Origin of the sequence: Ralstonia sp. Ralssp110 (genome assembly GCF_047325135.1) — a bacterium.
In the GTDB taxonomy this organism is placed as follows: Bacteria; Pseudomonadota; Gammaproteobacteria; order Burkholderiales; family Burkholderiaceae; genus Ralstonia; species Ralstonia mojiangensis.
Genome location: NZ_CP168610.1, coordinates 2258475 through 2372736, shown reverse-complemented (window position 1 = coordinate 2372736; position 114262 = coordinate 2258475). Strand labels below are relative to the sequence as shown.

Here is a 114262-nt window from a genome sequence, read left to right as displayed (position 1 = left end):
TCGTCAACCTCTCGGTCATGCTGGGCTACCGCTATCACGGCGTGCGCGGCGCCGCGGCCGCCATGGGTGGCCTGGTGCTGGTGCCCGCGGTGCTGTTGCTGCTGATCGTCATGCTGTACGACCATTACAGCGCGCTGTCGGTGGTGCAGAACCTGCTCAAAGGCATGGCGGCCGTGGCTGCGGGGCTCGTGCTCTCCACGGCGGTCAAGCTGGCGCAGGGGCAGTCGCGCACGTGGCGTGCGGTCGGCATCGGCCTGGCGGTTTTCCTGACCATTGGCGTTCTGCAATGGCCGTTGCTGCCGGTCATGCTGGTACTGATTCCGCTCGCACTCGTGCTCGAATGGTGGGCGATGCGATGAGCTACCTCACCACCGTCTTCGATCTGTTCTGGCATTTTCTGGTGCTGTCGTTTCTCGCTATCGGCGGGGCCAGTTCGACGCTGCCCGACATGCACCGTTTCCTGGTCGACACGCGGCATTACATGACAAGCGAGCAATTGAGCGCCATGTATGCCATCTCGCAGGCGGCCCCGGGCCCCAATGTGCTGTTCGTAGAGTTGTTCGGCTGGCAGGCGGCGGGTCTGGGTGGGGCGATTGCCTCGCTGGTCGGCATCTGCGGGCCGTCGTGCGTGATTGCTGCCGTCATCGCGCGCGTCATGGATCGCAAGCCCGACGCGCGCTGGATCGCGCTGGTCCGCCGTGGCCTCGCACCGCTGACGATCGGCCTGCTGTTCTCCACCGGCTGGGTGCTGGCGCGCGGGGCAGACAGCAGCTTCAGCACCATCGCGCTGACCGTGGCGACGGTCGTGGCGTGCTCCTTCACCCGCGTCCACCCCCTGGTGCTGGTGGGGCTGGGGGCATTGGTCGGCGGTATGGGCTGGGTGTAGCGCCCGCGCCGCACGGCCAGCGAAATCCAAGGCGGACGCATGTCCGCCTTTTTTCTTGGCCCGCTCGCCACCGAGATGGGCGCACAGCCCTCGGGAATACCCCAATGCCGTTCATGATGTATATACAACAACATATCGATCAAAGCGATGTTGTCTGCATGTGAATTCGAGTCCGCTCGGCCCACCGGTCGAGCCGCGACCCGCCCTGCAGGCGACCTCGCCGACATAAAGAGGAGACAGTTTGGAACACCTTCAACGCAACCTGCGCGCGCGACATATCCGCTTTCTCGCGCTCGGTTCGGCCATCGGCACGGGCCTTTTCTACGGGTCCGCTTCGGCCATCCAGTTGGCCGGGCCGGCCGTGATCCTTGCGTACATCATCGGCGGCGCGGCCGTCTATATGGTCATGCGCGCGCTTGGTGAGATGGCGGTGCGCCAGCCGGTTTCCGGTTCGTTCGGGCGCTATGCGCGCGACAACCTCGGTCCGCTCGCCGGCTTTCTGACCGGCTGGACGTACATCCTCGAAATGGTGATCGTCTGCCTGGCTGACGTCACGGCCTTCGGCATCTACATGGGCTTCTGGTTTCCCGAGGTGCCGCAATGGGTCTGGGTGCTTGGCATCGTCATGCTCATCTGCGGCCTGAACCTGTGCAACGTCAAGGTGTTCGGCGAGATGGAATTCTGGCTCGCGCTCATCAAGATCGTGGCGATCGGCGCCATGATCGTCGGCGGCACCGTCATCCTGTTCCTCGGCGTGAAGATGAACGGCGAGCACGCGTCGGGCTTGAGCAATCTCTGGTCGCACGGCGGTTTCCTGCCGCATGGCATGGGTGGCCTCGTGGCGTCGTTTGCCGTGGTGATGTTTGCGTACGGCGGCGTCGAGATCATCGGCATTACCGGCGGTGAAGCGCAGAACCCCGACAAGGTCATCCCGAAGGCCATCAACGCTGTGCCGGCGCGCATCCTGCTGTTCTACGTGCTGACCATGTGTGTGCTGATGGCGATCTTCCCGTGGACGGGCATTGACGGCCAGGGCAGCCCGTTCGTGCAGATCTTCTCGGGGCTGGGCATCCAGTCTGCGGCGGCGATCCTGAACCTCATCGTCATCTCGGCAGCCATCTCGGCCATCAACAGCAACATCTTCGGCGCGGGCCGGATGATGTACGGCATGGCCGAGCAGGGCCAGGCGCCGCGCATCTTTGCGGCAACCTCGCGCCATGGCGTGCCCTGGGTGACGGTGTTGTTCATGGCCGGTGCGCTGCTGGGCGGCGTGGTGCTGAACTACCTGATCCCCGAAAACGTCTTCGTGATCATCGCGTCGATCGCCACGTTCGCGACCGTCTGGGTCTGGCTGATGATCCTGCTCTCGCAGGTGGCCATGCGCCGGCGTCTGTCGGCCGAAGAAGTGCGTGCGCTCAAGTTCAAGGTGCCGCTGTGGCCCGTCGGGCCGGCTCTCGCCATCGCGTTCATGCTGTTCGTGATCGGCGTGCTGGGCTATATGGAAGACACCCGCGTAGCGCTGTACGTTGGCGCAGGCTGGGTGCTGCTCATGTCGGCCGCGTGGTATCTGCGCGTGAAGCCCAACGCAGCAGCCGTTCTGGCTGAAGAGGCAAGCGGGGTGTGAGCCCGGCCCGCCCGCAAAGACAAGACAAGTTTCGGAGACACCCCATGTCGAACCACACCTCTGCGCCGTCCTACGCCGGCCGCGCCGACGCGCAGGCGACCGGCCACGCGCAACCGCTGTCTCGCACGCGCGCCATTGCCGCCATCACCATCGGCAACGGCCTGGAGTTCTATGACTTCGTGGTCTACAGCTTCTTCGCCACGTTGATCGGCCGGCTGTACTTTCCGGTCGGCAACGCAACCGGCCAGTTGCTGATGTCGTTCGCCACGTTTGGCGTCGGCTTCCTGATGCGGCCGCTCGGCGGTCTGCTGATCGGCATGTACGCCGACCGCGCAGGCCGCAAGCCCGCCGTGGCGCTCACGTTGTGGCTGATGGGCCTGTCGTCGCTGATCTTCGTTGTCACGCCGACCTACGCCCAGATCGGCATCCTCGCGCCGGTGCTTGTCGTGCTCGCGCGGCTCGTGCAGGGCTTTGCCATTGGCGGTGAGATGGGTGCTTCGACCGCGCTGCTGCTGGAGTACGCCGACGACCGCTCGCGCGGTTTCTATACGAGCTGGCAGCCGTTCAGCCAGGGGCTGGCGGCGCTGTTCGGCGCGCTGGTCGGCCTGCTGCTGAGCAACCTGCTGGCGCCCGCGGCGCTGGAGTCGTGGGGTTGGCGGCTCGCGTTCGTGATCGGCATTCTCGTGATCCCGGTCGGCCTGGTCATCCGCCGACGCCTCGAAGAAACCGCCGCGCCGCACAGCACGCGCGAAGCCGACGCAACACTGCCGCTGCTGCGCGAACACCGCCGCACGCTGGTGGCGAGCATTCTGCTGATGATCGGCGTGGCTTCGTCCACGTACATCATCGTCTACTACCTCAGCAACTACGCCGTGAGCGTGCTGCACATGCCGCTGTCGCTGGGCATCTGGGCGGCGTGCATTGCGGCGCTGGTGCAGGTGGTGCTGTCGCCGTTCGCCGGGCGGCTGGCCGACCGCGTCGGGCGTCGCAAGGTGGTGCTGTGGTCGCGCGTTGCGCTGCTGGCGATGATCTATCCGGCCTTCGCGCTCATCAACGCAGAGCCTTCGCTTGCCCGGTTGCTGATCGTGGTCGGCTGCCTGTCGGTGCCGATGTCGATGACCTCGCCGGCGTCCATGGTGCTGGTGAGCGAGGTGCTGCCGCAGCGGCTGCGCGCCACGGGGCTGTCGATTGCCTACTGCGTTGCCATTGCCATCTTCGGTGGCTTTGCGCAGTTCTTCTCGACCGAGCTGATCCAACTCACGGGCAATGCAAACGCGCCGGCCTTCTACGTGATCGGCTGCGGGCTGGTTTCGCTGATCGGTCTGGCGATGGTGCCCGAGACGCTCGGCCGCCGCCTCTCGTAACGCTCAGTCCACCCCGACGAAACCGCCGGTCTGGTGCGCCCACAGCCGCGCATACAGGCCACCGTGTTCCAGCAGCTCCGCGTGCGTGCCGCTCTCGACGATGCGCCCGCCATCGAGCACGACCAGCCGGTCCATGCGCGCGATGGTCGAGAGCCGGTGCGCGATGGCGATCACGGTCTTGCCCTGCATCAGCGTTTCCAGGCTTTCCTGGATGGCGGCTTCCACTTCCGAATCCAGCGCGGACGTGGCTTCGTCCAGGATCAGGATCGGCGCGTCCTTGAGCAGCACGCGCGCAATCGCGATGCGCTGCCGCTGACCGCCCGAGAGCTTCACCCCGCGTTCACCCACCAGCGCATCAAAGCCGCGTCGCCCTTGCACATCGGATAGCTGCGGGATGAACTCGTCGGCGCGCGCCCGGCGCACTGCTTGCATCAGCTCCGCCTCGGTGCTGTCGGGTTTGCCGTAGCGCAGGTTGTCGCGAATGGAGCGATGCAGCAGCGACGTATCCTGCGTGACCATGCCGATCTGCTCGCGCAGGCTCTCCTGCGTCACGGCCGCAATGTCCTGACCGTCGACGAGGATGCGGCCGCGCTCCACGTCGTACAGGCGCAGCAGCAGGTTGACCAACGTCGATTTGCCCGCACCCGACGGGCCGACCAACCCGATCCGTTCGCCAGGGCGCACCACGAGGTCCAGCCCTTCGATCACGCCGCTGCCCTTGCCGTAGTGAAAGCCCACGTGCTCGAAGCGCACTTCGCCCCGCGTCACATGCAGCGGCTTGGCATCGGGCTGATCGATCACGGCGCGCGGCAGCGCAATGGTCTGCATGCCGTCCTGCACCTGCCCGACGTTTTCAAAGATGCCGTTGACCACCCACATGATCCAGCCCGACATGTTGTTGATGCGGATCACCAGCCCCGTGGTCAGCGCGATGGTGCCGGCGCTCACACGGCCCTCGCTCCACAGCCAGAGCGCGAGCGCCGACGTGCCGACGATCAGCAGGCCGTTCATGGCGGTGATGGTGAAATCCATGCCGCTGATCATGCGGCCGGACAGGCGTGTCTTGTCGGTCTGCTCGGCCATGGCGTCGCGCGCGTAGCTTTCTTCGTGCTGCGTATGCGCGAACAGCTTGAGCGTGGTGATGTTGGTGTAGCCATCCACGATGCGGCCCATCAGCTTGGAGCGCGACTCCGTGGCGATGACCGAACGCGCCTTCACTCGCGGTACGAAATAGCTCAGCGCCGCGATGTAGCAGCCAATCCACACCAGCAGCGGGACCACGAGCCACCAGTCGGCCCTGGCAAACAGCACCATCGCACTGATCGCGTAGATCACGACATGCCAGAGCGCATCCACCGACTGCACGGCTGAATCGCGCAGTGAAAAGCCGGTCTGCATGATGCGCTGGGCAATGCGGCCCGCAAAGTCGTTCTGGAAAAACGTCAGGCTCTGCTTGAGCACGTAGCGGTGGTTCTGCCAGCGGATCAGGTTCGACAGGTTGGGGTTGATGACCTGGTGCACAAGCACGTCGTGCAGACCGAAGATGACCGGCCGCGCGATCAGCGCCACAAAGGCCATCCACAACAGCTCGTTGCGGTGGCGGCCGAAGAATTCCGGGCCGGGTGTTGCCTGGATCATGTCGACGATGCGGCCGAGGAAGTCGAACAGCGCGACCTCGATCAGCGCACCCAGCAACCCCACCACCAGCAGGAACGCGAAGACGCCGCGCACTTCACGTAGGAAGTACGCATAGAAACGCCAGACATTGGCCGGAGGCTGGGTGTCGGGCAGGGGACGGAACGGATCGATGAGTTTTTCCAGGCGGCGCAGCAGCATGTCGGGTCGGGGGGAAGAGGAGACCGACGCCCCAGGGCGGGACGTGCGCGGAAGAGCCGCCCATGATACGCGCGTGAAAGTGCCCTTGCTGGCGAGCTGGCTTACGGGGTGCAGGACTCGGCGGTTGGAGCTCAGAGCTCGACGCGTGAGGCTTTTTACTCGGCGGTTGGAGCTCGGAGCTCGACGCGTGGGGCTTTTTGCTCGGCGGATGGAGCTCAGAGCTCGGCGCGTGAGGCTTTTTGCTCGGCGGTTGGAGCTCAGAGCTCGACGCGCGGGGCTTTTTGCTCCGCCGTTGGAGTTCGGAACCCGCCTTGCGAGGCTTTTAGCTCGACGTGTCGGATTCGCATGAAAAAAGCCGCTCGGTTGAGCGGCTTTCGGGTTCCGTCGGGAGCGGGGGCTCAGTGCACCACCATCCGCGTGAACGGCTCCACATAGGCCTGCAGGGTAATCATCAGCCCCACCAGGAAGGCCAACGCCAGCGAGTGGAAGAACACGTAGCGCAGGATGTCGCCCTCGTGGCCGTACCACTTGGTAGCCGTGGACGCCACGACGATGGACTGGGCGTCGATCATCTTGCCCATCACGCCGCCCGAGCTGTTGGCTGCGGACATGAGGATCGGCGACAGGCCCAGCTGTTCGGCCGTGGTCTTCTGCAGGCCGCCGAACAGCACGTTCGATGCCGTATCCGAGCCGGTCAGCGCCACCCCCAGCCAGCCCAGCATCGTGCCGAACAGCGGGTACAGCACGCCCGTGTGGGCGAAGGCCAGGCCCAGCGTCGCGTCCAGACCGGAGTAGCGCGTGAGGTAACCGATGCCAAACATCGCGCAGATCGTCAGCAGCGAATAGCGCGTGAGCTTGATGGTGTTCCAGTACTCCTTGAGCATGCGCGGTAGCGAGTAGCCCATCAGCAGGCCGCCCACGATGGCCGACACCAGGATGCCCGTGCCCGCCATCGACAGGACGTTGAAGTTGAACACCGCGCCTTCGGCAATCACCTTGGGCACCACCGGCGGGCCCTTGAGCACCATCTTGTCGAGGCCCGGAATGGCGAACTTGAATGCCCAGAGGCCGTCGGCAAACGCCTTGAACTGCGGTACGCCCCAGATGAAGACGAACACCGTCAGGATCACCCAGGGCAGCCATGCCTGCACGCGCGTGATCTTGCCGTTGGTGCCGGTGGTGGCTTCGCGCGCCTCGGCGGCGGCTTCGGGGTCGACGCGGGAGTTGTCTTCGCGGTTGCGCAGGGCGGTCGACGTCCAGATCGTCTTGGGTTTCCACACCTTCAGGAACAGCGTGAGCGTGCCCATCGACACCAGCGCGGCAATCACGTCAACCAGCCATGGGCCGTGGAAGTTCGACACCAGGAACTGCGGAATCGCAAACGACACGCCCGCCACCAGGATCGCCGGCCAGATCTGCAGCATGCCGCGGAAGCCCGCGAACGCCCAGATCAGCCAGAACGGCACCAGCACCGAGAAGAACGGCAGCTGGCGGCCGACCATGGCGGAGAGCTGCAGCAGGTCCAGCCCCGTGACCGACGCCAGCCCGATGAGTGGCGCGCCCAGTGCGCCGTAGGCCACCGGCGCGGTATTGGCGATCAGGGCCAGCCCAGACGCGGCCAGCGGCGAGAAGCCCAGACCGATCAGGATGGCACCCGTGACGGCCACCGGCGTGCCGAAGCCCGCTGCGCCTTCAAAGAAGGCACCGAAGCTGAACGCCACGAGCAGGAGTTGCAGGCGCCGGTCTTCGGTAATGCCGGAAATCGAGCTCTGTAAGACCTTGAACGACCCGTTCAAGGTGGTGAGCCGATGCAGGAAGATGATGTTGAGAACGATCCAGCCAATTGGGAACAGGCCGGAGACGATGCCCAGACCGGCTGCCTTGCCGGCCATGGCGGTCGGCATGCCGAACACGAACGAGGCGATCCCCACCCCGACAATCAGCGCCAGGCCGGCGGCCAGATGCGCCTGCATATGGAAGAACGCCAGCGAGCACAGCAGCACCGCAACCGGTACCCCGGCCGCTAGGGTTGACCACACGGCACTGCCGAGCGGGTCATAGACTTGATTCCACATCTTGATCTCCTCCTGTTTGGGCGTTTCAGTTCTTGTCGATACCGAACGTCTTCTGTCGCCCCTTTTCGCAGGGGCAAACGCGGATTGTAGGAACAAGCGTGTCCGGGTCCCGGCAATATTCTGTCACTTTCGCCCTGAAAAGTATTCATCGGCGGCGGTGCGAGGGTTGACGCGGCGCACGCAATCGCACCGGGTAAATCCGGGTTGTGGAATCATTGCGCCTGCAGCGCTGCCCACCACCCCAATTCGCCCTCCATTCATGGCTTCTCTGACGGCCTTCCTGCTTCGCCGCCACGGCTCCCGATTGGCTACCGCCGTGGTCACCGTGTTTGTGGCATTGGCGGCGCTGTCGCCTGCCGTGCATGGCCAGACTGCGCCAGCGCCCGCGCAGGCAAACACCGAATCGACGCGGCCGCGTATCGGCCTGGTGCTGTCGGGCGGCGGGGCGCGCGGCTATGCGCATATTGGCGTGCTGAAGATGCTGGAGCGCATGCGCATTCCCGTGGATGTCATTGCTGCCACCAGCATGGGCGCCGTGGTGGGCGGGCTGTACGCCAGCGGCATGCGTGCCGATGCGCTGGAGCAGAAACTCTCGCAGGTGGACCTGAGCGACATCGCGTTCGATCGCAACGATCGGGCCAAGCTGCCGCAATCGCTGCGCGAGGATGATTTCCAGTATCCGATCGGCTTGTCCGCTGGCTATGGCGACGGCAAGCTCAAGCTGCCCGCCGGGCTGGTGCAGGGCAACCGCCTGCTCGCGCTGCTCAAGAACTGGACGGCGCAGTGGCCCGACAACATCGAGTTTTCGCGCCTGCCCATTCCGTTCAAGGCCATGGCGACGGATCTGGCCACGGGCGACGGGGTGATTCTCGACCACGGCTCGCTGCCGCTGGCGATGCGCGCCAGCATGGCGGTACCGGGCTTGTTTGCGCCCATCGAGGTGGGCGGGCGCACGCTGGTGGATGGCGGCCTGGTGAGCAACCTGCCCGTGCAACTCGCGCGCGACATGGGGGCGGACATCATCATCGCCGTCAACATCGGGTCGGACTTGCAGCGGCCGGAAGACCTGGCCTCGCCGGCGGCGGTGACGCAGCAGATGATCACCATCCTCGTCGGCCAGAACGTGCGGGCGCAAAAGGCGCTGCTGCGCGGCAAGGATGTGCTGATCGAGCCGCAGCTCTCGGAGCTTTCGTTCACCGATTTCGCCAAGGGCCCGCAGGGCGTGCGGGAGGGCGAGCGCGCGGCGCAGGGCGTTGAAGCGAAGCTCGCGACGTTGTCGCTGTCGCCGCAGGCGTATGCCGTGTACCGCACGGCCCATGAGCCGCAGGGCACGTTGGTGGCGGGCGCACGCATCGACGCCATCGATGTGACCACCAGCGGCCGTGTGCCGCCCGCGCGCGTGCGCCAGTTGATCAAGGTGCGCGAAGGCGACGCGTATGACGCCGAAGCGCTCAATCGCGAACTGTCGGCACTGGCCACCACGGGCGACTTCGAAACCGTCACTCAGCAGCTGGTGGAACAGAACGGCGTGCATACGTTGAAGATCGATGCGCATGAAAAGTCTTGGGGCAACCAGTTCTTCCTGTTCGGGCTGGGCATGTCGACCAACTTCGACGGGCGCGGCGCGTTCAACGTCAATCTCGGCCATCGGTATCCGTGGCTCACGCAGAGCGGGTTGGAGTGGCGCAATGACATCGTGCTCGGCAGCAACCGGGCGAGCATCCATACCGAGTTGCGCCAGCCGCTGTGGCAGGCGCGCGGGTTCTACGTGGCGCCGTATGCCGAGTACTCGCGCCGGCGCTCCGATCTCTACTTTGACGACGAGGCGCCGACCAAGGACGCCAAGCCGTTCAACAGCATGACCCTGGAGACCGCACGTGCCGGCGTGGACCTTGGTATCCCGCTCGGCCGCAAGGGCGAACTGCGGCTGGGTGTGAACTACATGAGCAAGAGCGCGGCGTTCAATTACCTGGCGTTGACGGAGGAAGGCGCGCTGGACTTGCCGACGCTTCGCGCCAAGCAGCCGGCCTTCCGCGCCCAGTTGACGCTGGATCAGCTGGATGACCCGCTGTTCCCGCGCAGCGGCTACTACTTCTACAGCAGTGTGGAAGCTGGCTTCGGTTCGCTCGACAAGAAGTTCAACACCGCCCAGGCCAAGGGCCTGTGGGCGACGAGTTACGGCCGTCACACGTTCAATGTGGCGTTGGAGGGGGCGGGCCAGTTTGGCGTGAACAGCCCGACGCGCGAAAACGATGGCAACACGGGCAACGGCGCCAACGAGGGTTTTTTCCTGGGCGGCTTCCAGCACCTTTCCGCCTACGCGCAGGACCAGTTTAACGGCCAGTACATGTTGTACGGCCGCCTGACGTATCTGTACGACCTGCGCGTGGACGACCTGCTCGGCCTGCGCGCTCCGGTGTTCGGCGCCAGCGCCGAGGCCGGCAACGTCTGGCAGTTGCGCAACAACTTCGGGCGGGGCCCTTACCTGAAGAGCGGCAGCGTATTTGTTGGCGGCAACAGCCCCATCGGGCCGCTGTACTTCGGTTTTGCGGTGGCGCCGCAGGGCGTGTGGAACGTGTATTTGCAGCTGGGTCGCGTCTTCTGAAACAGCGTCAAGCAGAAGCAGGCCGGCCTGCGTACGCACGCAGCGCCTGCTTCGTAAGGTCTTGATCAGACTGGGAAATCAATCGGTCAGACTGCGGCGGATGTGCGTGCTAGCCTTCCGCTTCGCTTTTTCAAGACCTCGGGCGTGGCCGCGCCCAGCCCCCTTTCCATGATGTTCTCCGTGTTGTTCCGTCGTTCCCGTTCGTCCCGGTGGTTGTTGTGCGCGTGCGCCCTGACTGTGTTGCAGGCGTGCGGCAAGCATGCTGATGAGGCCGCCAAGCCCGCTGGTCCGCCGGAGGTCGAGTTTGTCGTTGCACAGCGCTCCGATGCGCCGCTGGTGACCGAATTGCCGGGCCGCCTTGAGCCGTATCGCACTGCCGAAGTGCGCGCGCGCGTTGACGGCATCGTCCTCAAGCGCGCCTACGAAGAAGGCCAGGTGGTCAAGGCCGGCCAGGTGCTGTTCCGCATCGACCCGGCACCGCTCAAGGCGCAGGTGGACGCCGCGCAAGGCGCGCTTGCCCGTGCGCAGGCGCAACTCGCTATCGCTCGTGACAAGGCTGCGCGCTACAAGGGGCTGGCCGCCACGCGCGCCGTGAGCGAGCTGGAATACGCTGAAGCGCAATCCGCCGAGCGTCAGGCCGCCGCAGACGTGGTGTCCAGCCGTGCCGCCCTGGAAACCGCACAACTGCGCCTGGGCTATGCCACCGTCACGGCCCCCATCGCCGGCCGCTCGCGCCGCGCGCAGGTCACCGAAGGTGCGCTGGTCAAGGAAGACGCTGCCACGCCGCTCACCACTGTCGAGCAGATCGACCCGATCTATGTCGACTTTGCCCAGCCCGCCGCCGAGGTGCTCGCCTTGCAGCGCGCGCTCCAGAAGGGCCAGGTCGCTGCATTGAGCGGCCAGGACATCGGCCTGCAGGTCATCCTGAGCGATGGCGTGGCATACGAGCGCCCGGGCAAGCTGCTGTTCTCCGATCTGGCGGTAGACCGTGCGACGGATAACGTATCGATGCGCGCCGTGCTGCCGAACCCCGATGGCTTGCTGCTGCCCGGCATGTATGTGCGCGTGAAGCTTTCGCACGCCGTGCAGCAGGGCGCGGTGACGGTTCCGAAGGGCGCGTTGCAGCGCGACCGCCAGGGGGCATCGGTGTTCCTGGTGCAGGCCGACAATACGCTGGCCGTGCGTCCCGTGGCTGCGCAAACGTTGGCCGGTGACCAATGGCTGGTGACAAGCGGGCTGTCCGGCGGAGAGCGCCTCGCCATTCCGGGCATGCAGACGCTGGAAGCAGGCATGGCGGTCAAGCCGGTGCCCGCAGCACCGCGTGCTGACACCAAGCCGAAGAAGGGCTGACCATGGCACGCTTCTTTATCGACCGCCCGGTCTTTGCCTGGGTGATTGCGCTGGCCATCATTCTGGCCGGCGTGCTCGCGCTGCCCAAGCTGCCGGTGGCGCAGTATCCGAACATCGCGCCGCCCAATGTCAGCATTTCGGCCAACTACCCGGGGGCGTCTGCGCGCACGGTGGAGAGCGCCGTCACCGCCATCATCGAGCGCGAGATGAACGGGGCGCCGGGGCTGCTGTACATGTCGTCTTCGTCTGACGCGGCGGGCAACGTATCGATCAACCTGTCGTTCACGCAGGGCACGAGCCCCGATCTTGCGGCAGTGGAGGTGCAGAACCGGCTGAAGATCGTCGAGGAGCGTCTGCCCGAGGTCGTGCGCCGCAACGGCATCCGCATCGAGAAGGCGGCCGAGAACTACATGATGTATCTGTCGCTGACGGCCGAGCGCGGCCGCTTTGACGGCATCGACTTGGGTGACCTCGCCTCGTCTGACTTGATCCCGCAGTTGCGCCGCGTGCCGGGCGTCGGCACCGCTCAGTTGTTCGATGCGGAATACGCCATGCGCATCTGGCCCGATGCCGACAAGCTGACCGCATTGGGCCTGACCGCCAGCGACCTGAGCGACGCCGTGTGCCGCTACAACGCGCGCATCACCGTGGGCGAAATCGGCAGCGGCGCCGTGCCGGGCAGTGCGCCCATCAACGCGAGCGTCACCGGCGACGATGGGCTCACCACGCCCGATGCATTCGGCCAGATTCCGCTGCGTGCGGACGCACAGGGCCGCATGGTGCTGCTGCGCGATGTGGCGCGCGTGGAGCTGGGCGGCAGCGATTACCTCTACCTGTCGCGCATGAACGGCAAGCCGGCTACGACCATCGGCATCAAGCTTGCCCCTGGCGCCAATGCCGTGGGCGTGGCCAAGCGCGTGCGCGCGGTGCTGGACGAAGCGCAGGCGTATTTCCCGCCCGGCGTGCGCTACGAGGTGGCGTACGACAGCTCGCGCTTTGTCGGCATCGCCATCGAGCAGGTGGTCAAGACGCTGCTCGAAGCCGTGGTGCTGGTGTTCCTGGTGATGATGCTGTTCATGCAGAACCTGCGCGCGACGCTGATCCCGACGCTGGTCGTGCCGATCGCGCTGCTGGGCACGTTTGCGGTGATGCTGCCGATGGGTTTTTCCATCAACGTGCTGACACTGTTCGGCCTGGTGCTCGCCATCGGCATCCTCGTCGACGATGCCATCGTGGTGGTGGAAAACGTCGAACGCGTGATGCATGAAGACGGGCTCTCGCCACGCGAGGCGACGGCCAAGGCGATGCGGCAGATCAGCGGGGCCATCGTCGGCATCTCGCTGGTGCTGACGGCGGTGTTCGTGCCGATGGCGTTCTTTGGTGGCGCGGTGGGCAATATCTACCGGCAGTTTTCGCTGTCGCTGGCGGTGTCGATGGTGTTTTCGGCATTCCTGGCATTGACGCTTACGCCAGCGCTTTGCGCGACGCTGCTCAAGCCGGTGCAGGTCGGCCACGATGCCGAGCGCAAGGGCTTCTTTGGCGCATTCAACCGGGGCTTTGCGCGTTTGACGGCACGCTACCAAGGCGGCGTTGCCAAGCTGCTGAACCGCACGGGCCGCGCGCTGGTGGTGTACGGCGCCGTCATCGGCGTGGTGGTGCTGCTGTTCACGCAACTGCCGACGGCCTTCCTGCCGGAAGAAGACACCGGCGAGTTCATGACCGTCGTCATGCTGCCGACCGGCGCCACACAGGCGCAGACGCTGGACGTGGTGCGGCAGGCCGAGCAGCACTTCATGACGCAGGAGCCGGCCGTTGCGTCCACGCTGGCCATCACGGGCTTCAGCCTGTACGGCAACGGCCAGAACGCGGCCATGCTGTTCCTGACGCTCAAGGACTGGAAGCAACGCAAGGGCGCTGACCAGCACGTCGACGCCGTGGTCGAGCGCGCCAATGCGGCGTTCGGCAAGATCAAGGGCGCGATCGTCATGGCGATGAACTCGCCCGCGCTGCCGGAGCTGGGCAGCAAGCCCGGCTTCGACCTGCGCTTGCAAGACCGCGGCGGCGCCGGCTACGAGCGCCTTGCGCAGGCACGCGACCGCATGCTCGCGGAGGCCGCCAAGCATCCCGCGCTGTCGGAAGTCACGTTTGCGGGCCAGGGCGATGCACCGCAGGTGCTGATCGATGTGGACCGCAAGAAGGCGCTGTCGATGGGCGTGTCGATCGAAGACATCAACCGCACGCTGGCGGTGATGTTCGGCTCCGACTACGCGGGCGATTTTGTCTACCGCAACCAGGTGCGCCGCGTGATCGTGCAGGCCGACGGCAAGCAGCGCGTCTCGGTCGAACAGCTTGGTCGCATGCACGTGCGCAATGCCGCGGGGGCGATGGTGCCGCTCTCGGCGTTCACCACGACGAAGTGGATCGTCGGGCCGCTCAAGCTCGATCGCTACAACGGCTTTCCGGCCATGACGATCACCGGCTCGCCGGCACCCGGTCATAGCTCAGGCGAGGCCATGGCGGCGATGGAGTCGATTGCGCGCGGTCTGCCCGAAGGCTTCGGCTACGAGTGGACGGGGCAATCGTTCGAGGAGCGGCTGTCGGGGGCGCAGGCGCCGGCACTGTTTGCGTTGTCGATCCTCGTCGTGTTTCTGTGCCTCGCGGCCTTGTACGAGAGCTGGTCGATTCCGCTGGCGGTCATGCTGGTGGTGCCGCTGGGCGTGCTGGGCGCGCTGCTGGGCGCCACGCTGCGTTTCCTGCCCAACGACATCTACTTCAAGGTTGGGCTGATTGCCACCATCGGGCTGTCGGCCAAGAACGCGATCCTGATCATCGAAGTGGCAAAGGATCTGGTGGCGCAGGGCATGGGCCTGATCGAAGCCACGCTGGAGGCCGCGCGCCTGCGCTTCCGGCCGATTGTGATGACGTCGCTGGCATTTGCGTTTGGAGTCGTGCCGCTGGCGATTGCAAGCGGCGCTGCATCGGCCAGCCAGCGCGCCATCGGCACGGGCGTGTTGGGCGGGATCATCGCGGCGACAGTGCTGGCGGTGTTTCTGGTGCCGGTGTTCTTTGTGGTGGTGCGAGGCGTGTTCAAGGGCAGCGAGCGGCAGCGCCGGCTGGACGCGGCGCACGAGCATGAAAGCATGGGGCCGGCCGCCTGATCGGCGCGATCACTCCGCGGCGGCTGGGCTCTTGCGCCTGGCTGCCGCTGGGTCGAAACCGAAAAAGCCGAGGACCTCTGCGGCGACCTGATCGCGGTCGTTGTCCACGCAGATCATGTGGTAGCTGTTTTCCAGCACAACGCTGCGCACATGGGGCAGCGTGGCCTGCAACGTTTGGGCCGAGCGCAGGCTGGTGAGTTCGTCTTCGCGGGAATGAATCACCAGCGTCTGGCACTGCGTATCGGGCGCTCCGGCCAGCGCCCAGCGCCGCAGCCGGTCCACCTGACGAATGCACGCCAGCGGCACCCACGGATAATGGAAGCTGTCACCTCGCGCGAGCTTGGCTTTGATGATCCGCCGCAACAGCGGGTTCTTGATGCCGAACGGCTCATCTTCTTCCACGCGCATGCGCGCAGCCATGCCCGGGATGCGATAGACCGCGTAGCGCAGATCCCGATACCACGGCGTGGACCAGCCATCGATATGGATGGGCGTGGCGAGCAGCGCCAGCCTGTCTTGCGGGCGCGCAATGCCATGCCGAACGCGATGCGCCAGCACCAGCGCCAGCAATGCGCCCATACACATCCCCGCGATATGCACGGTGTCATGCTCGGCGACGAGCTGCTCATACGTTTGCGTGAGCGTTTCAAGCCATGCTTCGGCGGGCATGTGGATGAGGTCTTCTGGGCGCGTGCCGTGGCCGGGCAAGGTCGGCACGTGCGTGACGGCGCCAGCGCTGCGCAGCGCTTTCTGCAGCACGCCCAGGTCGTAGGCCGTGCCGCCCAGGCCATGGATCAGCAGCACAGCCGTGCTGCCGGGCGCCGATGAGGTCACAGTGCGGTCTCGACCGACCAGGTACCGGTTACGAGCGCCGTGTTGCCAACGGCGTCCGTCAGTGGGCGACCGGTATCCACCACGGTGTGCAGCGTGCCGTCGCGTGCGGTGATGCGCAACGTCTGGCGGCGTGCGGGCGTCGCGGCCTCGTCTTCCAGCGCGGCTGCGCCGAGCCAGCGCGCACGCAGCGCGTCGCGGTCATCCGGATGCACCAGTTGCAGCACGGTCGAGATCGACGCCATGCTCGCCGGTTCGTGTCCGAACACGAGAGCCACGTCGCCGCCCCAGTCGATGCGGCCGCTGGCGGGATCGATGGTGTAGACGAGCTGGCCCGACGCCGCCAACGCCAGTTCCACGCGGTTCTGCCACTGCGCGCTTTGCTCGTGCAGTTGTTCGCGCGTGGTTTTGAGCGCGCTCACCAGCAGCACCAGCAGCGCGGCAATGCCCAGGTACAGCTGCGCTTCCAGCAGCGACTGGCCATAGTGGTGATCCAGCACGGCGAACGGGCCGTCGCCCTCGGCGGTTTGTGTGAGCGCCACCAGCGTGAGCAGCAGCACCGCCATCGAGCCACCGCGTCCGCCCCACAGAAGGGCTACCACCACGGCAAAGAACAGCGGGACGTACGTCAGCGCAAAGCCGATTCCGTCGCCAAATTTGGCATCGCTGTTGCCATCGAAGATGACGTACGCCGACAGCGCCAGCGCAACGACGGCTGCCAGACCGAGCACGAAATCCGTGCGGTCCGTGCCGCCCGAGCGGAACGCGCGAAAGCGCGACCATGCCGCCAGTACCGGCGTGACGATCAGCACGCCCAGAAAATCCGATGCCGCCCAGATGCGCAGTACGTGCCCGAACGAGCCGCCTTGTGACCATGCAAACCATGCCGCCCCGAACAGCGCCCCCAGCAGCGCACTGACCGCGCCTGCCACCAGCATCGCGCGTACGAAGTAGAGCCCTTCAAGCGGCACGCGCGCCAGTCGCACCAGCGCCACGGCCAGCGCCGCGCTACCCGCCTCGTCGAGTACAAAGAGCATGGCGTGCGCGGGGTTGGTGTGTTCAATGGCTGCTAGCGCCAGTTGCGCTACGGCAAACGCTGCGCCCAGCCCCGGCCATTCGCGGTACGGCCGCAGCATGAAAGCGGCCATGGTCACGCCCGCCGGCAGCCAGATGTAGCCCGTCATGTCGACCGGCCCATTCAGCCGATGCGACACGATGGCGGCAACCAGGTAAAGCGCGCCCCACAGGATCGTGGCGACGGTGGTGGAAGGTCGGTTCAATGGCATCCGGGTTTCCCTCGGTGAAAACAAAAAACCGCGCCGGCGTGGGTGCCGTGCGCGGTTGGTGATGCTACCGCAACCGGTTTCGGGCGGGCTTAGACGACAGGCAGCGCCAGGACTTCCCGCGCGGCCCGGCGGTCGCGCAACTCGGCCATCCACCGCTCGAGGTTCGGTCGCGCCGGGCGGTCCATCGGCAGGCCGAGCCAGCGCTGCGTTGCGCAGCCGCAGACGATGTCGGCCATGGTGAATCGGCGGCCGGCCACGTAGGGCTGCTTGGCCAGCACAGCTTCGAGGACGGCGGTGCTGCGCTCGGCGGCCTGGCGCGAGCGTTCAATGCGCTCGGCGTCGCGCTGGTCTTCCGGCGTACGCACGAGCTGCATGAACGCATCCACCATCGACGGGCTGTACGACGTGGTTTGCCAGTCCATCCAGCGGTCGGCATCGGCGCGCTCGTGAAGCTCGAGCGGGTAGAGGTTGCCCGGGCCGTAGCGCGCCGAGAGGTAGCGCACGATGGCGTTGGATTCCCACAGCACGAAGCGCGTATCGCCGGAATCGTTCAGGCCGTCTTCGATGACGGGGATCATCCCGTTCGGGTTCATCGCCTTGAATTCCGGCGTGTCGACACCGCCAAAGGCGCCGCCGACGTCGATGCGCTCATGGTCCAGCGACAGCTCGCGCGCGCACCAGACCACTTTCTGAACGTTGACCGAAGAGAGTCTTCCCCAGATCCGCAGCATCGACGACGGCTCCTTTCTTGAATGGATGGAATGGATCGTTATGTAATTTAGGCGGCCTTGGGCGTGAGCGCTGCAATTTCCGCGCGGATCAACTCGCCCAGCACGGCAATGCCTTGCTCGATGCGCTCCGGTGCCACCGTCACGAACGCCAGCCGCAGCGTATTGCGACGCGGCGCATTGGCATAGAACGGTGCGCCCGGCACGAAAGCCACATTGCGCGCGACGGCCTTTTCCAGCAGCGCCATCGTGTCGATGCCTTCCGGCACCTCAACCCAGATGAACATGCCGCCTTCCGGACGATTCCAATGCACACCGGCCGGCATATGGCGCGTGAGCGAGTCGAGCATCGCCTCGCACTGCTTGCCATAGAGGTTTCGGATGCTCGGGATGTGCGTATCGAGCAGACCGGTCTTCAACACCTCGTACGCCACGCGCTGCGTGAAACTGGGCGTGTGCAGATCCGATGCCTGCTTGGCCTGCACGAGTTTGAAGTGGATATGTTCGGGCGCGATGATGTAACCCAGGCGCATGCCCGGTGCGAGGATCTTCGAGAACGAGCCCATGTAGATCACGCCGTCCGGATTGAGCGAGCGCAGCGACGGCAGGGCATCGCCGGTGTAGCTCAGTTCGCCGTACGGATCGTCTTCCACGAGCAGCACGCCGAGTTCCTTCGCGCGGGCCACCAGGGCTTGGCGGCGGTCCAGCGGCAGACGGCGGCCGGTCGGGTTCTGGAAGTTCGGGATCGTGTAGAAGAAGCGGGCGCCGGCAGCCAGCTCTGGCGTGAGCGCATCCGGCAGCAGGCCTTTGTCATCGGTGGCGATGGACGTATAAGTCGGCTCGAACAGCGAGAACGCCTGCAGCGCGCCCAGGTACGTCGGCGTTTCGACCAGCACCTTGCTTTGCGGGTCGATAAAGATCTTGCCGAGCAGGTCCAGCCCCTGCTGCGAACCCGTGGTGATCAGCACGCGCGAGGCGGTGGTGCCATGACGTTGGGCGATCCACTCACGCAGCACCGACAGGCCTTCGGTCGGGGTGTACTGCAGCGAGGCCTGCGGGTTGTCAGCAAACATGCGGGCGCACGCCGCCTGAATCGCTTCGACCGGGAAGGTGACGGGGGCGGGCAGGCCACCGGCAAACGAAATGACCTCAGGACGTTCGGTGATCTTGAGGATTTCCCGGATCGCCGAGCTGGTCAGTTTCTGAGCGCGGCTGGAGAAGGTACAGGCGGTGTGGTCCATGGTGTGGTCCTAGTGTTGCGGCGCCCACCTCGTGAGCAGGCGCCGTGGGTGGGCAAAACAATGAGAATAGCAGGCAACCGGCCCGTCTAACATTGGGCCGCCACCTTAGAGACTGTAGTGAAAAGCGCGGCTCAGATCGCTCAGGCGACTTCGGCAATCAGCTCGATCTCGACGCAGGCGCCGAAGGGAATCTGTGCGACGCCGAAGGCGCTGCGGGCATGCTTTCCGGCGTCGCCAAACACGTCGGCAAACAGCTCCGATGCGCCGTTGGTCACCAGGTGCTGTTCGGTGAACTCCTGGGTGGAGTTGACCAGGCTCATCACCTTGACGATGCGCTTGACGCGGCTGAGGTCACCGCCCAGGTGCGTGTTCAGCGTGGCCATCAGGTCGATGGCGATGGCGCGTGCGGCTGCCTTGCCTTGTTCGGTGGTCATATCGGCGCCGAGCTTGCCGACCCACGGCTTGCCGTCTTTCTTGGCGATGTGCCCGGACAGAAAGACTTGATTGCCGGTTTGCGCGGCCATGACGTAGGCGGCAGCGGGGGCGCCGGCGGCGGGCAATTCGATGCCGAGTTGCTTGAGCTTGGCCTGAGCGTCGTGCGAGGCGGTCATGAAGACTCCTTGGTAAGTGCGGTCAACAAAAGAGGGAAGACGTTGCTATCGGCGGACCGACGTGCGCCGGCCGATGCCGACCACGGCAATGACGGCCAGCGCAAACAGCACGGTCGGCGCATCGAGCGATTCGCCCAGCAGCAGCCAGCCGCCGATCAATGTCATGAAAGGTTGCAGCAATTGTATCTGGCCGACCCGCGCAACACCGCCCGCTGCCAAGCCGGAATACCAGAACAGGAAGCCGATGAACATGGAAAAGGCCGATACATAAGCCAGCCCCATCCAGGCACGGGACGACGCATGCGCCAGCGCCTCGGCCTGATGTGTGGACGGCAGCCACGCCAGCGCGCCCACCAGCGGCAGCAGCACGGGCAGGGAGACGACCAGCGCCCAGGCAATCGTCTGCATGCCGCCCAGCTCGCGTGCGAGCCTGCCGCCGGTGGCATAGCCGAGGGCGCCTGTCACCATCGCGGCGAAGAGGAGCCAATCGGCGCGGTGGAGGGCGCCGGCCCCTTGCAACAGCGCAAAAGAAACGACAAGCACGCTGCCCACCACGGCGCATAGCCAGAACCCTGCGGACGGCCGCTCGCGCCCGAACCAGGCGGCGAAGATGGCGGTCGCAAGCGGCAGGAGGCCGGTGATGATGGCGCCATGGGCGGCCGGTACATCGCGCATGGCCAGCGATGAAAACAGCGGAAAACCCACCACCACGCCCATCGCCGTCACTGCAAGTTGCCACCACTGATTGCCGTGCGGGCGTTTGGCCGCAGAAAACGCGCCGGTTGCCGCAAGCAGGCCCAGCGCCAGCGCGCTTGCCAGCACCGCGCGCGCCAGCGCCACGAATGTGGCATCCAGCTCGGCGACGGCCATGCGCGTGAACGGCAGCGTCTGGCTGAAGATGGCCACGCCGATGAAGCCGAGCAGCAGGCCTCGGCGTTCAGCGTGGTCGACGTGTTGCATGGGCAGGGCGGCGGACTTGTTCATGGCGGCCGCTCAATCTGCAAACGCCACAGCCACGCGTCGGTTCTGGCGGCTCTTCTTTTCGATCTTGGTGACGACCACGCGGCCAATTTCTCCGGTGGCGCGCACATGGGTGCCGCCGCACGGCTGGCGATCGATGCCGTCGATATGGATGATGCGGATGGCCGATGCCCCCGCCGGCGGTGCCGCGCCGATGGTGCGCACGAGTTCGGGCTGCGCGGCGAGTTCTTCCGGCGTGATCAGATCGATGCGCACCGGCGTGTTGCGGCCGATGAGTTCATTCAGTTGCGTGGTGAGGGTGTCGCGGTCGAGTGTCGATTCCGGCAGGTCGAAATCGATGCGGCCGGCGTCCGGGGAGATACCGCAACCCGTGACGGGCACCGGAATCAGCGAGCCCAGCAGGTGCAGGCACGTATGCAGCCGCATCAGGCGGTGGCGGCGGTCCCAGTCGATGGTGGCCGTGACCGGCGTGCCGGGCCAGAGCGGGGAGAGGTTGGCGCTGTCGGCGGGCACATGCAGAACGGTTTGGCGATCGGCGCTGTAGACGGTGTCGGCAATCGCAATGGTGTGCCCATCGGCCAGGACCAGCGTGCCGGTGTCGCCCGCCTGGCCGCCGCTGCGGGCGTAGAACACCGTGGCGTCCAGTTCGATGCCTTCCGGATGCACGGCGACGACGGTGGCGTCGCAGGTGGCGCGGTAGGCGTCTTCATCAAAGCGTTTCAACGTTGGCATCGGGGGCGTCTCCGGGTTCGCTGGGGGCGGAATTCTGACCTTGATCCTACCGAACTGCGTCTGTACAGTACCTGTACACTTTGTCGTGGCGCTTTCTGTACAGTTTTCGGCCCGCTTCCGCCTCCCTCGTCATGAATTCCACCTCCCACATCATCAGCCTGGATGCCCGCCGCGCGGCCGCCCGCCCGGCGGCGGAGCAGTTGCCTGACCCGATTCCGTCGGCGCAGATGACGCTGGTGGATCAGCTCACCGAATGGGCGCGCATGCGCATCGACGAGCGCGTGTTTCGTGCCGGGATGCGCATGCCGTCGATCCGGCAACTGGCTCAGGAGAAGAGCATTTCGCGCTTCACCGTGGTGGAGGCGTACGAGCGGCTGGTGGCGCAGGGGTATCTGGAATCGCGGCGCGGTTCGGGCTTCTACGTCAAGGAGCGCCAGGCGCCACTGCCCGAAGAGCCGGTCGCGCCGCCGCCGACCGCCGCGCGCAAGATCGACGTGACGTGGCTGCTGCGGAACATGTTCCATTCCGCCGAGCCACGCAAGGCGCCGGGCATTGGCTTTCTGCCCAACGGCTGGCTCGACGGCGAGCTGATCGCCAACGCGCTGCGCACGCTCGGCCGGCAGAACGGCAACCAGTTTCTGGCGTGGGGATCGCCGCAGGGCTTCTTGCCGCTGCGCCAGCAGTTGCAGACGCGGTTGGCGGAGCTGGAGATCGGCGCGCGGCCGGACCAGATCGTCATGACCTCGGGCATCACCTCGTCGCTGGACCTGATCGCGCGCCAGTACGTGCAGCCCGGCGATACGGTCCTGGTGGGCGATCCGGCGTGGTTCCTGATGTTCGGCCGCTTTGCCGCGCAAGGGGCGCAGGTGATCGGCGTGCCGTACACCGCCGAGGGGCCCGACCTGGTGGCGCTGGAGGGGCTGGTGCAGGTGCGCCGGCCCAAGCTGCTGATCATCAACTCGATCCTGCATAACCCGACGGGCACGTCGCTGTCGGCGGCCAAGGCGTTTCAGTTGCTGCGGCTGGCCGAGCAGTACGGTTTCCTCATCGTCGAAGACGATATCTACGGCGATCTCGCCCCGCCCGGACATCCCGGGACACGGCTGGCCAGTCTGGACCAGCTGCGCCGCGTGATCTACCTGAGCAGCTTCTCAAAGACGCTCGCGGCCAACCTGCGTGTAGGGTTCATTGCCTGCCACCCCGAGCTGGCCAAGAACCTCGTCGACGGCAAGCTGCTGACGGGCCTCGTCACGCCCGAGATCAACGAGCGCGTGCTCTACAAGATCCTGACCGAAGGCCATTACCGCAAGCATGTCGAACGCATACGCGCCCGTCTGGACCGCGCCCGCGACGGCGTGCAGCGCAGCCTGGAGCGCATGGGCCTGAAGCTGTTTGCGCAGCAGGGGGCCGGCATGTTTCTCTGGGCCGATACCGGTCAGGACACCAACGCCATTGCCCGCGCCGGGCACGAACAAGGCTATGTGTTTGCGCCCGGGAGCCTGTTTTCGCCGTCGCAGATGCCGTCGACGTGGATGCGCTTCAACATTGCGACCAGCGCCGATCCGGAGTTGCTCCGATTCCTGGCGGACCAGCTCGATCGCGGGGCTTGAAAAACGCGCGCCACGCCTTATCTAGCCTCACAAATTCATGCGGGCGCATGCGCAACGTGTAGCCCGCTTCTCTTTCCACTTTCCAGACTTTTTATGCACACCATGAGCGCACCGCACGAGAAGATGGCTTTCCAGGCAGAAGTGAAGCAGCTTCTGCATCTGATGATCCACTCGCTGTACAGCAACAAGGAAATCTTCCTGCGGGAGCTGGTTTCCAATGCGTCGGATGCGGTGGACAAGCTGCGCTTTGAGGGCATCGCCAACCCGTCGCTGCTGGAAGGCGGTGGCGAGCTTGGCATCCGCATCGGCTTCGATGCTGTCGCGCGCACCATCACGATTGCCGACAACGGTATCGGCATGAGCCGCGACGAGGCCATCCGCAACCTTGGCACCATCGCCCGCTCGGGCACGCGCGAGTTCTTCAGCCAGCTTTCGGGCGACCAGCAGAAAGATGCTGCGCTGATCGGCCAGTTTGGCGTGGGCTTCTACTCGGCGTTTATCGTGGCCGATCGCGTGACGGTGGAATCGCGCCGCGCCGGCGTGGCCGCCAATGAAGGCGTGCGCTGGGAAAGCACTGGCGATGGCGAATTCACCGTCGACACCATCGAACGCGCCGAGCGCGGCACGACCATCACGCTGCACCTGCGCGAGGGTGAGGACGATTTCCTCTCCGCCTGGCGCGTGAAGTCAGTCGTGCAGAAGTATTCGGACCACATCTCCCTGCCGATCCAGATGCGCAAGGAAGCGTGGGACGAAGAGAAGAAAACGATGGTGGCCCAGGACGAATGGGAAACCATCAACCAGGGCAGCGCACTGTGGGCACGCCCCCGCGCAGACGTGACCGACGAGCAGTACATCGCGTTCTACCAGCACATCGCCCACGAAAACGGCAAGCCGCTCGCCTGGACGCACAACCGTGTGGAAGGTCGCAGCGAATACACGCAACTGCTGTACATCCCGACCAACGCGCCGTTCGACCTGTGGGACCGCGAGCGCCGCAGCGGCCTGAAGCTGTACGTCAAGCGCGTCTTCATCATGGACGACGCCGAGCAACTGCTGCCGGCCTATCAGCGCTTCGTGAAGGGCGTGATCGATTCGGCCGATTTGCCGCTGAACGTCTCGCGCGAAATCCTGCAGGAAAGCCGCGATGTGAAGGCCATCCGGGAAGGCTCCACCAAGCGTGTGCTCGGCATGCTCGAATCGATGGCCGAGTCGGATGACGCGGCCGAGAAGGAAAAGTACGCCACGTTCTGGCAGAACTTCGGCCAAGTGCTCAAGGAAGGTATTGGCGAAGACCAGGCCAACAAGGACCGCATTGCCAAGCTGCTGCGCTTTGCGTCCACGCACAACGAAGACAGCGCCCAGACCGTCTCGCTGGCGGATTACATCGGCCGCATGAAGGAAGGTCAGGACAAGATCTACTACGTGACGGCCGAAAACTGGACGGCTGCCAAGTCGAGCCCGCATCTGGAAATCTTCCGCAAGAAGGGCGTGGAAGTGCTGCTGCTGACCGATCGCGTGGACGAATGGATGCTCTCGTTCCTGCACGACTTCGAAGAGAAGGAACTGGTGTCGGTGGCGCGTGGCGATCTCGACCTGGGCGCGATGGAAGACGAGGCCGAGAAGGCCGAGCACGCCAAGGTGGAGGGCGAGTTCAAGGCGCTGGTTGAGCGTGCCAAGGCGGTGCTGGGCGACAAGGCCAAGGACGTGCGCATCACGCATCGACTGACCGATTCGCCGTCGTGCCTCGTGGCCGATGAAGGCGATATCAGCGGCACGCTGGCGCGTCTGCTCAAGCAGGCCGGCCAACAAGCGCCCGACAGCAAGCCGGTGCTGGAACTGAACCCCACGCACCCGCTGGTGCGCAAGCTCGCGCTGCTGGAAACCGTGACCGGCAACGAAGCCGACCGCGCCGCGTTTGAAGATCGCTTGCATGTGCTGTTCGACCAGGCACTGTTGGCCGAGGGTGGCGCATTGGCCGACCCGGCGGCGTACGTGCAACGCGTGAACCGCCTGCTGGCCTGACGACGAGCGTGACGCTCAAACGATGTTTTCCGCCCGTGGTCGACGCGCACACGCGCGTGCTGATCCTGGGCAGCCTGCCCGGCGAAGCATCGCTTGCGCAATCGCAGTACTACGCCTACAAGCACAACCAGTTCTGGCGCCTGGCCGGCGAGGTGATCGGCCAGGACCTGCCGGGCATGGAATACGCCGCGCGCTTGAAGGCGCTGCTCGCCCATCGCATCGGCCTGTGGGATGTGGTGGCCGAGGCCAAGCGAGAGGGCAGTCTCGACAGCAAGATCCGCGACCATGCCGGCAATGATCTGGCCAGCCTCATTGCTTCGCTACCCGAGCTGGCGGTGATCGCCTTCAACGGCGGCACCGCCGCGCGCATTGGTGCGAAGGCGCTGGGCGACATCGGCGACCGGCACACCATCCTCAAACTCCCTTCCAGCAGTCCAGCTTATGCAGCCGTGCCGTACGCCCAAAAGTTGGTGGCGTGGCAAGCGCTGCGTGAGTGGCTGTCGTAGCGCTCAGCTATTTGGCCAGCCCCTCGTACAGACCGGTCACGTCATCCATTACCTGAAGAATGCGCTCGCTGGTTGTGGCAACGTTGCGCAACTGTTCCGCGCGCGTGCCTTCCGTCTGTTTGAGCGCGTCGGCAAAGAACAGCCATTGCGTGCTGGCCAGTTGCAGCTCGTTATTGATCGCCCCGGAATTCTGCGGCGCAGACGTGAGGAAGACCTGAGCGGCCGTAAACTCCTTCATGGCTGAAGCGAGATCCTGCGTCATCTGCGCAGAGGTAATGTCCCACGCACGGAACATGCTTAGCTTGGCGATGCGCTGCGAAAGCATCCGCTGACGGCCCGCCACGTTGATCAGCTTGCCCGTCGCCGTGCCCGATTGTTTTTCCAGCAACACCGTGCCCTGTTGCGCGAGCTTCAGCACGTCTTCGCTGGCTTGGGCGATCTTCTTCGCGTTGTCGATGTTCGGGTCCCCGGCTGTCAGCAACTGCCTGTAGATGAGCCACGACTGTTCAAGTTTGGCGTAGGTGTCCTTGATCTCGGGTGTGGGCGCGAATGCCGTCAACTCCGTAAGCTGCCGATCAAAGAGTGCGACGGACTGCTCAAGAATTTTCTTCGATCGCTCGACCTCCACGCCCAGGCCGATCTGGCAATACGCCTTGGCCATGCGCTGCGACAGCATGCGCTGGCGGCCCGCCTTGTTGATGGCTGAGTTGATCGTCAGCGGTTGCGCGCACGCGCTCCCCATCAGCCCAGACAGCAGGGCGGAGCACACAAGCAAGCGGATGAATTGCAGGTAGGGTTTCAAGCGGTTCTCCGTCTCACGATCAACGCAGCGACATGTGCCCGAATGTGCGCGATGCCGGCGTCGATGACCGGCGTGTGCCGGCGCCGGGCTGTGCGGCATCGTCGGTTCCGACGACATTGCGGATCAACTGGTCCATCTCCTGGATGATGTCCGCGAGCACCGTGGTGATCACTGAGAACTCGCGCCCATATGGGCCCGCCCTTGCTGCCGAGACGCGCGCGTTCATGGCGACGATGTTGGCCTGCATCGAGATGCGCCCGAGGTGCGCGGCAATTTCTGCCTGGCGTTTGCGCAGTGCGACTTCGCACACGTGCATCTCCTCTTGATAGGCCTGCGTAATGGTCTGCAGCAGTTCCAGCATGGGCGTGGCCTGTGCCACCAGTGCATCAAGCGACGCGTTGCGTTGGGTCGCGCCGGTCGACAAGGTATCGATCGCGCTTTTGACTAGAACGATGAACTCGCGGATGCGCGCGTCACCACGAAGTTTGCCGAAGTAGAGCTGACGCAACGCCTCCGAGAATGCTCCGGGCAGGCGTTTATTGCCCTCGGCAAGATCGGTGTGGGCCGATGCGAATGTCGCCAGGCATGACCGCGCGATGTCGAGCGCAGCGGCGTGACCCTGCGCGGCCAACACCGTGTGCAGCACGATCCGCTGCGACAGCATGCGTTGCCGTCCGGACAGGTTGATCAGCTCGCCAATGGTCTCAACGGACACGTCGGACGTGGAAGCCTGGGTGGTGGAAGCGTTCATGTCATTGCCTTGGTGGTGGTGTCGACGCGCAGCCGCGATGGCCAGAAAAAAAGCGCTCCGAAGCGAGACGGCGACTCTCCGGGTGCCCGGGTCGTGCCGTGTCGCCTCGGAGCGCCGTTGCCCCGGACGCTCCTTGCGGAGCGTGTTGTCGCGATGTGCCAAGGTGGATCAAGGCCGCCGTTGGCCTTGTCCTTGCCCATGCAATAGCCATGCCACGCGAGAGATTCCGGCGAGCCCGTCGATCAGCCCACGTCAAGAGCGTTCGCCGCACTGATCTCGTGCCAAATGCCTCATGACGAGGCGTGCGCGTGCTTCATGCAGCGGCCGAATCGCTGCCCTACACTGTGCCCTGCGCAAGAAAGCGCGGCGCCGGCGAGTCGTGCAGAGAATCGCTGGCGGCCACAACGATGGATACCAAGGAAATCACTTCCATGACCACACCTTCGATGTACGAGTTTCTGGTCCCGACCGTGAACCGCATGTTGGGTAACCTGTCGGCCCTGCTCGACAAGGCTGCTGCCCACGCAGAAGCGAAGAAGTTCGACCCGGTCAATCTGATGACCGCGCGTCTGGCGCCGGACATGCATCCGTTCACGCGGCAGGTGCAGATTGCCTGTGACCAGGCCAAGGGCGGTGCGGCGCGTCTGTCGGGCAACGAGGTGCCGTCGTACCCGGATGTGGAGACGACCATTCCAGAGCTGAAGGCGCGCATTGCCAAGACGCTGGAGTTCGTCAACAGCATCGACCCCGCGGCATTTGCCGGCAGCGAAGATCGCCAGATCACGCTCAAGAGCCCGACGCGCGAGCTGCAGTTCTCGGGCATTGATTACCTGCGAGGCTTCGTGCTGCCGAACCTGTATTTCCATATCACGACCGCTTATGCGCTGCTGCGCCATAACGGCGTGGAGATCGGCAAAATGGATTTCCTCGGTCGCCCCTAAGAAGCGCCTTGCTTCAAAGACAACGCCGGCTGCCTGACGACAGGCGCCGGCGTTTATTGATGGGTCGGCTGTCAAGGTCGGCTCCACGCGGGTTCGGGGGTGTCAATGCGCAAACGTTAAGGGCGCGTCACACCGATGCCGCAGCGCATCTGTCACAATCGCGCCCGTGGCCGACGCGGGGGGTGTCGGTGCATTTCACTATCGAGCCTTCACATGCCGTTTCTCGGAATCGGATTTCACGTCATCGTTGCGCTATTCTTTGCCGTGCACGTCGTGCGCAACAACCAGAACATGTACTGGTTGTTCATTCTCTTTGCGTTTCCGTTGCTGGGCAGCGTGGTGTATTTCTTCGCGATCTATCTGCCTGAGATGCGCCACTCGCGCGGCGCACGCGTTGCCAGCCGCGCCGTGACGCAACTGATCGACCCGAACCGCGCCGTGCGCGAGGCGCGCAACGATTTCGACCGCGCCCCGACCGTGCAACACCGCTTGCGCCTGGGCGAAGCACTGCTGGAAGCCGGCAATGCCAAAGAGGCGCGCGAGCATTTTGAGCAGGCAGCCACAGGCCCGTTTGCGGGCGACCCGGCCGTGCTGTTGGGCCTGGCCCGCGCGCAGTTCGCCACCGGCGATGCGGCACTTGCCAAGGGCACGCTCGACAAACTGTTCGAAGCGCATCGTGTGACGCGCCAGCAGCCTGATCCGACATTGCTCTACGCACGCGCATTGGCCGCGACAAACGCACCGAACACGCGCGAGGCATTCGAGCAAGCCCTGACCTGTGCGAACGACGCGGCTGCCCGCTGCCTCTTCGGCGAATGGCTGCTCGTGCAGAACAACGACGCCGACAAACAGCGCGCCCAGACCCTGTTTGAAGAGATCCTGCGCGACGCCAAGCACTGGACGCGCTACGCCAAAGATCACAATCGCGAGTGGCTGCAGCGCGCCGCTGCCGCTCAGTCTTCTTCCCGTTGATCCGCTTTATGACGCTGTTGAAACGTAAATCCATCGAGGCCGTCGCCTCGCGCCGCCCGGCCCGCGCAAAACGCGAAGACCGCCTGGACCACGACGATGAACCGAAGCGCATGGCCCCGCGCTTTGCGCCGGTCACGTTTTCTGAACTGGCCGGTGTGCGCTATCTGCACTTCGGTACTGAATGGGTGCAGGGCGCCATGCGCCTGTCCAAGCCCGATGCCATCGAACTGGAATATGCACAGCAGATGATGGCTTGGATGCTGTTTCTCGATCCTGCCGCGCGGCCGGATTTCCACGTCGTGCAACTTGGTCTTGGCGCTGCCGCGCTAACGAAGTTCTGCCACCGCCAACTCGCGCCCGCGCAGGTGACGGCGGTGGAGTTGAACCCGTCCGTGATCGTCGCAGCGCGCAGCATGTTCAGCATGCCGTTTGACGACGCGCGCTTGAGCGTGCTCGAACAGGATGCCTACGACTGGGTGATGGACGCCAGCCACCACGGCACCGTCGATGCACTGCAGATCGACCTGTATGACGCCACCGCGCGCGGCCCCGTGTTGGATACGCCGGCGTTCTACAAGGCTTGCCGCCAGGTACTGCGCTCCCCGGGCGTGATGACGATCAACCTGTTTGGCGACCACACCAGCTTCCCACGCAATATCGAACGCATTTGCGATGCGTTCGACAATCGCGTGCTGGTCTTCCCTGAGGTGCACGACGGCAACGTGATCGCGCTGGCGTTCAATGGCCCGCCGCTGCATGTTAGTTGGGAAGCCGTGCAGGCGCGCGCCGCTGCGCTGCAGTCCTCGCTCAAGCTGCCGACCAAAGGCTGGGCAGACGGACTGCGCAGTGCCAATGCCGGCCAGGAAGACGCGCTGTCCATCTGATCTTTGCATGCAGCCAATGCAAAACGCCCCGGCATTGCGGGGCGTTTGCTTTTTGGGAGACGGCTCAGGCGGCGTCGCCCATGCCGGGCATCTGGTCGATGAAGCCAGTCACCGCGTGCATGCGGCCACCTTCAATGCGCACGAAGTCGGTGCCCTTGACCAGCGCCTGCCCCTCGGGGCCAAGCGTCCAGCGGAAACGGATCGTGTCATGTACAACGTCCACGCCGCCGTCGCGCGCAAAGCGGAAACCTGGGAACTTGGCCTGCACACCTGCAATGAGCGCTTCGATGCCGCTATGTCCGGTGCCTTGCATGAGCGGATCGACATACGTGGCGCCTTCTGTCCAGGTCTGCGTGACGAGGGCGCTGCGCTGGGCAGCGTCCGTCGCGTTCCACGCGGCGATATAACGATCGACCAGCGTATCGGCGAGCGTGTCGTTGGCGGCAAGTTGGGTGGCAGTCATGGCGTTTCTCCGTTCGAAGTGGGGAGCTTGGCCAGCGCGGGATGAGCGATCGCGCTGGATGGCTTCATCTTCGGCGCCAGCGTGGATGGTGTCGATTACGCGTCAGGTAATCGGCACTCTCCCGAACAGGAATACGCAGGGCACTGCATCTCATCCGGTTTCGTCCCCTGATCCCGTCTTTCGCATGCGCTCGCAGATCGACGGTGAGACTCCGGTAGCCTTCGACCTCCGATTGGAGGTCCGGCATGCACAAGAAAATCACAGGCGAGCCATCGCGCAGTCTCTCACCGCTGCCATCGTCTGTATCCCCAACAGAGCGCACGCTTCAAGAAGGGGCAAATCAACCGACGGTGCGCATGCGTTCCCCGACCTTGGCGAGCCTTCCCAGCTCGCGTACTGGCGGCTCAGCGCGGGTGTCCGCCGCGCCGGCCAAAGTTTCCGACGCGGAGCTGGCACTCGCTGCGTACCTGCTTGCGCGTGCAGTGGATGGGCGCCCGGTGGCTGCATCGGAAATATCTCGCCTTCGCTTGGCGAATGCCAGCGTGAACGAAACCCGCCAACTGCTTAAGCATGGTCGCGGCAACGTCGACGTGGACGTGCGAGCCACCCACAACGAAAGTACTTGGCGGACGAAGGCAGCGCGGACCTTCAGGCTGGAACGTGAGCGGAAAGCGAAGGTGCCCTGGAACGCGTTCACCCAGCGCGCGCCTTATTCCGCCGCCGCGGCATCGGTATTTGGCGCTGGAAATTGTGGCGAGCACACCAGCACGACGAGCGTCTATCACAGCCGCCGGTTGGCGCCCCACGAAGAAGTGCATTACGTGAGTGCCCCGGCCGTTGGACACACGTGGGCAGAAGGCCGAGTGCCAACCGCTCCAGTTGCCGAACAGTCGGAGCGGACGGTCGTGATGGACGCCTGGGCCGCTGGACCCGCGGTACTCGCATCCGATGCCCGCTTCGCCAAGCGTCGTGCCGGGCTGGAAACTACGCTGCACTTCAATGCGGAAACGGGCCGCGACGCCCGCATTGCCGCGAATGATCTGGTTCTGGAGGCACGGTCTGCAGGTCCCGCAGAAATTGCCCGGCGTGTGCAAAGTGAGGCCGGGCCTACCGCCCGCTTCGCTGCCTTTATCGATTCTGTCCTGCCAAGCGGTGTTGGTCACTGGCGCGAGCAGCACGTTCTTGACGGAAATTTCTCGCAACGGGTGAAGGGCAAGCTTGCGGCTCCCGCGCATCGGGCCCAGATTCATGGACTGGCCGCGCGCGTTGCAGAACAGCTTGGCGTGCCGCCTCAGCAGCGGTCAGCAGAGGCGCAACGAATCATCGAGGCGGCCCATGCCATGTTGCCAGACCGGTGAAATTGACGGGGCCGGCATCCCCAAGACACTTACTTGGACAACAACCGCATCGCCGATTCCAACCCCGCAATCGTCACCGGATACATCCGCGTCTTCACGATCTGGTTGATGACCGAGATGGACTGGCGGTACTCCCACAGGCCTTCCGGCTCGGGGTTGAGCCAGACAAATTTCGGGAACTGTTCGATCAGCCGCTTGAGCCACGTGGCACCGGCTTCAGCGTTGTTGTATTCGACCGAGCCGCCGGCCTGGAGGATTTCGTACGGGCTCATGGTCGCATCGCCCACGAAGATCAGTTTGTAATCGGGCGGGTACTTGCGGATGACGTCCCAGGTGGAGAAGCGTTCCGCATGGCGGCGCCGGTTGTTCTTCCACAGCCATTCGTAGACGCAGTTGTGGAAGTAGTAATACTCGAGGTGCTTGAACTCGGTCTTGGCGGCGGAGAAGAGTTCTTCCACGCGCTTGATGTGGTCGTCCATCGAGCCGCCCACATCCATCAGCATCAGTACCTTGACGTTGTTGTGCCGCTCGGGGCGCATCTTGATGTCGAGCAAGCCGGCGTTGGCGGCGGTGGAGTGGATGGTGTCGTCCAGGTCCAGCTCGATGTCCGCACCATCACGCGCGAACTTGCGCAGGCGGCGCAACGCCACCTTGATGTTGCGGGTGCCGAGTTCAACGGTGTCGTCGTAGTCCTTGTACGCGCGTGCTTCCCACACCTTGACCGCGGTGCGGTTGCCCTTTGATGGGCCGCCGATACGGATGCCTTCCGGGTTGTAGCCGCCGTGCCCGAATGGCGACGTGCCACCCGTGCCGATCCACTTGTTGCCGCCTTCGTGACGCTCGTGCTGCTCGTTCAGCAGTTCTTTCAAGCGCTCCATCAGCTTGTCGAGGCCGCCCATGGCCTCGATCTTTGCTTTCTCCTCCGGCGAGAGTTCGCGCTCCAGCTTCTTGGTGAGCCAATCGAGCGGAATGTCCGCGCGCCAATCGACCGCGCCTTCCACGCCCTTGAAGTAGGCGCCGAACGCTTGGTCAAACTTGTCGAAGTGCTTTTCGTCCTTCACCAGCGTCATGCGCGCCAGGAAGTAGAAATCGTCGAGCGACGGCGCGATGACCTGCTGCTTGAGCCCTTCAAGCAGCGTCAGGTATTCCTTGACCGAGACCGGCAGCTTGGCGTGCCGCAGCGTGAAGAAGAAATCGATGAGCATGGTGGTCCTCCGGCGCTCAGGCGCGCGGTTGCTCGAGCTTGTATTGCAGATGGCGTTTCACGGTCAGCCATTCCGATTCGATGATCGAGAACACGACCGTGTCGCGGAAGCTGCCGTCCGGCATGCGTTGGTGGTTGCGCAGCACGCCGTCCTGCTTGGCGCCCAGCCGGGCGATGGCTGCGCGGCTCTGGTGATTCATCCAGTGCGTGCGAAATTCCACCGCAATGCAGTGCAGTGTCTCGAACGCGTGCGTGAGCAGCAGCAACTTGCATTCCGTGTTGACAGCCGTGCGCTGTACGGATTTGGCGTACCACGTGTGGCCGATTTCGAGCCGGCGGTTGGCTTCGTCGACGTTGAAGAGGCGCGTGGCCCCGACCACCTTGCCGGGCTGTCCGTCACGCATCTCGCGCACGACAAACGGCATCGCGCCGAGGCGTTCGCGCATGTCCAGCGCAATGGCCAGCCACTCGCCGGTCTTGTCTGGTGAGGGGACGGACGTGTACCAAAGCTTCCACAGCTCGCCGTCAGCGGCTGCGGCGCGCACTTCGTCCTCGTGCTCGGGGCCGAGCGGCTCCAGCCAGGCGTGCTGGCCGGACAGCGTGACGGGCTCGATCAGGCGCGGCATGGCGGGGCTCGCTCAGCGGTTGGCGCGGTTCATGAACACCAGGCGCTCGAACAGGTGCACGTCCTGCTCGTTCTTGAGCAGCGCGCCATGCAGCGGCGGAATCGCGGCGTTCTTGTCCTGGCTGCGCAGCGATTCCGGCGGAATGTCCTCGGCCAGCAGCAGCTTGAGCCAGTCGATCAGCTCGGACGTCGACGGCTTCTTCTTCAGCCCCGGCAGGTTGCGCATCTCGTAGAACGCATCCAGCGCAGCCTTGACCAGCGCGGGCTTGATACCCGGATAGTGCACATCGACGATGGCCTGCATCGTCTCGGCATCGGGAAACTTGATGTAGTGGAAGAAGCAGCGGCGCAGGAACGCGTCGGGCAATTCCTTCTCGTTGTTCGACGTGATGATCACCAGCGGGCGGTGCTTGGCGCGGATGGTTTCGCGCGTTTCATACACGTAGAACTCCATGCGATCCAGCTCGCGCAGCAAGTCGTTCGGGAACTCGATGTCGGCCTTGTCGATTTCGTCGATCAGCAGCACGACGGGCTTATCCGCCTCGAAGGCCTGCCACAACACGCCCTTGACGATGTAGTTGCGGATGTCGTGGACCCGGTTGCTACTTTCCTCGTCGCCAAGCTGCGAGTCGCGCAGGCGCGAGACGGCGTCGTATTCGTACAGGCCCTGCTGGGCCTTGGTGGTCGATTTCACGTGCCACTGCAGCAGCGGCATGCCCAGCGCGGCGGCCACTTCCTCGGCCAGCATGGTCTTGCCCGTGCCCGGCTCGCCCTTGATGAGCAGCGGGCGCTGGAGCGTCATGGACGCGTTGACGGCAAGCTTGAGGTCATCGGTGGCGACGTACTGGTCGGAGCCTTCGAAGCGTGAGCGCTGGTCGGATGGGGCAGGCGAGGTGGTGGTGTTCATCGTGCAAGCCTACTGAGCGGTAAAAGATTTGGAAACGGCCAGTATAAGAGCATTTGGGCGTTTGACGCCGGGCGGCAGCGTGGCGGATGCGCCGTGCCATTCCTTGCTGTCAAGTCACGGGAGCCCTAACTGGACTGGCAAAAAAACGGTGCGGTACAATGCGCCGGTTTGACGCACCTCAAATGACCGTCCTCTGGCCAGTTGCCAACGGCGGGTGAATGCGCCCAGCGAGACAGCCGGCTGAGACGAGCCAAGCCGGCAGGGCGAGCAGGATTCTGAAACTCCACGCTTAAGAACGAGATGAAAAAGATCCTCACCATGGTGGCCGCCTTGGGCACATTAGGCGCACTGTCCGCCGCAGCCAACAGCGCCGCCGCTGCCGACGTTCAAGGCAACGCTGCCGCCGCCGAGAACAAGGTCGCCATGTGCATCGGCTGCCATGCCATCCCCGACTACAAGACGTCGTTCCCCGAGGTGTATCGCGTGCCCTATCTGGGCGGCCAGAACGCCAAGTACATCGAAAGCGCGCTGCATGCGTACCAGAAGGGTGACCGCAAGCACCCGACCATGCGCGCCATTGCCGGCTCGCTGACCGATCAAGACATTGCCAACCTGGCCGCCTATTACGCGGCGCAGACGCCGGCCACCCAAAACAATCCCCAGAAGTGACGAGGAAGAATATGAAGAAGATCTCGCTCGCAATCTCGTTCAATCTGGGTGCGCTGATGCTGGCTGCCGCTGTGTCGGCGCAGGCTGCCGATATTGAAAAGGGCAAGCAGCTGGTGGAGAAGGGCGCTTGCGTGGCCTGCCATGGCGCCGGCCTGAACGCCCCGATCTCGCCGGACTATCCGAAGCTCGCCGGGCAGCACGGCGACTACATCTATCACGCGCTGCTGGCCTATCAGACCAGCAACAACCCGCTGGTGGGGCGCAGCAACGCCATCATGGCGGGCCAGGTCAACAGCAACCCTGCCACGATCGGTGCCGACGGCAAGCCGCGTCCGTTCACGCAGGCTGAGCTGAAGGACATTGCCGCGTACATCGAATCTCTGCCCGGTTCGCTGGTGCTCAAGAAGTAATGCGGCATCGCCGGTAAAGAAAAACCGCTCTTCGGAGCGGTTTTTCTTTATGGCGTTGGATTTATCGCGCAGTGGCGCGCTTGCGCACGCATTCGATATAGGCGTCGCCGTCTGGCGGTAGGCCGGTGCGTTGCGCCGTCCACAGCATCTGGCCCAAGCATTCCATTACCTGGTGCTGTGCTTCGTGCGGCGAGTCGAGCCGCTGGGCAAGCGCCTCATATGCAGCGCGAATACCGCGCGGCTGATCCACCGATACCTGCTCGCTGATCGACAGGTGCATCGACAGGTGCAGGAACGGGTTGCTCTGGCCGCTTTCCGGCGTGTAGTCGCGGGCGAGGGCTTCTTTGCCGGCTTCCAGGGTGTCGTGGTATTCGGGATGCTGCAGCATCCAGTCGAGCGCCATGGCTTCGAGCGGCGTGAGGATTTCTGCCTGGCGGTGCTTGCGCCACGCGCCGCAGAAAAATTGACGGACTTCGTCGCGGGAGGGATTGAACATGATCCCGCCATTGTACCGGCGCGCCTCGATGCCTGCCGCACAGCTTCGCGAGACGGCAACGCTACAATGGCGCCCGCTCCCGCAGAGGTCGATTCCAACAAAAACGCCGCCCCCCATGAGACAAGCCGCCGACTCCCCCCTCGCTGCCCGCGCCGCTGACAAGCTCCTCGGCGTGCTGCTGATCGCCGTGTCCGCCGCATCCTTCGGCGCGATGGCCATCTTCACGCATTACGCCTATGCGAGTGGCGCGAACGTGGTGGGTCTGCTGATCGTGCGCTTTGTGATCGCAGCCGCAGCGCTGATGGTCGTGATGCGTGTTCGCCGCATCGGCATACCGCCGTGGTCGCGCGTGGCTGGGCTGGCGGCCATGGGCGGCATCGGCTATGCCGGGCAGTCGTTCGCGTTTTTTACGGCGCTGAACTACGCGCCGGCCAGCCTGGTGGCGCTGCTGCTGTATCTGTATCCGATGTTCGTGACGGTACTGGCGGCGATTTTCCTGCGCGAGCGGCTGACTACCGCGGCGATCATCGCGCTGGTGCTGTGCTCGGTCGGGGCGGGGCTGACGGTGGGCGGTGCGGGCCTGTCAGGCGGCAGCCTTCTCGGCATTGGGCTGGGGGTGGCCTCCGCGGTGATTTACTCGATCTACATCACGGTCGGTGCACGGGTCACGCGCGGGCTGGATCCATTGGCGTGTACGACCGTCATCTGTACCGCTGCGGCCGTCGTGTATACGGGGATGGCGTTGCTTGGCGCGCCTGCGCATCTGCCGGGCACGCTCAGCGGCTGGGCTGCGGCGCTGGCCATTGCTGGCTTGTCGACGGTGGTGGCAATCCTGACGTTCTTCGCCGGCTTGCAGAAGTTGGGGGCCGCGCAGGCGTCGATGCTGTCGACGCTGGAGCCGGTGGTGACCGTACTGCTCGCGGCATTGCTGCTCGGCGAATCGATCGCGCCCATGCAGATGACGGGCGGCGCATTGATCCTCGCGGGCGTCCTCTGGCTCACGCGCGCAGACGCGAAACCTGCAGGTCACAGCGTGGATGACATGGCTTGAAGCCGGATCTTCGCTCCCAACAAAAAACCGCCCAGCGTGAACTGGGCGGTTTTGCGTTCTGCTTTGAGGCGATTACTTCTTCTGCCCGGCCGGCAGGCGTTGCAGGCTCTGCACCCGCATCAGGGCCGGACGATCGGCCATCACGCCATCGTAGAACGAAGCCAGGTCACCCTTGAGCGCGGTGCGCGACGCATCGTTCAGATAGATCATGTGGCCTGACGGGTAATTCTTGATCGTCAGGTTTTTCGCCTTCAGCGTCGGGTCGAGCGGCATTTGCGCCAGCGTCAGCTCGGTCTGGTGGAACGGCGTGACGGCATCGAAATAGCCGCTGGCCTGCAGCACCTTCAGGTCGGGGTTCAGGCTCATCGTCGAGGCGAGGTCGCCAGCGGTGTACAGCGTGTTGCCGCCGCCCTTGTTGGCGCCCGTCGGGTCGATGTGGCTGAAGTCCCAGTTGTTGAACACGGCGTCGTTCAGGTCCACGAACGACGACGTCGACGTGTACTTGAGCTGGGTGTTCAGGTAGCTGTTCCACAGCACCGTGTACGCGCCGCCGATGTTCGAGATCGACGGATCGTTGCTGCCCGAGTTCGGCAGGATGAACGGCGCGATGCCCTGGCCCGTGTAGTTGGCGCGGCCGTCATACTGGCCGATCTGAATACCCGGATTGAGCGTCAGGAAGAACGTGTACGGCGGGTTGTTGTTCTGCGATGGCACGTTGCCCAGCGCCGCCGGATTGCCGAACGTCTGGATCAGCGAGACCGGATCGGTGCCGATGTACGAGCCCATCGTCTGCGCTGTCGCCAGGTTCAGATTCAGGCGCACGTTGACGAAGCCGCCGTCCGCGGCGCTTGGCGCTTGCGCAAGCGGTGCGAGCGTGTTGTCAGCGTAGTTGCGTGCCTGGACCATGTAGCTGTCGAGGTCGGTCGGTGCGGGGTTGAGTGTCGTCTTCTTCCAGTAGAACGCGTCTGCTGCCAGCGTCGGGAAGGTGCCGACGGCCGAGAGCGCATTCGCGTAGTCGAGAATTGACGATTGCAGCGTGATCCCGTTCAGCTCGATGCCGTCTTCATGCAGCACCCACGACAGCACCGCACTGCGCGCCGTGCCATAAGACTCGCCGTACAGGAACTTGGGCGAGTTCCAGCGCGAATTCTTGGTCAGGTAGCGCTGGATGAAGCGGTCGATGGAATGCGCGTCCTGGTCGGTGCCCCAGAAGTCCTTGTTTTTGGCCGGTGCAATGGCGGCTGAATAACCGGTGCCGACCGGGTTGATGAACACCAGGTCGGAGCGGTCGAGCAGGCTGTCCGGGTTGTCGGGCAGTTTGTACGGCGCCGGTGGCGTGAAGTTCGGGAACGACGACTGCAGCCGCTTCGGCCCGAACGAGCCCAGCAGCAGGAACACCGACGACGAGCCAGGGCCGCCGTTATAGAAGAACGTCACCGGACGCGGCTTTGACGGGTCCGGGTTGTCCTGCGTGTACGCCACGTAGAACATCGTCGCGTTGGATTGCGACGTAACCGGGTCGATGGTCGTCAGGTGGCCGGCCGTGGCCGTGTAGGCGATGCTCTTGCCGCCGATCGTGACCGTGTGGTGCGTGATGGCTGCGCTTTCGCCCGGGTCGGCAGCCAGGGCGTCGTTGGGCCCGGTGCCGTAGACGTTCGGGTCGACGTAAGGCTGGTCGGGCGGTACGGCGGCAGCTACCGGCTGCGTGGTTGCGTTGCCGGCGTTGGCGGCAACGCCGCTGGGGTTGGCCGTGGCGGATGAGTCTCCGCCGCCGCAACCCGCCAGCAGCACGGCTGACAGCACTGCGGCCGCAAACGATACACCAAAGGTTCGAGACAAACCTGCAAAATCACTGGTCGATAACCTGGATTTTTTCATGGCGATAATGACCTTCTTCAGGGTGACGAACGCCATCACTTAAAACGGTTGGTTTTAAGTGGGCTCCATATTCGTTTTGCGTTTTGTCATTTCTATACGGCGCAAAGCGAATATTCTGATTTCCCGCCTTGTCTGCGGAAATTAATGCAATTGTTTATTTTTTGGCAAAAGACGTCCCTGAAATCCGAGCGGATCTCAAAAAGAAAACGATCATGGGGTCAAGCCCGCGGGCGTTTGCGCAAAGCCTCACAAGGACTGTGCGAAAACGTGGGGATGAATGCGGCCGCGCACCTGTTTTAAAATCAGATGCGTATCCGATACGTCCAGCCCTGCGGGTAATGCAATAACGAACCAAAAAGTAGTTCGTAAGCAAACCGTTGTAAAGGGCTCTTTTCCGTTGTGCGCGATGGGCTGTAAAAATCACCATGCCCACGCCATGCCGCCTCGCAATAAGTGCGATTAAATACAAACAAGGCATGCCGTTTTTTCTAAAGCAGGCGTGCTGCTGACTGGTATGGGATTCCCATCCGGGGCGTGCAGGTGTCCGGCACGCGCTGAAACAGCGCATTACAATGCGCTCCTCAACTCTTTCCGGAGCACCTTGCAATGCCGATGCTTGAACCGTCCGTGCTGGACCAACTGTTCCACGCAGCCCGTACCCACAACGTGTGGCTGGACAAGCCGGTCGACGACGAACTGCTGCATACGCTGTACGACACCGTGAAGTACGGCCCGACTGCCGCCAACAGCACGCCGGCCCGCTTCGTGTTCGTCAAGAGCGCGGCCGCCAAGGAGCGCCTGATTCCGTGCATGTCGGCCGGCAATCAGGAAAAGACCCGCCAGGCGCCCGTCGCCGTGATCGTTGCGTATGACACGCAATTCCACGAGCAACTGCCCAAGCTGTTCCCGCATACCGATGCGCGTTCGTGGTACGCCGGCGACCAGGCCAAGATCAATGCGGCTGCGCTGATGAACGGCTCGCTGCAGGGGGGCTACCTGGTGCTCGCCGCGCGTGCCTTGGGCCTGGACTGCGGCCCGATGGCCGGCTTCGATGCTGACAAAGTGAACGAGACGTTCTTCCCCGATGGCCAGTGGAAGGTCAACTTCATCATGAACATCGGCTACGGCGACGCCGAGAAGCTGCACCCGCGCAACCCGCGCCTGTCGTTCGAAGAGGCGTGCAAGATCGTTTGATCCACAACCGGTCGCGCAAGCAAAACGGGGACTCGCATCTGTAACGGCGGTCCCCGTTTTTTCATTCCTGCGGTGCCGGTGTCTTCGGCTTGAATTCGCACAGCGGCTCGATAGCACAATGCCAGCACTCGGGCTTGCGCGCCTTGCACACGTAGCGACCATGCAGGATCAGCCAGTGGTGCGCGTCCTGGCGAAACTCTTCCGGCACCACCTTCAGCAGTCTCAGCTCGACTTCCAGCACGTTCTTGCCCGGCGCCAGCCCGGTGCGATTGGCCACGCGAAAGATGTGCGTGTCCACGGCAATCGTGGGCTCACCGAAAGCCGTGTTCATCACCACGTTGGCCGTCTTGCGGCCCACACCCGGTAGTTCTTCCAGTGCGGCGCGGTCACGCGGCACTTCACCGCCGTATTGGTCGAGCAGGATCCGGCACGTCTGCAGGATGTGCTTGCACTTGGTGCGATACAGCCCGATGGTCTTGATGTATTCGGTAATGCCTTCCTCGCCCAGCGCCAGCAGCTTGGCGGGCGTATTGGCCACCGGAAACAGCTTGCGCGTTGCCTTGTTCACGCCAACGTCGGTTGCCTGCGCCGAGAGCAGCACCGCAATCAGCAACTCGAACGGCGTGGTGTATTCCAGCTCGGTGGTCGGCGTCGGATTGTTTTCGCGCAGGGTCTCGAAGATGGCGTGGCGCTTGGCGGGATTCATCGTCGGGCAGGGGTTCAGGGTTTGTCCGCGTCGGGTTTGGTGCCGTGTTCGATCTGGCTGGCGATGCGTTTGCGGCGCGCTTCGGCCTCGTCAATCTGGGCTTGCACATCCGCCGACACGTCAGTCACGTTGCGCGGACCTTGCCCGCGCGCGGCCATCTCGGCCTGCTTCTGGCGCGCGCGTTCAATCGCGGCCTGAATGATCGCCTTCTTGCGGGCCTGCGCGGCGAGTTCGGCATTGTCAGCCGGTTGCTCGGCGCTGACTGCAGCGAGTTTGGCCGCGGCCTTGGCGGCAAGGCGTGCTTCGTTTTCGGCTTGTTCACGCTTGAGGCGTACGTTGCGGAAGACGTAGCGGTCCCGCGCGACATCGGCCTGCTGCTGGCTCCATGCATCCCAGCCCGTGCGTTCGCCGGTGACGGGGATCATGCCGATGCAATCGACGGGGCAGGGCGGTACGCAGAGGTCGCAGCCGGTGCACCAGTCTTCCAGCACCGTGTGCATCGCCTTGGGTGCACCGACGATGGCATCGACCGGGCATGCCTGAATGCACAGCGTGCAACCGATACAGCGCTCCGGGTCGATGACCGCCACGGCGCGTGGCTGTTCGATGCCGTTGGAAGGGTCCAGCGGCAACAGGACACCCGTGCGGCCGAGAGCGTCGGACAGCCGGCGGACACCTTCCGCGCCGCCGGGTGGGCAGCGATTGGGTAGCGCCTCGCCGTTGGCCATGGCTTCAGCGTAAGGGCGGCAGCCGTTGTAGCCGCACTTGGTGCATTGTGTTTGCGGCAGGAGGTTTTCGAGCCGGTCGGCCAGGGATGCGGCCACTGCGGGGACCAAGGAAACCACGATGGGACTTATCGTTTGAATAGCCTGCCATTATCGCCGATTTGGTCCCCGCGCAAGGCGTGCATGCCCTGACATCGCATACGGCGGGCATGTCTTAACCCTATGACATAATTCCTGCGTTCTAAACGGACCGACGTGCCATGCCGTCTCACCCAGCCGCGCCCATCGCCGACATCGAAGTCGATGCTCATGGCGAATCCGCCGCACCCCGCACGCGTCGTGACCCCGCCGGCACGCGCCGACGCATTCTTGCCGCAGCCATCGAGGAGTTTTCGCGGGGCGGTTTTGCCGGTGCCCGCGTCGACGCCATCGCCCGCCGCGCCGAGACCAATGAGCGCATGCTGTATTACTACTACGGCAGCAAGGAAAAGCTCTTCCTGACCGTGCTCGAACACATGTACTTTCGCTTCAAGGAGGCGGAAGAGCAGGTGCAGATCGAGTCGTCGGACCCGCGTGAGGCAGTCATTCAGCTTGCACGGTTCGTCTGGGACTTCTATTACGAGAACCCCGAGTTCATCCGCCTGCTCAACAGCGAAAACCTGCACGAGGCGCGGCATCTGAAGACCTCGCCGCACCTTGTCGAGCTGGTCAACCCGGTTATCGATGTGCTGCGCGGCGTTGTCGAGCGTGGCCAGCGCAGCGGCATCTTCCGCGAAGACGTCGATGTGTCGCGCCTGTATCTGACGATCTCGGCGCTGGGTTATTACGTGCTGTCCAACCGCTACACGATCAGCGCCGTCGTGGGCCGCGACATTGCCTCGGCCGACGAGCACGAAGCCTTCGCGCAACTGCATATCAAGATGCTGCTGGCGTATCTGGAACGGCCCAAGAGTTGATCGGCGGAAGCATCGTCGCATAACAAAAAAGCCTCGCAGGTGCGAGGCTTTTTCTTGGGTGCTTAAGGTTTACGCGACTGCTTTGATGCGCGGAGCGCTTTCTTCGTTGCGACGAATGAAATCACGCAACTGCGGATACACCTGCTCGCGCCAGCGGCGACCCGAGAAGATGCCGTAGTGGCCGCACTTGGGTGCCGTCAGATGCTGCTTGCGCGCGTTCGGGATGCCGGTGCACAAGCCATGCGCGGCTTCGGTTTGACCGCTGCCGGAGATGTCATCCAGCTCGCCCTCGATGGTGAAGAGCGCGGTGCTCTTGATGTCCTGCGGGCGCACCGGCTTGCCTTCCACCACCCACGTGCCATTGGCCAGATGGAATTCCTGGAACACATCGCGGATGGTTTCGAGGTAATACTCGGCAGCCATGTCGAGCACGGCGTTGTACTCGTCGTAGAACCGTACGTGGGCTTCAGCGTCTTCCGTGTCGCCCTCGATCAGGTTCAGGTAATAGTCGTAGTGCGATGACAGGTGGCGGTCCGGGTTCATCGCCACGAAGCCGGCGTGCTGCAGGAAGCCGGGATAGACCTTGCGGCCGTGGCCCGGATAGTTGGCCGGCACCGTGTAGATCACGTTGTTCTCGAACCAGCTGTGCGACTTGTTCGTCGCCAGCGAGTTGACGGCGGTCGGGCTCTTACGCGCGTCAATCGGGCCGCCCATCATGGTCATCGTGCGCGGCGTCTTCTCGCCGTCCGAGGCCATCAGCGAGATGGCGGCCAGCACCGGCACCGTCGGCTGGCACACCGAAATCACGTGCAGCTTGTCGGCGCCAATGTAGTTGATGAACTCGCGGATGTAGTTGATGTAGTCCGACAGGTGGAACGCACCCTCTTCGACCGGCACCATGCGGGCGTCGATCCAGTCGGTCACGTAGACCTTGTGATCCTGCAGCAACGTGCGCACGGTGTCGCGCAGCAGCGTGGAGTGGTGGCCCGACAGCGGCGCGCACACCAGCACGACTGGCTCATCCTTGAGCAGCTTGATGGTCTCGGCGTCGTCGGCGTAGCGCTTGAAGCGGATCAGGCGGCAGAACGGCTTCTCGATGATGGTCTGCTCGACGATCGGAATGTCGCGGCCGTTGGACTTGACGGAGCGGATGCCGAATTCCGGCTTCTCGTACTCCTTGCCCAGGCGATACAGCAGCTCGTAGCCCGCAGCGTAGCGTTGCGCGCCGGGCATCAGGGACAGCGGACTCAGGGGGTTGGTGAAGGTCTTGGCAGTTGCCTGGGCCCAAGCCGTCATGGGGCTGAGCAGGGCGCGCTGGAATTCGTGAAGCTGGTAAAGCATGGCTGGACCGGTCTCTGGTGGCGAAGGCGACGCAAACGATTATGCACCTGGGTGCAGGTTACTGCGATGCAGCATAAACCCTGATAACGGAGTGTTGCGCTGCTTCTATGATGCGCCCGTGTCAGTCTAGTCCGATGCAGCAAAAAAGCGGCCGAAGCCGCTTTTCTTTTTGCAATTGCCGGTAAGGGGTGACGCCTACTGCACCTTACAGAACATCAGCAATGGCATTCACCACGGCGTCGATGTTGTGCGTATTCAGCGCGGCCACGCAGATGCGGCCGGTCGACACGGCATAGATGCCGTGCTCGGTGCGCAGGCGATCCACTTGCGCGGAGGTCAGGCCCGAGTACGAGAACATGCCGCGCTGGGCCTTCACGAACGAAAAGTCGGTCTTCACGCCCTTGGCGGCCAGCTTGTCGACCAGCGCGTTGCGCATCGACTTAATGCGATCGCGCATTTCGCCCAGTTCCTGTTCCCACATCGCGCGCAGCTCGGGGCTCGTCAGCACGCTGGCGACGATCGTGCCGCCGTGCGTCGGCGGGTTCGAGTAGTTCGTGCGGATCACACGCTTGACTTGCGACAGCACGCGAGCGGCCTCGTCCTTGCTGGTCGTCACGATCGACAGTGCGCCGACGCGCTCGCCGTAGAGCGAGAACGACTTCGAGAACGAGCTAGAAACGAAGAACGGCAGGCCCGATTCAGCAAACAGACGCACCGCCAGGCCGTCTTGCTGGATGCCGTCGGCAAAGCCCTGGTAGGCCATGTCGAGGAACGGGATCAGGTTCTTGGCCTTGATGACTTCCACGACCTGCTTCCACTGCTCGGTGGTCATGTCCACGCCGGTCGGGTTGTGGCAGCAGGCGTGCAGCACGACGACCGTGTTCGGCGCGTAGCTGTTCAGCGAATCCATCATGCCGGCGAAGTTCAGGCCGTGCGACGGGGCATCGTAGTACGCGTAGTTGACCACTTCGAAGCCGGCCGACTCGAACAGCGCGCGGTGGTTTTCCCAGCTCGGGTCGGAAATCGCGACCTTGGCGTTCGGGTACAGGCGCTTGAGGAAGTCGGCGCCGATCTTCAGTGCGCCGGTGCCGCCCAGGGCTTGCGCGGTGACCACGCGGCCTTCGGCGATCAGCGGCGACTCGGCGCCGAACAGCAGCTTCTGCACGGCCTGGTCGTAGGCGGCGATGCCTTCGATCGGCAGGTAGCCGCGCGGGGCAGCGGCGGCCAGTCGGGCCTTTTCGGCCTCCTGCACGGCGCGCAGCACCGGAATTTTCCCTTCGTCGGTGAAGTACACGCCCACGCCCAGATTCACTTTGGTGCTGCGGGTATCGGCGTTGAAAGCTTCATTCAGGCCCAGGATGGGATCGCGCGGAGCCAGTTCGACGGCGGAGAAAAGCGACATGAGATGTCTCGATCGGTTGGTTCGGAATTCGGTGGGATCTTGCAGGCGGTGCGGCGCGGACTCCGGGGCGGGTCGCCCGGCGCCAGAAGTACAACGAGGCGCGCACGAAGATGGATTGTACCGAATACAGGCTCTAATCGCCCGAAAAATCCTTGCAGAACAGGCGCCTAAAGCGTTTCAGCGGCCAGTACAGATAGGCCGCCCCGGCTATCCAAACGATTGCTCGGGCCGCACGCTACACTAGACGATTGGTTGCAATTGCCGCTGCCGCCCTCATTTGCTGAAGGCGTGCGAGTCACTTTGTCGACTTCCTGCGCTGCCCTCCTACCCGCCGCCATGACCGATCTGAGCCAAGTCCCCAGCCCGCACGACGAGTCGAAGTTCGTGACTTTCGAGGGCTCGCCGTTCCAGTTGTACCAGCCGTATCCGCCGGCCGGCGACCAGCCTGAGGCGATCCGCCAGCTCGTGGAGAACATTGGCGACGGCCTGTCGTACCAGACCCTGCTGGGCGTGACGGGCTCGGGCAAGACCTTCACCATGGCCAATGTGATCGCGCAGGTGGGGCGGCCTGCCATTGTCTTTGCGCCGAACAAGACGCTGGCGGCGCAGCTGTATTCGGAGTTTCGCGAGTTCTTCCCGCGCAATGCGGTGGAGTACTTCGTCTCGTACTACGACTATTACCAGCCTGAGGCCTATGTGCCGCAGCGTGATCTGTTCATCGAGAAGGATTCATCGATCAACGAGCACATCGAGCAGATGCGGCTCTCCGCCACCAAGAGCCTGCTGGAGCGCCGCGATGTGGTGATCGTGGCCACTGTGTCGGCCATTTACGGTATCGGCAACCCGAGCGAATACCACCAGATGATCCTGACGCTGCGCGCGGGTGACAAGGTCAGCCAGCGCGACGTGATTGCGCGCCTGATCGCCATGCAGTACACGCGCAACGAGACGGATTTCCAGCGCGGCACGTTCCGCGTGCGTGGCGATACGGTCGACATCTTCCCTGCCGAGCATGCAGAAATGGCCGTGCGCCTGGAGTTGTTCGACGATGAAGTCGAATCGCTGCAGCTGTTCGATCCACTGACCGGGCGCGTGCGGCAGAAGATTCCACGATTTACGGTGTACCCGTCGAGCCACTATGTGACGCCGCGCGAGACCGTGTTGCGCGCCATCGAGACCATCAAGGCCGAGCTGCGCGAACGGCTCGATTTCTTCTACAAGGAAAACAAGCTGGTGGAAGCGCAGCGGCTCGAGCAGCGCACGCGCTTCGATCTGGAGATGCTGCAGGAGCTGGGCTTCTGCAAGGGCATCGAAAACTATTCGCGCCATCTGTCTGGCTCCGCGCCGGGCGAACCGCCGCCGACGCTGGTCGACTACCTGCCGCCGGATGCGCTGATGTTCCTCGATGAATCGCACGTGCTGATCGGCCAGCTCAACGGCATGTACAACGGTGACCGCGCGCGCAAGGAAACGCTGGCCGAATATGGCTTCCGTTTGCCTTCCGCACTCGACAACCGGCCGCTCAAGTTTGCCGAATTCGAGACCAAGATGCGGCAGGTGACGTTCGTGTCTGCCACACCGGGGGATTACGAAAAGAAGACGGCCGGCACGGAAGTCGTGGAGCAGGTCGTGCGCCCCACGGGCCTCGTCGACCCGACGATCGAGGTGCGCCCGGCTACGACGCAGGTCGACGATCTGCTGTCCGAGATCCATGTGCGCGTCGAGGCCGGCGAGCGTGTGCTGGTGACCACGCTCACCAAGCGCATGGCCGAGCAGTTGACCGAGTTCCTGTCGGAGAACGGCGTCAAAGTCCGCTACCTGCATTCGGACATTGATACCGTGGAACGCGTGGAGATCATCCGCGACCTCCGCCTGGGCACGTTCGATGTGCTGGTCGGCATCAACCTGCTGCGCGAAGGCCTGGATATTCCCGAGGTCTCGCTCGTGGCGATCCTGGATGCGGACAAGGAAGGTTTCCTGCGCGCGGAGCGCTCGCTAATCCAGACCATCGGCCGTGCGGCGCGGAACGTGAACGGTACCGCCATCCTGTATGCGGATCGCATGACCGATTCGATGAAGAAGGCGATTGGCGAAACCGAGCGCCGCCGCGCCAAGCAGATCGCCCACAACGAGGCGCACGGCATCACGCCGCGCGGTGTGGTCAAGCGGATCAAGGACATCATCGACGGTGTGTACAACGTCGACGACGCGCGCGCCGAACTGAAGGCCGCGCAAGAGGCCGCCAAGTACGAAGACATGAGCGAGAAGCAGGCGTCCAAGGAAATCAAGCGCCTGGAAAAACAGATGCTCGACCACGCCAAGAACCTCGAATTCGAAAAGGCGGCGGCGGTGCGCGATCAGCTTGCCAAGCTCAAGTCGCAGCTCTTCGGGGCGAGCGGCGAAGACCATATCGTTCCGGCTGCCTGAACTGCGCGGCCACCTGCGTTGTCGGACTCCCGCCTTGCCGCAGGCGGCGGGGGTTGCTGTCAACGCCATTTCAGATCAAATTCAGGCACTGCGCGTCGCCTGACCGGGGAATCGGCACGTGCTGCAGCGCTCGACTGCACGCGTCCGCCATCAAGGGAGTTCGATGTTCAATTTTTTGCTTAACCCATGGCGCAAGTGGCGCGCTTCCCGGCACGCCAGCCATCAACTCGACGCCATCCTCGCCCAGTTCGAGCCCACGCGCAGTCTGGCCGAACGCAACGAATGGCTGATCGAGCTGACTTACTGGCTGCGTCGGGCAGACCGGCCTGAGGGTGCCGCGTCGGAGTCCTGGCGTTATGCCCGTCTGCGTTATCTGTTGCAGGTGCTGGAGAACAATCCGGCCCTGGCAGAACGCGCCGGACAGACATTGCGCAGCATCGTGCAAGACAACGATCCGGTGTCGCTGCTGTGCGATACGGGGTTGTCGTCACGCTCGGGTTTCTGGAGTGAGTTGCTCGACCGTTGGCAGGCGCGCCTGCTGCCGCCTGCACCGAACCAACCGCAACTCGCGGCGTTGTTTGCGCTGATGTTTGTGGGACCGACCGACGCGCAGTGGGTCGATGGTCTGGACGACGAACTGGTCACGCGCCTCTACGCGTTGTTCCGTGCCGGGATGACTGAAGACGAGCACGCAGCGGGCCAGACGCGGTTGGAGCGCAGCCTCGGCATCGGTATCCAGATCCTGATCAGTCAGGTGCGCGCGGCTGGGCTGTCGCGCGGCATCCGCAGCCGCATGGACCATGCGGAACTGACGGACTCTCCGTTCTATCTGCTGGCCGACGCAGCCAACGCGATCTTCCTTGAGCGGCCCAACGCCGCGCTGGCGAGCCCCGAGCGGTTCCTGCAGGAACTCAACTATTTCCGCGCTGTGCTGGACCGCTGCCGCTCGGCTACCGCCAGCGTGTATCAGCATCTGGATGAGAACGGCGTCTCGGTGGAAGTCGTGTTCCAGGTCGAGCGGATGAAGGCGTGGCTGGGCCGCATCGATTTGCTGCTCACCGCGTGGGCAGATACACAGGGCTCACGCCGTTTCGTGCATATGACGGCCGAACTGGTGTCGGCCAGCCAGCATCGCCGCAGTGTGGGGTATCTGATTCGCTCCACGTTTGCGGATCTGGCGCGCAAGGTGGTCGAGCGCTCAGCGGAGAGCGGCGAGCACTACATTACGCGCGACGGCAAAGAATACGGCGCGATGGTCAAGGCTGCGGCCGGCGGTGGCGTCATTACGGCGGCCACCGTGTACATCAAGTTCTTCATCACCGGCGCGCATCTGTCGCGCTTTACCGAAGGGCTGTTCGCGTCGATCAACTATGCGGTCAGCTTTCTCGGCATCCATTTCGCGCATTTCACGCTGGCCACCAAACAACCTGCCATGACGGCCCCTGCGCTGGCGCACCGGCTCGATCAGGTGGGGCGCCAGGAAGGGTTGGACCGCTTTGTCGACGACACGGTCGCCATGATCCGCTCCAACGCGGCGGCGATTGCGGGCAATCTTGTGGCCGTGGCACCGGTAGCCTTCCTGGTGCAGTGGCTGGCCGGGCGCTTCTTCCATACCGATCTGATTTCGGCAGCGAAGGCGATGGCGACCATCGATTCCTTTTCGATCCTTGGGCCGACGCCGTTGTACGCGATCTTCACGGGCGTGTTGCTGTGGGCGTCAAGCCTGGCGGCGGGCTGGGCAGACAACTGGTTCGCGCTACACCGTGTGCATGACGTGATCGCCTACCACCGGCGCCTTCGGTTCATGGTCGGCACGCAGGGCGCGCAGCGCATTGCCAGCTTCTGGAAGCGCAATCTGTCGGGCATTGTCGCCAACGTGTCGCTGGGCTTCATGCTGGGGCTCGGGCCCGAGATCCTGTCGTTCTTCGGCCCGCATATGGAAGTGCGTCACGTCACGCTGTCGACCGGTGCGGTGGCAACCGCCGTGGGCGTGCTGGGCCCAAGCGTGATGCATACCGCACCATTCTGGCTGGCTGTGGCCGGCATTGCGCTGATGGGTGTGCTGAACGTGCTGGTGTCGTTCGCGCTGGCCTTCAACATGGCGATGCGCTCACGCAACCTGCGCGGGGTCGATCGCAAGCGCGTGACGGGCGCCGTGTGGCGTCGCATCTTGCGGGATCCGCTGTGCCTGCTGGTGCCGCGCGCCCCGACTGTGAGCACGCCGCCCAGCACCAGCACGCCGGTCTAGGTCTAGTGGGTTGCGGGAGCGGCAGGCGCGCCCAACTCGCTGCGGAACGGAATGGATGGCTGCGCGCCGAGCCGCGTGACTGACACTGCCGCCGCGGCTTGCCCGAATTCGATGGCCGTATCGGGCGACACGCCTTCTGCCAGTGCCACAGCCAGCGCGCCGACAAACGTATCGCCGGCAGCGGTGGTGTCGATGGCGTGCGCGATCGGTGCCGGCATCAACAGGCGCGACTGCGCATCTACGTAAGCCACGCCGCGCGCCCCCAGCGTGACGATCACGTGCCGCGCACCTTGTGCATGCAGATCAGCGGCGGCATCCAGTGCGGCTTCGGGCGAATCGACAGGGCGGGCTGTCAGTAGTGCCGCTTCGGTTTCGTTCGGGATGAGGTAATCACAGGCCGCAATCCATGGGGTAGGCAGCGGGCCGATGGCAGGCGCCGGGTTCAGGATGACCGTTTTGCCAAGCCGCTGCCCGAGCTTGAGCGCGCATTCCACCGCATCCGGCGGAGATTCCAACTGACAAACGATTACGCGCGCGCGTTCGAACGCTGCCTGTTGCGCTTCGATCATCGCTGGCGTTAGCAATTCGTTGGCGCCAGCCACGATGACGATGGTGTTCTGGCCGCTGTTGGCCACGGTCACGCAGGCGATGCCGGTGGCTGCCCCGGCGTGCACCGACACCATCGATGTGTCCACGCCCTCGCGGCGCAGGCCTTCGCGCAGTGCGGTGCCGTATGCGTCGTCACCCACGCAGCCGAGCATGGCGACACGGGCCCCCAGGCGCGCAGTCGCCACGGCCTGGTTGGCACCCTTGCCGCCTGGGATGGTTTCCAGCGCAGGCGCAGCAACCGTTTGCCCGGGACGCGGCAAGCGCGGCGTGCGGATCACGAGATCCATATTCAGGCTGCCGACGATCAGCACGTCGGCAGCGGGGTGCGCGGAAGAGGCGGAAGGGCGCTTGGCCACCATGGCGGGACTACGTTGAAGGCGTGAAAGGAATGCGGGATCAGGCGGCGCGGGCGGGGCGCTCGGGCTCGGCGGTCGACTCGCGCAAAGACAGGCGCGGCGGCAGCACGATGCGGCGCGCACGGTGCTCTTCCACGGGATGGCGCAAGGCGTTGTCGCCGAGGTGTTCGAGCAGCGTCTGCGCGGTGGTCTCGCCTAGCTGGCGGATCGATTGGCCAACGGTGGACAGCGCCGGATAGACGTAGCGGCTCAGTTCGATGTCGTCAAAGCCCATCACGGACAGCGCCTTCGGCACAGGAATGCCCAGTTCCGCCGCAGCGCGCAGCGCGCCGATACCCATCAGGTCATTACCGGCAAAGATGGCCGTGGGCATCTCGCCTTCGGTCAGCAGTTGGCGCGCGGCACGGTAGCCGCCGGGGCTGGTGAAATCGCCTTCGGCAATGCGGGCCGAGGCTTCCGGCACGCCGGCTTCGCGCAGCGCGCGGTGGAAACCGGCAAGGCGCTCTGCCGTCACGCTCAGTGCCGACGGCCCGCTGATGCAGGCGATGCGGCGGTGGCCGAGTTCCAGCAGATGCTTGGTCGCCATGTACGCGCCTTCTTCGTGATCGACTTGCACTTGGTCGGCCTGGATGCCTTCGGTCGGGCGGTCGACCATCACGATGGGCAGGGCGGATTCACCGAGCGCTTCGACCAACGCCGTGTCTGGCCCGGCGCTGCTGACGATGATGCCGTCGACGCGTTTTTCCATCAGCACACGCAGGTAGTCGCGCTGCTTGCGGGGGTCGTCGTCGGAGTTGCAGAGGATGACGCTGTAGCCAGCGGCAGCGCACACATCTTCAATACCCCGCGCCAGCTCCGCAAAGTACGGGTTGGTGGCGGTGGGCACGAGCACGCCAATGGTGCGCGTGGTGCGGTGTTTAAGCGAACGCGCCACGGCGCTGGGCACATAGCGCGTAGCCCGGATGGCTTCTTCCACGCGCTTGCGTGTCTCGGCGTTGACTGGCCTTGTGTTGTTGATGACGTGCGAGACGGTGGTGAACGAAACCCCGGCCAGTGCGGCCACGTCCTTGATGGTTGCCATGACGATCTCCTCTGTCTCTTAATGTTGCTTGCTGCGGTTGCGCTTGCTGCGATAGGTGTCCATGACCACGGCCGCGACGATGACCGCGCCCGTGATGATTCGTTTGGTGGGCTCCGATGCGCCGATCTGTGCAAGGCCTGATTCGAGCACCGAGATGATCAGCACGCCGAACAGCGTGCGCACGACCGACCCGCGTCCGCCCATCAGGCTCGTGCCGCCGATCACCACGGCCGCGATCACCTGCAGTTCCATGCCTACGCCCGCGTTCGGATCGGCCGCTTCCAGACGCGACACCTGGAACAGCGCCGCCAGCCCCGACAACAATCCCATCAGCCCAAACACGGCAACCTTGTATGGCCGCGGATTCACGCCCGCCAGCCGCACGGCTTCTTCATTGGTGCCGATGGCCACCAGGTAGCGGCCGAACACCGTGCGCACTAGCACGATCTGGCCAACGATCGTGATGACAATCGCAATCAGGAACGACGGCGCAATGCCCAACGTGATGGGGTTGGCCAGCCAGTCGACCGCGCTGCCGATGTACACCGTGCGCGAATCGGTGAGGCTGTAGGCGAGGCCGCGCGCCATTTCCAACACGCCCAGTGACACGATGAACGACGGAATACCCCAGTGCACCGTGACCGCGCCGGTCAGCATGCCGGCCGCCGTGGCTAGCGCCACGCCCGCCAGCGCTGCTGGCAGCAACCCCCAGCCGAACTGGGTCATGGCAACAGACAGCACCGAAGCCGCCAGCGCCAGAACTGAGCCGACCGACAAATCAATGCCGCCGATCATCAGAATGAAGGTCATGCCGACCGCCATCACGAGCAAGTCGGGGATCTCGTTGGCGATGGTGGTGAACGTGGGCAGCGAGAAGAACGTCGGCGACAACGTGCCGAACAGCGCCAGCATGGCGATCAGCGCAGCGAGCAACCCGCCGATGGTGCCAAGCGACATGCCCAGCGCAGCGCGCGTGCCGGCGGTCGCAGCGGGCGGCGTCGGGGGCAGGGTGGAATCAGAGCGCATCTGCGGTCTCCGAGGGCGATTGGGGTGCACGTGAATCGGATTCGCCCGATTCACCGAAAGCGGCGGCGAGCAGCGTGTCCTGGCTCCAGCTGTCGCGTTGGAAGATGTGCGTGAGCCGCCCGGCGCGCATGACACCAATGCGATCACACAGTTGCATGAGTTCGCGCAGATCACTCGAGACCACGACCAGCGCCTTGCCTCGCGCCGCCAGCGCCTCGAGCAGCGTGTAGATGTCGAACTTGGCGCCGACATCGACGCCTCGCGTGGGCTCATCGAACAGCAGCACGGGCGTGTCGCGCTCCAGCCAGCGGGCGATGGCCACCTTCTGTTGATTGCCGCCGGACAGTTCACCCACCGGCTGCTCCGGACCCGCGCACCGGACCCGCAGGGCGCCGATGTGCCGCTGCGCCAGCGCACGCTCTTGCGCGGGTTGCAGCCAGCCGCGCTTCGTGACGCCCGGCATGTTGCCCAGCGCGATGTTGGTCGCGATGGGCAGGCTCAGCATCAGGCCTTCGTCCTTGCGGTCTTCGGTGAGCAGGCTGATGCCGTGGCGTACCGCATCGCCGGGCGAGCGGATGCGCACAGGCGCCAGCGGCGACCCCATTTCGACGGTGCCCGCATCCGCGCGGTCCGCACCGAAGATCAATCGCAGCAGTTCCGTGCGCCCCGCGCCGACCAGCCCCGCGATGCCGAAGATTTCCCCCGGCGCCACGTCAAAGCTCACATCGCGCACGGCCGGCGCACGCGTAAGGCCGGTCACCCGCAGCGCCGGGGAGCCGTCACCGGGCCATGGCGCGCGCGTGGTGCGTTGTGTTTCGGATGCGGCGGCGACGTCGCGACCGACCATCGCCTGGATCAGCGCATCCTGCGTGACCGTCGCGGCCGGCGCATCGGTAACCAGCTTGCCGTCACGCAGCACGACGATGCGATCGGCAATGCGCGCGAGTTCGTCCAGGCGGTGGGAGATGTAGATGATCGCCACGCCTTCGCGGCGCAACGCGTCGATGCGCTCGAACAGCGTGGCGCTCTCGTGCGCGCTCAGCATCGCCGTCGGCTCGTCGAGGATCAGCACACGGCATGCGCTGGCCAGCGCTCGGGCAATCTCGATCATCTGCCGGTGGCCGATGCCGAGCGTCTGGACGGGCGTCCACGGGTCGAGGTCCAGGCCGACGCGCGCAAGCGCCTGTTCGGCCCGATGGCGCAACGCGGAGCGATCCACGAAACCGAGCCGCCGGGGCAGGTCGCCCAGGAACAGGTTTTCGGCCACCGTCAGCGTTGGCACCATGCTCAGTTCCTGCAGCACCATGCGCACGCCCAGCGCTTCGGCTGCGCTGCGCGTATCGGGTGCGTACAGCGTGCCGGCCAGCGTCATCGAGCCGGAAGTCGCCGTCTCCAGTCCGCAAAGGATCTTGGAAAGCGTGCTCTTGCCGGCGCCGTTCTCCCCCGTGAGCGCAAGCACCTCGCCCGCGTGCACGTCGAGATCGATATCTCGCAGCACGGGGGCGGCGTAGTGCTTGCTGACGGCGGAGACGCGCAGCAGTGGCGGGCGCGGTTCGTGAGCGGCAGACATGGCTGGCGGCGGCTTGCCTGTCTGGCGCGTTACGTGCGCGTGACGAGGTTGACTGGTGTCTCGACGACACCCGACAGCTTCGCCTGCGGCGTCTTGGAGGCCAACGCCTTCAGGGCGGTCTCGATGCCGTAGACGGCCTGCTGATCGGCGTGCTGATCGGCAGTCGCAACGACACGCCCATCAGCCAGCATGGCCTTGATGGCGTCGATGTTGTCGTAGCCGCCAATCAGCACCTTGCCCAGCTTGCCTGCCGCGCGCACCGCCGATACAGCGCCGATCGCCATGTTGTCGTTGCCGCACAGCAGCGCCTTCAGGTTGGGCTCGGAGCGCAACATGGCGGCTGCCACCTTATTGCCCTTGTCGATTTCCCACTCGCCCGATTGCACGCCTGCGATCTTCAGCTTGGCGGCTTCGGCAGCGTCCTTGAAGCCGGCAGTGCGCTGCTGGGCGTTTGTCGTGGTCGGAATGCCTTCGATAATGCCCACGGCATCGCCCGGCTTAAGCGACTTGGCAACGAAGTCGCCCACGAGTCGCGCACCCTTGCGGTTGTCCGGCCCCACGAAAGGCACATTGAGCCCTTTCTCTTTTAGCGCCGCCGGGTCTAGCCGGTTGTCGATGTTGATGACGAGAATGCCCGCGTCCACCGCTTTCTTGACGACCGGTACCAACGCCTTGGAGTCGGCTGGCGCCAGCACCAGCGCATCCACACGCGCGACGATCATCTGCTCGACCAGGCGGATCTGGCCGGCGGTGTCGGTTTCGTCGCGAATGCCGTTGGTCAGCAGCGAGTACTCCGACGCGTGGTCCTTCTGATGCTTGCGGGCGCCGTTCTCCATGGTCAGGAAGAACTCGTTGGCGAGCGACTTCATGACCAGCGCCACTTTGGGCGGCTGATTGGCCGCGTACGCCAGCGAAAACGGGAAGGGCAGAGCAGCAGCTACGGCAGAGCCCGCGCCAAGTTGCAGGGCGCGGCGGCGGCGGATATCCATGGTGTCTCCTCCAGGAAGAGGCCTATCTGGGCGGGTGGGATGCGGGCGTCGTTGCCGCTTCATGCCGTAAGGCATTCCTAAGGGCAATCGCGCTTCGCTCTTCGCAAACGTTTGCGTATCTGACAGTCTCGGCTACCGCGTAACAGAAGTCAATCAAATTGCGCTTTTCACCGCATAAGGAAAAACCCGCAGTGACGGCGCCTTCGCGAGGGCCCCGTGAGTTGCGTTGCGGGAGTGGTGTGATAGCCCTATCGAACGTGGTTGATTGTTTTAGTCCACAATACGGCCTGCCGCGTGGCCATCCCGGTTTTCGGGCTCTGCAAATCCCCTTGCTGCGACGCGGAATCCCCCGACACCTTAGTTGACCGATTTTGTCGGGTTCCTTTATACTTGAGCAAAACGATCAGGTATTTCCCCGACGCCATGAGATTGACCACCAAAGGCCGCTTCGCGGTCACCGCCATGATTGACTTGGCGCTGCGCCAAGAGCAGGGTCCGGTCACGCTGGCTGGCATCAGCCAGCGTCAGAAGATTTCGCTGTCGTATCTAGAGCAGCTGTTCGGCAAACTGCGCCGCCACGAAATTGTGGAAAGCGTGCGCGGTCCGGGCGGCGGCTACAGCCTCGCACGCCGTGCCGACGACGTCACCGTTGCCGACATCATCATCGCCGTGGATGAGCCGCTGGATGCCACCCAATGTGGCGGCAAGGGCAACTGCGGCGGCGAGGAGCATGTCGGCGGTCACACGGGCCGCTGCATGACGCACGACCTGTGGGCCACGCTCAATCAGAAGATGGTCGAGTATCTCGATTCGGTGTCGCTTCAGAACCTGGTCGATCAGCAACGCGAACGTCAGCCCGAAGTGATTCAGGACATGCGTGAAGCGCGTCCGGCTCGCCGCGAACGCGCACCGGCACGCGCCCGTACCGCTGATGCGCCGGCCGTGACGTCAGTGGCTGCCGAGCCCGTCAAGCGCGCGCCGCTGGTCAACTCCGTTTTCAGTCTGGCGCAGTCATGATTGCGCCGGCGTGAGGCCGGCCACGACGCCAGCCCCACACAAGAACATCGCCCCCCACACAAGGCAGACAAGATATGAGCACCCCGCATCTTCCCATCTACATGGACTATTCCGCGACGACGCCGGTGGATCCGCGCGTGGTCGACAAGATGATCCCGTACCTGCGCGAGAGCTTTGGCAATCCTGCCTCGCGCAGCCACCCGTTTGGCTGGGAAGCTGAGAAGGCCGTCGAGACCGCGCGCGAACAGGTTGCAGCGCTGGTGAACGCTGACCCGCGCGAAATCGTCTGGACGTCCGGCGCTACCGAGTCCGACAACCTTGCTATCAAGGGCGCTGCCAACTTCTACAGCAGCAAGGGCAAGCACATCATCACCGTGAAGACCGAGCACAAGGCTGTGCTGGACACGACACGTGAATTAGAGCGCCAGGGCTTCGAAGTGACGTATCTGGACGTGAAGGACAACGGCCTGATCGATATCGAAGTCTTCAAGCAAGCCATTCGCCCCGACACCATTCTTGCGTCGGTGATGATGGTAAACAACGAAATCGGCGTGGTTCAGGACATCGAGCAGTTGGGCGAGATCTGCCGCGAAAAGGGCGTGATCTTCCACGTTGATGCTGCGCAGGCCACGGGCAAGGTGGGCATCGACCTGCAGAAGCTGAAGGTCGACCTGATGTCGTTCTCGGCTCACAAGACGTATGGGCCGAAGGGCATCGGCGCGCTGTACGTGCGCCGCAAGCCGCGTATCCGCATCGAAGCGCAGATGCACGGCGGTGGCCACGAGCGCGGCATGCGTTCGGGCACGCTGGCTACGCACCAGATTGTGGGCATGGGTGAGGCCTTCCGCATCGCCAAGGAAGAAATGGCGACCGAAAACGAGCGCATCCGCATGCTTCGTGATCGGCTGTATCGCGGCCTGAACACGATGGAAGAGGTGTATGTGAACGGCGACATGGAAGCCCGTGTACCGCACAACCTCAACATCAGCTTCAACTTTGTCGAAGGCGAGTCGCTGATCATGGCCATCAAGGACGTTGCCGTGTCGTCCGGTTCGGCTTGCACGTCGGCGTCGCTGGAACCGTCGTACGTGCTGCGTGCGCTGGGCCGCAACGACGAACTGGCGCACAGCTCGATCCGCTTCACGGTGGGCCGCTTCACCACGGAAGAAGAAGTCGATTACGTGGTCGAACTGCTCAAGAACAAGATCGGCAAGCTGCGCGACCTGTCTCCGCTGTGGGAGATGTACAAGGACGGCGTGGATCTGAACAGCATTCAATGGGCGGCGCACTAAGCGCGGCGTTTGAGAACAACGGCGAGAATGGTGTCCGCAGGCGCCAGCCAACGATTGAAAGAGGTGTGAAATGTCTTACAGCAACCAAGTTCTGGACCATTACGAAAACCCGCGCAACGTCGGTTCGTTCGAGAAGGGCGACGACACGGTCGGTACCGGTATGGTCGGCGCGCCGGCTTGCGGCGACGTGATGAAGCTGCAAATCAAGGTCAACGAGCAGGGCGTGATCGAAGACGCCAAGTTCAAGACCTACGGCTGCGGTTCGGCCATCGCTTCGTCGTCGCTGGTGACGGAATGGGTGAAGGGCAAGACGCTGGATCAGGCGCTGGAGATCCGCAACACGGCCATCGCTGAAGAGCTGGCGTTGCCGCCGGTGAAGATCCACTGCTCGATCCTGGCCGAGGACGCCATCAAGGCGGCCGTGGCCGACTACAAGGAAAAGCACGGCTCGGCCGAGCAGAAGGCTGCTTGAGCCGGTTTGGATAGAAAGGACGCAGCATGATCACCCTGACCGACAAGGCCGCGCAGCACGTTTCCCGCTACCTCACCCGCCGCGGCAAAGGCGTGGGCTTGCGCGTGGGCGTGAAGACCACGGGCTGTTCGGGCCTGGCATACAAGCTCGAATATGCAGATGAGATTGCCGCCGAAGACGAGGTCTTCGAATCCAACGGCGTCAAGGTGATCGTCGATCCGAAGAGCTTGCCGTACATCGACGGCACCGAGCTGGACTACGCGCGAGAAGGGTTGAACGAAGGTTTCCGCTTCAACAACCCGAACGTGAAGGACGAGTGCGGCTGCGGCGAGTCGTTCCGCGTGTGAGCGGGGCGCATTGAAGCAGGCGATTGTCGGTTTCGAGCGGGACGAGGAGGGCCACTGGGTCGCCCGTCTCGCTTGCGGACACGGGCAGCATATGCGCCACGATCCGCCCTGGCAGTTGCGGCCCTGGACCGAAACCGAAGCCGGGCGCACCAGCAAGATCGGCGCGGTTGTGGAGTGCCTGAAGTGCGATCGGGGTGAACCGGTCGAATGAGGAACACGAAGGAACACGAGGCGGCGCGGCCGCTTTTTTTATTCATGAATTCCGGCTTGTCAGCGAACACGACGCATTTTTCCCTCTTCGGTCTGCCCGAGCACTTCGAGGTCGACGACGAGGCGCTGAACGCTGCCTATCGCACCGTGCAGTCGCAGGCGCATCCCGATCGTTATGCCCATGCGGGCGACGCCGAACGCCGCGTCGCCATGCAATGGGCCACGCGCGCCAATGAGGCCTACCAGACGCTGCGTGATCCGCTCAAACGGGCGACGTACCTGCTGCACCTGCGTGGTGTTGACGTGCAGGCGGAGAACAACACGGCTATGCCGCCCGCGTTCCTGATGCAGCAAATGGAGTGGCGCGAAACGCTCGGCGACGCCAAGGCCGAGCGCGATGTGGATGCGCTGGATGATCTGCTTGGCATGCTGCGCAAGGAAAAACGCGCGCGTTATCAGGCGCTGTCCGGCCTGCTCGGTGGCGATGGCAACACCGCGGCGGCGGCCGATGCCGTGCGCCAACTGATGTTCATCGAAAAGATCGAACGCGACACCGCCGAGGCCATCGACCGGCTGGACGACTAGAACCCAGAATTTGCGACAATGTTGGGTTTGCCCCGGCAGGCAGCCCATCCGCGCAATCGAGACATCCCCATGGCTTTACTGCAGATTTCCGAACCTGGCGAATCGCCCGCACCGCACCAGCGCCGTCTGGCGGTGGGCATCGACCTGGGCACGACCAACTCGCTGGTGGCCTCCGTGCGCAGCAGCGTGCCGGAAGTGCTGCCCGATGATCAGGGCCGCCCGCTGCTGCCCTCCGTGGTGCGCTATCTGCCCACGGGCGGCGCCCACATCGGCTACAAGGCTCAGGCTGAAGCCGTGCGTGACCCTAAGAACACCATCATCTCGGTCAAGCGTTTCATGGGGCGCGGCTTGAAGGATGTGGCCCACATCGAGAACACGCCATACGACTTTGTCGACGCGCCCGGCATGGTGCAGTTGAAGACCGTGGCCGGTGTGAAGAGCCCGGTGGAAGTGTCGGCGGAGATTCTCGCCACGCTGCGCCAGCGCGCCGAAGACACGCTCGGCGATGAGCTTGTCGGCGCCGTCATCACCGTGCCCGCGTACTTTGACGACGCACAGCGCCAAGCCACCAAGGACGCGGCCAAGCTGGCCGGCCTGAACGTGCTTCGTCTGCTGAACGAGCCGACCGCCGCCGCCATCGCCTATGGCCTCGACAACGCAGCCGAAGGTATTTACGCGGTTTACGATCTGGGTGGCGGTACGTTCGACATTTCGGTGCTCAAGCTCACCAAGGGTGTGTTCGAGGTCATGTCGACGGGCGGTGACTCCGCGCTCGGCGGTGACGATTTCGACCAGCGCGTCGTGTGCTGGATCGTCGAGCAAGCCGGCCTGCAACCGCTCTCGGCCGAAGACACGCGCCTGCTGCTGAACAAGGCACGTGCCGCCAAGGAATGGCTCTCCACCGCCGACAGCACCGAGATTGACGCGATGCTTTCCACCGGCGAGACCGTGCATCTCGTGTTGACCGCAGAGACCTTTGGCGAACTGACGGCCAATCTGGTGCAGAAGACGCTGTCGCCGGTGCGCCGCGCGTTGCGCGATGCGGGCGTGACGGTCGAAGAGATCAAGGGCGTGGTGCTGGTTGGTGGTGCGACGCGCATGCCGATCATCCGCCGTGCCGTTGGGCAACTGTTTGGCCAGACGCCGCTGACGAATCTTGATCCGGACCAGGTGGTCGCCATTGGTGCGGCCATGCAGGCCAACCTGCTGGCAGGCAATCGTGCGCCGGGTGAAGACTGGCTGCTGCTCGACGTGATCCCGCTGTCGCTGGGCGTCGAGACGATGGGTGGCCTGGTCGAGAAGATCATCCCGCGCAACAGCACGATTCCCGTCGCCCGCGCGCAGGAGTTCACCACCTTCAAGGACGGCCAAACGGCCATGGCGATCCACGTGCTGCAGGGCGAGCGCGAACTGGCGAGCGATTGCCGATCGCTGGCGCGTTTCGAGTTGCGTGGCATCCCGCCGATGGTGGCCGGCGCCGCGCGCATTCGCGTGACGTATCAGGTGGACGCTGACGGTTTGCTGTCCGTGTCGGCACGCGAAACGGTGTCGGGCGTGGAAGCGGCGATTGCTGTGAAACCGTCGTACGGTCTGGGCGATGACGATGTCGCCCGTATGCTGAAGGAAGGTTTTCAATCCGCCGAAGACGACATGCGCCGTCGTGCGCTGGCGGAAGAGCGCGTTGAAGGCGAGCGCTTGCTTGAGGCGCTGTCGCAGGCGCTGGCGGCCGATGGCGACCTGCTGTCGCCGGAGGAGCGCGCCGCCATCGACACCGAAATTGCTGCGCTGCGCGCCACCATGCAGGGAGAAGATCACCGCGCCATCAAGGACGCCGTGGATGCCCTGTCGCACGGCACTGACGAATTCGCCGCGCGCCGTATGGATCGCGGCATCCGGAAGGCGCTTGCCGGCAAACGTATCGAGGAGCTCGGCTGATCGCCGATCGCATCCCCCAAACACACTTATCGAACGAGTTCTTCATGCCACAAATCGTCGTCCTTCCTCACGTCGAATACTGCCCGGAAGGGGCCGTGATCGAAGCCAAGTCCGGCACGACCATCTGCGATGCGCTGCTGGGCGCCGACATCGAGATCGAGCACGCCTGCGAGAAGTCGTGTGCTTGCACGACCTGCCACGTGATCGTGCGCGAAGGCTTCAATTCGCTGGATGAGGCGAGCGAGAAGGAAGAAGATTTGCTCGACAAGGCTTGGGGCCTGGAGCCGAACTCGCGCCTATCGTGCCAGGCCAAGGTGGCGGATACCGACTTGACCGTCGAGATTCCGAAATACACGATCAACCACGCCAAGGAAAACCACTGAGCCGAGCGGCCAGCGGAGGAGGGAGCCCATCATGAAATGGAACGACATCCAGCAGATCGCGGAAGCGCTGTACGACAAGTACCCCGACGTCGATCCGACGCGCCTGAATTTTGTGGACTTGCACAACAAGGTCGTCACGCTGGAAGGCTTCGACGACGACCACAAGCGTGGCGGCGAGAAGTTCCTCGAGGCCATCCAGCAAGCCTGGATCGACGAAGCGGAATAAGCGCGTAGCGTTAAAACGCGTACGCATGAAAAAACCGGCCCGAAGGCCGGTTTTTCTTTGGGGCGAAGGCGACGGCGAGTTAGCCAGCCACCAGCGTACCGTTCTCGATATGCACGCGCTCGCCTGCCTGGAAGCCCGGGGCAGCCTTGTACGTGAAGCTGCGGTTCGTGCCGTTGTCCATGCGCACGTTCACGCGGTATTGGGTGTCGCGGCTGTAGTAGTTTTCCGCCACATGGCCGCCGTAGCCGCCTGCCACCGCGCCGCCGACTGTCGCCAGCGTACGGCCATTGCCGCGGCCAATCTGGTTACCCAGCAGCCCGCCCACCACAGCGCCACCGATCATGCCGAGGCCGGTTTCCTTGCCTTGCGTGGTGATCGGGGTGACCGACGTCACGTGGCCGGCATAGGGGCTGGCCGACTGGCGCGGCTGGGTTTGCGCATAGCTCGGGTTGGGCGACGGTGCGCGTTCAGCGTACGACGGCTCCCGAGCTCGTGCCGGAGCGGGTGCCACGTTCTGGGCCGGATACGGAGCGGCCTGATTCGGCTGCGTTGTCTGGCCCGGTGCAGCCAGCGCCATGGGGGCCGAAGCGCCCGGCATTGCCGCTGTCGATTGCGCAGCGACATTCGGATCGGTGCTGCCCTGCGTCGCTTTCGACGTCGGCAGCACGCCGGTGATGGCGGCCACCGCGGTCAGGCTGGCAATGATCACGGCCACAGCCGCCGTCGTCATCAAGGGATGCATGCGGCGTGACGACGACGGGACCTGACCCGGCGACGTGCCACCGTACTGTTGACCTTGGTTCGGTTGGATATTGTTGTTCATCTTCGTTCTCCTGCGGCCCGTGGTTGGTTCGGGGTTCGGCCTTCGATGATCACAGTGTGGTCCATCGCCCAAACGGATGCCGTTTTAATTTGTAAGCATCTGTACTCGGACTTTTCCCTTGAAAATCAAATATTTGGCGTGCTTTGATACATATTGTGAAAGCGGGGCGATGTTACAAATAGCGGGGTGGGCGCGCGTTTTGCGCCTGCGCAGGCAATAAAAAACGCCCCCGAAGGGGCGTCTTTTCAAAGCGTTAGCCGAGCCGGTCAGTCTTCCCGACGCAGGTGCGGGAAAAGGATCACGTCACGGATATTCGGGCTGTCCGTGAGCAGCATCACCAGACGGTCGATGCCGATGCCGCAGCCGCCAGTCGGGGGCATGCCGTATTCCAACGCGCGGATGTAGTCGGCGTCATAGAACATGGCCTCTTCGTCGCCGGCGTCCTTCTGCTCAACCTGCTTGCGGAAGCGTTCGGCCTGGTCCTCGGGGTCATTCAACTCGGAGAAGCCGTTGGCGATTTCGCGGCCGGTGATGAACAGCTCGAAGCGCTCGGTGATGCCAGGCAGCGTGTCGGAGCCGCGTGCCAGGGGCGACACTTCGACCGGGTAGTCGATGATGAACGTCGGCTCCCACAGTTGCGATTCGGCGGTTTCCTCAAACAGCACAAGCTGCAGGGTACCCACGCCGGCGTTCAGGAATTGCGGCGCGTTCGTGTCGATCTTGAACTTCTTCAGCTCGGCACGGAGGAAGTCGACATCCGCCAGTTGTGCATCGGTGTACTGCGGGGCGTACTTCTGGATTGCCTGGCAGATGGTCAGGCGATGGAACGGCTTGGCCAGATCCAGCTCGCGGCCCTGGTAAGTGAGCGTGGCGGTGCCCGAAGCGTCGATGGCGGCTTGGCGGATCAGCTGTTCGGTGAAGTCCATCAGCCAGCGGTAGTCCGTGTAGGCCGCGTAGAACTCCATCATCGTGAACTCGGGGTTGTGTCGCGGCGACACGCCCTCGTTACGGAAGTTGCGGTTGATTTCGTACACGCGCTCAAAACCGCCCACGATCAGGCGCTTGAGATACAGCTCTGGCGCAATGCGCAGGAACATCTGCATGTCCAGCGCGTTGTGGTGCGTGATGAACGGCTTGGCTGCCGCGCCGCCCGGAATCGGGTGCAGCATCGGCGTCTCGACTTCCATAAAACCGTTGCCGGCCATGAAGTTGCGCAGCGAGGCCATGGCCTTGGTGCGGGCGCGGAACGTGTCGCGCGTTTCCTTCGAGACGATCAGGTCGACGTAGCGCTGGCGGTACTTCTGTTCCTGGTCGGCCAGGCCGTAGTAGTCACCCGGCAGCGGACGCAGGCTCTTCGAGAGCAGGCGCAGCTCCGTCACAGCCACCGACAGTTCGCCAGTCTTCGTCTTCATCAGCGTGCCGCGTGCGGCCACGATATCGCCTAAGTCCCACTTCTTGAAGCTGGCGTAGACGTCTTCGCCCACGGCGTCGCGGCTGATATAGAACTGGATGCGGTCGGTGGCGTCCTGCACGGTGGCAAAGCTGGCCTTGCCCATCACGCGCTTGAGCATCATGCGGCCAGCAACGGCCACCTGCACCGGTTCGGCTTCCAGAGCAGCCTGCTCCAGCTCGCGGTACTTGGCTTGCAGATCACCGGCATGGTGCGTCGGGCGAAAATCGTTCGGGAACGCAACGCCTTGCTGGCGGATCTCTGCCAGTTTCTCGCGGCGCTCGGCGATGATCTTGTTGTCGTCCTGCGCCGGCACGGCGGCCGCGGTGTTCGATTCGGCCGGGTTGTTCTGTTCGGTCATGATGGTGATGAGAGAAATGTCGGTTCAGGCGATGTTGCGCAGGTCGTCCAGCTCGGTCGCGCCAAAGTCGGGGCGGACGAGGTAGGCGGCGATGCGCGCGGCGGCGTCTTGCGGCGAGACCAGCTCGCCATGCGCGTGCAGATCGCGGAAGCGCTGCACGCCGGCAAAGTCGGCGCCACGGATGGTGCGTTGCATGTCGGTATCGATGACGCCCGGGGCCAGCGCCACCGCGCGCACGCTGGCGTCGCCATCGGCGTTGATGGCGCGCACGAACATGTCCAGCCCCGCCTTGCCGGTGCAATACGCTGCCCAGCCGGCGATCGGCCGGCGCGCTGCGCCCGACGAGATCGCCAGCACACGGCGCTGCGCGTTCCACGCGGCGGTACCGCGCAGCAGGGCGGCGGTCAGCGCCATCGGGCCGGCCAGGTTCAGCTGCAGGTGCGGCAGCAGCGTATCGGCACGCAGCGTATCGATGGTGCCGATCGGCTCCACCGCGCCGGCGTTGAGCACCAGGGTCACGTTGGCAAAAGCGGGCAGGGCGGCGAGCGTCTTGGTCATCCAGGCCTCGGCGGCATGCGCGTCGGACAGGTCGATCTGGTGCCAGTCGAGCGGCACACCGGCTGCTGCTGCCTGCGCGCGTAATTCGGCGTTATCGCCGCGTGCCACGCAGATGAGGCGGTGACCGGGTTGCATCAGCGCCTGGGCCAGCGCGGCGCCCAGGCCGCGCGAGGCACCGGTCAGGATGAACAGGGACGTGTCAGACATGGCAGTCGCTCTGGTTTGGCTTGGATCAGACGCCCTGCTTCAGGCTGGCCTGGATAAACGGGTCGAGGTCGCCGTCCAGCACCTTCTGCGTGTTGGAGATTTCCACGTTGGTGCGCAGATCCTTGATGCGGCTCTGGTCCAGCACGTACGAGCGGATCTGGTGGCCCCAGCCCACGTCGGTCTTCGCGGCTTCCTGTGCGTCGGCAGCGGCCTGACGCTTGCGCAGCTCGTGCTCGTACAAACGCGACTTCAGCATCGTCATCGCTTCGGCGCGGTTGCGGTGCTGCGAGCGGTCGTTCTGGCACTGCACGACGATGCCGGTCGGGATGTGCGTAATCCGCACGGCCGAATCCGTCTTGTTGATGTGCTGACCGCCCGCACCCGAAGCGCGGTACGTGTCGACGCGCAGATCCGCCGGGTTGACCTCGATCTCGATCGAATCATCGACTTCCGGATACACGAAGATCGACGAGAACGACGTGTGGCGCCCGCCCGCCGAGTCGAATGGCGACTTGCGCACCAGGCGGTGCACGCCCGTTTCGGTGCGCAGGAAGCCAAAGGCGTATTCGCCCTCGACCTTGATCGATGCGCTCTTGATGCCGGCCACGTCGCCTTCGGACTCTTCCAGGACTTCGGTCTTGAAGCCTTTGCGCTCGCAATACTTCAGGTACTGGCGCAGCAGCATCGACGCCCAGTCGCACGCCTCGGTGCCGCCGGCGCCGGCCTGGATGTCGATGAAGCAGTTGGCGGCGTCCATCGGGCCGGAGAACATGCGGCGGAATTCCATGTCTTCGACAATGGCGCGCATGCCTGCGGTGTCGGCCTCGATGGCTTCGATCGTGTCGTCGTCGCCCTCTTCGCGGGCCAGCTCGAACAGCTCGGCGCCGCCGGTGAGGTCTTCGTCGAGCTTGGTCAGTGCCAGCACGACGGTTTCAAGCGACTTTTTCTCGCGGCCCAGTTCCTGGGCGCGTTTGGGATCGTTCCAGACCTCGGGGTTTTCGAGTTCTTTGTCGACTTCAACTAGACGTTCAGATTTGACGTCGTAGTCAAAGATACCTCCGAAGGTCGTCGGCGCGCGACTTCAGGTCGGCCAACGTGTTCTGGATGGCATTGAGGCGTTCTGCTTCCATGGTGCAAAAATCCGGTCGGAAACCGGAAATTATAGCGGAATCAAGGGGTTTCCCGTCCGCGTAGACCGTCAAAACCGCCATTTTCCGGACGGGCGCGCCGGGATTTCTGTGGTGGCCGGAGGCGTCCCGCCTCGCTTCGGTTAGCATGACGACCAGTCCACATGGCTTTTGGCGCTGTCCGATGATCATCCGCTCGCTGCTCGATACCGATCTGTACAAATTCACGATGATGCAGGTGGTGCTGCATCACTTTCCTGGCGCGCACGTCGAATACCGGTTCAAGTGCCGCAACGCGGGCGTCGGTCTGGTGCCGTTCATTGACGAGATTCGCGCGGAAATCCGCCATCTCTGCACCCTGCGCTTTACCGATGCGGAGCTCGATTACCTGCGCGGGATGCGCTTCATCAAGAGCGATTTCGTCGATTTTCTCGGCCTGTTCCATCTCAACGAGAAGTACATCGACGTGCGTCAGGCGCCCAGCAACGATGGGCAGATCGAGATCGTCATCGCGGGGCCGTGGCTGCACACGATCATGTTCGAGGTGCCGGTGCTGGCCATCGTCAACGAGGTGTTCTTCAGCCGGACGCAGACGCACCCGCAGTGGGAGGAGGGTAAGCGCCGCCTGACCGACAAGCTGGCGTCGCTGAAGCGCCCCGGCCTGGAAGACTGCCGCATTGCCGATTACGGCACCCGCCGCCGCTTCTCGCACACCTGGCACGAACATGTGCTGCTGGAGACGTGTGCGCAGCTCGGCGCCCAGTACGCGGGCACCAGCAACGTCTACTTCGCCATGAAGCACGGCATGACGCCGCTTGGCACCATGGCGCATGAGTACCTGCAAGCCTGTCAGGCACTCGGTCCGCGCCTGCGCGATTCCCAGACCTTTGCGCTGGAAACCTGGGCCAAGGAATATCGCGGCGATCTCGGTATCGCGCTGTCGGATACCTACGGCTTCGACGCCTTCCTGCGCGACTTCGACATGTTTTTCTGCAAGCTCTTCGATGGCGTTCGCCACGATTCTGGCGACCCGTTCGAGTGGGGCGAGCGCATGCTCAAGCATTACGAGGACATGCGCGCCGAGCCGAAGTCCAAGGCGCTGATCTTCTCCGACAGTCTCGACATGCCCAAGGTCATCGGCCTGTATGAGCGTTTCCATGGTCGCTGCAAGCTGGCCTTTGGCGTGGGAACGAACCTGACCAACGACCTGGGCTATACGCCGCTTCAGATCGTCATCAAGATGGTCCGCTGCAACGGCCAGCCGGTGGCCAAACTGTCGGATGCACCGGAGAAGACCATGTGCGACGATCCGGCCTACCTCACGTATCTGAAGCAAGTGTTCGGCGTGCAATAAGGCTCACGCCAGCGCCGAATAAGTTTCAACGGCGTTGGCCGATCGCGCTCAAAGCGGCTCGTATAATCGACCGATCTTTCGGAGCCGCCATGGAATCACAACCGGACACCCCCGTCGACCCGCTCGACACCAGCCGCGCACGGGATGCCATCTTTGCGCGCATCCGCAATGCGCAGCATCGTCCCGCGAAACCGACACAGGGTGAGCGCGACGCCGTGGCGGATTACCTCGCGCGGCATCCCGCCGGTCCGCGCCCGCCAATGCCCGAGGACCTCGCCGCGCATTTCGCCGAGCAGGCACTGAAGATGGCCTCCACGCTGGAGTCGGTGGACGCGCTATCCGACGTGCCGGGCGCTGTGGCTCGCTACTTGGCCGGCCTTAGCCTTAAGCCGCAGGCGGTGGCCTGGACGACGTTGCAGTCCCTCGACTGGACGGCCGCCGGCATCGATATCCAATTCCGTCCGCCCGTCCGTGAAGCGCAAGCCGATCAGGAACACGGCGATCTCGTCGGCATTACGGGTTGCTTCTGCGCGATTGCCGAGACGGGCTCGCTGATGCTGCTGTCGGGGCCGGAGAACGTCGCCTCCACGGCGCTGCTGCCCGAGACGCATATCGCCGTGGTGCCGCAATCGCGCATCGTCGCCAATCTGGAAGACGCCTATACGCTGATGCGCATGGAGCGGGGCGAACTGCCGCGCGCCACCAACGTCATCAGCGGGCCTTCGCGCACGGGCGATATCGAGCAGACGATCGTGCTCGGTGCACATGGGCCGTATCGCGTGCACGTGATTGTTGTGACGACCGCCTGACGCGGCGTCCTAGGCGCATTGGCCCATCAAACATCCGTGGACGTTTAGGAGGCGACAGACCTCAGGCGTTTACACTGGCGTCTTTGTTTGTGTGGCGCGGCGGCGTTTGCTGCGCCCGCGCTTAGGAGAACGCCGACGTGAAACGCCTCTGGCCCCTTGTCTTCCTGTTTGTCTGTGGCCTGGCGCGCGCCGCTGATGTAAGCGGTGCTGAGTTGCACCTGTTATGGGGTGTGCCGTTTGCGGGCATCCTGCTCTCGATTGCCATTGCGCCGCTTGTCGTGCCCAAACTATGGCACGACCATTACGGCAAGATCGCGGCGGCGTGGGCGTTGGCGCTTCTGGTGCCGTTCGGGATCGTGTTCGGTTCTGACGCGGCCATCACTTCCGTCAATCATGCCGCCCTTGCTGAGTACATTCCCTTCATCGCGCTGATCGCCGCTTTGTACGTTGTCGCAGGCGGCATCTGCATTCGCGGCAATCTGCACGGCACGCCAAAGCTCAATACCGGCTTGATCGCACTTGGCACGGCGCTGGCCAGCATCATGGGGACGACCGGCGCGGCCATGCTGCTGATTCGGCCATTGCTGCGCGCCAACGAAGCACGCCGGCATCGCGCACACGTCGTCGTGTTCTTCATCTTTCTGGTAGCCAATGCCGGTGGAGCGCTCACGCCGCTGGGCGATCCGCCGCTATTCCTCGGCTTCCTGCAGGGCGTTGATTTCTTCTGGACCACGCAATATCTGTGGCGGCAGACGCTCACGATGTGGGTGCTGCTGCTGGCGATCTTCTTCGTCATCGATAGCTACCTCTATCACACGGGCAAGGAAGAGCTGCCCAACATCACTGATGCGACGCCGGACGACGCCGGCCCGCTACGCTTCGAGGGCAACGTCAACTTTGTGCTGCTGGCAGGCATTCTCGGACTCGTGCTGATGAGCGGGTTGTGGAAGCCCGGCATCGTCTTCTATGTGATGGGCACCGAGGTGCTGCTGCAGAACGTAGTGCGCGACATCGGGCTGGTGGTGATCGCGCTGCTTTCTCTGTGGCTCACGCCCGGGGGCGCGCGCACCGGCAACGAGTTCAACTGGGAGCCCATCCTGGAAGTTGCCAAGCTGTTTGCCGGCATCTTCATCACGATCGGGCCGGTGATCGCCATGCTCAAGGCCGGCGTGGACGGCCCTTTCGCGGGCATCGTCCATCTCGTTAACGACAGTGCGGGCCAGCCGAACAACGCGATGTACTTCTGGGCGACGGGGTTGCTGTCGTCGTTCCTCGACAATGCGCCGACGTATCTGGTGTTCTTCAACACCGCAGGCGGTGACGCGCGCATGCTGATGAGCGAGGGTGCCTCCACACTGGCCGCCATTTCCGCTGCGGCCGTGTTCATGGGCGCCAACACTTACATTGGCAACGCGCCCAACCTGATGGTCAAGGCAATCGCCGAAAGCCGTGGCCTGCAGATGCCGAGCTTCTTTGGCTACATGCTGTGGTCCGTTTGCATTCTCGTGCCGATTTTCGTTCTGATGACCTTCGTCTTCTTCCGCTAACCGAACGTGTGCTGAACGTATGAAACCCGGAATCCTTGTCACCCGCGCGATGTTTCCCGAAGTGCTTGAGCGCTTGCGCGAGACCTTCGACGTGATCGACAACCAGGCGGACGTCGTTTATCCGCCCGAAGCGCTGGCGGAGCGTCTGCAGGGTCGCGTTGGCCTGCTGTCCAACGCCGCCGACACCATCAACGCCGATCTGATCAGCCGCGTGCCGACGCTGCGCGCGGTATGCAACATGGCCGTCGGCTACAACAACTTTGACCTCGCAGCGATGACGCGCGCGGGCATCCTCGCTACCAACACGCCCGACATCCTGACCGAGACCACCGCCGACTTCGGCTGGGCTCTGCTGATGGCCGCCGCTCGCCGTGTGTCCGAATCCGAACGCTGGCTACGCGAGGGGCATTGGAAGCGCTGGACTTACGACGCCTTCCTCGGGGCCGAGGTATATGGCAGCACGCTGGGCATTCTCGGCATGGGCCGCATCGGCCAGGCGCTGGCACGGCGCGCGAGCGGCTTCTCGATGCGCGTGATCTATCACAACCGCAGCCGGCTTTCGCCTGAACTCGAACAGGACACGCGCGCTACGTACGTCAGCAAGGACGATTTGCTGAAGCAGGCAGATCATCTCGTGCTGGTGCTGCCGTATTCCAAGGAAAGCCACCACGCCATCGGCGCCGCTGAACTGGCACAGATGAAGCCGACCGCTACGCTGGTCAATCTCGCGCGCGGCGGCATCGTGGATGACGCAGCGTTGGCGCAGGCGCTAGCGGACAAACGCATCTTCGCGGCCGGCCTGGATGTGTACGAGGGCGAGCCGAAGGTGCATCCGGCGTTGCTCGAGGCCGAGCACGTTGCACTCACGCCGCACATTGCCAGTGCCACCGTTGGCACGCGCCTGGGCATGGCCAATCTGGCGGCCGATAACCTGATTGCTGCACTGGGCTTCGGCCCGCACGCGGGGCAGCCGCCCAACTTGTTGAACCCGGATGCGCTCGCGCAGCGCGCTTCCTCCTGACCGAACGCAGATATGGACTGGCTGGCTTTACTGACGTTGTTGGGCGTAGCCATGGTGGCTGTGCTCTGTGTGTTGATCTGGCGTGGCGTGTCTCGCCCTGCAGGAAACGATATGTCGCCGATGCTCGCGGCGCTGCAAGATGCGCTCATGCGGGAACTCACGCGCGGCAACGAACGCATCGAGCGCGAACTGCGCGGCGAAATTGCTGAGACGGCACGCATCGGCCGCAGCGACGTCACACAGCAGTTGGGGCAGTTCCAGCAGGTGCTGGCCACACAGCTCACCAGCGTCGCCACGCTGCAGAACAACCAGATCGACACGTTTGCGCAGCAGCTCACCAAGCTGACAGAGAGGAACACGCAGCAGCTCGAAGCCGTGCGCCAGCACCTGCAGCAGCAAGCCCAGCAGGCACGTGAGGAGCAGGGCAACGCGCTGCGCCGCTTTGGCGAGTCGATGCAGCAGCAGCTCTCCCAATTGGGTGAGGGCAATGAGCGCCGCCTGGCTGAGGTACGCGCCACGCTCGAACAGAAGCTCAAGGACATCGAGGCGAACAACGCGACCAAGCTCGACGAGATGCGCCGCACTGTCGACGAAAAGCTGCACGCCACGCTGGAGCAGCGGCTTGGCGAATCGTTCAAGTTGGTGTCGGATCGGCTTGAGCAGGTGCATCGCGGCCTGGGCGAAATGCAGGCGCTGGCACAAGGCGTGGGTGACCTGAAGAAGGTGCTGACCAACGTGAAGACGCGCGGCACCTGGGGCGAAGTCCAGCTTGAGATGCTGCTGGAGCAGATGCTCACGCCCGAGCAATACGACAAGAACGTCGAAACCGTGCACGGCACCGGCGCGCGCGTGGAATTTGCCATTCGCCTGCCCGGCAAGACCGATGCCGATCACGATGCAACGGTCTGGCTGCCGATCGACGCCAAGTTCCCGAAAGAGCAGTACGAACGCCTGCTCGATGCACAGGAGCGGGCCGATGCCGACGCCGCTGCCGTCGCCAGCCGCGAGCTGGAAGTCGCGGTGCGCAAAGAGGCACAAACCATCCACGAGAAGTACATCGCGCCGCCGGCCACGACCGACTTCGCCATCCTTTTCCTGCCGACCGAGGGCCTCTACGCTGAAGTGCTGCGCCGCCCGGGCCTGACCGACGAGTTGCAGCGCAAGTTCCGCGTAACGGTGGCAGGCCCGACCACGCTAACGGCCATCCTCAACAGCCTGCAGATGGGCTTCCGAACGCTGGCGCTGGAAAAGCGCTCCAGCGAAGTCTGGCAAGTGCTCGGCGCGGTGAAGAGCGAGTTCGGAAAATTTGGCGATGTGTTGGCCGCGACCAAGAAAACGCTGGAGCGGGCCGTCAGCAACATCGAGCAGGCCGAGGTGCGGACGCGTCAGATGAACCGCAAGCTCAAAGCGGTGGAGGCGCTGCCGAGCGATTCCGCGCAGAGCGTGTTGGGGCTGGAAACCACCGTGCCGCAGGACGACGAAACCGAGGCCGAATAAGGCAACGCCGAATAGAACGTCGACATCAGCAAAAGAAAAGGGGCGGATATTTCCGCCCCTTCTTCTTGGATCGCGCAGAAGCGATCAGGCTTCTTCCGGCACGTCGCGCAACAGGATCTCGATACCGCCAAAGCGCTCGGCGACCCAGTTGTAGGCGTGACAGGCTAGCCACAGTGCACCAAAACCAACCAGGGCATTGAGAATCAGGCCGCTGAGCACGACAATCGTCGGCAGTTCACCGTAGCGGACGAAGCCGACGAAGAAGAACAGCCCTACGACTGGCAGCGAGAAACAGAGATACACCAGCACCAGCGCGCGTGCGGTGTGGGCCGGGTGAAGATACGCAATCTCCTTGGTCATCATGGCAGTGCTCAGGCTCAAATCCGAAACAATCAAAGTGGCGCAGAGTGTAGCGAATCGACCGATGCGCCGATACCCGCAGCCCGCAGGTGACGCAAAAAACCGACAGCATGCAGTGTTGCAGCTGGCACAAGAGCCGCCGTCGCCACGCCGCTCAGACGAGACCGTCGAACAGCAGTATCTGCACGGCGTCGCCGGCGTTGACCTGGCCTTGTTCGTGGGCGAGCACGACGAAACAATTTGCTTCACTCATGGAACGCAGGACGCCCGAACCTTGCTGGCCGGTCAGGCGGACTTCAAGCAGGCCGCGATCATTCAAGGCAGCGATTGCGCGCTGGTATTCCGTGCGCCCGGGGCGCTTGCGGATCGGGGTAGCGCTCACGGCCGGCACCAGTGGTGCGCCGGCGTCGGTGGCGCCCATCATGCGCAGCAGCGCGCCGCGCACGAAGTGATAGAACGTCACCATCACTGCCACCGGGTTGCCCGGCAAGCCAAAAAGGAAAGCGCTGCGGCCATTTGACGCGATGCGCCCGAACGCCATCGGCCGGCCCGGGCGCATGGCGATCTTCCAGAACGTCACGTCGCCGAGCTTGGCCATCATCTGTTTGGTGAAGTCCGCTTCGCCGACGGAGACCCCGCCCGAAGTGATGATCGCATCGGCATTTTCGGCGGCGTTGCGGAAGGCGGCTTCGAGCGCCGCCGGGTCGTCGCGTACGACGCCCATGTCGAGCAGTTCCACGCCCAGGCGCGAGAGCATGCCGTGGAGCGTGTAGCGGTTGGAGTCGTACACGCAGCCGGCGTCGAGCGGTTCACCAATGGAGCGTAGCTCGTCGCCGGTGGAGAAGAACGCCACGCGCAGCTTGCGGCGCACAGAAACTTCGGCGATGCCGAGCGAGGCAAGCAGGCCGATGTCGGCGGGGCGCAGCGTACGGCCGGCGGACAGCGCGGCGCTGCCTCGCGCGAGGTCTTCACCACGCAGACGACGGTTGTCGCCGGCGCGCATGGCATCGCGGGCAAAGCGGACGGTGTTGGCATCGCCTTGCGTGAATTCCTGCGGAATGACCGTATCGCAGCCCACCGGCATGACGGCACCGGTCATCACGCGCACGGCTTCACCTGCGCTGGGTGCACCATCAAAGGCGACACCCGCGTACGCCGTACCGATCACCCGCAAGGAGACTTCGCCTGCATCGCCGGCCAGCTCCGTGCTGGCAAAGGCAAAGCCGTCCATCGCCGAGTTGTCGTGCGCAGGCACATCGATGGATGACAGCACGTCTTCAGCCAGCACGCGATCAAGCGCGCTGCGGATGGGCACGCGGGCGACGCCGCTCACGGGCTGCACGAAGTCGCGCATGATGGCTTGCGCTTGCGCGACGGGCAGGGCGTTCGGATCGTAATCGGACAGGCACGAAACGACAGAGGCGAGGGTGGTCATGACGTCGATGAGGGATCGGATGGCGTCAGCGCTCTAGCGGCGCTCGGCCAGATGGTGCAACTCTTCCAGCGTGTTGATGTTGGTGAAGGCGGTGCTGTCGTCAAACAGCACGTCCACCGTGGGGTGGCGCGCGGTCCAGGTTTCGATCTTGCGGCCACCACCTTGCAAATAGGCGATCAGGTCGTCGGCCAGCAGGGCATCGATCAGACAGAATACCGGCTGCACTTGCCGACGCAGTTGACCTTGCGCATCCGGCTCCATCGTCACCGGTATGGCGATACGCGCGTTGGCCTCGTCCATTGCCTGTGAGAGCTTGGCGGCGAGGTCGGTCGGCACGAACGGCGAATCGCAAGGCGCTGTCAGCAGGTAGCGCGTCTGGCATTGCTCCAGCCCGGCCAGGATGCCCGCCAAGGGGCCGGCAAAGTCCGGCACCGAATCCGCCACCACCGGCACGCCGAACGACTCGTACGCGGCGAGGTTGCGATTGGCGTTGACCAGCATGTGGCCGACCTGCGGCGACAGGCGCATCAGCGTGTGCATCGCCATCGGCGCGCCACGAAACGTCTGCAGGCCCTTGTCGACGCCGCCCATGCGGCTGCCCCGGCCGCCGGCCAGGATCAGGCCGGTGATGTCGGATGTTGGAATCATGTCGTTGAATGCTGGCGGGTTCAGCCGCCGATGTAGGACATTTCGATGCGCCGGCCGGCCGGATGGGCCTCGCCGCTGGCACGCAATTCGGAGTAGCGGTCGGCGCGGCCTTGCCAGACCGTGCGGATCGCATTGGAGAGTTCGAGATCGGTCGCGCCGCCGCGCAGTAGCGCGCGCAGGTCGAAACCTTCTGTGGCGAACAGGCAGAGATACAGCTTGCCTTCGGTCGACAGCCGGGCGCGCGTGCAATCGTGGCAGAACGCCTGCGTCACGCTGGAAATCACACCGATTTCCCCTGTGCCATCGACATAGCGCCAGCGCTCGGCGGTCTCGCCGCTGTAGTTGGCCGACACGGGTTCAATCGCAAACTCCGCAGACAGACGCTTGATGACCTCCGCCGAGGGCACGACAGAACGCATTTCCCAGTGGTTGGTCGTTCCCACGTCCATGTATTCGATAAAGCGGACGATGATGCCGCTGCCGCGGAAGTGACGCGCCATCGGCACGATTTGGTCATCGTTGTCGCCTTTCTTGACGACCATGTTGACCTTGATCGGCGCCAGTCCGACCTTGTGCGCCACTTCAATGCCATGCAGCACTTCGCCCACCGCAAAGTCGACGTCATTCATGCGGCGGAAAGTCGCATCGTCGATGCCGTCAAGGCTGACGGTTACGCGGCTGAGGCCCGCGTCCTTGAGCGACTGCGCCTTGCGTGCAAGCAGGGCGCCGTTTGTGGTGAGCGTCAGGTCCAGCGGCTTGCCTTCGGCTGTGGTGAGGCGCGCGAGCATCTCGACCAGGCGTTCGATGTCCTTGCGCAGCAGCGGCTCGCCACCGGTCAGGCGGATCTTCTCGACGCCGTGCTCGATAAACAACCGAGCCATGCGTTCGATCTCTTCGAACGAGAGCAGCTCGGAATGCCGCAGGAAGCGGTAATCCTTGTCGAACACGTCCTTCGGCATGCAGTAGACGCAGCGGAAGTTGCAGCGGTCCGTCACCGAGATGCGCAGATCGTGCAGCCGGCGGCCGCGCGTGTCCGTCAGCCTGCCCTCTGCTGGGACGAGCACATTGGGGACATTAGGCACCGTGGCGCGATGGTGCTGGCCATCACGCAGATCGTAGAGGGGGATGACGGTTTCGGTCATGGTGTGGTGCGGTGCGTCAATCCGCGAAGCGGGACTGTTGCATCCGATACAACTTCGAGTGTAGCGCAGCACCCGTTCCGCGCGAGCGGTGGGGTTTCATACTCGATATATCGCGCACAGGAAAAAGGGCGGCCGAAGCCGCCCTCAAGTGTTTGCCCCGGCGGTTACCCGCCGGTGTGCTGCTTACTGCTGGTCTGCACCACCCGCCGGGCGGTTGGTTTCGACCAAAACCATCGGGCCGTGCTGGACCGGCGGCAGAGGCTTGCGCTCGCGCGGCGCACGCGGTGCCGTAACGGTGCGCGCAGCTTCTTCCTGCGAGGCGCGCAGCTTCTGACTGTCAGTGTGGACCCATGTCATGCCGGCGTTGTCCAGCACGCTCTGCAGCGTCTCGATCGGCAACGGCGAAGCCTTTGCAATCGTGCTGACCGGAGCCGGGACTTCCGCAAAGGCCGTCACGATGGCCTCTTGAGGCGCCTGCGCTTCCGCGGCGGGCGCTGCGGCAGCGGCTGCAAGGGCGGGTTCCGTGGGCTGCACTTGCGGCAGGGCCGACACAGGTGCGACGGCTTCCGCATGCACCGGTTCGTGTACCACCGGAGCCGGGTTCTCAACCGGTGCGAACGATGTCGTCTGCACCGGTTCCGTCACGGTCGCGGGCAGTACCGGCTCGGCATGCATTTCAGCGACGGCTTCGTCTGCGCTTTCAGCGCCTTCGTTTTCGCCTTCACCTTCCGCACGGACGCCTTCCGCACCCTCGCGGTCGCGGCGATAGCGGTTGCGGCCACGGCGGCCACGGCGACGGCGCTCTTCACCTTCACCGTTGCCTTCTGCGCCCGGAGTCACGCCTTCGTCCACGACGCCTTCTGCCGGAGCAGCGGTGTCGAACAGCGGCTGCGGCACTTGCGATGCGGCGGTCTGGTCGATCAGCGCTTCGGTGGCCACGGCTGCGGCTTCCTTGGCTTGTTGGTCGCGCTCGCCGCGGCTTTCGCGGGGCTCGCGGCTTTCACGCGGCTCGCGTGGTTCACGACCCTCGCGGGCTTCACGCGGCTGGCGTTCGCGGCGTTCTTGATTGCGCTCGCGGCGGCCTTGGCCCTGGTTCTGACCCTCGCCGCGCACTTCCTGGCCTTGCTGCGGCTGACGAGCTTCAGCCGTCTCGCGAACAGCGCCTTCGACCTGGGCCGGCTGGCGGTTGCGATCGCGGTTGCCGCGCTGACCGTCACGTTGACCTTCGCGCTGGACTTGTTGCTGACCTTCACGGGCTTCGTTGCGCTCACGGCCCTGGCGGTTGCCGTCACGGCCGTTCTGGCCCTGACCTTGGCGCTCACCACGTTCGCCGCGCTGGCCACGGCCACCACGGTCCTGGCGATTGCCACGGCCTTGGCGGTTGCCTTCTTCAGCACGTTGCTTCGGCGTTTCGACGGGCGCTGCCACTACCGGCTCGGCCGGCTTGGCGCCAAACAGCGATTTCAGCCACGAAACAAAACCACCCTGGGCGGGCACCGGAGCCGGCGCCTGCGGTGCCGGAGCGGCTTCAGTACGAGCCGGACGCTCAGCGCGCGGCACCGACACGGGTGCCGGTTGGTCCGGCGTGATGCCCTTGACGGCGGCTTCCTGGCGCGGCTTGGCAGCTTCCTTACGGGTGCTGTATGCGGTGTCGGCTTCCAGTTCCTTGGCGGCCTCTTCGGCCATCTTGTAGCTGGCTTTGTCGTCGTCCAAGCGCGGATCGTCGTGGCGCAGACGCTCCAGCTTGTAGTGCGGCGTCTCCAGATGCTTGTTCGGGATCAGCAGCACGTTGACCTTGAAGCGCGTCTCGATCAGGTTGATGTCCGGGCGCTTCTCGTTGAGCAGGAACGCAGCCACTTCCACTGGCACCTGGCAGTGGATCGCGGCGGTGTTTTCCTTCATCGCCTCTTCCTGGATGATGCGCAGCACCTGCAGGGCAGAGGATTCAGTATCGCGAATGTGGCCCGTGCCGTTACAGCGCGGGCAAGTGACGTGCGAGCCTTCCGACAGCGACGGACGCAGGCGTTGACGCGACAGCTCCATCAGGCCGAAGCGGCTGATCTTGCCCATCTGCACGCGGGCGCGGTCGTGGCGCAGCGCGTCTTTCAGACGGGTTTCGACGTCCTTCTGGGCCTTGCTCGACTCCATGTCGATGAAGTCGATCACGATCAGGCCGCCCAAGTCACGCAGGCGGAGCTGGCGAGCGATTTCGTCTGCAGCCTCAAGGTTGGTGCGCGCGGCAGTTTCTTCGATATCGGCGCCTTTGGTGGCGCGTGCCGAGTTCACGTCAATGGCGACGAGCGCCTCGGTGTGGTCGATCACGATGGCGCCGCCCGAGGGCAGCATGACCATGCGCGAGTACGCAGACTCAATCTGGTGTTCGATCTGGAAGCGCGAGAACAGGGGAACGTCGTCGCGGTATTTCTTCACCCGATTCATGTTGTCGGGCATTACCACGCTCATGAAAGCGCGGGCCTGATCGTAGATATCGTCCGTATCGATCAGGATTTCGCCGATATCCGGCTGGAAGTAATCACGAATCGCGCGAATGACCAGGCTGGATTCGAGATAGATCAGTAGCGGGGCCTTGTTGTCGACGGCGGCGCCATCAACAGCCTTCCACAGCTGCATCAGGTAATTCAGGTCCCACTGCAGCTCTTCAGCCGAGCGGCCGATGCCGGCGGTGCGGGCGATGATGCTCATGCCGTCCGGCACTTGCAGTTGCGCCATCGTCTCGCGCAGTTCCTGGCGGTCTTCGCCCTCGATGCGGCGCGACACGCCACCGCCACGCGGGTTGTTCGGCATCAGCACCAAATAGCGACCAGCCAGCGAAATGAACGTGGTCAGGGCTGCGCCCTTGTTGCCGCGCTCTTCCTTTTCGACCTGGACAATCAGCTCTTGGCCTTCAGACAGGGCGTCCTGGATGCGCGCGCCGCGCACGTCCACACCGTCCTTGAAATAGGCGCGGGCGACTTCCTTGAAGGGGAGAAAACCGTGCCGCTCTTCGCCGTAGTTGACGAAGCACGCTTCCAGCGACGGTTCGATGCGGGTGATGACACCCTTGTAGATATTGCCTTTGCGCTGTTCGCGCCCGGCGGTTTCGATGTCGATATCGATCAGTTTCTGACCATCGACAATGGCGACGCGCAATTCTTCTTGCTGCGTCGCATTGAATAACATGCGTTTCATTGCAACCTCACTCCAATGCCGTGCAAGCACGGCGCTTCATGGAGCACGCAAAGGCGGAGCGGGTGGTCAACGAATTGCCGAGGTGTCGGCCAACAAAAAAGGCGCGACTGGGCACGGGTGAAAGAAATGAGGGCGTCACGGATGGCAGGGCGGAGTCCGCGGACGCGGTTGGCGTCCAGTTTGCGCGTCCTGTCACTCGTGCCACGGGCCCGTTGCATTTGCAGGCGGGCCGGCAGCGGCGAGTCGCGTGAAGCGACCACAAAGAGCGAATTGACGGACGGCCTGTCCGGACGAAACCCGCGGCGGGGCAAATCGGGCGGCGTGCTGCTTTTTGGAGTTTTGCCGCCGGACCGCCATGGCAACGCGGTAACCGGATGTTCAGCCGGCCGGCACCAGTCTGGTGCGGCAAGGGCTTCTTTCACCAAGCGGGCGCCGTATGGATGACCATGTGGCGCCCGCCTTTGAATTCTGTTCTACCAGCTGCTCGTTCTACGCTGGCCGACGGAGCCGACGTGATCTTTGGTTCACGTCCTGCTCAGTGGGACAGCGGTGCGTGCTGCTTTCGTGCCGATTAGTCGGCCACGTGATTAGCTTTGTAACACAAGTGGGCGAGAGATCGGCGCGTTCCGGACCGAAACGGTGGCTGTGTACAATACCTGTTGTTTCGTTCCGACCGGCTGTTGCTGGCGCCTAAACGACTGTCCAGCGAGAAAATTATATTGAAAATGAATGAGTTACGCCATCCATTTGATGGCCGCATTCAACAGGCCGGACGTGGCACACTCGGCGATGCACTCGACAGCAAGTCGGTCGCCTATGTTGAAATCGGCGAGGACGCTGAAGGTCAGCGCATCGACAACTTCTTGATGCGCGTGGCCAAGGGCGTGCCCAAAAGCCATATCTACCGCATCCTGCGTTCCGGCGAGGTGCGGGTTAACAAGGGTCGCATCGATGCGGAATACCGCTTGAAACTCGGCGACCTGGTTCGTATTCCGCCGCTGCGGATCGCCCAGCAGGTAGAAGCCGCGCGCCCGGTTCCGGCGGCAGAATTCACGATCCTTCACGAAGATACGCACTTGTTGGTGATCGATAAGCCCGCAGGGGTGGCCGTGCACGGTGGCTCCGGGGTGGCGTTCGGGGTGATCGAACAATTGCGCCAATCTCGCCCGGACGCGAAGTTTCTAGAGTTGGTGCACCGGCTCGACCGCGAAACGTCGGGTGTGCTGTTGCTCGCCAAAAAGCGCTCTGCGCTGGTAGCGCTGCATGAGCAGATCCGTGAAGGCCAGTTGGACAAGCGGTACTTTGCGGCTGTGAAGGGCGTCTGGCCGCACAAGCGTCAACACATCAAGTCGCCCCTGCACAAATACACCACGCCCGAAGGCGAGCGCCGGGTGCGTGTGCAGGCCGACGGGCAGGCATCGCACACGATCTTCAACAAAGTAGGGGTGTTTGGTCCCTACACGTTGCTGGAGGCCGAGCTGAAGACCGGGCGCACGCACCAGATTCGTGTGCATCTTGCGCACGCCGGTTTCCCTATCCTGGGCGACGACAAGTATGGCGATTTCGCCCTGAACAAGGCGCTGTCACGTGCGAATGCTTCGCCGCGACTGGCGCGGATGTTCTTGCATGCGCATCGCCTGCAGTTGACGCATCCGCAAAGCGGAGAAACCATCACGTTCAATGCGCCGTTGCCCGCCGAGTGTGCCGATTTCCTCAACGCTTTCAAGGGCCCCGATTCTGATGCCGCAGCAGCGTTTTGACCTGATCGTTTTCGACTGGGATGGCACGTTGATGGATTCGACGTCGGCCATCACCCGGTCGATCCAGCTAGCCTGCCGGGATCTTGATCTGCCCGTGCCCGACGACGCGCGGGCGAGTCACGTGATCGGATTGGGCCTGCGGGATGCGCTTGAATATGCGGTCCCCACGCTCGATCCTGCCGACTACGGCAAGCTGGCCGATCGATATCGCTTCCATTACCTCAGCCGCGACGCGCATCTCGTGTTGTTTCCGGGCGTGCGCGAAATGCTGGAAGCGCTGCGCCGCCAGAACTATCTGCTGGCGGTGGCGACGGGCAAATCCCGCGTTGGCCTGCAACGTGCAATGGAGGCGACGAATCTGACGGGCGTCTTCGACAACACACGCTGCGCCGATGAGACGTTCTCCAAGCCGCACCCCGCGATGCTGCTCGAACTCACGCGCGATCTCGGCATGGAGGTCGAGCGCACGGTGATGATTGGCGACACGACCCACGATCTGCAGATGGCGGCCAATGCGGGCGCCGCTGGCGTAGCCGTCACATACGGCGCGCATCCTGCCGATGTGCTGGATTCCCTTACGCCGTTGTATAGCGCCAAGTCGGTTCCCGATTTACACAATTGGCTGACGCAACATGCCTGATATGGCGGAACAGATCCGTGTGTGCGAAAGCACTGCGCTGGAAGATGGCGGCCTTGGGGTCCGGTTTCAGGTGGAGGTGCGGGGGCGGCTCGTCAGCGCGTTTGTTGTCCGTTACGCGGGTGGCGTCCATGGTTATTTGAACCAGTGCGCGCACGTGCCGATGGAAATGGACTGGCAGGAAGGCCAGTTTTTCGAAAGCTCGGGCCTGTATTTGATGTGTGCAACGCATGGCGCCATTTACGAACCAGATACTGGCCGGTGCGTCGGCGGCCCGTGCCGGGGCTCGCATTTGTCCAAACTTGCGGTGGCGGAGCGCGACGGCGCAGTCTGGTGGCAGCCGGATGCACTATTTCGGGTGCCCGTGTCCGCGCCGGAGCCAACCCCCTCCGCCTAGCAGCGCAGTTTTTCTTCTCGACCGTTTTTCTCCTTGTCTATGACCGACTCGATTCCGCCGAAAGGGCCAGACGACGCCCCAAATGAGGGTGCAGGCAAACCAGAAGCGCTGGAAGTCGCCCAGCACGCTGATCATCCGCTCGAGGCTGAATTGCGTAACTCGGCCGCAGGCAGGCCGGCCTCGGCATCTGCGCCAGCAGCATCCGCGCAGGGCAGCGGCTGGGAGCGTGAGGTGCTGGAAAAAGTCTTGATGGCAACCGTCCGTGAGCAGCGCGCCGCGCGCCGCTGGCGCATCTTTTTCCGCTTCGTGACGCTGGGCCTGATCGGGGTGCTTATTTACGCGTTCGCCAGTTTGGAAGGCGAAACCGTTAGCACGGGCCGCCACACGGCGGTTGTCACGCTCGATGGTGAAATTGCGGCCAACACAAACGCCAGCGCCGAGAACATCAACGCCTCGTTGCAGGCTGCGTTTGCAGACGACAACACCGTCGGTGTGATCCTGAAGATCAATTCGCCGGGCGGCTCGCCGGTGCAGGCGGGCATGATCAACGATGAAATTCGCCGTCTTCGCGCCAAATACAAGAAGATTCCGCTGTACGTCGTGGTCGAAGAGATGTGCGCGTCAGGCGGTTATTACGTGGCCGCCGCGGCAGACAAGATTTACGTCGACAAGGCCAGCATTGTCGGCTCGATTGGCGTGCTGATGGACGGCTTCGGCTTTACTGGGCTGATGGACAAGGTGGGCGTCGAGCGCCGCCTACTTACGGCCGGCTCGAACAAGGGGATGCTCGATCCGTTCTCGCCCGTGTCGCCCCAGCAAAAACAGTATGCGCAGGAAATGCTCGATCAGGTGCACCAGCAGTTCATCGATGTGGTGAAGCAGGGCCGCGGCAACCGTCTGAAGGCCGATCCGACGCTGTTCACGGGTCTGTTCTGGACGGGCGCCAAGGCTGTGGACCTTGGCCTGGCTGATGCGATCGGCAGCTCGGACTTTGTGGCGCGCAGCGTTATCAAGGCGCCGGACGTGGTCGACTACACCGTCAAGGAAAACTTCGCCTCGCGTGTAGCGCGCAAGCTCGGCACGGCGATGGGGGCGGGCGCGGTGAAGGCGCTGGCCGCTACGGGCCAGCTTAAGCTGCTGATGAAGGAGTAAAGAAGGAAGAGGCGCGCTATCGCGCCAGCAGCGAGAAGATCGCCGGCCGCTTGTGCAGGTTCATGCGGTCGGCGCGCCAGTCGCTCACGGGCAGTGTGACGACCTGCTCGTCGGGCAGCGTCAGGTCCACCGCAATCGAGAGCAGGGTACTCGGCGCGCAGCCAGCCTGAATGGCCTCGAGCAACGCGCCATTTCGGTACGGCGTCTCGATAAACACCTGTGTTTGCCCTGCAGTGCGTGAAAGCTGTTCCAATGCGCGCAGCTTGGTCTTACGCTCAGCGGCGTCGACGGGCAGATAGCCGTTGAACGCAAAGCTCTGGCCGTTCAATCCGGACGCCATCACCGCCAGCAGAATCGAACTCGGCCCCACCAGCGGTTTTACGCGCACGCCGCGTCGGTGCGCGAGGCGCACGAGATTCGCGCCCGGATCGGCCACCGCCGGCACCCCGGCTTCCGACATCAGCCCAGCGTCCTGGCCGGCAGCCACTGGCGCCAGCAGTGCTTCCAGTTCCGATTCCGGCGTTTTGACGTTCAGTTCGCGGATGGTGATTTCCTGCAGTGGGCGCGCCAGCGGCGTAGTCTCGGCCAGCTTTTTCAGCAACGCACGCGCCGTCTTGGCGTGTTCAGCGACGAAGTAATCGAGTCGCGCGGTGATCTGCTGCACGCCAGCCGGAATTACCTCAGGGAGCGGATCAGCCGCATCGCGTGAGCCCAGCGTATTTGGAATGAGGTAAAGCGTACCGGCCATGGTTCAGGCGAAGAGCGGGTAGTGAACGTTGCGCAGCATGCTGGTCAGGGCGATCAGCGGCAGGCCAACCAGGGCGGTCGGATCCGATGACTCCACGCGTTCGAGCAGGGCGATGCCCAGACCTTCTGATTTGGCGCTTCCCGCAACGTCGTATGGGTGTTCCAGGTGCAAGTAGGCGTCCAATTCCTCGTCGGAAAGATCGCGGAAGGTCGCCAGCGTGCGAATGTCCTCGCTCTGGTGTTGCCCGGTCCGCCCGTCGTACAGGCACAACGCTGAATGGAATGTGACGGTGCGTCCACGCATCCAGTGCAGTTGTGCCAGTGCGCGGGCGTGGTCGCCCGGCTTGCCAACCTGCTCACCGTCCAGCGTGGCGACCTGATCGGAGCCGATGACCAGCGCGCCGGGATAGCCTGCTGCGACCTTCTCCGCCTTTTGCCGGGCCAGGCGTAGCGCGGTCTGGTCGGGCGACTCGTCCGGGGCGGGGGTCTCATCAATGTTCGGTACCACAATCTCAAACGGCAAGCGCAGGCGTTCGAGCAATTCCCGCCGATATGGCGAGCTGGAGGCCAGAATGAGCGGCGGACGCGATGCAGAAGTCATAAGTGCTTGAAGATGCAGTAGATTTTGAGCAAAACCTTTTGACGCCAGAGGTTTCTGCCCGCTATAATCCCGCGTTTCGCGGTTTGGCCGCGCAGTGTCGCAAACCGAGCGCCCAGGCGCAAGGTGTCGGGCGCTGCAGGGCGGTCGATCCGGTTCGCGCACCAACAGCAACGCGTTTAGCAGGTTCGATTCGTGGATTTTCGTGCATTCGATCTTTTCGCGTTCATTCGCGCGGGTGAGCCGGCAAGCGGTACAGTCAATCTGACCGATATGCCTCGCCTGCTGGCCGAGCAGGCTGCGGATGCTCCCGCTGATGCCAACACGCAATTCCGTTGGCAGTTGCAGGGTCTGGTGCGTGAGGAGGCTACCGCCGGTCAGTTGCCCCGCCAGCGTCTCTTCGTGGATCTCGAAGTGGATGGGGCGGTCTGGCTGCAATGCCAGCGATGCCTCAAGGCTTACGAGCAGCCTCTGCCGGTGTGCACGCGACTGGAAGTCATGCGCTCAGAGGCCGATGCCGATGCCGCTCCGCTGGATGACGATGAGGCTGATGTCATCGTCGGCTCGCGCAACTTTGATCTGATCACGCAGATCGAAGATGAGCTGTTGCTGGCGTTGCCGGTGTCACCGCGTCATGCAGTCTGCCCGGATGAGGTGTTGCCGGAAGAGGCTGATGCTGAAAAGAAGCCGTCGCCGTTCGCGGTGCTGGCTAACCTGAAGACCAAACATTAGGCGTGCGCGAGTATTTGCGCGCGCTGATGGCAGTACGTTTCACACGCCTACCGGAATGGCTACGCTCCGGCTCCGTGTGATGTGATAAAATCGATCAAATTGCTTAGGAGTCAGTCATGGCTGTTCAACAAAACAAGAAGTCGCCGTCCAAGCGCGGCATGCATCGTTCGCACGATTTCCTGACGACGGCCCCGATCGCCGTCGAGCCGACCACCGGCGAAGTGCACCTGCGTCACCACGTGAGCCCGAACGGCTACTATCGTGGCCGCAAGGTTGTGAAGACCAAGAACGACTGATGCGATTTGCCAGTTTTCTGGCAAGCGTGTTGGGTTGGTCTGAACGCACAGGTTCATGATGCAAGCAAAAAAGCGGCAAGCCAATTTGCCGCTTTTTTGTTGAGCGAAATTCGGCAATGCGTGTACCGGTTTGTGTACCATACGCGCGCCAACGGCCGGAGCCGCACGTGAAACCGCAACTCAGACTCGCATGACCATCAAGCTTGCCATCGACTGCATGGGTGGTGATCACGGCGTTGGCGTGACAATCCCTGCAGCGATCCATTTTCTCGCCGCACACGAAGACGTCGAAATGCTGCTCGTTGGGCAGCCCGACGCCATTGCGGCGCAGCTCAAGCGACTTCACGCTACCGCGAACCCGCGCGTCCACATCGTTCCCGCCTCCGAGGTGGTGTCGATGGACGATCCGGTTGAGGTGGCGCTGCGCAAGAAGAAAGATTCTTCGATGCGCGTGGCCGTCAATCAGCTCAAGGAAGGCGCCGCCCAAGCGTGCGTTTCCGCTGGCAATACCGGCGCGTTGATGGCGGTGTCGCGTTACGTTCTCAAGACGCTGGACGGCATCGATCGCCCGGCCATCGCTACCGCCATCCCGAACGAGAAAGGTGCCGGCACCACCGTGCTGGACCTTGGTGCCAACGCCGACTGCGAGCCCGAGCACCTGCTGCAGTTCGCGCAGATGGCCTCGGCGATGGTGTCGGTCGTTGAGCAGAAGCCTCGCCCGACTGTTGGCCTGCTCAACATCGGCGAAGAAGTCATCAAGGGCAACGAGGTCGTCAAGCAGGCGGGTGAGCTGCTGCGCGCTTCCGACCTGAACTTCTTCGGTAACGTTGAAGGCAACGACATCTTCAAGGGCACGACCGACATTGTTGTCTGCGATGGCTTTGTCGGTAACGTGGCGCTCAAGAGCACCGAAGGCCTGGCCAAGATGATCGGTGAGATGCTGCGCCAGGAATTCAGCCGCTCGTGGTTCACAAAGCTGCTCGCCGTCGTGGCGCTGCCAGTGTTGACGCGTTTCAAGCGGCGCGTAGACCATCGGCGCTACAATGGCGCCGCGCTGCTCGGCCTGCGTGGTCTGGTCATCAAGAGCCACGGCTCGGCCGACGCCTACGCGTTCGAATGGGCCATCAAGCGTGCCTATGACGCTGCGGCCAACGGCGTGATCGCCCGCATTGCGCAGGCGTTCGAATCGCACCATGACGCAGCGGGCGCTGCGCCGGTCTCCACTTCCACTCCGGCCGCCGACGCTGCTTGAACGCGTCGCTCCCGAGTCAGATCACCCCACCGCACATGACACGTTTCGCAAGGATCATCGGTACGGGCAGTTACCTGCCGCCCAAGCGGGTTACCAATGACGAACTGGCGGCCCAGTTGGCCGAGAAGGGTATTGAGACGAGCGACGAATGGATCGTCTCGCGCAGCGGCATCCGGGCGCGTCATTTCGCCGAACCTGATGTCACGTGCAGTGACCTCGCAGTAAAGGCGGCCGAGCGCGCGATCGAAGCCGCCGGCATCGATCGTTCCGAGCTCGACCTGATCCTGGTGGCGACGTCCACGCCGGATTTCGTGTTCCCGAGCACGGCGTGCTTGGTGCAGCAAAAGCTTGGTATTACCAACGGCTGCCCTGCGTTCGACGTGCAGGCTGTGTGTTCCGGCTTTGTCTACGCGCTGGCGACCGCCGACAAATTTATCCGCTCGGGCGCGTACCGCAATGTGCTCGTGATTGGTTCGGAAGTCTTCTCGCGCATCATCGATTTCAGCGATCGCACCACTTGCGTCCTGTTTGGCGATGGCGCCGGCGCCGTGGTGCTGCAGGCTTCTGATGAGCCGGGCATCCTGTCGACTGCGTTGCATGCCGACGGAAGCCACGCCAACATCCTATGCGTGCCAGGCAACGTGGCCGCAGGTGCGATCCAGGGTAGCGCCTTCCTGTACATGGATGGTCAGGCTGTCTTCAAGCTGGCCGTCACGGTGCTCGACAAGGTTGCCCGTGAAGCACTGGCGGCAGCGGAGCTCGATGCCTCGCAAGTCGACTGGTTGATTCCGCACCAGGCGAACATCCGCATCATGCAGGGCACGACCAAGAAGCTGGGTCTCTCCAACGAGCGCCTGATCGTGACCGTCGACGAGCACGGCAACACGTCTGCAGCCTCGATTCCGCTAGCGCTCGACGTTGCTGTGCGCGACGGCCGCATTCAGCGCGGTCAGCACGTGATGCTCGAGGGTGTGGGTGGCGGCTTTACCTGGGGCGCCGCGCTGCTGCGCTTCTGATCGACGAATTTCCAGAACGAACAATACGAGCCATGACATTCGCTTTCGTCTTCCCCGGCCAGGGTTCGCAATCGGTCGGCATGCTCAATGCGTTTGCCGATCATCCGGCCGTGGTGGCCACGCTGGCCGAGGCGTCCGACGCGCTGGGCCAGGACATTGGCAAGCTGATTGCCGAAGGCCCGGCTGAAGAGCTGAACCTGACGACCAATACGCAACCCGTCATGCTGACGGCGGCTGTTGCTGTCTATCGAGCATGGCAGGCCGCCGGTGGCCCGACGCCGACCGTCGTGGCCGGCCATAGCCTCGGCGAGTATTCGGCGCTGGTGGCCGCAGGTGCCATCGCGTTCAAAGACGCTGTTCCGCTGGTGCGTTTCCGCGCCAAGGCGATGCAGGAAGCCGTACCGGTGGGCGAGGGCGGCATGGCTGCGATCCTCGGCCTGTCGGATGATGACGTACGCGCCGCATGCGCCGAAGCTTCGGGTGCGGGTGTGGTCGAAGCCGTGAACTTCAACGCGCCGGCTCAGGTGGTGATCGCCGGTGCCAGGGCTGCTGTCGAGAAGGCGTGCGAAATCGCCAAGGCCAAGGGTGCCAAGCGCGCACTCCCGCTGCCGGTGTCCGCGCCGTTCCACTCGTCGCTGCTCAAGCCGGCGTCGGATCGTCTGCGCGAGTATCTCGCCAACGTGACGGTCAACGCGCCGGTAATCCCCGTTATCAATAACGTGGACGTGGCTGTGGTGAACGACCCGGCTACCATCAAGGATGCGCTAGTGCGTCAGGCGGCATCGCCGGTGCGCTGGGTTGAGACGGTCCAGAAGATGAAGGCCGACGGCGTTACCCGCGTGGTCGAGTGCGGCCCGGGCAAGGTGCTGGCAGGTCTGGTCAAGCGTATCGACGGCGAGATCGTCGGCGACGCGATCTTCGATCCGGCGTCGCTGGAAGCCGTGCTGGGCCAACTCAAATAATCAACGGGATTCGTATGACCCAAGCATTGAACAATCAGGTTGCTCTCGTTACCGGTGCCTCGCGCGGCATTGGCCGGGCCATTGCGCTGGAACTCGCACGCCAAGGTGCGACGGTGGTCGGTACGGCCACGTCGGAAGCCGGCGCGCAAGCTATCACCGCGTACTTCACCGAAGCGGGCGTGAAGGGTTCGGGGGTGGTGCTCAACGTGAATGACGCCGCGCGCTGCGAGGCCGTCATCGACGAAACCATCAAGACGCACGGCGGCCTGAACATTCTCGTCAACAATGCGGGCATCACGCAGGACAATCTGGCGATGCGCATGAAGGACGACGAATGGGTGTCGGTCATCGACACGAACCTCTCCGCTGTGTTCCGTCTGTCGCGTGCTGTGCTGCGCCCGATGATGAAGGCGCGCGGAGGCCGTATTATCAACATCACTTCGGTCGTTGGCTCCGCCGGCAACCCGGGTCAGGCGAACTATGCTGCGGCCAAGGCGGGCGTGGAAGGCATGGCTCGCGCGCTGGCGCGTGAGATCGGCAGCCGTAACATCACGGTCAACTGCATCGCGCCGGGCTTTATCGATACCGACATGACCAAGGTCCTGTCGGAAGAACAGCATACCGCGCTGAAGGCGCAGATTCCGTTGGGCCGCCTTGGCGCGCCTGAAGATATCGCCAGCGCGGTTGCCTTCCTGGCGTCACCGGCGGCGGGCTACATTACGGGCTCGACGCTGCACGTCAACGGCGGCATGTACATGGGATAAGGAAGCCGTCCCGGCGGCGGTCATGCGGGGCTTAGCGCATAAGCAAAATCCTGTGCGATCGCTGATTTAACTGGCTTTTAGCATCATGTTGGGCGCATTTTTTGCATGGATTCCGGCGCGGTTTTTCACCGCGCAAACCTGCTAGAATGCGCGCACTTTTTGTCGAATACTTCCCTGGAGGGTTAAATGGACAACATCGACGCACGCGTTAAGAAGATCGTTGCTGAGCAACTCGGCGTGGCCGAAGCGGACATCAAGAACGAATCGTCGTTCGTGAACGATCTGGGCGCGGATTCGCTCGATACGGTTGAGCTGGTGATGGCTCTGGAAGACGAGTTCGGTATGGAAATCCCGGACGAAGAAGCCGAGAAGATCACCACGGTGCAGCAAGCTATCGATTACGCGACCGCCCACGTCAAGGCGTAAGCGTCAATCGATCTCTTGACATCGCGGGCCACAGAAAGGGCGGTTGTCCGGTTTGACCGGGTGGCGCGTTTTCTGTGGCCTTTGTCGCTGATACAGAGTTGCAGGAAAGCATAGTGAGCCGTCGTCGCGTAGTGGTAACCGGCCTGGGGCTGGTCTCTCCGGTAGGGAACTCGGTCGCCGAGGGGTGGGCCAATCTGGTCGCCGGCAAGTCCGGGATCGCCACCATCACCAAATTCGATCCGTCGAACCTGGCCGTGCATTTCGCTGGCGAGGTGAAGGGTTTCAACGCTGAGGATTACATCCCGGCGAAGGAAGCCCGCAACATGGACACCTTCATCCATTACGGCATTGCTGCCGGCGTGCAAGCGCTGAAGGACAGCGGTCTGGAAGTCACCGAAGCCAATGCGGAGCGTATCGGCGTGTTGGTCGGTTCCGGTATCGGCGGTCTGCCGATGATCGAAGATACGCACCAGACCTACGTCGATCGTGGCCCGCGCCGGATTTCGCCGTTCTTTGTGCCGGGTTCGATCATCAATATGATCTCCGGCCATTTGAGCATCATGTTCGGCTTGAAGGGCCCGAATCTGGCAGCCGTCACGGCTTGCACGACTGGCCTGCACAGCATTGGTCTGGCCGCGCGTCTTATCCAGGCGGGCGATGCTGACGCAATGGTGGCCGGCGGTGCCGAATCGACCGTTTCGCCGCTAGGCATCGGTGGGTTTGCGGCTGCCCGCGCGCTGTCCACGCGCAATGAGGATCCGGCCACCGCGTCGCGCCCCTGGGACAAGGACCGTGACGGTTTCGTCCTGGGCGAAGGTGCAGGTGTGATGGTGTTGGAAGAATACGAGTCGGCCAAGGCACGCGGCGCCACGATCTACGCGGAAGTCGCAGGCTTTGGCATGAGCGGCGACGCGTTCCATATGACGGCGCCGAACATGGACGGCCCGCGCCGCTGCATGCTGAATGCACTGCGCGATGCAGGTATGAATGCGGATCAGGTCCATTACCTGAATGCGCACGGCACCTCCACGCCGCTGGGTGACAAGAACGAATCCGAAGCCATCAAGGCGGCTTTCGGAGATCACGCCGGCAAAGTCGTCGTGAACTCTACCAAATCCATGACCGGCCACTTGCTTGGCGGCGCGGGGGGGCTTGAGTCGGTGTTCACGGTGCTGGCGCTGCACAATCAGGTGTCGCCGCCGACCATCAACATCTTCAACCAGGATCCCGAGTGCGATCTCGATTACTGCGCCAATACCGCGCGTGACATGAAGATCGACGTGGCCGTGAAGAACAACTTCGGCTTCGGCGGGACGAACGGTACGCTGGTGTTTAAGCGCCCGTAAGACAGAGCGGCACGTAGCCTCACGGCGCGTGCCGCTTCGCTTTTGCCTTGGTTATCCAGCACATTGTCTTTCCAGCGTCGTATCGGCGCCTGTGCGCGATCGGCCGGTTTGGCATAGCCGCCCTTGTTTGCTTGGTTGTGCTCTGGGCGATCAAAACATGGGGCGCCGCATTACCTTGGATTACCTGGGGCGCCATCGGCGGGTTGGCGGCGGCCGCGTGCCTGCCGTTGATGGTGAACCGTTCGCCGCTCACAATGGAACTGATGTGGCGCGCTCGTCTCAAAGAAGACGGGGAGCCCGGCCGAGCCGTGTGGCAGGTCCGATGGGAAGCGCCAGAAGCGGTCCAAAATGCGCCTCTGTTATGGTCATGGCCGCTGGGTGAGCGCATCTTGGTCCTCGGGGTCGCACGTCGCGGATGGTGTCCACAGATTTTCGTGCTGATGCCGCCGTGGTTTTCCGCTGGGACGCTACGTCGTATGCGAAGTCTGTTGCGCCTGGGGCCTCCGCGGGTGGTTTCTCAGGTGTCCGGTGTGTCGTAGGTAAAATACAACGTTTCCAAGTCACATAAATTCAAGGCGATACACTGCAGGTGAAGAATCCGTGAGCGAACGCGAAGCCGACCAGATCCTCGTCGAGCGCGTCCAGCAAGGCGACAAGCGAGCGTTTGAGCTACTGGTGGTCAAGTACCATCGGAAGATCATTCGGCTCGTTTCGCGCCTGATCCGTGACCCGGCCGAAGTCGAGGATGTGGCACAGGATGCCTTTATCAAGGCCTACCGTGCGTTGCCCCAATTTCGGGGGGAATCCGCGTTCTATACGTGGTTGTATCGCATCGCCGTCAACACGGCGAAGAATTACCTGGCGACTCAGGGGCGGCGCCCGGAATCGTCCAGCGATATCGACACCGAAGAGGCTGAAACTTTTGCCGACGGCGAGCTACTAAGGGATATCAATACGCCGGACTCCATGCTGCACACCAAGCAGGTGGCCGAAACGGTCAACCGTGCAATGGAAGCGCTGCCCGAAGAATTGCGTACCGCAATCACACTCCGGGAGATCGAGGGTCTGAGCTATGAGGAAATCGCTGAAGCGATGGAATGCCCGATCGGCACGGTCCGGTCCCGCATCTTCCGCGCGCGCGAAGCGATTGCCGAGAAATTGCGCCCCCTGCTGGGAACAGTTGAGGGCAAACGGTGGTAGCCAGCCGATATGACAAGCCGGCGGCCGCATGCGGCTGCAAACGGTGAAACCTCGGGAAGTCTTCTCTCGGATCGTTGATTGGACGTTGGAGTTTTTGGGGTCGGGAAATGGGTCAGGCTCAATTGCAAACGGCAGAAGTGGAGTTCGCACAACGCATCTCTGCCTTGATGGACGGTGAAGTTGCAGCGCACGAGGTGTCGTCTGCCGTGGAACTCGCCAAGGATGGCGAAGGCGCGGCGCATTGGCGCGAATATCAATTGATCGGCGACGTGCTCCGGTCGGAAGATCTGCTGAACACGCGTTCCTCTGAAGATTTCTTCAGCCGGTTCTCGGCCAAGCTCGATGCCGAGCCGCATCTCCTGGTGCCGGCTGTAGCGCAGCGTGCCAAGGCCCAAGAGAGGCACCGCTTCCTGGTCAGCCCGGCTTGGGTCCGCCGGATTATGCCTACGACCGCCGTGGCTGCGGCGGTGGCGGCCGTTAGCTGGGTCGTCGTGCCGCAACTGCGCGGTACTGCCGATGGCGTTGATGGTGTCCCCGCATTGGTCGCCAAAGCGACGCAAGCTACCGGTGCACAGGCACTGACCGTGGCGGCCACTGACAATACGCCGATGATCCGCGACGCCCGGCTGGATGAATACCTGAGCGCCCACCGGCAATCAGCAACCAACGGTATGGTGGTTCCGTATCTGCGTGCAGTGGCCAATGGGGTGGCGAACACCCAGGACTCCAATCAGGAATAATGCGGGCATCCATGTCGAAGGTGTGGCACCCCGTTGCCGGGGCAGGCGCCCGCAAGCTGCAGGCCGTTCGTCGGTCGGTTTTTCTTCTTCTGTGTGTTTCGGCGCTGGCGACAGCTGCTCAGCCGCAGGCAGAACTAATGCCGCGCAAGGAGGCTGCCTCCTGGCTCGCCAAAATCCATCGCGCAGCGCTCAAGCAAAACTATGTCGGGACGCTCACGTACCAGCGTGGCACCGGCATGCACTCCACTCGCATCCAGCACTACGCTGATCTTTTCAACAACGAGTACGAGCGCGTCGAAGCGCTGGACGGCAAACAGCGCGAGATGCTGCGCCAGAATGACGTCGTCCGGAACCTGATTTACGACGTCAAACTCGTTGTGACAGAGAAGCAGGAGCACAAGGACAGCTTCCCCGCACTGCTCGCCACCACCAACGGCGATGTGCTTGATCAATACGACATGCGCCATCTGCCGACCGAGCGCGTGGCGGGCATGGATTGCGAAGTCTTCCAGCTCGATCCGAAGGACGGCTACCGTTATGCCTACCGAATCTGGGCGGAGCGCAACAGTGGTTTGTTGATGCGCGCCCAGACCATTGGTGAAGACGGCAAGGTGCTTGAACAGGTGGCCTTCTCGCAAGTTGAGTTGGGTGTGCCGTCGGAAAAGCAGAAGATCGTCACTGCGCTCAAGAACCTGAACGGCTGGAATCAGTACGAGATCGTGACGCAGCCGACTAATCTGGCCGAGCAAGGCTGGACGATCGGCAGCCCCGTCAAGGGCTTCCAGAAGATCCGTGAGGTGCGCCGTCCGCTGGGCGATATTGCGCCAGCCGGAAAGAACAGTTCTGGTTTCGAGGTCCAGCAAGTCGTGTTTAGCGACGGATTGGCGGGACTGTCGCTCTTTATCGAGCCGGTATCGGAAAAGCGAACGCGTCGCGAAGGCTTCATCTCACAAGGCGCTACGCATGTGATGGTACGACGTGTTGCCGATTTCTGGCTGACGGTCGTAGGCGAAGTCCCGTTTGCTACCATCAAGCAGTTTGGCGCAGCAGTCGACTACAAGCCGGTGTCCGCCAACGCGGCCAACAAGCCGGCCAGCGCGCCGCAATAACCACTAGCCGGCATCTATCTTGGGTGCGCGACGTAGTCGCGCAGTGCCAATTCTCTATCTGTTCTTGTTCCGGGGAGCTTTCATGCGTACCGCTCGATCCGTTCACGCCTTGCGTCTGCTGTGCGTTGCCGCCACTGTGGCGGTTGGGAGCGCGCTGGCGCCGGCCCACGCACAGAACGCCACGGGTAGCGTGGCCACGGGCACGTATGGCTTGCCTGATTTTGCCGATCTGGTCGAGAAGGTGAGCCCCGCTGTCGTCAACATCCGCACGACCGAAAAGGTTCGTATGCAGCAGGGTGGTCCGAACGATGACGACATGGCCGAATTTTTCCGCCGCTTCTTCGGTGTACCGATGCCGGGCATGCCCGGGCAGGGCCAGAAGCGCCGCAACGCGCCGCCGCAGCAGGAAGAGGAGCAGAGCCGCGGTGTCGGTTCCGGCTTCATCATCTCGGGCGACGGCTACATCCTGACCAACGCACACGTGGTGGAAGGCGCGGAAACCATCTATGTCACGCTGATCGACAAGCGCGAATACAAGGCCAAGCTGATCGGCCTGGACAAGCGTACTGACGTGGCGCTCGTCAAGGTCGAAGCGAGTGCGCTGCCGAGCCTGAAGCTCGGTGATTCCGACAAGGTGCGCGTAGGCGAGTGGGTGCTCGCAATCGGCTCTCCGTTTGGGCTGGACAATACGGTGACTGCCGGCATTGTGTCGGCCAAGGGGCGCGATACGGGCGACTACCTGCCGTTCATCCAATCCGACGTGGCCGTCAATCCAGGCAACTCGGGCGGCCCGTTGATCAACCTGCGCGGCGAGGTAATCGGCATCAACAATCAGATCTACAGCCAAAGCGGCGGCTACATGGGCATCTCGTTCTCGATTCCGATCGACGAGGCGATGCGTGTGGCTGAGCAGTTGAAGGCGACAGGACGCGTGACACGTGGTCGCATCGGTGTGGCAATCGATAACGTGCCGAAGGACGCGGCGGAGTCGCTGGGTCTGGGCCGGGCGCGCGGCGCCTATGTCGGCAATGTCGAATCGGGCGGTCCTGCCGACAAGGCAGGCATCGAGGCGGGTGACATCGTCTTGAAGTACAACGGGCGCGATGTCGAGAAGGCGGGTGACCTGCAGCGCCAAGTCGGCGAAACCAAGCCGGGCGCGCGCGCTACCGTGCAGGTCTGGCGCAAGGGCGCAACGCGCGATCTGACCGTGACGGTCGCCGAGTTGCAGGCCGACACGAAGGTGGCGCAGCGCGCCAAGGGCGCGCAGCCTGATAACAGCCAGCAGGGTCCGGGCAAGCCGAATGCGCTGGGGCTGGTGGTGGCTGACCTGTCTGACGGCGCGCGTCGCGAGTTCAAGACCAAGAGTGGCGTTGAAGTGCAGGTCTCTGAAGGGCCGGCGGCGCGCGTCGGCATTCGACCGGGTGATCTCATTCTGCGCGTGGGTGATACCGATGTTGCCAACGCCAAGCAGTTCAACGAGGTGGTCGCCAAGCTCGACAAAAACCGCATGGTGGCCGTGTTTGTACGCCGTGGCGATGCGACCCAGGTGGTGACGCTGCGCCCGAGCGCGGCCCGTTCGGGTAGCGGCCAGTGATCGAGCTGACGCTCTACGGACGCACGTACTGCCACTTGTGCGACGACATGAAGAACGCGCTGGAGCCGCTCCGGCGCGGTTTTTCTTTTGTGCTGCATGAAGTGGACGTCGACAGCGATCCGGCGCTGGAAGCGCGGTTTGACGAATTGGTGCCAGTACTGATGACCGGAGGGCCGGCAGCCTCGCCCCAAGACGTGCGGGAGTTGTGTCACTACTTTCTCGATGTGCCTGCCGTGCAGGCATGGCTTGCAGCGCAGACGGCGCGCGCGCCTGACACAGCGCCCCTGCCGCAAAAAGAGGCGCGGGAAGCCCCCTGAAATCCGGTAAAATCGCCTGTTAGCGCCGATTTTTGCATTGCACGATTTCTGTGTCGCAAGTTCGGCTTGGAACCCAATACCTCCCGCCAGCGCAGCCAATGTGCGCCGGCCATGCCGGAACCGCCTCGCGCTCCCGGCAGACGCGCCCGGGATGGGCGCTTTTCGACGCATTCGATGGACAATATCCGCAATTTCTCGATCATCGCCCACATCGACCACGGCAAATCGACGCTGGCCGATCGCATCATCCAGTTGTGTGGCGGGCTCTCCGACCGCGAGATGGAAGCCCAAGTACTGGACTCGATGGACATCGAGAAGGAACGCGGCATCACCATCAAGGCGCAGACCGCCGCGTTGTCCTACAAGGCACGGGACGGCAAGGTCTATAACCTCAATCTGATCGATACCCCGGGACACGTCGACTTCAGCTACGAAGTCAGCCGCTCGCTGTCCGCGTGCGAAGGTGCTCTGCTGGTGGTCGATGCTTCCCAAGGTGTGGAGGCGCAAACCGTTGCCAACTGTTACACCGCCATCGAGCTGGGCGTGGAAGTGGTGCCGGTGCTCAATAAAATCGACTTGCCTGCGGCTGATCCGGACAACGCGATCCAGGAAATCGAAGACGTCATCGGCATCGACGCGACCGATGCGACGCGCTGCTCAGCCAAGACCGGCGTAGGCGTGGCCGATGTGCTGGAAGCGCTGATTGCCAAGGTGCCGGCGCCCAAGGGTGACCCGGCCGCGCCGCTGCAAGCGCTGATCATCGACTCGTGGTTCGACAACTATGTCGGCGTGGTGATGCTGGTGCGCGTGGTGAACGGCACGCTGCGCGCCAAAGACAAAATTCTGCTGATGGCAACCGGTGCGCAGCACTTGGTGGAGCAGGTGGGCGTGTTCTCGCCGAAGTCCGTGCCGCGGGAATCGCTGTCTGCCGGGCAAGTGGGCTTCGTTATCGCCGGCATCAAGGAATTGAAGGCAGCCAAGGTGGGTGACACCATCACCCACGTGGCACCGCGCAAGGCCGAGGCGCCGCTGCCGGGCTTCAAGGAGGTCAAGCCGCAAGTGTTTGCTGGCCTGTATCCGGTGGAAGCCAACCAGTACGAAGCGCTGCGGGAATCGCTGGAAAAGCTCAAGCTCAATGACGCGTCTCTGCAGTACGAGCCGGAAGTGTCGCAGGCGCTGGGCTTTGGCTTCCGCTGCGGCTTCCTGGGTCTGTTGCACATGGAGATTGTGCAGGAGCGCCTGGAGCGCGAGTTCGACATGGATCTGATTACCACCGCGCCGACGGTGGTCTATCAGGTGCAACTGCGCGACGGCACGATGGTGCAGGTGGAAAACCCCGCCAAGATGCCGGCGGACCCGAGCAAGATCGAGGCGATTCTCGAGCCGATCGTCACGGTCAATCTGTACATGCCGCAGGATTATGTGGGCGCCGTGATCACGCTGTGCGAGCAGAAGCGCGGCTCGCAGATCAACATGAGCTACCACGGCCGCCAAGTCCAGTTGACGTACGAAATCCCGATGGGCGAGATCGTGCTGGACTTCTTCGATCGGCTGAAATCCGTTTCGCGCGGTTATGCGTCGATGGATTACGAGTTCAAGGAATACCGCGTGTCGGACGTGGTCAAGGTCGACATCCTGATCAACGGCGACAAGGTCGATGCGCTGTCCATCATCGTCCACCGTTCAAACAGCACGTACCGTGGCCGTGAAGTGGCCGCCAAGATGCGCGAGATCATTCCGCGCCAGATGTACGACGTGGCAATCCAGGCAGCCATTGGCGCCAACGTGATCGCCCGCGAAAACGTCAAGGCGCTGCGAAAAAATGTGCTGGCCAAGTGCTACGGCGGTGATATCTCGCGCAAGAAGAAGCTCCTCGAAAAGCAGAAAGAGGGCAAGAAGCGCATGAAGCAGGTTGGTACCGTTGAAATTCCGCAAGAGGCTTTCCTAGCCATCCTGCGCGTCGAAGAAAAATAATCCAGACATCGCTCGGACGATCTCTCATCCATGAACTTCGCCCTGATTCTGTTTGTTCTCGTCGTCCTCACCGGCATTGCGTGGGTGGCTGACAAGCTCGTGTTCCAGCGCCAGCGTCAGACGGCTGCGGCCGCGGCACTGGCTGAATTTGATGCGCGTGCGCAGGTGCAGGCGCAGTACGGCGGCGGTGGCGACATCGGTGCCGCGCGTTTGCAACTGGCCGAGGACAAGCTGCGCCAGCCCTGGTGGCTGGAGTACACCGCCAGTTTCTTCCCGGTTATCGCCGCAGTGTTCCTGCTGCGTTCGTTCGTGATCGAGCCGTTCAAGATTCCGTCGGGCTCGATGATTCCGACGCTGCAGATCGGCGATTTCATTCTCGTCAACAAGTACACGTATGGCATTCGTTTGCCGATCGTCAACAAGAAGATCGTCGAGCTGAACCAACCGCAACGCGGCGACGTGATGGTCTTCCGCTATCCGAAAGACGAGTCGATGGACTACATCAAGCGCGTGATCGGCGTGCCCGGTGACGTGGTGAAGTATGACAACAAGCGCCTGACCGTGAACGGCCAGCCGGCCACCTACGCGCCGCAGTCCGATTACCTCGATGGCGAGCGCCTGACGTACTCGAAGCAGTATCAGGAGACGCTCGGCAACGTCACGCACAACATCCTGAACGACGCCGATCGCCCGGCCTATGTCTCTGGCCCGGACGATTTTCCGTTCCGCGAAAACTGCACTTACAATCAGACCGGTTTCACCTGCAAGGTACCTGCAGGTCACTATTTCATGATGGGCGATAATCGCGACAACAGTGCGGACTCCCGTTACTGGGGTTTCGTGCCGGACAAGAACATCGTCGGGAAAGCCTTCTTCATCTGGATGAACCTGGGTGACCTGAAGCGGATCGGTGCTTTCCACTGATCCGACAAGTGACGCCAAAATCTCTTATGAAAACTCGGCGATTGCAAAACGGGGGAAATGCAATGCGAATTCGTCAGGCCGGTCTGAAACGCCCGTCGCGCGGGATTACGATGTTTGGCATCCTGATCGGCATCATTGTGCTGATCACGTTTGTGCTGCCGGCTATTCGGTCCGTCCCAAGCCTGATGGAATATCAAGCCATCACGCGCGCCGTGAAGCAGGCACGTGAACGTGCAAGCACGCGCGAAGAAGTGGCCAACGCCTTTGACAAGCAAGCCGCGATCGACGACATCACGTCGATCAAGGGTGAAGATCTGGAAGTGCTGGACGGCGGTGGTTCCATCCAGGCAGTGCGTTTCTCCTATAAGCGAGAGATCCCGTTGTATGGCCCCATCGGTCTGGTGATCACCTACTCGGGGACCCAGCGTTGACATGAGTTTGGATGCACTACAGCAACGTCTTGGCTACCGCTTCAGCAAACCGGAGTTGCTGCAGCAGGCGCTCACCCATCGCAGCCACAGCGCGATGCACAACGAGCGCCTGGAATTTCTTGGCGATTCAATCCTGAATTGCGCCGTCGCCGACATGCTTTACGGCATGTTTGGCAAGCTGGACGAAGGTGACCTCTCGCGTGTACGGGCCAATCTCGTCAAGCAGCAGGCGCTGTATGAGATTGCGCAGATGTTGCTGTTGCCCGATGCCTTGCGTTTGGGCGAAGGCGAATTGAAGAGCGGTGGTTTCCGCCGGCCTTCGATCCTAGCTGATGCGCTCGAAGCGATTTTCGGGGCGGTGTTCCTCGACGGCGGCTTCGATGCTGCCCGCACGCTGATTCGCAAGCTTTATATCCCGATCCTTGAACAGGTCGACCCGCGTACGCTGGGCAAGGATGCCAAGACGCTGTTGCAGGAGTACCTCCAAGGTCACAAGATTGCGTTGCCGCTGTATACGGTGGTTGCCACCCACGGCGCGGCGCATAATCAGCAATTCGAGGTCGAGTGCTCGATTCCGAAGCTAGAGATTCGCGTCTCCGGCAGCGGGGCATCGCGGCGCGCGGCCGAACAATCGGCGGCCAAGCTGGCCCTGGATGAAGCGCATCGCCTGGTGCCGCAGCTCGTCAAGCGCAGCCGCGCCGAGCGCACCGGCAAGACGCGCAAGCAGGCTACGCCGCCCGATCCGCAGTTGTCTCTCAGGTTGAAGGAATAATCAGGTAAATGAGCGACACCCCATTGCAGCCTCCGCAGCCAGAATCTGGTGTGCCGGAGGGGTTCCGCTGCGGCATGGTCGCCATTGTTGGGCGGCCGAACGTCGGCAAATCCACGCTGATGAACGCCCTCGTGGGCCAGAAAGTCAGCATCACATCGCGCAAGGCGCAGACCACGCGCCACCGCATCACCGGCATTCAGACGACCGATGACGCCCAGTTCGTCTTCGTCGATACGCCGGGCTTTCAGACACGTCATGCCACAGCGCTGAACCGATCGCTGAACCGCGCGGTCACCTCCACGCTTACCTCGGTGGATGCCGTGCTGTTCGTGGTTGAAGCCGGCCGCTATGGCCCGGACGACGAGAAGGTGCTCTCGCTGCTGCCGCGCGAGACGCCCGTGATCCTGATCGTCAACAAGGTCGATCGGCTCGACGCGTACACGCGCGCCGAGATGGTCGCCGTGTTCCTGCAGGACATGGCGCAGGTGTTTCCGTTTGCCGAAATCGTGCCGATGTCGGCCAAGAACCGCGACGACATCGACCGCTTGCTCGGCATCGTGCGCCCGTATCTGCCAGAAGGCGAACCGATGTACGACCCGGAAGCGCTGACCGATCGCAGCGAGCGCTTCCTGGCCGCAGAAATTGTTCGCGAGAAGGTCTTCCGCTGGACCGGCGACGAATTGCCGTATTCCAGCACCGTCATCGTCGACAAATTCGAGACCGAAGGCCGCCTGCGCCGCGTATTCGTGACCATTCTGGTCGACCGCGACGCGCACAAGGCAATGATCATTGGTGCGAAGGGCGCCAAGCTCAAGCAGATCTCTACCGAAGCCCGCATGGACATGGAAAAACTGTTCGACGGCAAGGTGTATCTGGAGGTCTGGATCAAGGTCAAGAGCGGTTGGGCCGACAACGAAGCCGGCCTGCGCGCCTACGGCTACGAGTAACCACTCAGCCGGGCCACTCTACACACGCTCGATGGCGGGACGATCCGATCCGATTCCGGACGAGGCCGCGGAATGGCTCGCCGAGGAAAGCGTAGCCGGCGCCGCGCCGCGCAAGAGCTTTCCTGCCGGGCGTTCCGAAACACGCGTTGCTGCGCAGCCGGCCTTCGTGCTGCACAGTTATCCGTATCGGGAAACCAGCCTCATCATCGACGTATTCACGCCGGACTACGGGCGCATGGCGCTGGTCGCCAAGGGGGCCAAGCGACCGCATTCGGCCCTGCGCGCGGTGCTGCAGACGTTCCAGCCGCTGTCGCTATCCTGGAGCGGCCGCGGTGATGTGCGCACGCTGACCCGCGCCGAGTGGGTCGGCGGCATGCTGCCACTGGGCGGGGAGGGGCTGCTATCCGGTTTCTATCTGAACGAACTGCTTGTCAAGTTCGTCGCCCGCGAAGATGGCCACCCGGTGCTGTTCGCGCATTACGTCGAAACACTCAACAAGCTTGCTCATGGTGAACCCGCGGCCTTCACGCTACGCGCGTTCGAACGTGTGTTGCTACGTGAGACTGGCTTCGCTGCGCGGCTCGACCGCTGCATCGACGGGGAGCCGGTGCAAGCCGACGCCGAATACGTCTATCACCCAGAGCGCGGCATCCGGCGGACGCTGCCGAGCGATCCGTCGTCCTGGCCTGTTTTGCGGGGCCAGACGCTGATCGACATGGAACACGACGATTACGCTTCTCGCCCAACGACCGCGCAGCAAAGCCGCAGCCTGATGCGTTTCCTGCTGCATTATCATTTGCACGGCACGCCGCTTTCGACGCGCCAGATCCTGATCGACTTGCAGAAACTATGATCTTTCATGCCTCGCCGGGAATCATCGACCTGGGCATCAACATCGACCACGTCGCCACGCTGCGCAACGCGCGCGGCACCACGTATCCGGACCCGATCGCTGCGGCGCTGTTGGCTGAAGAAGCCGGCGCCGATCTCATCACCTTGCACCTGCGCGAAGATCGCCGCCACATCAAGGACGCCGATGTGCGCGCGCTGCGACCGCAGCTGCGCACGCGCATGAATCTGGAGTGCGCGGTCACGCAGGAGATGCTCGACATCGCGTGCGACGTCGGCCCGCAGGATGTCTGCCTCGTGCCCGAGCGCCGTCAGGAAGTGACCACCGAAGGCGGGCTGGACGTGGTGGGTGGTTTTGCCAAGGTGCAGGCCGCTTGTAAGCAACTGGCCGATGCGGGCATTCGCGTGTCGCTGTTCATCGATCCGGATGCGGCGCAGATCGAGGCCGCTGCAGCTGCCGGCGCCCCCGTCATCGAACTGCACACGGGCCGCTATGCCGAAGCGACCGACGATGCCGAGTTGCGGGCAGAACTTGTCCGCATCGAAACCGCGGTGGAAGAGGGCATCCGCTGGGGCGTGCGCGTGAATGCGGGCCACGGTCTCCACTACACGAACGTGCAGCCGATTGCCGCCATCGCAGGCATTCACGAACTCAACATCGGCCACGCCGTCGTTGCGCATGCGGTGTTTGCCGGCTGGCAGAACGCGGTGCGCGAGATGAAGGCGATCATGGTTGCGGCACGGTTGTCGTCCACGACGCCGGCCGCCGCACACCCGGGCGTGCCTGTATGAACGAACGGGCCGCAGCCACCTCAGCGTCCGGTGCGATTTACGGCATCGGCACCGACATCATCCAGATCGAGCGCGTCGAAGGCGTGATGCAGCGGACCAACGGCCGCTTTGCCGAGAAGGTGCTTGGGCCTGATGAGCTGCGTGTCTATCATGCCCGCAAGGCTCGCTCCGAGCGGCGTGGCCTCGCGTTTCTTGCCACGCGCTTTGCCGCCAAGGAAGCCGTGTCCAAGGCCATCGGACTCGGCATGCGCTGGCCGATGACATGGCGTGCGGTACAGACGCTGAATTTGCCGTCCGGCCAACCTGTGGTGCGCTACAGCGGCGAATTGGCCGACTGGATTGCGCAGCACAGCCTTCATATCCAGATCAGTGTGACGGACGAGCGCGACTACGCAGTTGCCTTCGCCGTCGCCGAGTTGCAAACGAAATCCTCCGCATGACTCAAACCAAGAAACAGAAGCGCCCCGGCCCGATCGTTCTGGATGTTGCCGGCCTGGAACTGGGCCCCGACGATGTTCGGCGCATTGCCCATCCGTTGACGGGCGGTGTGATCCTGTTTGCGCGCAACTTTGAATCGCGCGCGCAATTGACGGCGCTTACGCAGGCCATTCGCGCGATTCGCAACGACGTGCTCATTTGCATCGACCACGAAGGCGGTCGCGTGCAACGCGCCAAGACCGACGGTTTTACGCACCTGCCGGCCATGGGGGCGCTGGGCAAGCTTTGGGACACCGACGTGCTGGCCGCCACGCGCGCTGCCACCGCTTGCGGCTATGTGCTGGCCGCTGAACTGCGCGCGTGCGATATCGACCTCAGCTTCACGCCCGTGCTCGATCTGGACTACGGCAGCAGCAGCGTGATCGGCGATCGCGCGTTCCATCGCGACCCGCGCGTGGTCACGATGCTCGCCAACCATCTGACGCTGGGCTTGCGCCTGGCCGGCATGTCCAATTGCGGCAAGCATTTCCCCGGCCACGGCTACGTCCAGGCCGATTCGCACATCGCCGTGCCGGTGGACGAGCGCCCGCTGGAGGCCATCCTCGCAGACGACGCGCAGCCCTACGGCTGGATGGGAATCGGCCTGCAGTCGGTGATGCCGGCACACGTGATTTATTCGGCGGTCGATCCGAATCCGGCGGGCTTCTCTCGCTTCTGGCTGCAGGACATGCTGCGGGCGCATTTCAACTTTGACGGCGTGATCTTCAGCGATGACCTGAGCATGGAGGGCGCGAGCGTTGCTGGCACGGTCGTCGACGGTGCGCGAGCGGCGCTCACGGCCGGCTGCGACATGGTGCTGATCTGCAATGCACCGGAAAAGGCCGATCAACTGCTTGGCGAATTGGATGTGCCGATGGGCAAGGCGTCGCAGCGGCGCGTGCGGCGGTTGTTTGGCGGCCGCGCCGTGAAGGACTGGGCGAAGCTGCAGCAACAATCGGCTTATAAGCAGGCGCTGCGTACGTTACGCGAGGCAAAACTCATCAAGTAGCCTCGAAACGCCAAGAAGTCTGCTCGAAAAAGAAAAGGCTCCCGAGGGAGCCTTTCTTCTTGCTGCGACGCCAGCTTACTTGGCGCGGCTGCGGTACTCGTCGGTGCGCGTGTCGATTTCGATCTTCTCGCCGATGTTGCAGAACAGCGGGACCATGATCGTGAATTCTTCGTTGTCGTTGATGCGAGCCGCCTTCAGAACCTTGCCCGACGACGTGTCGCCCTTGACGGCCGGTTCGGTGTAGACGATTTCGCGAACGACCGTCGTCGGCAGTTCCACCGAGATAGCGTTCTCGTTGTAGAACGTCACCTCGACCTTCATGCCGTCTTGCAGGTAGTTCAGCGCGCTGCCCATGGCCGCAGGCTCAACGTTGTACTGTTCATAGGTGACCGGGTCCATGAACACGTACATCGTGCCGTCGAAGTAGGAGTACTCGGCTTCCTTCTTCTCGAGGATGACTTGGTCCATCTTGTCGTCGGCGTTGAACACCGATTCGCCGCCTGCACCCGTCAGCAGGTTCTTGTACTTCATCTTGACGACGGCGCCCGAACGGCCCGAACGGCTGTACTCGGTCTTGAGAACGACCATTGCGTCGTTGCCGATCATGAACACGTTGCCAGCGCGGAGTTCTTGCGCGATTTTCAAAGCCATTTCAAAGTTCCTGAGAGTAAGAGGGTTCGATGCGCGCCAAGCAACGAAGCACCGCGCGATACCCTCCGGGCCGCGCGAACCAGGTCAGAGCCGGGGGTCGCATACAGATCAGCCCGCTATTTTACCTGTTTTTCGCAAAAAGCCACCAAATTCGCGGCGAGATCGCCTAGTTGCATCAAGCTTTGCTCCCACGTGACGGCTCGTACGCGCAGGCGCTCCGCGGTGCCCGCAAAGTCCGCCCAGTTGAGTGACGCCGGCGCACCATTCCAGGCGTGCCAGAAAGCAATGAGCGCCTTGGCGTCAGCCTCTGCCAGAGCGGCGGTATAGCGCGCCAGAAAGGCGTCCAGCTTCATGAGATGCACGTCGTCGCTCTGGGGATAGATGTGCCAAACAAAAGGTTTCAGCGCCCATTGGGCGCGCACGAATGAGTCTTCTCCGCGCACGAAGTTGATGTCGCAAGCCCAGAGGAGCGGGTCGTAATGCTCCTGTGGCACGAATGGCACGACGGCTACGCTCAGGTTGCCGCGCGTCCACCGAGCGCCTGTCTGGGCGCCACTGCCGTCACTCAAAAGCTCGGCGATTTGCATGGCAGCCAAGCCCTCTGGAACTAGGCAGATGATCGGCTGTGGCGCTGCTGCCCACTGAGCGACCAGCGTTGGCAGCGCCGGGTTGGCATAGGCGAACAGGCTCACTCGCAGGGCGTCAGGGCTGTCGCGCATCAGGTCGTCGACGCCGAGGCGGTGCCACAACGCCTGGTGGGCGGCGGGGCTTGCCTCGAACGTCTTGCGTTGGGCGCCAAGATGCGATTCCCGCAGTACGCCGCCGGTGTTGCGTGCAAAGCCGGGGAAGAAGAAATGTTTGACCAGCGGCAACCGCATATGTGGCGACTGCATCGCGTGGTGCTCGGCCACCCAGTTTTCGGCGCTCAGGTATTCGAGGTTGATCCAGACCGGCGCCGATCCTTGGGATGCCCGCGCGGCCATGAGCGTCAGCATGGGCTCAGGGACGGCGCATGCGAAGGCGCCGACCACCACGTCATGCAGCGCGGGGTGTGCATCCGCAGCGAGCAGGCTGGCGACCTGCGCATCGTCAGCCCAGTGGCGAATATCTACGCCCGAGACGCGCTGCGCCTCGGCCTTTGCGTCAACAGCGGGGCAGATCTTTTCGAACGAGCGGAGATCGTCGACCCACAGGCGGACGGTGTGGCCGTGCTCTTGTACAAGCTGACGGGCCAGGCGCCAGCAGACGCCGATGTCCCCGTAATTGTCGACGACGCGGCAAAAGAGATCCCAGGATGTGATGGTGCGCATGCAGGAAGGCGAGTCGGGCAGCGAAGAGGAGCGGGCCGACATTGTAGTCGGCAGCTTGTTCTACACTGACGGCCTCTGACCCAGCGAACGCCATGTCGTCCGACCCCACGCAACCCCAGCCCCCCGAGACGCCCGAGAGCGTCGAGCCCTGCGCGCCCGCGAACGTGCCCGAATTCGACGCGAAAGCGCATATCGCGCGCTTGCCGAACCTGCCGGGCGTGTATCGCTACTTTGATGCGCAGGGCAACGTGCTCTATGTGGGCAAGGCACGCGACCTCAAGAAGCGCGTGTCGAGCTACTTCAACAAAACGCTGCTTTCGCCGCGCATCGCGATGATGGTGGCGAAGATCGCGCGCATCGACACCACGGTCGTGCGCAGCGAGGCCGAAGCGCTACTGCTCGAGAACAACCTCATCAAAGCGCTGGCGCCCCGCTACAACATCCTGTTTCGCGACGACAAGTCGTATCCGTATCTGAAGCTCACGCAGCACGCGTATCCGCGCATGGCGTATTACCGCGGCGCGACCGATCGCAGGCATCAGTATTTCGGCCCATTCCCGAGTGCGCATGCGGTGCGTGAGAGCATGCAGATTCTGCAGAAGGTGTTCCAGCTCCGCACGTGCGAAGACACCGTCTTCAACAACCGGACGCGGCCCTGCCTGCTGCATCAGATCCATCGCTGCAGCGGCCCGTGCGTGCAGGCGATCAGCGCAGAGGATTACGCGCGTGACGTCGCCAACGCCGCCGGTTTCCTGCAGGGCCGGCAGGACGAGGTCATGCAGACGTTGCAGGACAAGATGCAGCGCTACGCTGAATCGCTGGAGTTCGAGCAGGCCGCCATCGTGCGCGACCAGATCGGCGCATTGTCGACGGTGCTCAAGCAGCAGTCGGTGGAGGAGGTGGGCCACGCCAGCGACATCGACATCCTGGCGGTTGCCATCAAGGGCGGCCACGCGTGCGTGAACCTCGCGATGGTGCGCGGCGGGCGCCATCTGGGTGACAAAGCTTACTTCCCTACGCATGTTGAAGAGGGCGCCGCCATTGTCGGCGTGGATGTGGAAGCCGATGGTGAGACTGCGGCAGAAACATCACGCGATGCCGAACGCATGGCCAGCGACATCCTCGAAGCCTTCGTCGCGCAGCACTATCTCGATCAGTTTGTGCCGCCGGTGCTGGTGGTCAGCCATCAGATTCACGCAACCGAGTTGATCGACGCGCTGGCCGAGCAGGCCGGGCGCCGCGTTTCGGTTGTGCGTCAGCCGCAGGGCGGGCGCCGCGCGTGGCTGGAGATGGCGGAGAAGGGTGCCGAGCTGTCGCTGATGCGTCGCCTTTCCGAGCAAGGCAGCCAGCAGGCCCGCACACTTGCGCTGGCCGAGACCATCGGCATTGATCTCGAAGACCTTGCCGCGCTGCGGGTCGAGTGCTTTGACATCAGCCACACCGCCGGCGAAGCCACGCAGGCCTCGTGCGTGGTCTTTCACAGCCACGCCATGCAAAACAGCGAATACCGCCGCTATAACATCCAGGACATCACTCCGGGCGACGACTACGCGGCCATGCGGCAAGTCCTCACGCGCCGCTACCAGAAGATCGTCGAGCAGGCTGGCGAAGACACCCCCAACATGCCAAGCATTGTGCTGATCGACGGCGGCAAGGGGCAGGTGGAAGTCGCGCGCCAGGTCTTTGAGGAGCTTGGGCTGGATATTGGGTTGCTCGTCGGCGTGGCCAAGGGCGAGGGGCGCAAGGTCGGCCTGGAAACGCTCATCTTTGCCGATGGTCGCCCGTCACTGGAGTTAGGTCAGGGCAGCGCTGCACTGATGCTTGTCGCGCAGATTCGAGATGAAGCGCACCGCTTTGCCATCACCGGCATGCGTGCCAAGCGGGCCAAGGCGCGCAATACGTCGAGGCTGGAAGAGATCGAAGGCATCGGCGCCAAGCGCCGGCAGCGGTTGCTGGCGCGCTTCGGCGGCCTGCGTGGTGTGCTGGCAGCGAGCGTCGCCGAACTCGCCACGGTGGAAGGTATCTCGCAGACCCTGGCCGAAGAAATCTACCGTCAGCTGCATTGATCGGCGACAATGCCCCATCTTGTCGCGTCGGTTTGCGCTTGCGCGGCGGTTGTCCTCTCGATTTGCCATGCCCTTCAACTTCCCGATCCTCCTGACCTGGTTGCGTGTGGCCATGATCCCGCTGGTGGTGGGCGTGTTCTACGTGCCGGACACCTGGATGGCACTGCCCGCCAAGAACCTCACGGCCGCGGTGTTCTTCATCGTTGCAAGCCTCACCGATTGGTTCGACGGCTTTCTTGCTCGCCGCTGGAACCAGACGTCCGCTTTCGGGGCCTTCCTCGATCCGGTCGCCGACAAGCTGATGGTGGCCGCCGCGCTGCTGGTGCTGCTGTCATTGGGCCGTGTCTCGGACGTCATCGCACTCGTCATCATTGGCCGTGAGATCACCATCTCCGCACTGCGTGAGTGGATGGCGCAAATTGGCGCGTCGAAGAGCGTGGCCGTCAACTTCCTCGGCAAGCTCAAGACAACCTTCCAGATGATCGCGATTCCGTTGCTGCTGTTCGAGGGCCGCCTGTTCGGCATGATCGACGCGCAGGTGTGGGGCACGTGGCTGATTTACGTGGCGGCGGTGCTCACGCTGTGGTCGATGGCGTACTACATGAAGCTCGCCTGGCCACAGATTCGCGAGCGCGCAAAATGAGCCTGTAAAAACTCTTGCGCAAAACTGTTGACGAGGACGATCTTTCTTTGCCATAATTTCGTTCTCGCGTTGCAGTGATGTGACGCAAACGGTCTGGCAGCACAAAGGTTGTACGGCAGTGCTGATAGCCAAAATGCGGGAATAGCTCAGTTGGTAGAGCGCAACCTTGCCAAGGTTGAGGTCGCGAGTTCGAGCCTCGTTTCCCGCTCCAGTTTGAAATGTGTGGCCGTGTTGATGTGATGGCGCGGCGGCATAACCGGTTACGCGGGAATAGCTCAGTTGGTAGAGCGCAACCTTGCCAAGGTTGAGGTCGCGAGTTCGAGCCTCGTTTCCCGCTCCAATCCCGAAGGGAAGCCTTGCTTCCCTTTTTCTTTATCGGCACGGCAAACACGCGGTTCTTCATGAATTGCTACAATGCGGTGCTGAGCCCCTGGCGGGGTAGCAAAGTGGTTATGCAGCGGCCTGCAAAGCCGTGTACGCCGGTTCGATTCCGGCCTCCGCCTCCAGAATGAAAAAAGCCCCGACTGGTTCGGGGCTTTTTGTTTGGTAATTCCCACCCAAACCGGACCAGAGTTACCCTGGTCCGACGATGAAATGCTGTCCTGAATGTTCCGCAAGCCGGCCCTACAGACTGTCCGATGGACGACTCAAGTGTCGCGCCTGCGGCAAGCGATTTAGCTGGACCTCGGTGTGGGACTCTGTGCGTCTGAGCAGCCGCGAGAAGACGCGTTTGCTGGAGTTGTTCGTGCTGGGTGTGCCGGTGTATCGGCAGCGTTTCGATACGTCGGTCAGCTCCAAATCGCGAGAACGTTTTTATCGGTTGATCCGCGCCTGCATGGCGCAACAAGAGCAGTTGCGTGAGCCGTTCACCGGCACGCTGGAATGCGACGAAACCACATTCGGCGGGGCTCGGCACGGCAAGCGGGGTTGGGGTGCGTCTGGCAAGGTGGTGGTCTTCGGCATCGTCAAACGCAATGGCGAAGTGAAGGCTGCACCGATTGCTCGGCACGACCAGGCGACCATCATGGAGCAGATCCAGGCCCATACCCGCGAGGGCTCGCTGTACTACACCGATGCCTGGCAGGCCTATGCCACCTTGCGCTTACGGGGTGGCCACGTGGTGGTGCGCAAGGAGAAGGGCAAACCGGTTGGCCGGGACCACATCAACGGTATCGAGGGCTTCTGGAGCTACGCCAAAAACTGGCTCTATCCGTACCGTGGCGTGCCCAGCAAATTCTTCCATCTTTACTTGGCTGAAACCTGCTATCGGTTCAACCACCCCGACGAGGACCTGAAACCCTTGTTGCGCAAGCTTCTGCAGGCAACTCCTACCCTCGAAATCCAACCCATTTTGGTCCGGTTTGGGTAGGAATTACCTTTTGTTTTTGCATCGTGCACGATGCGCTTGCTTCGGCCTAACGTCTCCGTCCTGCATTCCTTAGTTTGGACAGCGCGCCACCGCAGCGTTGGCGCAGATCCAGACGGCATTGCCAAACAATCCCTCCTCGGGTAAGTGGTTGCATGAAAAAACTGGTTTGCCTAGACTCAAGTGGTTTTAATTTAAAACCATTTGAGACAGCCGATGCCCTCTGATTGCGTTGCCGAACATTCGTCTACCGAGCGTGCCGCTCCCTCTGCAGCACTGCCCCGCGCGTGGGTTGTCATGCTGGCGCTTTGCGCAGCGGCTAGCGTATCGAACGTCTACTTTGCCCAGCCGTTGCTCGAACCATTGGCCCGTGAATTTGCACTCAGCGATGCATGGGCGGGCGGCATCATCGGCGCGACACAAGCTGGCTGTGCGCTTGCCCTGGCGCTCGTCGTGCCGCTGGGGGACCGCTGGCCACGCAAGCCATTGCTGTTGATGCAGCTCGTCCTGCTCACGCTGGCGTTGCTCGCGGTAGCCCTTACGCAGATGCGCTGGTGGCTGCTGCTCGGCATGTTCTCCGTAGGCTTGCTTGGCACCGCGATGACGCAAGGACTGATCGCCTGTGCCGCCGCGTTGGCGCCATCGGCAGAGCGCGGGCGTGTGGTCGGTGCGGTGCAGGGCGGGGTCGTGATCGGTCTTTTGCTGGCGCGTGCCGTTGCTGGCTGGATCTCGGATGCCGCAGGCTGGCGCGCCGTCTATACGGCATCAGCCGGTTTCTCGGCAGCGATGCTTTTTTTGCTGTGGCGCTCGTTGCCTGCCCCGCCGACCGCGCTTTCTCCCATGGGATACACCGCGCTCCTGCGCTCGATGGGGCAACTCTTGATGACCGAACCTGTGTTGCAGGTACGCGGCCTGATCGGTTTGCTGATGTTCGCGGTGTTTAATGTGTTCTGGAGCGCGATGGCGCTAGCTTTGAGCGCTCCTCCCTATGCGCTCTCAACGGCGGGTATCGGTGCATTCGGTTTGGTTGGGGCGATTGGTGCGCTGGCTGCTGCGCGAGCGGGGCATCTGGCTGACCGTGGCTGGGCGCAGACGACAACGGGCATCGCCCTGGGATTGCTGTTGCTCGCGTGGTTGCCGCTCGGTCTCGGGCTGCAGCATCTCGCGTGGCTGATCGTCGGCGTGATTTTGTTGGATTTGGGTGGCCAAGCCGTGCATGTGCTGAACCAGAGTCTGATTTTCCGCTTGCAGCCGGAAGCACATAGTCGGTTGGTCGGCGCGTACATGCTGTTTTATGCCGCAGGAAGCGGGCTGGGGGCGATGGCTTCGACCGCGGTGTATGCGTGGGCGGGGTGGCCCTGGGTATGCGTACTGGGGGCAGCTCTTAGCTTGGTGGCGCTGGGGTTCTGGGCAGCGACCGCGACTTGGGCGCGCGGGCAGGGGCGCTAGTGGAGGGCCTGCTTGTGAGGCGCGGGGTACGTATACCCGGTAGCCGCCGCCCGCCGGCGGGCCAGCCTCTATACTTGCTCCACACTCGCACCTTGTAATGGCGTGATAAAAAATGATAGAACGCCATGGAAACTCGGCTCCGCGCTTGGCTTTTCACAATTGTTTGCAATATGACAGGGGCGGCCTTTTAGCATGAGTTGGGCTCAAGCCGGTGTGCGATACCTGCTGGCAGGGCGTGGGTAAGGTCTTGCGCGGGGGCATGTGCCGCGCCAATGGTGGCTGGTGGATCGAACAACGATGCACCGGTCCGGGACCCGATCAAAACGACAAAGGGAGTGACCCGGCATTCCGCATAGCGATAGCCGGACCCGTTACGGGGAAAGGGCAGTCCAGATGGCGATACGAATTGCCTCGGTAGAAGACAACCAGGCGCAATCGGATTTGATCCGAGAGATCCTGGTTTCGTCCGGATACGAATGCGAGTGTTTCAGTAACGGGGATGCCTTCGTCAAGGCGCTGCGGGATCGCACGTTCGATCTGCTGCTGCTCGACTGGCAGTTGCCCGATATCAGCGGCATCCAGCTTGTGAGCTGGGTGCGGCAGACGGTCGGCCCGGCGCTGCCGGTGCTGTTTCTGACCAACCGATCGCTCGAAGACGACGTGGTGCGGGGCCTGGCTGCCGGCGCCGACGATTACGTCATCAAGCCGGTGCGTCGCGCCGAATTGGTGGCACGCGTCGGAGCGCTGCTGCGTCGTGCAGCGCCGCGCACGGGTGAATCGCTCGAACGCATTCGCGTCGGCCCGTATGCGGTGGATCCGGTCGGGCGCGTGCTGACGTTGAATGGCTCGCAGGTCGAGCTGTCGCCGCGCGAGTTTGATCTTGGGTTGTACCTGTTCCGCAACATCGGCAAGCTGGTGCCGCGCGAGCTGATCGAGCAGGCGGTCTGGGGGCGGAGCATTGGGCCGGATTCGCGCACACTGGCCACGCATATCTCCAAGCTGCGGCTCAAACTCGATCTCAATCAGAAGAATGGCGTGCGGCTGGTCTCGGTGTATTCGCATGGCTATCGCCTCGAAACCACGCAGGAAGATGGTGAAGCAAGCTGACGCAATCTGGGGTGGTTTGATTGGGCGCGCCGCGTTTGTCGGCGCGTTCGTTCTTTTTGGCGGCGTGTGGCAGCCGGCAACGGCTCAGCCTTCCGGCGCCGATGGCACCGATTTCCTTTATCGCGTGCAGCAGGGCGACACACTGATCAACCTTGCAGCGCGTTACATGGACAGCGTCGATGGCTGGCGCCTGCTGCAGCAGCGCAACCATGTGGTGGATCCGTATCGGTTGAAGCCCGGCTCGCTCGTTCGGATTCCGTTCGATCGCATTCCGGTGGTGCCGGCGACGGCCCAGGTGGTGTTTGCCCGCGATGCAACGACCGGCGGCAAGCCGCTGCAAGCGGGCATGAGGCTCGCAGAAGCGTCGCAGATTGATACCGGCGACAAAGGCGCTGTGACGCTGGCATTTGATGACGGCACGCGCGTTACGGTGCCGCCGGGCAGCCACGTGGCGCTGTCGCGTGTGCGAGCGTTTGCGCGTGCCGGGCTGATCGACGTGCGCGTGCACGTAAAGCAGGGCGAGGCCGACTCCAATGTCTCGCCCAGGAAGAGCGGTGTGGGCCGGTACGAGATTTCCACGCCCGCGCTGGTGACGGGCGTGCGCGGTACGCGTTTCCGCGTGCAGGCGAGCGAAGCCGTATCGACGAGTTCCGTGCTCGAAGGCGAGGTGGCCACGCGCGCCGGTCGCCAGCAGCAGGCGGTCAAGGCCGGCTTTGGCGTGCAGGCATCGGATGGGCACCTCAAGCGCGCAGCGCTGCCTGCTGCGCCCAAGCTCGACGCCATCCCCCAGCTTGTGCAGACGCCGTGCCTGCGCGCAACGTGGCAGCCCGTCAAGGGCGCGGTCGGCTATCGAGCTGCCGTGGCGCGCGATGCCGCCCTGACCGAACTCAGCGCTTACCAAGTGAGCAAGACGCCCGCAGTAACGCTCTGCGGCGATGAGGACGGCGACTACACGCTCGTCGTGC

At 63.4% G+C, this 114262-nt stretch carries 106 protein-coding genes and 3 tRNA genes (2 of these 109 only partly in view); 70 read left to right on the top strand and 39 right to left on the bottom strand.

Translation table 11 applies throughout. From position 1 onward, the window contains the following. From ACEN9T_RS20010 to ACEN9T_RS19995, 4 genes are all read left to right on the top strand, one after another. On the top strand, window positions 1-359 hold the 3' portion of the coding sequence (locus ACEN9T_RS20010; protein ID WP_092971640.1) for a chromate transporter. It extends 214 nt beyond the left edge of the window; only the last 359 of its 573 coding nucleotides appear in the window; the start codon falls outside the window, past its left edge; the stop codon is at window positions 357-359. Beyond that, window positions 341-886, top strand: coding sequence for a chromate transporter (locus ACEN9T_RS20005; protein ID WP_175537110.1), 546 nt, complete (start codon window positions 341-343; stop codon window positions 884-886). Before ACEN9T_RS20010 ends, ACEN9T_RS20005 begins: the two co-directional genes overlap by 19 nt. A 241-nt stretch (window positions 887-1127) precedes the next feature. Then, entirely contained in the window at window positions 1128-2510 is a 1383-nt protein-coding gene (locus ACEN9T_RS20000) for an amino acid permease (protein ID WP_413706847.1), read from the top strand. 44 nt (window positions 2511-2554) lie between these two features. Next, the gene (locus ACEN9T_RS19995) at window positions 2555-3874 is read left to right on the top strand and encodes an MFS transporter (protein WP_413706846.1); all 1320 of its coding nucleotides are present in this window, start codon (window positions 2555-2557) and stop codon (window positions 3872-3874) included. A gap of 3 nt (window positions 3875-3877) precedes the next feature. Here the strand turns inward: ACEN9T_RS19995 and ACEN9T_RS19990 are convergent, their stop codons facing one another. After that, window positions 3878-5710: an ABC transporter ATP-binding protein gene (locus tag ACEN9T_RS19990; RefSeq protein ID WP_092971636.1), complete on the bottom strand. Its 1833-nt coding sequence runs from the start codon at window positions 5708-5710 to the stop codon at window positions 3878-3880. Window positions 5711-6108: 398 nt separating this feature from the next. Continuing rightward, entirely contained in the window at window positions 6109-7785 is a 1677-nt protein-coding gene (locus tag ACEN9T_RS19985; RefSeq protein ID WP_092971635.1) for an L-lactate permease, read from the bottom strand. Window positions 7786-8044: 259 nt separating this feature from the next. Between ACEN9T_RS19985 and ACEN9T_RS19980 the strand changes: the two genes are divergently transcribed. The 3 genes from ACEN9T_RS19980 to ACEN9T_RS19970 all read left to right on the top strand — a co-directional run bounded on the left by ACEN9T_RS19980 (window position 8045) and on the right by ACEN9T_RS19970 (window position 14898). Continuing rightward, window positions 8045-10390: a patatin-like phospholipase family protein gene (locus ACEN9T_RS19980; RefSeq protein WP_413706845.1), complete on the top strand. Its 2346-nt coding sequence runs from the start codon at window positions 8045-8047 to the stop codon at window positions 10388-10390. Between the two features lie 168 nt (window positions 10391-10558). Continuing rightward, on the top strand, window positions 10559-11740 hold the full coding sequence (locus tag ACEN9T_RS19975) for an efflux RND transporter periplasmic adaptor subunit (protein WP_413706844.1): 1182 nt from the start codon (window positions 10559-10561) through the stop codon (window positions 11738-11740). A gap of 2 nt (window positions 11741-11742) precedes the next feature. Next, window positions 11743-14898, top strand: coding sequence for a multidrug efflux RND transporter permease subunit (locus tag ACEN9T_RS19970; protein ID WP_413706843.1), 3156 nt, complete (start codon window positions 11743-11745; stop codon window positions 14896-14898). A 9-nt stretch (window positions 14899-14907) separates the two neighbouring features. Here ACEN9T_RS19970 and ACEN9T_RS19965 read toward each other — a convergent pair whose 3' ends face one another. From ACEN9T_RS19965 to ACEN9T_RS19935, 7 genes are all read right to left on the bottom strand, one after another. Continuing rightward, window positions 14908-15732, bottom strand: coding sequence for an alpha/beta hydrolase (locus tag ACEN9T_RS19965; RefSeq protein ID WP_413706842.1), 825 nt, complete (start codon window positions 15730-15732; stop codon window positions 14908-14910). Further along, on the bottom strand, window positions 15729-17015 hold the full coding sequence (locus ACEN9T_RS19960) for an MASE1 domain-containing protein (RefSeq protein ID WP_092971630.1): 1287 nt from the start codon (window positions 17013-17015) through the stop codon (window positions 15729-15731). The genes ACEN9T_RS19965 and ACEN9T_RS19960 overlap by 4 nt, the downstream gene beginning before the upstream one ends. 89 nt (window positions 17016-17104) lie before the next feature. Then, window positions 17105-17746: a glutathione S-transferase family protein gene (locus tag ACEN9T_RS19955; RefSeq protein ID WP_413706841.1), complete on the bottom strand. Its 642-nt coding sequence runs from the start codon at window positions 17744-17746 to the stop codon at window positions 17105-17107. A gap of 47 nt (window positions 17747-17793) precedes the next feature. Further along, entirely contained in the window at window positions 17794-18984 is a 1191-nt protein-coding gene (locus tag ACEN9T_RS19950; protein WP_092971628.1) for a PLP-dependent aminotransferase family protein, read from the bottom strand. Window positions 18985-19124: 140 nt separating this feature from the next. Beyond that, the gene (locus ACEN9T_RS19945; protein WP_260802746.1) at window positions 19125-19595 is read right to left on the bottom strand and encodes a RidA family protein; all 471 of its coding nucleotides are present in this window, start codon (window positions 19593-19595) and stop codon (window positions 19125-19127) included. 45 nt (window positions 19596-19640) lie between these two features. Then, complete coding sequence (locus ACEN9T_RS19940) at window positions 19641-20579, bottom strand: DMT family transporter (protein ID WP_413706840.1); 939 nt, start codon at window positions 20577-20579, stop codon at window positions 19641-19643. Between the two features lie 9 nt (window positions 20580-20588). Then, window positions 20589-21308 (bottom strand): alanyl-tRNA editing protein, encoded by a 720-nt coding sequence (locus tag ACEN9T_RS19935; RefSeq protein WP_413706839.1) that lies wholly within the window; start codon window positions 21306-21308, stop codon window positions 20589-20591. Between the two features lie 131 nt (window positions 21309-21439). On the opposite strand from ACEN9T_RS19935, the gene ACEN9T_RS19930 reads away from it, so the two are divergent. The 3 genes from ACEN9T_RS19930 (at window position 21440) to ACEN9T_RS19920 (ending at window position 25449) form a co-directional block, all read left to right on the top strand. Then, window positions 21440-22918, top strand: coding sequence for a PLP-dependent aminotransferase family protein (locus tag ACEN9T_RS19930; RefSeq protein WP_316884574.1), 1479 nt, complete (start codon window positions 21440-21442; stop codon window positions 22916-22918). A gap of 102 nt (window positions 22919-23020) precedes the next feature. Further along, on the top strand, window positions 23021-24943 hold the full coding sequence (gene htpG, locus ACEN9T_RS19925; protein ID WP_413708487.1) for a molecular chaperone HtpG: 1923 nt from the start codon (window positions 23021-23023) through the stop codon (window positions 24941-24943). 8 nt (window positions 24944-24951) lie between these two features. Next, the gene (locus tag ACEN9T_RS19920; protein ID WP_413706838.1) at window positions 24952-25449 is read left to right on the top strand and encodes a DNA-deoxyinosine glycosylase; all 498 of its coding nucleotides are present in this window, start codon (window positions 24952-24954) and stop codon (window positions 25447-25449) included. 7 nt (window positions 25450-25456) lie between these two features. Here ACEN9T_RS19920 and ACEN9T_RS19915 read toward each other — a convergent pair whose 3' ends face one another. Next, window positions 25457-26191, bottom strand: coding sequence for a type IV pili methyl-accepting chemotaxis transducer N-terminal domain-containing protein (locus tag ACEN9T_RS19915; RefSeq protein ID WP_413708486.1), 735 nt, complete (start codon window positions 26189-26191; stop codon window positions 25457-25459). Between the two features lie 79 nt (window positions 26192-26270). After that, window positions 26271-27002, bottom strand: a complete 732-nt coding sequence (locus ACEN9T_RS19910; protein ID WP_092971621.1) for a type IV pili methyl-accepting chemotaxis transducer N-terminal domain-containing protein — start codon at window positions 27000-27002, stop codon at window positions 26271-26273. Window positions 27003-27433: 431 nt separating this feature from the next. Between ACEN9T_RS19910 and ACEN9T_RS19905 the strand changes: the two genes are divergently transcribed. The 3 genes from ACEN9T_RS19905 (at window position 27434) to ACEN9T_RS19895 (ending at window position 29799) form a co-directional block, all read left to right on the top strand. Beyond that, the gene (locus tag ACEN9T_RS19905) at window positions 27434-27943 is read left to right on the top strand and encodes a DUF1993 domain-containing protein (protein WP_413706837.1); all 510 of its coding nucleotides are present in this window, start codon (window positions 27434-27436) and stop codon (window positions 27941-27943) included. A gap of 213 nt (window positions 27944-28156) precedes the next feature. Beyond that, window positions 28157-28915: a tetratricopeptide repeat protein gene (locus ACEN9T_RS19900; RefSeq protein WP_092971620.1), complete on the top strand. Its 759-nt coding sequence runs from the start codon at window positions 28157-28159 to the stop codon at window positions 28913-28915. 8 nt (window positions 28916-28923) lie between these two features. After that, complete coding sequence (locus ACEN9T_RS19895; protein WP_092971619.1) at window positions 28924-29799, top strand: spermidine synthase; 876 nt, start codon at window positions 28924-28926, stop codon at window positions 29797-29799. Between the two features lie 64 nt (window positions 29800-29863). Here ACEN9T_RS19895 and ACEN9T_RS19890 read toward each other — a convergent pair whose 3' ends face one another. Then, complete coding sequence (locus ACEN9T_RS19890) at window positions 29864-30262, bottom strand: nuclear transport factor 2 family protein (protein ID WP_092971618.1); 399 nt, start codon at window positions 30260-30262, stop codon at window positions 29864-29866. A 542-nt stretch (window positions 30263-30804) separates the two neighbouring features. Here ACEN9T_RS19890 and ACEN9T_RS19885 point away from each other — a divergent pair. Further along, on the top strand, window positions 30805-31620 hold the full coding sequence (locus ACEN9T_RS19885) for a hypothetical protein (protein ID WP_217649353.1): 816 nt from the start codon (window positions 30805-30807) through the stop codon (window positions 31618-31620). A gap of 29 nt (window positions 31621-31649) precedes the next feature. Here the strand turns inward: ACEN9T_RS19885 and ACEN9T_RS19880 are convergent, their stop codons facing one another. From ACEN9T_RS19880 to ACEN9T_RS19870, 3 genes are read right to left on the bottom strand one after another with little or no spacing between them, the layout of a single operon-like run. Then, entirely contained in the window at window positions 31650-32825 is a 1176-nt protein-coding gene (locus ACEN9T_RS19880; RefSeq protein ID WP_413706836.1) for a vWA domain-containing protein, read from the bottom strand. A 16-nt stretch (window positions 32826-32841) separates the two neighbouring features. Next, entirely contained in the window at window positions 32842-33450 is a 609-nt protein-coding gene (locus ACEN9T_RS19875) for a GNAT family N-acetyltransferase (RefSeq protein WP_413706835.1), read from the bottom strand. A gap of 12 nt (window positions 33451-33462) precedes the next feature. Further along, window positions 33463-34356 (bottom strand): AAA family ATPase, encoded by an 894-nt coding sequence (locus ACEN9T_RS19870; RefSeq protein ID WP_413706834.1) that lies wholly within the window; start codon window positions 34354-34356, stop codon window positions 33463-33465. 300 nt (window positions 34357-34656) lie between these two features. Here ACEN9T_RS19870 and ACEN9T_RS19865 point away from each other — a divergent pair, with 300 nt between their 5' ends. Then, on the top strand, window positions 34657-35025 hold the full coding sequence (locus tag ACEN9T_RS19865) for a c-type cytochrome (RefSeq protein ID WP_012435195.1): 369 nt from the start codon (window positions 34657-34659) through the stop codon (window positions 35023-35025). Window positions 35026-35036: 11 nt separating this feature from the next. After that, window positions 35037-35435 carry a c-type cytochrome gene (locus tag ACEN9T_RS19860; RefSeq protein ID WP_009238577.1) on the top strand — a complete coding sequence of 133 codons (399 nt, stop codon included), beginning with the start codon at window positions 35037-35039 and terminating at the stop codon, window positions 35433-35435. Window positions 35436-35496: 61 nt separating this feature from the next. On the opposite strand, the gene ACEN9T_RS19855 is transcribed toward ACEN9T_RS19860, so the two are convergent. Beyond that, window positions 35497-35931, bottom strand: a complete 435-nt coding sequence (locus ACEN9T_RS19855; RefSeq protein WP_413706833.1) for a DUF1841 family protein — start codon at window positions 35929-35931, stop codon at window positions 35497-35499. Window positions 35932-36046: 115 nt separating this feature from the next. On the opposite strand from ACEN9T_RS19855, the gene ACEN9T_RS19850 reads away from it, so the two are divergent. Beyond that, on the top strand, window positions 36047-36982 hold the full coding sequence (locus tag ACEN9T_RS19850; protein ID WP_092971615.1) for a DMT family transporter: 936 nt from the start codon (window positions 36047-36049) through the stop codon (window positions 36980-36982). 72 nt (window positions 36983-37054) lie between these two features. Here the strand turns inward: ACEN9T_RS19850 and ACEN9T_RS19845 are convergent, their stop codons facing one another. Beyond that, window positions 37055-38860, bottom strand: a complete 1806-nt coding sequence (locus tag ACEN9T_RS19845; RefSeq protein ID WP_413708485.1) for a S10 family peptidase — start codon at window positions 38858-38860, stop codon at window positions 37055-37057. A 606-nt stretch (window positions 38861-39466) separates the two neighbouring features. Between ACEN9T_RS19845 and ACEN9T_RS19840 the strand changes: the two genes are divergently transcribed. Then, window positions 39467-40054, top strand: coding sequence for a malonic semialdehyde reductase (locus ACEN9T_RS19840; RefSeq protein WP_092971613.1), 588 nt, complete (start codon window positions 39467-39469; stop codon window positions 40052-40054). 61 nt (window positions 40055-40115) lie between these two features. Here the strand turns inward: ACEN9T_RS19840 and nth are convergent, their stop codons facing one another. Next, window positions 40116-40760 (bottom strand): endonuclease III, encoded by a 645-nt coding sequence (gene nth / locus ACEN9T_RS19835; protein WP_413706832.1) that lies wholly within the window; start codon window positions 40758-40760, stop codon window positions 40116-40118. Between the two features lie 14 nt (window positions 40761-40774). Beyond that, the gene (gene rsxB / locus ACEN9T_RS19830; RefSeq protein WP_413706831.1) at window positions 40775-41605 is read right to left on the bottom strand and encodes an electron transport complex subunit RsxB; all 831 of its coding nucleotides are present in this window, start codon (window positions 41603-41605) and stop codon (window positions 40775-40777) included. A gap of 140 nt (window positions 41606-41745) precedes the next feature. On the opposite strand from rsxB, the gene ACEN9T_RS19825 reads away from it, so the two are divergent. Further along, window positions 41746-42441, top strand: coding sequence for a TetR/AcrR family transcriptional regulator (locus tag ACEN9T_RS19825; protein ID WP_413706830.1), 696 nt, complete (start codon window positions 41746-41748; stop codon window positions 42439-42441). 69 nt (window positions 42442-42510) lie between these two features. Here ACEN9T_RS19825 and ACEN9T_RS19820 read toward each other — a convergent pair whose 3' ends face one another. Together ACEN9T_RS19820 and ACEN9T_RS19815 are read right to left on the bottom strand one after the other, a co-directional pair. Next, window positions 42511-43782, bottom strand: coding sequence for a polyhydroxyalkanoate depolymerase (locus tag ACEN9T_RS19820; RefSeq protein WP_092971609.1), 1272 nt, complete (start codon window positions 43780-43782; stop codon window positions 42511-42513). A gap of 205 nt (window positions 43783-43987) precedes the next feature. After that, entirely contained in the window at window positions 43988-45184 is a 1197-nt protein-coding gene (locus tag ACEN9T_RS19815; protein ID WP_413706829.1) for an amino acid aminotransferase, read from the bottom strand. 336 nt (window positions 45185-45520) lie between these two features. Between ACEN9T_RS19815 and uvrB the strand changes: the two genes are divergently transcribed. Next, entirely contained in the window at window positions 45521-47611 is a 2091-nt protein-coding gene (gene uvrB / locus ACEN9T_RS19810) for an excinuclease ABC subunit UvrB (protein WP_092971607.1), read from the top strand. Window positions 47612-47774: 163 nt separating this feature from the next. Next, complete coding sequence (locus ACEN9T_RS19805) at window positions 47775-49859, top strand: site-specific recombinase (RefSeq protein ID WP_092971606.1); 2085 nt, start codon at window positions 47775-47777, stop codon at window positions 49857-49859. A 2-nt stretch (window positions 49860-49861) separates the two neighbouring features. Here the strand turns inward: ACEN9T_RS19805 and rbsK are convergent, their stop codons facing one another. From rbsK to ACEN9T_RS19780, 5 genes are read right to left on the bottom strand one after another with little or no spacing between them, the layout of a single operon-like run. Then, window positions 49862-50827, bottom strand: a complete 966-nt coding sequence (gene rbsK / locus ACEN9T_RS19800; protein ID WP_027677792.1) for a ribokinase — start codon at window positions 50825-50827, stop codon at window positions 49862-49864. Between the two features lie 37 nt (window positions 50828-50864). After that, entirely contained in the window at window positions 50865-51905 is a 1041-nt protein-coding gene (locus ACEN9T_RS19795) for a LacI family DNA-binding transcriptional regulator (protein WP_027677791.1), read from the bottom strand. 18 nt (window positions 51906-51923) lie between these two features. Then, the gene (locus ACEN9T_RS19790; RefSeq protein WP_413706828.1) at window positions 51924-52931 is read right to left on the bottom strand and encodes an ABC transporter permease; all 1008 of its coding nucleotides are present in this window, start codon (window positions 52929-52931) and stop codon (window positions 51924-51926) included. Beyond that, window positions 52921-54501 (bottom strand): sugar ABC transporter ATP-binding protein, encoded by a 1581-nt coding sequence (locus ACEN9T_RS19785; protein WP_413706827.1) that lies wholly within the window; start codon window positions 54499-54501, stop codon window positions 52921-52923. The genes ACEN9T_RS19790 and ACEN9T_RS19785 overlap by 11 nt, the downstream gene beginning before the upstream one ends. Window positions 54502-54530: 29 nt before the next feature. Further along, window positions 54531-55490, bottom strand: a complete 960-nt coding sequence (locus ACEN9T_RS19780) for a sugar ABC transporter substrate-binding protein (RefSeq protein WP_413706826.1) — start codon at window positions 55488-55490, stop codon at window positions 54531-54533. A gap of 423 nt (window positions 55491-55913) precedes the next feature. Between ACEN9T_RS19780 and iscR the strand changes: the two genes are divergently transcribed. From iscR to iscX, 9 genes are all read left to right on the top strand, one after another. Continuing rightward, window positions 55914-56507 carry a Fe-S cluster assembly transcriptional regulator IscR gene (iscR, locus tag ACEN9T_RS19775; protein WP_413706825.1) on the top strand — a complete coding sequence of 198 codons (594 nt, stop codon included), beginning with the start codon at window positions 55914-55916 and terminating at the stop codon, window positions 56505-56507. A gap of 74 nt (window positions 56508-56581) precedes the next feature. Further along, on the top strand, window positions 56582-57799 hold the full coding sequence (locus ACEN9T_RS19770) for an IscS subfamily cysteine desulfurase (protein ID WP_092971601.1): 1218 nt from the start codon (window positions 56582-56584) through the stop codon (window positions 57797-57799). 70 nt (window positions 57800-57869) lie between these two features. Then, window positions 57870-58271, top strand: a complete 402-nt coding sequence (iscU, locus tag ACEN9T_RS19765; protein WP_004635709.1) for a Fe-S cluster assembly scaffold IscU — start codon at window positions 57870-57872, stop codon at window positions 58269-58271. Between the two features lie 26 nt (window positions 58272-58297). Further along, complete coding sequence (iscA, locus tag ACEN9T_RS19760) at window positions 58298-58618, top strand: iron-sulfur cluster assembly protein IscA (RefSeq protein WP_024976135.1); 321 nt, start codon at window positions 58298-58300, stop codon at window positions 58616-58618. A gap of 10 nt (window positions 58619-58628) precedes the next feature. Then, window positions 58629-58829 carry a DUF3565 domain-containing protein gene (locus tag ACEN9T_RS19755; protein ID WP_413706824.1) on the top strand — a complete coding sequence of 67 codons (201 nt, stop codon included), beginning with the start codon at window positions 58629-58631 and terminating at the stop codon, window positions 58827-58829. 44 nt (window positions 58830-58873) lie between these two features. Then, complete coding sequence (hscB, locus tag ACEN9T_RS19750) at window positions 58874-59413, top strand: Fe-S protein assembly co-chaperone HscB (protein ID WP_092971599.1); 540 nt, start codon at window positions 58874-58876, stop codon at window positions 59411-59413. A 69-nt stretch (window positions 59414-59482) separates the two neighbouring features. After that, on the top strand, window positions 59483-61348 hold the full coding sequence (gene hscA, locus ACEN9T_RS19745; protein ID WP_092971598.1) for a Fe-S protein assembly chaperone HscA: 1866 nt from the start codon (window positions 59483-59485) through the stop codon (window positions 61346-61348). Between the two features lie 44 nt (window positions 61349-61392). Next, on the top strand, window positions 61393-61731 hold the full coding sequence (gene fdx / locus ACEN9T_RS19740) for an ISC system 2Fe-2S type ferredoxin (protein WP_092971597.1): 339 nt from the start codon (window positions 61393-61395) through the stop codon (window positions 61729-61731). Window positions 61732-61762: 31 nt separating this feature from the next. Further along, the gene (gene iscX / locus ACEN9T_RS19735) at window positions 61763-61957 is read left to right on the top strand and encodes a Fe-S cluster assembly protein IscX (RefSeq protein WP_009238557.1); all 195 of its coding nucleotides are present in this window, start codon (window positions 61763-61765) and stop codon (window positions 61955-61957) included. 79 nt (window positions 61958-62036) lie between these two features. Here iscX and ACEN9T_RS19730 read toward each other — a convergent pair whose 3' ends face one another. From ACEN9T_RS19730 to prfB, 4 genes are all read right to left on the bottom strand, one after another. Beyond that, window positions 62037-62780 (bottom strand): glycine zipper 2TM domain-containing protein, encoded by a 744-nt coding sequence (locus ACEN9T_RS19730; RefSeq protein ID WP_413706823.1) that lies wholly within the window; start codon window positions 62778-62780, stop codon window positions 62037-62039. A gap of 266 nt (window positions 62781-63046) precedes the next feature. Beyond that, window positions 63047-64591 (bottom strand): lysine--tRNA ligase, encoded by a 1545-nt coding sequence (lysS, locus tag ACEN9T_RS19725; RefSeq protein ID WP_045204415.1) that lies wholly within the window; start codon window positions 64589-64591, stop codon window positions 63047-63049. Between the two features lie 24 nt (window positions 64592-64615). Beyond that, a complete protein-coding gene (locus tag ACEN9T_RS19720) occupies window positions 64616-65356 on the bottom strand; it encodes an SDR family oxidoreductase (RefSeq protein WP_413706822.1) in 741 nt (246 codons plus the stop codon). Window positions 65357-65381: 25 nt separating this feature from the next. Continuing rightward, window positions 65382-66486 (bottom strand): peptide chain release factor 2 gene (gene prfB / locus ACEN9T_RS19715; protein WP_102064856.1). Its coding sequence is split into 2 segments (ribosomal slippage): window positions 65382-66404 and window positions 66406-66486, totalling 1104 coding nucleotides; the frame shifts between segments, so codons are not numbered across the junction. A 181-nt stretch (window positions 66487-66667) separates the two neighbouring features. Here prfB and pncB point away from each other — a divergent pair. From pncB to ACEN9T_RS19690, 5 genes are all read left to right on the top strand, one after another. Beyond that, entirely contained in the window at window positions 66668-67837 is a 1170-nt protein-coding gene (pncB, locus tag ACEN9T_RS19710) for a nicotinate phosphoribosyltransferase (RefSeq protein ID WP_413706821.1), read from the top strand. 89 nt (window positions 67838-67926) lie between these two features. Next, complete coding sequence (locus ACEN9T_RS19705; RefSeq protein WP_092971593.1) at window positions 67927-68646, top strand: LutC/YkgG family protein; 720 nt, start codon at window positions 67927-67929, stop codon at window positions 68644-68646. Window positions 68647-68783: 137 nt separating this feature from the next. Further along, window positions 68784-70193, top strand: coding sequence for a sodium:proton antiporter (locus ACEN9T_RS19700; protein ID WP_413706820.1), 1410 nt, complete (start codon window positions 68784-68786; stop codon window positions 70191-70193). A 19-nt stretch (window positions 70194-70212) separates the two neighbouring features. Beyond that, complete coding sequence (locus ACEN9T_RS19695; protein WP_413706819.1) at window positions 70213-71214, top strand: 2-hydroxyacid dehydrogenase; 1002 nt, start codon at window positions 70213-70215, stop codon at window positions 71212-71214. A 12-nt stretch (window positions 71215-71226) separates the two neighbouring features. Then, window positions 71227-72711 (top strand): DNA recombination protein RmuC, encoded by a 1485-nt coding sequence (locus ACEN9T_RS19690; protein WP_413706818.1) that lies wholly within the window; start codon window positions 71227-71229, stop codon window positions 72709-72711. 84 nt (window positions 72712-72795) lie between these two features. Here ACEN9T_RS19690 and ACEN9T_RS19685 read toward each other — a convergent pair whose 3' ends face one another. From ACEN9T_RS19685 to ACEN9T_RS19665, 5 genes are all read right to left on the bottom strand, one after another. Beyond that, window positions 72796-73074, bottom strand: coding sequence for a hypothetical protein (locus tag ACEN9T_RS19685; RefSeq protein WP_004635681.1), 279 nt, complete (start codon window positions 73072-73074; stop codon window positions 72796-72798). A gap of 151 nt (window positions 73075-73225) precedes the next feature. After that, entirely contained in the window at window positions 73226-74506 is a 1281-nt protein-coding gene (gene glp / locus ACEN9T_RS19680; RefSeq protein WP_413706817.1) for a gephyrin-like molybdotransferase Glp, read from the bottom strand. Between the two features lie 33 nt (window positions 74507-74539). Next, window positions 74540-75154, bottom strand: a complete 615-nt coding sequence (gene mobA, locus ACEN9T_RS19675) for a molybdenum cofactor guanylyltransferase MobA (RefSeq protein WP_092971588.1) — start codon at window positions 75152-75154, stop codon at window positions 74540-74542. Between the two features lie 20 nt (window positions 75155-75174). Next, window positions 75175-76296, bottom strand: a complete 1122-nt coding sequence (moaA, locus tag ACEN9T_RS19670; RefSeq protein WP_092971587.1) for a GTP 3',8-cyclase MoaA — start codon at window positions 76294-76296, stop codon at window positions 75175-75177. 183 nt (window positions 76297-76479) lie between these two features. Continuing rightward, the gene (locus tag ACEN9T_RS19665; RefSeq protein ID WP_413706816.1) at window positions 76480-79485 is read right to left on the bottom strand and encodes an Rne/Rng family ribonuclease; all 3006 of its coding nucleotides are present in this window, start codon (window positions 79483-79485) and stop codon (window positions 76480-76482) included. A gap of 725 nt (window positions 79486-80210) precedes the next feature. On the opposite strand from ACEN9T_RS19665, the gene ACEN9T_RS19660 reads away from it, so the two are divergent. The 4 genes from ACEN9T_RS19660 to ACEN9T_RS19645 are packed head-to-tail and all read left to right on the top strand — an operon-like array spanning window position 80211 to window position 83431. Continuing rightward, window positions 80211-81245: an RluA family pseudouridine synthase gene (locus tag ACEN9T_RS19660; RefSeq protein ID WP_413708484.1), complete on the top strand. Its 1035-nt coding sequence runs from the start codon at window positions 80211-80213 to the stop codon at window positions 81243-81245. Beyond that, complete coding sequence (locus ACEN9T_RS19655) at window positions 81226-81885, top strand: HAD-IA family hydrolase (RefSeq protein ID WP_004635673.1); 660 nt, start codon at window positions 81226-81228, stop codon at window positions 81883-81885. Before ACEN9T_RS19660 ends, ACEN9T_RS19655 begins: the two co-directional genes overlap by 20 nt. Continuing rightward, window positions 81878-82279, top strand: a complete 402-nt coding sequence (locus tag ACEN9T_RS19650; RefSeq protein WP_413706815.1) for a Rieske (2Fe-2S) protein — start codon at window positions 81878-81880, stop codon at window positions 82277-82279. The genes ACEN9T_RS19655 and ACEN9T_RS19650 overlap by 8 nt, the downstream gene beginning before the upstream one ends. A gap of 39 nt (window positions 82280-82318) precedes the next feature. Continuing rightward, a complete protein-coding gene (locus ACEN9T_RS19645; protein ID WP_413708483.1) occupies window positions 82319-83431 on the top strand; it encodes a S49 family peptidase in 1113 nt (370 codons plus the stop codon). 16 nt (window positions 83432-83447) lie between these two features. Here the strand turns inward: ACEN9T_RS19645 and ACEN9T_RS19640 are convergent, their stop codons facing one another. Together ACEN9T_RS19640 and ACEN9T_RS19635 are read right to left on the bottom strand one after the other, a co-directional pair. Next, window positions 83448-84179, bottom strand: a complete 732-nt coding sequence (locus ACEN9T_RS19640) for an SAM-dependent methyltransferase (protein WP_413706814.1) — start codon at window positions 84177-84179, stop codon at window positions 83448-83450. 3 nt (window positions 84180-84182) lie between these two features. Next, a complete protein-coding gene (locus ACEN9T_RS19635; RefSeq protein ID WP_092971581.1) occupies window positions 84183-84779 on the bottom strand; it encodes a Maf-like protein in 597 nt (198 codons plus the stop codon). A 192-nt stretch (window positions 84780-84971) separates the two neighbouring features. Here ACEN9T_RS19635 and ACEN9T_RS19630 point away from each other — a divergent pair, with 192 nt between their 5' ends. The 22 genes from ACEN9T_RS19630 (at window position 84972) to nagZ (ending at window position 104705) form a co-directional block, all read left to right on the top strand. After that, window positions 84972-85508: a YceD family protein gene (locus tag ACEN9T_RS19630; RefSeq protein WP_092971580.1), complete on the top strand. Its 537-nt coding sequence runs from the start codon at window positions 84972-84974 to the stop codon at window positions 85506-85508. 116 nt (window positions 85509-85624) lie between these two features. Next, window positions 85625-85804, top strand: coding sequence for a 50S ribosomal protein L32 (gene rpmF / locus ACEN9T_RS19625; RefSeq protein ID WP_003268823.1), 180 nt, complete (start codon window positions 85625-85627; stop codon window positions 85802-85804). A 190-nt stretch (window positions 85805-85994) separates the two neighbouring features. Then, entirely contained in the window at window positions 85995-87056 is a 1062-nt protein-coding gene (plsX, locus tag ACEN9T_RS19620) for a phosphate acyltransferase PlsX (protein WP_413706813.1), read from the top strand. Window positions 87057-87091: 35 nt separating this feature from the next. Continuing rightward, window positions 87092-88072, top strand: coding sequence for a beta-ketoacyl-ACP synthase III (locus ACEN9T_RS19615; protein ID WP_092971578.1), 981 nt, complete (start codon window positions 87092-87094; stop codon window positions 88070-88072). A gap of 32 nt (window positions 88073-88104) precedes the next feature. Further along, a complete protein-coding gene (gene fabD / locus ACEN9T_RS19610) occupies window positions 88105-89034 on the top strand; it encodes an ACP S-malonyltransferase (protein ID WP_413706812.1) in 930 nt (309 codons plus the stop codon). A 14-nt stretch (window positions 89035-89048) separates the two neighbouring features. Then, window positions 89049-89798 carry a 3-oxoacyl-ACP reductase FabG gene (gene fabG / locus ACEN9T_RS19605; RefSeq protein WP_413706811.1) on the top strand — a complete coding sequence of 250 codons (750 nt, stop codon included), beginning with the start codon at window positions 89049-89051 and terminating at the stop codon, window positions 89796-89798. Between the two features lie 186 nt (window positions 89799-89984). After that, a complete protein-coding gene (gene acpP, locus ACEN9T_RS19600) occupies window positions 89985-90224 on the top strand; it encodes an acyl carrier protein (RefSeq protein WP_004635650.1) in 240 nt (79 codons plus the stop codon). Window positions 90225-90337: 113 nt separating this feature from the next. Next, entirely contained in the window at window positions 90338-91570 is a 1233-nt protein-coding gene (gene fabF, locus ACEN9T_RS19595) for a beta-ketoacyl-ACP synthase II (RefSeq protein WP_092971575.1), read from the top strand. A gap of 600 nt (window positions 91571-92170) precedes the next feature. Next, window positions 92171-92770, top strand: a complete 600-nt coding sequence (gene rpoE / locus ACEN9T_RS19590; RefSeq protein ID WP_004635646.1) for an RNA polymerase sigma factor RpoE — start codon at window positions 92171-92173, stop codon at window positions 92768-92770. A gap of 107 nt (window positions 92771-92877) precedes the next feature. After that, on the top strand, window positions 92878-93510 hold the full coding sequence (locus tag ACEN9T_RS19585) for a sigma-E factor negative regulatory protein (RefSeq protein ID WP_413708482.1): 633 nt from the start codon (window positions 92878-92880) through the stop codon (window positions 93508-93510). Between the two features lie 11 nt (window positions 93511-93521). Beyond that, window positions 93522-94619, top strand: coding sequence for a MucB/RseB C-terminal domain-containing protein (locus ACEN9T_RS19580; protein WP_413706810.1), 1098 nt, complete (start codon window positions 93522-93524; stop codon window positions 94617-94619). Between the two features lie 82 nt (window positions 94620-94701). After that, window positions 94702-96213 carry a DegQ family serine endoprotease gene (locus ACEN9T_RS19575; RefSeq protein WP_413706809.1) on the top strand — a complete coding sequence of 504 codons (1512 nt, stop codon included), beginning with the start codon at window positions 94702-94704 and terminating at the stop codon, window positions 96211-96213. Next, window positions 96210-96530, top strand: coding sequence for a glutaredoxin family protein (locus tag ACEN9T_RS19570; protein WP_024976101.1), 321 nt, complete (start codon window positions 96210-96212; stop codon window positions 96528-96530). The genes ACEN9T_RS19575 and ACEN9T_RS19570 overlap by 4 nt, the downstream gene beginning before the upstream one ends. A gap of 174 nt (window positions 96531-96704) precedes the next feature. Continuing rightward, window positions 96705-98504, top strand: a complete 1800-nt coding sequence (gene lepA / locus ACEN9T_RS19565) for a translation elongation factor 4 (RefSeq protein WP_092971572.1) — start codon at window positions 96705-96707, stop codon at window positions 98502-98504. A 30-nt stretch (window positions 98505-98534) separates the two neighbouring features. Beyond that, on the top strand, window positions 98535-99428 hold the full coding sequence (lepB, locus tag ACEN9T_RS19560; protein ID WP_252692969.1) for a signal peptidase I: 894 nt from the start codon (window positions 98535-98537) through the stop codon (window positions 99426-99428). Between the two features lie 62 nt (window positions 99429-99490). Then, window positions 99491-99859 (top strand): DUF4845 domain-containing protein, encoded by a 369-nt coding sequence (locus ACEN9T_RS19555; RefSeq protein ID WP_092971570.1) that lies wholly within the window; start codon window positions 99491-99493, stop codon window positions 99857-99859. Between the two features lies 1 nt (window position 99860). After that, the gene (gene rnc / locus ACEN9T_RS19550; protein ID WP_024976097.1) at window positions 99861-100631 is read left to right on the top strand and encodes a ribonuclease III; all 771 of its coding nucleotides are present in this window, start codon (window positions 99861-99863) and stop codon (window positions 100629-100631) included. A gap of 8 nt (window positions 100632-100639) precedes the next feature. Beyond that, complete coding sequence (era, locus tag ACEN9T_RS19545; protein ID WP_004635627.1) at window positions 100640-101578, top strand: GTPase Era; 939 nt, start codon at window positions 100640-100642, stop codon at window positions 101576-101578. Window positions 101579-101609: 31 nt separating this feature from the next. Next, a complete protein-coding gene (gene recO / locus ACEN9T_RS19540) occupies window positions 101610-102431 on the top strand; it encodes a DNA repair protein RecO (protein ID WP_045204385.1) in 822 nt (273 codons plus the stop codon). Further along, window positions 102428-103219, top strand: coding sequence for a pyridoxine 5'-phosphate synthase (gene pdxJ, locus ACEN9T_RS19535; RefSeq protein WP_027677746.1), 792 nt, complete (start codon window positions 102428-102430; stop codon window positions 103217-103219). Before recO ends, pdxJ begins: the two co-directional genes overlap by 4 nt. After that, window positions 103216-103659, top strand: a complete 444-nt coding sequence (gene acpS / locus ACEN9T_RS19530) for a holo-ACP synthase (protein WP_092971568.1) — start codon at window positions 103216-103218, stop codon at window positions 103657-103659. The genes pdxJ and acpS overlap by 4 nt, the downstream gene beginning before the upstream one ends. After that, the gene (gene nagZ, locus ACEN9T_RS19525) at window positions 103656-104705 is read left to right on the top strand and encodes a beta-N-acetylhexosaminidase (RefSeq protein ID WP_092971567.1); all 1050 of its coding nucleotides are present in this window, start codon (window positions 103656-103658) and stop codon (window positions 104703-104705) included. The genes acpS and nagZ overlap by 4 nt, the downstream gene beginning before the upstream one ends. A gap of 75 nt (window positions 104706-104780) precedes the next feature. On the opposite strand, the gene efp is transcribed toward nagZ, so the two are convergent. Both efp and earP read right to left on the bottom strand, forming a co-directional pair. After that, on the bottom strand, window positions 104781-105350 hold the full coding sequence (efp, locus tag ACEN9T_RS19520) for an elongation factor P (RefSeq protein ID WP_024542043.1): 570 nt from the start codon (window positions 105348-105350) through the stop codon (window positions 104781-104783). Between the two features lie 122 nt (window positions 105351-105472). Further along, window positions 105473-106666: an elongation factor P maturation arginine rhamnosyltransferase EarP gene (gene earP, locus ACEN9T_RS19515; protein WP_413706808.1), complete on the bottom strand. Its 1194-nt coding sequence runs from the start codon at window positions 106664-106666 to the stop codon at window positions 105473-105475. A gap of 92 nt (window positions 106667-106758) precedes the next feature. Here earP and uvrC point away from each other — a divergent pair, with 92 nt between their 5' ends. From uvrC to ACEN9T_RS19470, 9 genes are all read left to right on the top strand, one after another. After that, a complete protein-coding gene (uvrC, locus tag ACEN9T_RS19510; protein ID WP_092971565.1) occupies window positions 106759-108732 on the top strand; it encodes an excinuclease ABC subunit UvrC in 1974 nt (657 codons plus the stop codon). A gap of 67 nt (window positions 108733-108799) precedes the next feature. Continuing rightward, window positions 108800-109375: a CDP-diacylglycerol--glycerol-3-phosphate 3-phosphatidyltransferase gene (gene pgsA, locus ACEN9T_RS19505; protein ID WP_004635606.1), complete on the top strand. Its 576-nt coding sequence runs from the start codon at window positions 108800-108802 to the stop codon at window positions 109373-109375. 135 nt (window positions 109376-109510) lie between these two features. Then, window positions 109511-109586 (top strand) — tRNA-Gly (locus ACEN9T_RS19500). Between the two features lie 53 nt (window positions 109587-109639). Further along, window positions 109640-109715: transfer RNA gene (locus tag ACEN9T_RS19495), tRNA-Gly, on the top strand. 92 nt (window positions 109716-109807) lie between these two features. Next, window positions 109808-109881, top strand: a tRNA-Cys gene (locus ACEN9T_RS19490). A 239-nt stretch (window positions 109882-110120) separates the two neighbouring features. Then, a complete protein-coding gene (locus ACEN9T_RS19485) occupies window positions 110121-110744 on the top strand; it encodes an IS1595 family transposase (RefSeq protein ID WP_413706807.1) in 624 nt (207 codons plus the stop codon). Window positions 110745-110957: 213 nt separating this feature from the next. After that, the gene (locus ACEN9T_RS19480) at window positions 110958-112190 is read left to right on the top strand and encodes an MFS transporter (RefSeq protein ID WP_413706806.1); all 1233 of its coding nucleotides are present in this window, start codon (window positions 110958-110960) and stop codon (window positions 112188-112190) included. A 393-nt stretch (window positions 112191-112583) separates the two neighbouring features. Continuing rightward, the gene (locus ACEN9T_RS19475) at window positions 112584-113297 is read left to right on the top strand and encodes a response regulator transcription factor (RefSeq protein WP_092971563.1); all 714 of its coding nucleotides are present in this window, start codon (window positions 112584-112586) and stop codon (window positions 113295-113297) included. Then, on the top strand, window positions 113281-114262 hold the 5' portion of the coding sequence (locus ACEN9T_RS19470) for a FecR domain-containing protein (protein WP_413708481.1). The gene runs 698 nt beyond the window's last position; 982 of the gene's 1680 nt are visible here — the first part of the coding sequence; its start codon is at window positions 113281-113283; its stop codon lies off the right edge, out of view. The genes ACEN9T_RS19475 and ACEN9T_RS19470 overlap by 17 nt, the downstream gene beginning before the upstream one ends.

Coding starts and splice junctions, on each gene's coding strand:
- ACEN9T_RS20005 (WP_175537110.1), top strand. CDS start 341: ATGGTGGGCGATGCGATGAGCTACCTCACCACCGTCTTCGATCTGTTC.
- ACEN9T_RS19995 (WP_413706846.1), top strand. CDS start 2,555: ATGTCGAACCACACCTCTGCGCCGTCCTACGCCGGCCGCGCCGACGCG.
- ACEN9T_RS19990 (WP_092971636.1), bottom strand. CDS start 5,710: ATGCTGCTGCGCCGCCTGGAAAAACTCATCGATCCGTTCCGTCCCCTG.
- ACEN9T_RS19985 (WP_092971635.1), bottom strand. CDS start 7,785: ATGTGGAATCAAGTCTATGACCCGCTCGGCAGTGCCGTGTGGTCAACC.
- ACEN9T_RS19980 (WP_413706845.1), top strand. CDS start 8,045: ATGGCTTCTCTGACGGCCTTCCTGCTTCGCCGCCACGGCTCCCGATTG.
- ACEN9T_RS19975 (WP_413706844.1), top strand. CDS start 10,559: ATGATGTTCTCCGTGTTGTTCCGTCGTTCCCGTTCGTCCCGGTGGTTG.
- ACEN9T_RS19970 (WP_413706843.1), top strand. CDS start 11,743: ATGGCACGCTTCTTTATCGACCGCCCGGTCTTTGCCTGGGTGATTGCG.
- ACEN9T_RS19960 (WP_092971630.1), bottom strand. CDS start 17,015: ATGCCATTGAACCGACCTTCCACCACCGTCGCCACGATCCTGTGGGGC.
- ACEN9T_RS19955 (WP_413706841.1), bottom strand. CDS start 17,746: ATGCTGCGGATCTGGGGAAGACTCTCTTCGGTCAACGTTCAGAAAGTG.
- ACEN9T_RS19950 (WP_092971628.1), bottom strand. CDS start 18,984: ATGGACCACACCGCCTGTACCTTCTCCAGCCGCGCTCAGAAACTGACC.
- ACEN9T_RS19945 (WP_260802746.1), bottom strand. CDS start 19,595: ATGACCGCCTCGCACGACGCTCAGGCCAAGCTCAAGCAACTCGGCATC.
- ACEN9T_RS19940 (WP_413706840.1), bottom strand. CDS start 20,579: ATGAACAAGTCCGCCGCCCTGCCCATGCAACACGTCGACCACGCTGAA.
- ACEN9T_RS19935 (WP_413706839.1), bottom strand. CDS start 21,308: ATGCCAACGTTGAAACGCTTTGATGAAGACGCCTACCGCGCCACCTGC.
- ACEN9T_RS19930 (WP_316884574.1), top strand. CDS start 21,440: ATGAATTCCACCTCCCACATCATCAGCCTGGATGCCCGCCGCGCGGCC.
- htpG (WP_413708487.1), top strand. CDS start 23,021: ATGAGCGCACCGCACGAGAAGATGGCTTTCCAGGCAGAAGTGAAGCAG.
- ACEN9T_RS19915 (WP_413708486.1), bottom strand. CDS start 26,191: ATGGGGAGCGCGTGCGCGCAACCGCTGACGATCAACTCAGCCATCAAC.
- ACEN9T_RS19910 (WP_092971621.1), bottom strand. CDS start 27,002: ATGAACGCTTCCACCACCCAGGCTTCCACGTCCGACGTGTCCGTTGAG.
- ACEN9T_RS19905 (WP_413706837.1), top strand. CDS start 27,434: ATGACCACACCTTCGATGTACGAGTTTCTGGTCCCGACCGTGAACCGC.
- ACEN9T_RS19900 (WP_092971620.1), top strand. CDS start 28,157: ATGCCGTTTCTCGGAATCGGATTTCACGTCATCGTTGCGCTATTCTTT.
- ACEN9T_RS19895 (WP_092971619.1), top strand. CDS start 28,924: ATGACGCTGTTGAAACGTAAATCCATCGAGGCCGTCGCCTCGCGCCGC.
- ACEN9T_RS19890 (WP_092971618.1), bottom strand. CDS start 30,262: ATGACTGCCACCCAACTTGCCGCCAACGACACGCTCGCCGATACGCTG.
- ACEN9T_RS19880 (WP_413706836.1), bottom strand. CDS start 32,825: ATGCTCATCGATTTCTTCTTCACGCTGCGGCACGCCAAGCTGCCGGTC.
- ACEN9T_RS19875 (WP_413706835.1), bottom strand. CDS start 33,450: ATGCCGCGCCTGATCGAGCCCGTCACGCTGTCCGGCCAGCACGCCTGG.
- ACEN9T_RS19870 (WP_413706834.1), bottom strand. CDS start 34,356: ATGAACACCACCACCTCGCCTGCCCCATCCGACCAGCGCTCACGCTTC.
- ACEN9T_RS19865 (WP_012435195.1), top strand. CDS start 34,657: ATGAAAAAGATCCTCACCATGGTGGCCGCCTTGGGCACATTAGGCGCA.
- ACEN9T_RS19860 (WP_009238577.1), top strand. CDS start 35,037: ATGAAGAAGATCTCGCTCGCAATCTCGTTCAATCTGGGTGCGCTGATG.
- ACEN9T_RS19855 (WP_413706833.1), bottom strand. CDS start 35,931: ATGTTCAATCCCTCCCGCGACGAAGTCCGTCAATTTTTCTGCGGCGCG.
- ACEN9T_RS19850 (WP_092971615.1), top strand. CDS start 36,047: ATGAGACAAGCCGCCGACTCCCCCCTCGCTGCCCGCGCCGCTGACAAG.
- ACEN9T_RS19845 (WP_413708485.1), bottom strand. CDS start 38,860: ATGAAAAAATCCAGGTTATCGACCAGTGATTTTGCAGGTTTGTCTCGA.
- ACEN9T_RS19840 (WP_092971613.1), top strand. CDS start 39,467: ATGCCGATGCTTGAACCGTCCGTGCTGGACCAACTGTTCCACGCAGCC.
- nth (WP_413706832.1), bottom strand. CDS start 40,760: ATGAATCCCGCCAAGCGCCACGCCATCTTCGAGACCCTGCGCGAAAAC.
- ACEN9T_RS19825 (WP_413706830.1), top strand. CDS start 41,746: ATGCCGTCTCACCCAGCCGCGCCCATCGCCGACATCGAAGTCGATGCT.
- ACEN9T_RS19820 (WP_092971609.1), bottom strand. CDS start 43,782: ATGCTTTACCAGCTTCACGAATTCCAGCGCGCCCTGCTCAGCCCCATG.
- ACEN9T_RS19815 (WP_413706829.1), bottom strand. CDS start 45,184: ATGTCGCTTTTCTCCGCCGTCGAACTGGCTCCGCGCGATCCCATCCTG.
- uvrB (WP_092971607.1), top strand. CDS start 45,521: ATGACCGATCTGAGCCAAGTCCCCAGCCCGCACGACGAGTCGAAGTTC.
- ACEN9T_RS19805 (WP_092971606.1), top strand. CDS start 47,775: ATGTTCAATTTTTTGCTTAACCCATGGCGCAAGTGGCGCGCTTCCCGG.
- rbsK (WP_027677792.1), bottom strand. CDS start 50,827: ATGGTGGCCAAGCGCCCTTCCGCCTCTTCCGCGCACCCCGCTGCCGAC.
- ACEN9T_RS19795 (WP_027677791.1), bottom strand. CDS start 51,905: ATGGCAACCATCAAGGACGTGGCCGCACTGGCCGGGGTTTCGTTCACC.
- ACEN9T_RS19790 (WP_413706828.1), bottom strand. CDS start 52,931: ATGCGCTCTGATTCCACCCTGCCCCCGACGCCGCCCGCTGCGACCGCC.
- ACEN9T_RS19785 (WP_413706827.1), bottom strand. CDS start 54,501: ATGTCTGCCGCTCACGAACCGCGCCCGCCACTGCTGCGCGTCTCCGCC.
- ACEN9T_RS19780 (WP_413706826.1), bottom strand. CDS start 55,490: ATGGATATCCGCCGCCGCCGCGCCCTGCAACTTGGCGCGGGCTCTGCC.
- iscR (WP_413706825.1), top strand. CDS start 55,914: ATGAGATTGACCACCAAAGGCCGCTTCGCGGTCACCGCCATGATTGAC.
- ACEN9T_RS19770 (WP_092971601.1), top strand. CDS start 56,582: ATGAGCACCCCGCATCTTCCCATCTACATGGACTATTCCGCGACGACG.
- iscU (WP_004635709.1), top strand. CDS start 57,870: ATGTCTTACAGCAACCAAGTTCTGGACCATTACGAAAACCCGCGCAAC.
- iscA (WP_024976135.1), top strand. CDS start 58,298: ATGATCACCCTGACCGACAAGGCCGCGCAGCACGTTTCCCGCTACCTC.
- hscB (WP_092971599.1), top strand. CDS start 58,874: ATGAATTCCGGCTTGTCAGCGAACACGACGCATTTTTCCCTCTTCGGT.
- hscA (WP_092971598.1), top strand. CDS start 59,483: ATGGCTTTACTGCAGATTTCCGAACCTGGCGAATCGCCCGCACCGCAC.
- fdx (WP_092971597.1), top strand. CDS start 61,393: ATGCCACAAATCGTCGTCCTTCCTCACGTCGAATACTGCCCGGAAGGG.
- iscX (WP_009238557.1), top strand. CDS start 61,763: ATGAAATGGAACGACATCCAGCAGATCGCGGAAGCGCTGTACGACAAG.
- ACEN9T_RS19730 (WP_413706823.1), bottom strand. CDS start 62,780: ATGAACAACAATATCCAACCGAACCAAGGTCAACAGTACGGTGGCACG.
- lysS (WP_045204415.1), bottom strand. CDS start 64,591: ATGACCGAACAGAACAACCCGGCCGAATCGAACACCGCGGCCGCCGTG.
- ACEN9T_RS19720 (WP_413706822.1), bottom strand. CDS start 65,356: ATGTCTGACACGTCCCTGTTCATCCTGACCGGTGCCTCGCGCGGCCTG.
- pncB (WP_413706821.1), top strand. CDS start 66,668: ATGATCATCCGCTCGCTGCTCGATACCGATCTGTACAAATTCACGATG.
- ACEN9T_RS19705 (WP_092971593.1), top strand. CDS start 67,927: ATGGAATCACAACCGGACACCCCCGTCGACCCGCTCGACACCAGCCGC.
- ACEN9T_RS19695 (WP_413706819.1), top strand. CDS start 70,213: ATGAAACCCGGAATCCTTGTCACCCGCGCGATGTTTCCCGAAGTGCTT.
- ACEN9T_RS19690 (WP_413706818.1), top strand. CDS start 71,227: ATGGACTGGCTGGCTTTACTGACGTTGTTGGGCGTAGCCATGGTGGCT.
- ACEN9T_RS19685 (WP_004635681.1), bottom strand. CDS start 73,074: ATGATGACCAAGGAGATTGCGTATCTTCACCCGGCCCACACCGCACGC.
- glp (WP_413706817.1), bottom strand. CDS start 74,506: ATGACCACCCTCGCCTCTGTCGTTTCGTGCCTGTCCGATTACGATCCG.
- mobA (WP_092971588.1), bottom strand. CDS start 75,154: ATGATTCCAACATCCGACATCACCGGCCTGATCCTGGCCGGCGGCCGG.
- moaA (WP_092971587.1), bottom strand. CDS start 76,296: ATGACCGAAACCGTCATCCCCCTCTACGATCTGCGTGATGGCCAGCAC.
- ACEN9T_RS19665 (WP_413706816.1), bottom strand. CDS start 79,485: ATGAAACGCATGTTATTCAATGCGACGCAGCAAGAAGAATTGCGCGTC.
- ACEN9T_RS19660 (WP_413708484.1), top strand. CDS start 80,211: ATGAATGAGTTACGCCATCCATTTGATGGCCGCATTCAACAGGCCGGA.
- ACEN9T_RS19655 (WP_004635673.1), top strand. CDS start 81,226: ATGCCGCAGCAGCGTTTTGACCTGATCGTTTTCGACTGGGATGGCACG.
- ACEN9T_RS19650 (WP_413706815.1), top strand. CDS start 81,878: ATGCCTGATATGGCGGAACAGATCCGTGTGTGCGAAAGCACTGCGCTG.
- ACEN9T_RS19645 (WP_413708483.1), top strand. CDS start 82,319: ATGACCGACTCGATTCCGCCGAAAGGGCCAGACGACGCCCCAAATGAG.
- ACEN9T_RS19640 (WP_413706814.1), bottom strand. CDS start 84,179: ATGGCCGGTACGCTTTACCTCATTCCAAATACGCTGGGCTCACGCGAT.
- ACEN9T_RS19635 (WP_092971581.1), bottom strand. CDS start 84,779: ATGACTTCTGCATCGCGTCCGCCGCTCATTCTGGCCTCCAGCTCGCCA.
- rpmF (WP_003268823.1), top strand. CDS start 85,625: ATGGCTGTTCAACAAAACAAGAAGTCGCCGTCCAAGCGCGGCATGCAT.
- plsX (WP_413706813.1), top strand. CDS start 85,995: ATGACCATCAAGCTTGCCATCGACTGCATGGGTGGTGATCACGGCGTT.
- ACEN9T_RS19615 (WP_092971578.1), top strand. CDS start 87,092: ATGACACGTTTCGCAAGGATCATCGGTACGGGCAGTTACCTGCCGCCC.
- fabD (WP_413706812.1), top strand. CDS start 88,105: ATGACATTCGCTTTCGTCTTCCCCGGCCAGGGTTCGCAATCGGTCGGC.
- fabG (WP_413706811.1), top strand. CDS start 89,049: ATGACCCAAGCATTGAACAATCAGGTTGCTCTCGTTACCGGTGCCTCG.
- acpP (WP_004635650.1), top strand. CDS start 89,985: ATGGACAACATCGACGCACGCGTTAAGAAGATCGTTGCTGAGCAACTC.
- ACEN9T_RS19585 (WP_413708482.1), top strand. CDS start 92,878: ATGGGTCAGGCTCAATTGCAAACGGCAGAAGTGGAGTTCGCACAACGC.
- ACEN9T_RS19580 (WP_413706810.1), top strand. CDS start 93,522: ATGTCGAAGGTGTGGCACCCCGTTGCCGGGGCAGGCGCCCGCAAGCTG.
- ACEN9T_RS19575 (WP_413706809.1), top strand. CDS start 94,702: ATGCGTACCGCTCGATCCGTTCACGCCTTGCGTCTGCTGTGCGTTGCC.
- lepA (WP_092971572.1), top strand. CDS start 96,705: ATGGACAATATCCGCAATTTCTCGATCATCGCCCACATCGACCACGGC.
- lepB (WP_252692969.1), top strand. CDS start 98,535: ATGAACTTCGCCCTGATTCTGTTTGTTCTCGTCGTCCTCACCGGCATT.
- ACEN9T_RS19555 (WP_092971570.1), top strand. CDS start 99,491: ATGCGAATTCGTCAGGCCGGTCTGAAACGCCCGTCGCGCGGGATTACG.
- rnc (WP_024976097.1), top strand. CDS start 99,861: ATGAGTTTGGATGCACTACAGCAACGTCTTGGCTACCGCTTCAGCAAA.
- era (WP_004635627.1), top strand. CDS start 100,640: ATGAGCGACACCCCATTGCAGCCTCCGCAGCCAGAATCTGGTGTGCCG.
- recO (WP_045204385.1), top strand. CDS start 101,610: ATGGCGGGACGATCCGATCCGATTCCGGACGAGGCCGCGGAATGGCTC.
- pdxJ (WP_027677746.1), top strand. CDS start 102,428: ATGATCTTTCATGCCTCGCCGGGAATCATCGACCTGGGCATCAACATC.
- acpS (WP_092971568.1), top strand. CDS start 103,216: ATGAACGAACGGGCCGCAGCCACCTCAGCGTCCGGTGCGATTTACGGC.
- nagZ (WP_092971567.1), top strand. CDS start 103,656: ATGACTCAAACCAAGAAACAGAAGCGCCCCGGCCCGATCGTTCTGGAT.
- earP (WP_413706808.1), bottom strand. CDS start 106,666: ATGCGCACCATCACATCCTGGGATCTCTTTTGCCGCGTCGTCGACAAT.
- uvrC (WP_092971565.1), top strand. CDS start 106,759: ATGTCGTCCGACCCCACGCAACCCCAGCCCCCCGAGACGCCCGAGAGC.
- pgsA (WP_004635606.1), top strand. CDS start 108,800: ATGCCCTTCAACTTCCCGATCCTCCTGACCTGGTTGCGTGTGGCCATG.
- ACEN9T_RS19480 (WP_413706806.1), top strand. CDS start 110,958: ATGCCCTCTGATTGCGTTGCCGAACATTCGTCTACCGAGCGTGCCGCT.
- ACEN9T_RS19475 (WP_092971563.1), top strand. CDS start 112,584: ATGGCGATACGAATTGCCTCGGTAGAAGACAACCAGGCGCAATCGGAT.